Source organism: Actinoplanes sp. NPDC051346 (assembly GCF_040682215.1).
Classification (GTDB): Bacteria; Actinomycetota; Actinomycetes; order Mycobacteriales; family Micromonosporaceae; genus Actinoplanes.
The window spans coordinates 270,001-383,390 of the sequence record NZ_JBFBAJ010000005.1 but is presented as its reverse complement, the minus strand read 5'-3'; the positions used below and the strand labels follow the sequence as shown (position 1 = coordinate 383,390).

Below are 113,390 nucleotides of genomic sequence, written 5' to 3'. Positions count from 1 at the left end.
GTGATCTGCGGGCCTTCGTGAGCGCGGACCTCGAGGACGACGCGGTCGCCGTCTGCCTCGACTGGACCGGTCCTCGACACTGAGCCGCCCCGCCCCCCTTGAGGGACGGAGCGGCTTCTCGATCGGATCAGCGTGCGCCGGAGCGCGAGGAGATCGCCTCGAGGAAGATGTCCGAGATCTTCGCCGGGTCCGGGGCGATGAAGACGCCGCCGGCGCTCGTCGCGGCGGTGATCGCCTCGAGCTCGCCGGCGTCGACGCCGGTGCCGATACCGACGATCACCATGCGCACCGGCTTCGTGGGGTCGTTGAGCTTCTTGAGCTCGGAGATCAGAGTCGCCCGCGAGATGCCGTCCGCGTTCTCGTTCTTGCCGTCGGTGAAGAGCAGCACCGTGTTGACCCGGCCGGGCACCCAGCCCTGCTGCACCGACTTGTACGCGGCCAGCGCCGTGTCGTACAGACCGGTGTTGCCGCCGTCCTTGGGAGTGATCGACGAGACCGAGGCCTGCAGCTTCGCCCGCCCCGAGGTCAGCGGCGTGATCGGCACGATCTCCTTGTACGGCTTGTCGCCGTCCATGTTGGTGGAGAACACCCAGGTGCCGACTTCCCACTTGTCGTCGAAGAGGGTGAGACCCTGCAGGGCGGCGGCCCGGGTCACCGCGGCGCGGTCGATGTTGCCGGCCGTGGGCACCTTTGTCTTCATCGAGCCCGACACGTCGAAGACGGCGAGCACCCGGCCCGGCAGCGTGATGGCCGCCCAGCTGCCCAGCGCCCGGTTGATCGAGCCGGCGTCGAGGCCGGCGGCGCCGGCGCCCTGGGTGCCGGTCGTCGGGGCCGTGGCCCCCGGGGTTGCCTCCGGCGCGCCGGTGGGAGCGGCGAAGCCGGCGCCCCAGGTGCCGTCCGGTGCGCGGAGTCCGACCTTCGCGAGCTCGTTCTTGAAGCTCGTCTGCTGCAGCGCCTCGCGCAGGCCCGTGGCGGCCGCCGACTTGGTCAGGTCGGCCTCGGGCATGACCAGGTAGGGGTAGTCCAGCGACGGTGGCTGCGGGTCCAGGTAGAGCGCCGCGAGCGGCACCGTCGGATTGTCCGCGTTGTACGCCACGACGTCCTCCTCGGACAGCGGCGCCGCGCCGATGCTGCCGGCCAGGTCGGCCGGGTCGTCCGAGCGGGGGAACTTCTGAAGCAGGTCCTCGCGCAGCGATGAGCTGCCGGCCGCGAGGGCCCGCAACGCGCCGACCTGCCGGGCCTTGCCCTCCAGACCGCCGCCGGCGGCGCTGCCCAGGGCGAGCAGGCCGGCCAGGCCCGCGGCGTCCCGGGTCGGCTCGACGATGCCGGTCCGCAGCGAGTTTCCGGTGGTCATCTTCTTGAGCAGGTCGTTCCAGCCGAGCTTGCGGGTGGGCCAGCCGATGCCCTCCGCGATCTTCTTCGGCATGGCGACGACCACCGGGCTGGTGGCGACGGACTTGCCGTCGGTCGGCGAGAAGCCGGAGGCCTCCGAGCGCAGGCGCATGAGCCAGGTGTTGGAGTCGGCGATCCAGACGTCCGGCAGGGCGGTCTTGCTGGCGGCGCCGAGGCCGGTGAGCGTGACGCCGTGCTTGGACGCGATCGCCGAGGCCATGGTGCCCGAGGCGACGCCGGTGACCGTGACAGCGACACAGGTGCCGTTGACCTGCGCGCCCCCGGTGGTCCACTGCTGGGCGGCGCGTTCGACGGCGGGCGCGATCTCGGTCGCCGCGGCGACACTGAGCTTGATCTGTCCCGAGCAGCTGTTGTCGGCGAGCTTTTGGTAGCCCAGCCAGGTTCCGGCGAGGACTACGACTATCGCCATCGCAGACGCGACGACGCCGGCTCCTCGGAGCGTGAAGTTTCTGCGATGACGGCCTGACACGCGCTCCATACTGCGCATCCGTCGAGCCGAATGCCATATACGTTCGGACGAAACTTACTCGGATTGGAAATTCCGCTTACTCAATTAACTCAGCGTGATGTTTCCCTCTCGGTGCGTGGCGGCACCCCCGCCTGCCTTGCCGTTTATCCCCCGAAGATCACGACACTCCGACGGTGTCCGGCTCCTTCCTCGGGATCCTTTACCGGGCAACGACCGGAGTCCACCGCAGGAGACAGGTCGGACTTCCCGTGGAAACCGGCTCGCCGTGCGCCCGCGGAATGCCGGAGTCGGCGTCCACCCGAAAACTTGTTACGGAATGTGAACGTTCATTTGCTACGTACAGGTGATCGGCCACCAGCGCGACGTGCCGCGGGCCCTCGCCGCCGGTCGCCACCTCGGCCACGAGCGTGCCGCCCTGGGGCTCCCACGCGAAGACCGCGACGGTGTCGGGGCCCCGGTTGGCCACGTACACGAAGCGGCCGTCGCGCCCCGCGACGAGCTCCGAGGGCTGGTTCTGCCGGGCAGCGTCGGTTTCGTCCGCCGCGCTCGTCGGGTGGCCGCCGGAACGCTCCAGGGCGCCGCTGTCGCCGGGGTGGAACCAGCTCAGGTCCCCGGCCAGCTCGCCGACCACGAGCAGCGCGTCCCTGGTCCGCAACAGATGCCGGGGACCAGTGCCGGGCTCCGCGACGACCGCCGGCCCCACCAGCGTGAGCCGACCGGAGACCGGATCGAGCCGGGTGCGCCACACCCGGTCCGAGCCGAGATCGCAGACGAGGACCTCCGGACCGTTCGGGTCGGGCGCGACCATGTGCGCGTGCGGACCCTCCTGTCGGTCGGCCACCGGACCCTTGCCGTCGAAGTTCAGCAGGTCGGAGCGCTCGCCCGGCACGCCGTCGGCGTCCAGCGGGTGCACGGCCACGTCCCCGCTGGCGTAGTTGGCGACCAGCAGATGGCGGCCGTCCGCCGACACCGCGAGGTGACAGGGCGCCGAGCCACCCGTCGACTGCACGGCCAACGGGGAGAGGGAGGCGTCCCCGGCGACCGCGAAGGCGCTGACCGTGCCGGAATCCAGCTCGTTGACCGCGTACAGCACGGGCAGCGTGGGGTGTTGTGCCAGAAAGGACGGCGACGGGGTGCGGGCGGCGACGCCCAGCCGGGTCAGCGACCCGGTCGCCCCGTCCCGCCGCAGCAGGACGATGCCCTCGCCCTGGCCTGAAGTCTCACCCGTGTAACAACCGAGGAACACGAATTCGTCGTTGGCACCCATACCCCGATCCCACCACACAAATGCGGCGGGCGCGCGGACCCCCGTTGACCCACGCGACCGCCGCCCGGCGGTGTCTCGGTGCGACCTTTAGGAATTGACCATCTCGTATGCCTCCTCGGTCGCCGGCTGCTGCTTGTCGGCCGCGGGCTCGGACGGCGAGTCGGTGCTGCCGTACCCGTCGTAGGTGACCTCGTAGCGGCTGGCCTTGGCCTTGCCCGCCGCCGGAATCCGGACGATCATGCTGGTCAGCCGGCCCTGGCCATCGACGGTCGCCTCGAACGGCACCGCCTCGGCCCGGTCGCCGAGCGCGGCGAGGGTGGCCTCGTCGACGATCTCGGCCTCGCCCTGCCGGCTCAGGTCCGTGGTGCCGGCGTACTTACCGGTGCCGGTCTGCTTGACGTCGACGATCGCCCGCAGCACGGCACCCACCTCACCCGGGTCGGTCTCGCCGTCGTACGCCAGCGGCGCGGCGTCCTTGTCCTTGATCTTGTCAGGATCGAGGCTCATCCACTTCTTCGGCAAATCGGGCATTCCGGTGAGGCCCTCCGCGCCCTTGACGGCGACCTTGATCCAGGACCGCTCCTGCACCACGAGGAAGTTCATGGTGATGGTGAAGCCCAGCTCCGGGTCCTTGTGGGCGAGGTCGATCCGGAGCCTCTTGTTCGCGGCGTCCAGCACACCCCGCATCGGCTGCGTGCCGCCCTCGATCCGGAACGCGAAGGCGCCGGCGGTGGCGCCGGGCACGGCGTCGAGAAGCTGCTCCCTGGGCTCGGGCGGCGCGGACGAGGCCGGCGTCGCGGTCGGCGTCGTGACCGATTCCGCGATCCCGCAGCCGCCGGCAAGGGCACCGACGGCGAGCAGCGCTGCGGCCAGTCGCGTCTTACGAACGTTCATCTCGTCGTCCCTCATGTGGTGTGAAGAGCGTCCCGGCGGTCCGTCACCGGCGAACGACGAGCAGCCTGCAGCACCGTGCTGCGGTGCCGCTGTCGTTATGCTGCTGCCGGCCGCGGTTTCGCTGCCGTGTCGCTGCCGTGGAACATTTGCGCTGGTCAAGGGAGGGTTAGCGGGATGGAAACGCCGCCTGATCCCCCGCTGACCTTCACGATCCTGGGCGAGGTGAGCGCGGCACGCGGCGGCGAGGTGCTCGACCTGGGGCCGGCGAAACAGCGGGCGGTCCTCGCCGTCCTGCTGCTGGACGCGGGACAGCCGGTGCCGGTCGAGAAGATCGTCGACGCCGTGTGGGGCGACGAACCCCCGGAGAACGGGGCGAACGTCGTTCAGAAGTACGTCGCCGGGTTGCGCCGGGTGCTCGATCCCGGCCGCGCCCCGCGTACGCCGGGAGAACTGCTCGCCCTCAGCGGCGGCGGCTATGTCCTCCGGACCGCACCGGAGGCCCTGGACGCGCAGCGGTTCGAGGCCGCCCTGGCCGAGGCCGCGGACCAGCGCGGGTCCGGGCAGCTCGTGGAGGCGGCGGACACCCTGCGGCGGGCGCTCGACCTGTGGCGCGGGCCGGCGCTCGCCGGACTGACCGGCCCGGTCTTCGACGCGGCCCGTACCCGGCTCACCGAGGCCCGGGCCAGGGCCTGGGAGAAGTGGGCCGACGCCGAGCTGGCGCGCGGCAACCACACCGGCGTCATGCCCGATCTCGTCCGGCTGGTCGAGGAGTTCCCGCTGCGCGAGGGCCTGCGGGCGCAGCTGATGATCGCCCTGCACCAGGGCGGCCGCCAGGCCGAGGCGCTGGCCGCGTACCGCGATGCCCGGGAGTATTTCCTCGAGGAGTTCGGCGTCGAGCCCGGCGAGAAGATGCAGGAGACCCACCGGCGCATCCTGCGCGGCGAGGCCTTCTACTCGGAGCCGGTCGACCCGTGGTCCGACAGCGACGACATCCCGGTGCCGGCATCCGCCCACCTGGATCTCGGCCAGCGGTACGCGCCCACGGACCTGACCGTCTCGACCCCGCCCCCGGCCTGGAGCCCGACCCCGCTCGCGCCGCCCCCGCTGCCGTGGGCACCGGCGCAGAAGAGACGTTTCCCCATCTTCGAGGTGATCGTCGCCGCCCTGCTGCCGATCATCGTGTGCTCGTTCGGCAGCTGGATCTATTTCGTGTACGCCGGCCTCCGACGCCACGACCGGCGCCAGTTCGTCGTGGCCGGCGGATACGCGCTCCTGCTCGTGGCCGCCTTCGTGGTCCTGACGATCGACCCGTCACCGGTGGAGAGTGCCGAACTGAGCGACACCGAGGCGATCGGCTTCCTGATGCTCCTCGCGATCACCGCGGCGGCCGCGATCCACGGCGGCATCCTGGCGGGGCACCCGGGCGACACCCCCCGCGACCGTATGTTGCGCGAGCAGTCCCGCCAGTTCGCCGCCTTCGACCCGATCCGGGCGCGGCAGCTGGGGGTGGGACGCCCGGACCTGATCCGGCACTTCGACGACGGCGGCCTGGTCGACCTCAACCACGTGCCCGTGCACGAGCTGGCCCGCCTGCCCGGGCTAGGGCCCGCGGAGGCGCACCGCATCGTCATCGGGCGCTACGAGCGGCCGTACGCACATCCGGAGGAACTGGTCGTGCGGGGGCTGATCCCGGCGCGCATCCTGCGCCGGATCCGATCGCTGCTGATCTGCATCCCGCCGGCCCAGATGCCGGCCGGCGCGCCGTGGGACAGCCCCTACCACCCGCATTGACCCGCGCGACCAACCGGACGGGCGGTCAGCGGGAGCCGGCCGCGAGCAGCTGGCGGCGGGCCACGTACTCGACCAGCTCGATCAGGACATTGCGGGCGGCGAGCGGCTCGCGGGCGTCGAACTCGACCACCGGGACGTCCGGGTCGAGGTCGAGGGCCCGGCTCACCGCCTCCGTGCCGAAGCGGCGCTCGTCGAAGCAGTTCACCGCCACCACGAACGGAGTGCCGCGCTGCTCGAAGTAGTCGATCGAGGGGAAGCAGTCCGCGAGCCGGCGGGTGTCGGCCAGCACCACCGCACCCAGCGCGCCGGAGGACAGCTCGTCCCAGAGGAACCAGAAGCGGTCCTGGCCCGGCGTACCGAAGAGATAGAGCTGCAAGTCGTCGGTGATGGTGATGCGACCGAAGTCCATCGTCACCGTCGTGGTGCGCTTGGCCTCGACGCCGGAGGTGTCGTCGGAGCCCTCGGCACCGGTGAGCACCTCCTCGGTCTGCAGCGGCCGGATCTCGCTGACCGAGCCGACCATGGTGGTCTTGCCCGCACCGAAGCCGCCGGCGATGAGGATCTTGAGCGCGACCGGGATGTGCGAGCGCGCGCCGTCGCGGTCAGAGCGCACGGAGTCCATTGACAACCGCCTTGAGTACGTCGACGTCATGCGGCTGGGAGGCCGCGGGAGGCTCGTAGAGCGAAATGAGTCCGGCCGAGCGTAGATCACCCAGCAGAACCCGCAGGACCCCGATGGAGAGGTCCAGTTTGGAGGCTAGTTCGACGACGGACGTGGGCTCCCACGCCGCGCCGACGATTGCATGATGCTCCGGCGGCAGGCCCGGCGGTGGAGGCGCGCCGGGCACGGTCGCCACCACGAACGCGACGAGGTCGAATTCGTCACCGGCGGGTGCTACCCGGCCCTGCGTCATCGCGTACGGACGCACGACCGGCCCCGCGTCGTAGTCCAGCCAGTCGTGCGGCGCGCGCCTCGGGTCAGCGGGCATCGGACCCTGGGAACCGCTCTGGCGCGTCCATCGTCTGGCCGACCCGGATGACCAGCATCGCCATCTCGTACGCGATCAGCCCGAGATCGGCGTCGCTGCCCGCGACGACGGCGAGGCAGGCGCCCAGTCCGGCGGCCGTGACGAAGAGGAAGGCGTCCTCCATCTCCACCACGGTCTGGCGTACGGGGCCGGCACGGAAATGCCGGCTCGCACCCTTGGCGAGGCTCTGGAACCCGGCGGCCATCGCCGACAGGTGCTCGGCGTCCTCCCGGCCCATGCCGGCCGACGCACCCAGCATGAGCCCGTCGGCGGAGAGGACCACCGCCTGCCGCGCCGACGGCACCCGGTCGACGAGGTCGTCGAGAAGCCAGGTGAGGTTGGCACTCTGGTTCGTCTCTGCCACTTATGTGTCCTTATCCGGCCGATGGTTCTGGTGTTTCTCGTCGGGAGTGCCGTCCGCGGTGCCGTCGCTCCCGTCCACGTCACCCGGCACGGCCGGGAACGTGACGGTAGCCGCCTCGGACCACCGCGGCCGCCCTGCCGTCCGCTGTTTGTCAGTTCCGGCGAGGCTCTGGTCGCCCTCGTCGGCAGATCGCTCACTACCTGCTGCGATTGCCTCACTCACCGCCGCCTCCGGCGGTTCTCCCCCGGCTGAACCGGCGATGAGGGCGGCCGCCTCCCGGCGCCCTCGGGTGGTTCCCCGCTGGAGAGCACTCATCAGGCTGCGTACCTGCTCCGGCGAGCGGACCGTCGTGGACTCCGCACGCTCGGCGGCCGGCTCGCGCAGCTGCGGCGCCAGGCTGGCCTGCCGTACCCGTTGCGGCAGCCGCCGCTCCTGGTCAGTGGGTGCGGGCTCGGGCGAGACCGGCTCGGACGGACCGCGTTGCGCCGGAATGTGGGGCGTGCCGGGCAGTAGTGCCGGCCCTTCTCCGTGCCGCAGACCCGCCGGGTCCCCGCCGTGGCCGTTGCGCTGATCACCGCCGGAGGGCCAGTCCACGTCCAGGCCGTCGCCGGCCACCAGAGGCAGCTGCGCGGTGGCGTCGCTCGGCGCGGGCGGGCCCGTCAGCCCCGCCGGGGAGGTCAGGTTGGGCGGCAGGTGAGCGGCCGGGGCGGCCGGCTCGTCCGTATCGCGCCGGGGCACGGTGCGGCGACGGCGGACCAGGCCGTCGACGCTCAGCCCTTCGACGACGGCGCTGGGCGTCGGGCCGGTCATCGGGTGTGCCTCGGTCCGGGCCGCCGGCTGTGGCACCGGGCTGCCGTGCAGCGGCGCGGCGCCGTCCTCGTTCTCCTCCGGCCGTGGCCGGTCCCAGGCATTGGCGGCCGTGACCGGATCCGCGGGCGAGCCCTGCGGCAATGCCGCGGGCCCGGCGAGGGGACCGGGTAGGGCGATGGGGCCGGGCAGGGCGGCCGTGACCAGCTCGCCGGGAATGAGCACGATCGCGGTCACGCCGCCGTACGCGCTGGGCCGCAGCGAGACCCGCAACCCCTGCCGGGCCGCGAGCTGCGCCACCACGAAGTGGCCGAGCCGGGCGCTGTTCGACGGGTCGAAGTCCGGCGGCTCGAGGAGCTTGCGATTGACCTCGGCGATCGCGTCGGCGGACATACCCAGGCCGCGGTCCTCGATCTCCAGGGCGTACCCGTTGGGCAGGATCTGGCCGACCACCTCGACCCTGGTCTGCGGCGGCGAGAACGCGGTGGCGTTCTCCAGCAGCTCGGCGAGCAGGTGAATGACGTCGCCGACGGCGCGACCCAGCACGGCGGACGGTTCGATCGAGGCGATGTGCACCCGCTTGTAGTCCTCGACCTCGCTGATCGCGCCGCGGACCACGTCGATCATCGACACGGGGTTGCGCCAGCCGCGGCCGGGTGCGGCGCCGGCCAGGATGACCAGGTCCTCGGCGTGCCGCCGCATGCGGGTGGCCAGATGGTCGACGCGGTAGAGGTCCTCGAGCTCACTCGGCTCGGTCTCGCGGCGTTCCATCTTGTCGAGCAGGGCAAGCTGGCGGTGCAGCAGCGTCTGGCTGCGCCGGGCGATGTTCAGGAAGACCTCGTTGATGCCGCGGCGCACCGCGGCCTCCTCGACCGCCGACTGCACGGCCGTACGCCGCACCTCGTTGAAGGCGCGACCGAGCTGGCCGATCTCGTCCCGGCCGTACTCCAGGGACGGGGTTTCGGCGTCGACGTCGACGGCCTCGCCGCGCTGGAGGCGCCGGACCACCGCGGGCAGCCGCTCGCTCGCCATCTCGAGCGCCTCGCGACGCAGGCGGCCCAGCCGGCCCACGATCGAGCGGCCGACCCGCACCGAGACCACGATGGTCGCGATCAGGGCGGCGAGGCCGAGCAGCCCGGCGATACCGAGGCGGACCAGCACGTTCGCCGCGACCGGCCGCGCTTGTTCGGCCAGCGAGTCGGTAGCGTTGATCTCGAAGGCGCGCAGCTGTTGGGCGGTGGTGTCGTAGGCGGACTGCCACGCCGCGGCGCTGACCGGCGGCGGCGTGTCGGCCCGGGCCACCGCCACCAGCTGATTCTGGAATTCCTGCAGTCGGTTGAAGGCGGCGCCGCCGCTCAGCCGCTGAAATGCCACCCGGTCGCGCTCCGGCAGGTCCCCGACGCCCTGGGCGAAGAGAAAGCGGACGGTGCCGATCGCCTGCACCAACTCGGCGCGGCTCTGCTCGCTGAGTTTGCCGGCCGCGTGGGCGCCGGCGAGCAGGGAGTCGATCCGACTGAGGTACTCCTGGCCGCGGCCGACCGTGATCAGCGCGCGGATCTCCCGGTCGACGGTCTCGTCACCGAAGTTGGCGGTGGCGGCGAACATCTGAAAGCCGCTGTCCACGATGGCGTTGTAGAGGTTCTGCGCCCCGACCAGGTCCACTTCGCGCCGGTCGATGTAGTCCCGGGCGGCGGTCAGGGCCTCGAGGTCGGTGAACACCTGGCGGATGCGGGACTCGAGGGTCGCGCCGGCCGCCCGTCGCGCCTTGTCGCCGTCGGCCGTACGCCGGAACTCGGCGGCGGCGCGGTCGGTGGCGGCGCGCTGGGCGTCGAGCGCGGCCGGAGCCGCCCTGGGATCGGCGAGGAACTGGACGGAGACCCGCCGTTCCCGCTGGATCTCACCCATGAGGACCTCACCGGGGTTGCCCACCGTGTCGAGCAGCGTCTGCGCCGACAACAGATGCAGGGCAGGGCCGGCGGTGATCGTCGTGGCGAAGGCCCACAGCGCCAGCAACGCCGCGAGCGGCACCGCGACCAACGCGAGGATCTTCACGCGGATCGACCAATTGCGGCTTCTCATCAGACTCCGCCCCGGGGGTGGACAGGACAACGCGCGCCGCGTGGACAGTTGGTTGAGGCGTCAACGACCGTCGATGAGCTGCGCACCCCCGGCAGGATACGACACGGTCGGAGGGTTTTGACCTCGTGCCGTCGAATCGGATTGATGACCCTGGTTGGGTGGGAATACCAGCGGGTGAAGAAGGAGGAGGCCGATGTCCCCCACTCTCATGATCATTCTCATTGTCCTGGCGCTGCTGGTGGTCGCCGCCGTCGTGTACGGCGTCCGCGCCGGCCGCCGCAAGAAGCTGCAGAATACGTTCGGACCCGAGTACGACCGGGTCGTCGGCGACGCGGACAGCCGTGCCGCCGGCGAGCGGGAGCTGGAGGAGCGCCAGAAACGGCACGCCCAGCTCGAGCTCAAGCCGCTGTCGGCGGAGTCGAAGGCGAAGTACTCCGTCGCCTGGGAAGAGGTGCAGATCCAGTTCGTGGACGCGCCCGAGCACGCCGTCTCCACCGCCGACGAGCTGGTGACCCGGCTGATCGCCGAGCGGGGCTACCCCACCGGCGACCACGACGAGCAGCTCGCCACCCTGTCGGTCGACCACGCGCGGACGCTCGAGCACTACCGCGACGCCCACGCGATCAGCGAGCGGAGCAAGAAGGGCGAGGCCGAGACCGAGGACCTGCGCCAGGCCCTGGTGCACTACCGCGCGCTCTTCGCCGACCTGCTCGGCGAGAATCCGGTGCGGACCGAGGGCGCCGCCGCCCCGTCCTCCGAGCCGAAGGTGCCGTCCCAGAAGATCAATGACCACGACAGCGACGTCGCGGGCCACCGTCCCGACGCCACCAGCCGCTGAGGAGTGCGACGATGCGTTTCTTCTCCAACGACGCCCGCGAGTCCGCCGACGAGCAGGCGCACGACGACCGGCCCGAACGGGTCCAGTCGGAGCCGGTGGCGGTGCCCGGCCAGCGGCCACCATCCCCCTGGTCCGACTCCCCGGGCGAGGCGAACGACAGCGCGGCCGACGATGACGCCATCGTGGACCGGGAAAAGGGCACGGTGCGCGACTCCGACCGCACCGAGTTCGAGCCGAACCCGCAGCCGGCCGCCTTCGGCGCGTCGACTGTGGGCGGCGGGGTAGCCGCCAACCCGCTCAACGACCGCTGGAAGGTGACGGACGACGAGCACGGCGTCGCACCGGCTGACGACGCGGTGGAGTCGCCGAAGGAAACCAACACCACGACGTACACGAGCGCGGCCACCAAGGGCCGCGACGGCGAAAAAGAGGTGGTCGACGTGCCGCTCGACGATCGTGGCACCTTCGACGACCCGAGGGTGATCGACGAGGACGCGACGACGCCGGAGGCCTCCGAGTCGACCACAGCTCCCGAGGCGACCTCTGCCCCCGAGGCCGACTCGGCCCCGGTTTCCGAGGCAGCTTCCGCTCCCGAGGTGGTTGAGCCGGTCGTGGCGCCGGCGGCACCGGTCCGCGGAACCGACCAGCCGGAGAACTTCTTCGCCGCCGGGGACGCCCAAGCCTTCCAGGAACGGTGGCGTGAGGTGCAGCTCCGCTTCGTCGACAGCCCCAAGGAGGCGACCACCGAGGCCGCCGGCCTGGTCGACGAGGCCGTCGAGAAGCTGACCGCCAGCCTCAGGTCCCGCAAGGAGGATCTGGGCGGCGACAGCGACGACACCGAGGCGCTGCGGGTGCAGCTGCGCGGCTACCGCGACATCCTCAACCGGATCCTCGGGCTCTGAGCCCTCGTCGCACGCGGCAAAGGCTGGGTGGACGTGCTTGTCCGCCCAGCCTCAGGCCTCGGCGACCTTCTCGGTCTCCGCCGAGTTCTCCACCTCCGTCAAGGGCGGATCCGGCTCGTCCGGGTCCGCACCGGCGGGCGGGGTGCTCGAGGATCCCGTCGGCGGGGTGCTGGGCTCCTGCGAGTCGTCGGTCGGCGGCCGGGTGGACTCGGTGGGAGGCGTGCTCGTCGTCGAGGCGGACGGTGACGGCGTGGGCGAGGACGAGGTCGCCGCCGGCACGGGCTTCGGCCGGCCGCGCAGCGGGCCGTTGTGCACCTTCGGCTCACTGCGGACGACCTTCGGCCCGTCTTCCGGCGAGTCGCCGGCCCCGGCGCCCCCATCGGGCGCGGACACGTCGTTCTGCTGCACGATCACGGTGGGCGGCCGCTGCGGTGTCACTGTCGCGTCGCCGAACTGCGCGCCCAGCCACAGCGCCGGGCCGAGGCCCACCGCCACGATGGCTCCGAAGAGCGCCGTGGGTCCCCGCTCCATCAGCGCCCCCCTCCCTGTCGTGGCGATCATCGCCGATCCGTCTGACGCTGATCTACCCGATTTCGCGACCGGCAAGCGAATGACACCGTTCTTTTCAGTGTGACGCCGTGTGACGGCGTGACCACTTCTCCGTCGGACATGCGACCGTCCAGGGGAGAACACGGACGCCGGGCCCGCTCGGTTCACTCACGGGGATGACTATCTGGTGCGTGAGAGGAACGCCACGGCGTCGTCCCAGGCCGTCCACCCTCCCGGCAGCGCGTCGGAGTCCAGCCCCGTCCGCACGGTGAGCGTCGCCCCGTCGCGTAGTCGCAGGTCCCAGCTCCGCCGCTTGACCTGGGTGGCGCCGGCCACGTCCGCGAACGCGACGAAACGGCTCTCCGGCGCGATGGCGCCGCGCCGCGCAATGTCGGCGGCGGCGAACTCGGCCAGCCGCCGCTTCGCGGAGCCGTTCTGCGACCGCGGGAGTCCCGGCACGAGGAACAAGCCGGTGTCGACAACCAGCACGTCCGTCCGCGCACCGTCCACCACCAGATTGACGACGCCGCCGACCACCTCCGCCCGCGGATGGGCGGCGCCGGTGGCCGGCCCGGCGGAGACGTCGATTCCAAGATCGGCGAGCCGCTCACGCACGGCGGCGACGGTCGCCGGGTCGACGGCGAGCGCGGCCAGCTCGCCGAGGTTGAGGTGCGAGCCGTCGGGCGCGACGAGCTCGGCGGTGCCGGTCCAACTGTGCCGCCACCGGGCCGCGCCGCTGCGCAACGCCGCCAGGGCGAGCAGGAGCGTGACCAGGTCGCCGATCCGCGCCGCGGTCTCGTCCGGAGGAAGGTCGGGAAACACGGACTCCGCGAGTTCGCGCAGCCGTCCGTCGCCGGCGAGATCGAGCACGTCGGCGGCGGTGCCGATCGGGCTGTCGGCTACCCGGGACAGCACGGTGAGAGCGGCGTCGGCCTCCCGTTCCATCTCGACGACGCGCGCGGCACCGAAGAATTCGTCCCAGCCGACCGCCGTGCGTCCCTGCGGTGGGAAGGCCACGGTCTGCAGCGCCCGCCCGAGTCCGGGAAGGTCGGGAATGAGCTCCGGAGCGGCGGGCGACGCGTCGGTTTCCGGTTCAGCGACCCACGCGCCATCACCGCTGACGGTCTCTGCCTCGGCGGTGATGGACCCTACGGCGGTGCTCTCGCCCCCGGCCACCGATCCGGCCGGGGCGGCCGCATCGGCGGTCTCGGGGACGTCGGTCCGCGGAGGACCTGAGGGCTGCAACGGGATGACGGCCTGCGGGGCGGGATCCGCGGGAAGTGACGCGAGCGCGGCGAGCCGGTCAGCGCGCGGCGGATGGGTATCCCACCTGGAGGGCGGTGCCGGCTCGCGGGACCGTAGGACGGCCACCTCCTCCGCCCGGGCCGCCAGCACCCGCAGGAACCCTCCGAAGATGTCGTCCGGCACGTGACCCGCCTGCCAGCCCGGTCCCAGATATTCGGCGTGGAAGACCCGCAGCAGCCCGTCCAGCGCCGACAGGTCGCGCAGCACGGCGGCCGCGGCGGTCGCGCCCGCGTATTCGGCCGCGATCCGGTCGGCCTGGAGCTCCTGGGCCGCGCTGAACGGTGCGTCGATCCCACGGTAGAAGCGCGCGTACGCCCGCAGCAGCGGCCCCGCCGGGTTGCGTCGGGGAATGCGCGGCACCACCCGACCGACGGCGATCCGCCCGCGATAGGCGACCGGAGCGAGCCGGCCCAGGCGCGGCGAGAAGTGGCCGATCTCGTGGGCCACGGCGGCCTTCAGCCGGGCGGTGTCCCAGGCTTGCAGCAGCGGCAGCCCGAGGTAGAGGTCGCGGTGGCCGCCGGCGAGGCCGAGCAGGCGGGTGCGCTCGATGACCTTGACCGCGGCGTCGGCCACGATCAACAGCCGGTCGGGTGGGCGGGTGCCGGCCACGGCGGCGGCCCCGTCGAGCAGGGACCAGAGCGCGGGCGCGTCCGTACGGGTCACCGGAATGCCGACCGGCTCCGGGCGCCGCAGGTGCAGGGCGCGCCGGGTCGCGTACCCCATCACGCCGACCGTGGCGATGCACACCGGCAGGCCGATCCGCAGCGCCGCCGGGCCGGGCAGGATCTGAAGGACCAGCATGACCGGCACGACGACGAGCGCGAGCTGCACCGCCGCGATCGCCGGGAACCCGGCCAGAGCGACGACCGAGCCCCACACCCTCTTCCGCACGCGGCAAGCCTAGGCGGTGTTCGAGGGGGTCATGCCGGCCAGGGGACCTCGGGCGAACGGTGGAAGGCGACCCCCTGGAGCCGCCAGCGGTGGCCGCATGCCGCCAGGCGGTGGCGGAACGACTCCCAGTTCCGGCTCTCCCGCGGCGACCAGCCGATCTCGGCGATCGCGGGCAGCCGGGGAAACGCCATCGTCTGGACGTCGGCCAGGCTGCGCAGTGTTTCCGACCACAGGGGCGCCTCGACGCCGAGCAGGGCCTGTTCGCCGACGCCGGGGAGCCGCTCGGCCGGGTCCCACCCGTACGCCTTCTCGACGTCGAGAAGGCCGGCCCAGTCCAGTCCCAGCGGGCTCTCGGCCGTGTACTTCATGTCGAGGTACGTGCGGTCGGCCGGCGACATGAGCACCTTGCCTCCGCCGGCGGCGGCCCGGGCCGTGCCGTCGTCCATGGCCTCGATGCGCCAGAACTGGGTCACCGCCGAGGGCGGCAGGTCGACGGCGGCCATCTCGTGCCAGCCGACCGGGCTCTTGCCCAACCCGGTCACCACCGCGAGCGCCCGCTGGATGAAGGTCCGGTAGTCCTCGGCGGTGGTGGCCTGCGCCTCGTCGCCGCCGATGTGCAGGTAGGGGCCCGGGGTCAGCTCGGCGACCTCGCGCAGCACGTCCTCGACGAACGCGTAGGTCTCGGGCTTGCCCGCGACCAGCGAGCTGTAGCCGACCGCGGTGTCCGTCCGCTGCGGCGGTGCCACCCCGTCGGCGGTCAGTTCCGGGTACGCCACCTGGGCGGCGTTCACATGTCCCGGCATGTCGATCTCCGGGACGATGACGACATACCGGTTCGCCGCGTACGCGACGATCTCCGTGTAGTCGTCCCTGGTGTAGAAGCCGGGGCCGGCGCCGTCGACGCCCGTACCGTCGCCGCCGCTGATCGCGGTCAGCTTGGGCCAGCTCTCGATCTCGATCCGCCAGCCCTGGTCGTCGGTGAGGTGCAGGTGCAGGTGATTGATCTTGAACTGGGCCAGGGTGTCGAGGTAGGACTTGACCTCGTCGACGGTGAAGAAGTGGCGCGCCACGTCCAGCATCGCGCCGCGATAGGCGAAGCGCGGCCGGTCGACGATGGTCCCGCCGGGCAGCGTCCACCCGATCCCGTGCGGCGTGGTCGCGAAGATCTCGGCGGGGAGAAGCTGGCGCAGGGTCTGCACGGCGTAGAACAGCCCGGCGGACGCACCGCCGGTCAACGTGACGCCACCATCGGTGATCTCGAGCCGGTATTCCTCATCGGCCAGCGACCGGTCGAGCCGCAGCGCGACCGCGCCCGACCCCTCCGGGGTCTCGGCCGGGGTCACTGGCAGGTCGAATCCCGTCGCCGGTCGCAGGATGTCGGCCAGGTACGCCGCCACTTGCTCCGTTCCGGGGGTCGCGCCGATCGCCGTACCCGCGTCGAAGTGGAAACGAACGGCCGTGTCGGGCCGCACCTCGGCCGGGACGGGAATTACGTCGCCCAGTTCTCTGATCACCGCTTGCGCCCCTCTCGTCGCGGCCGCGCCCGCGCTCGACGGAAACTCTAAACCCTCTTTTCAGTTTCCGGGCTCCTGGCGGGGAGAACGGAACCAGGCGGCCTCCTCCGGGGCGGTCGCGCACTCGATGCGCAGCCGGGTCAGTTCGGCGATCGGCGGCAGGTCGGCCGGCGCGAACCAGCCGACCTCCAGCGACTCGTCGTCGTTGACCCGGGCCTCGCCGCCGACCGCTCGGCAGCGGAAGGCGATGTCGACGTACTCGGTCTCATCGCCGTTGGGGTAGGTGTTCGGCGGCTGGGTCAACACGCTGGTCACCCGCTCGGGCACGACGTGGACGGCCGTCTCCTCGAAGACCTCCCGAACGACGGTCTCGGCCGGCTGCTCGCCCGGGTCCATCACCCCCGCGATCAGCGCCCACTGGCCGTCGTCGGCGCGGCGGCCGAGCAGAACGCGGCCCTCGTCGTCGAAGACGACCGCGGTAACGCCCGGCAGGAACAGCAACCGCGGGCCGACGACCGCCCGCAAGTCTTTCAAGTACGGCGAGATGGGCATGCCGGACAAGATAGGCGCACCACCGGTCCGCGAAACGGGCTGCCAGTGCGCCGATCCCGCTGAACGGGCGAGCCCGTTCGGGTGACTGGCCCGTTGACCCTCGCGCATCGGGACCGAAGACTCGCCAGTACCCGGCGGCGGGAGGACCGTGTCATGCAGGAACAACCCCCGTACCTGTTCGATCCCGGCGACGAGCACATCAGCGTCATCGCGGATCCGGACGGTGCGGTCATCGACGTCGCCGTGCGCGGGGTCTGGGCGGCGTCGCTGAATCCCGTCGTCTCCCGAACGCTGCGCAAATGCCTCGCGGGAAACCCGGCGGGGATCGTGTTCGACCTCAGCGGGATCGAGGACCCCGAACCGGCGAGCGTGCCGACCTGGCTCGGCGCCGTGCGGGCCACCGCGGTCGCCGAACCGGCCGCCCGATTCGCGGTCTGCCTGCCCCCCGGGTCCCCTCGCCTCGGCCGCGAGGGCGGCGACGACCTGCCGATCCACACCACCCTCGCGGAGGCCCACGCCGCCCTGGCCCAGCAACAGTCACCGGGCGAGTTCGTCCGGCTGAGTCTGCCGCCCGCCGCGAGCTCCCCCGGTGTGGCCCGGGACCTCATCGGCGGGGCCTGCCAGGACTGGGACATGTCGACGCTGCTCCTTCCCGCGCGGGCCGTCATGTCGGAACTGGTCACGAACGCGGTCGAGCACGCCGGTACGCGGATCGACGTCGCGGTCTCGCGCCGGGGGACGACCCTGCACATCGCCGTACGGGACCGCGACCCGCGGCTGCCCCGGGTGCTCGACCTGGCGCCGGTGCGCGCCGGCCTCCCCCTCGACGAACGCGGCCGGGGGCTGCGCGTGGTGCACGCCGACTCCACCGCCTGGGGCGCCCTGCCCACCGCCGACGGCAAGCTGGTCTGGGCCACGGTCCGCGACCGCGCCGGCCAGCCCCGGCGCTGGTAACGGCACCGCCCGGCCCGCCGGCGTCCGGACTTCAGGCGAGCTGGTGCCGTGCCTGCATCAACGCGAACCCGAGCAGGTTGAGACCCTGCCACCGCAGCGGGTCGGCGACGCCGTCGTCGGTGGCCGCGAGGCCGATTCCCCACACGCGGTCCACCGGGCTCGCCTCGACCAGCACTCGCGGGTCCGTGCCGACGAGGAAGTCGCGCAGCTCGCGGCTTTGGGCGAACTTCGCGACGTTGCCGGCGACCACGATCTCGAAGCGCTCGGCGGCCCACTTGTCCTCGTCGAACCCGCGGACGCCGCCGCCCAGCGTCTTGGCCTGCCGGGGGTGGTCGGCAGCGAGAATGCGCTCGGCCGCCTCCAGATCGCCGAACAGCGTCGCCTTGCGCCACATCATGTAGTGCTCCGCCGACGCGAAGCGGACGCCGTCGACGGTGAAGGCGGACGGCCACCACTGGCTGAGGCATCCCGCGCCTATGCTGCCGTCGCGCTGCGGCCGGTGTCCCCAGAAAAACAGGTACTTGACCCGCTCGCCGGCACGCACGAGGGCGCGGACGTCGTCAGCGGTGCGTGGAATCTCGTTCATGACTGGAGTATGCCGTGGCTCACAAACGATTTCCCCTGCTCACAGCACCATTGTGGACTTAACTGCGGGAAAATGTCGGGGGGTCCCGCTAGGGTTTCCCCATGCGGATCGGCGCCACGGGGGCGCCGATCCGCGCCTGCACAACGCTGCCCGCATTCGCCGGTTTCAGCGATGCGCCGGCCCTCCGGGCGCCGGGGTGGAGGCGCCACGGAGCAGCGTCCCGGCGGCCTCGCGAAGGCGATCGTGGAGTTCCGGCGGCGACTCGATGGTGAAGGCCACACCGAGCACGCCCAGGATCATCACCGGCCAGCCCAGGTCATCGACGCTCATGCGCATCCGGCAGCTCTGCCCCGAGAGCGGCTCGACGGTGGCCCAATGACCCACCTGCCCGCTCACCACCTCGGCGTGCGTCTCGATCAGCACGGACACGTCATAGCGGGTGGGCGCACCGGCCAGGCGCGCGCGCATCCACGCGACCGGGTCACCGCCGGGGATGTCCCGGGGGCGGAAACGGGCCCCGGTCAGCGCGGGCTTCGTGAGGCGGTCGACGCGGAAGCTGCGCCAGTCGCCCCGATCCAGGTCCCAGGCGATCAGATACCAGCGACGGCCGAGCGACACGAGCCGTTGCGGTTCGACGTGTCGGTTGCCACCCTCGCCGTCGCGGGGACGGTAGTCGAAGCGCAGGCGCTCCTCGCCTCGGCACGCCATCGCGATCGTGGTCAGCGTGGTCGCGTCAAGAACCGGACCACCGCCGGGCACGGCCGGTGCGGTCGCCGCTTGCAGGGCGTCGATGCGGCGGCGCAGGCGCGGTGGCAGCAGCTGGATGACCTTCGCGAGGGCGCGTACCGAAGTCTCCTCGAAGCCGGCGACGGCGCCGGCGGCGGCCGTCCGCAGGCCGACGGCGATGGCGACCGCTTCCTCGTCGTCGAGCAGCAGCGGCGGCACCGCCGCTCCGGCCTTCAGCTGATATCCGCCGGCGACGCCGCGGGCGGCCTCCACCGGGTAGCCGAGGTCCCGGAGGCGGTCGACGTCGCGCCGCAGGGTGCGCGGGCTCACGTCGAGCCGGTCGGCCAGCTCGGCGCCCGCCCAGTACCGGTGGGTCTGCAGCAGGGACAGCAGCCGGAGCATCCGCGCGCTGGTGTTCGCCATGAGGCCAGACTCCCCCTCCTAACGGCCAAAAAATGACCTTAATACCGAGCGTCATGCCGGCCGTGCGGTGCGTTGCCGGCGGGCGTGTGCCGGATACGGTCGGTGCCGATGATCGTCGACGGCGGGAGGCGCTGCGAAATGTTCGGCTGGCGGCGGGAGCCGTACCTGATTCCGCGCACGCTCGGAAAGATCATCGAGGGTCTGAACCGTCCGCGGCCGGCCGTGCCGCGGCAGCGGCGCGCCAATCCCGACGCGGTCGTGGACTGCGCTGTCTATCAGGGTGGGCACCGCCGGCCCGGCGTGTCGCACTATGCCGAGGCCGCCCGGATCGCGCGCCGGCACCGCGGTGCGTTCGTGTGGCTGGGATTGCACGAGCCCGACGCGGCAACCATGGCCGCCATCGCCGAGGTGTTCGACCTGCACGAGCTGACCGCCGCCCAGGCCGCCGATCCCGGGCACCGGCCCGCCGCCGAGACGATCGGCGACGTGACCCGGCTGGTGCTGCGGACCGCGCGCTACGTGGAGCACGAGGAGCTGACCGACTCCTCCGAGGTGGTCGACACCGGGGACGTCACGGTGCTGCTCGGCCCGTACTTCGTAATCACGGTGCGGCACGGCGCGGCTGGCGCGCTCCAGACCGTACGCCAGGAGTTGCAGGCCCGGCCCACGCTGCTTGCCGCGGGCCCCTGGGCCGTCGCGCACGCGGTCTGCGATCGGATGGTCGAGGAGTATCTGGAGGTCGCCGGGCACGTCGAACATGATCTGGAGGCCCTGGAGGAGATCGCCTTCGCCAAGGACCGTACGCCCGAGATCGGCCACATCTACCAGTTGAAGCGCGAGATGGTGGAGTTCAAGCGGGCGGTGCTGCCCTTACAGGAACCGCTCCAACGGCTTCTGGACCGTGGGGTGGTGCCGGAGGCGGTCTATCCGTACCTTGTGGACGTACGGGGTCGCCTCGCGCGGGCCGTGGAGCGGGTCGCCGGCTTCGACGACCTCCTGAACTCGATCCTTCAGGCCCGGTTGGCGCAGGTCTCCGTGGACCAGAACAACGACATGCGCAAGATCGCGTCGTGGGCCGCCATCGCCGCCGTGCAGACGGCCATCGCCGGCGTCTACGGCATGAACTTCACGGTCATGCCGGGGCTGGACTGGGAGTACGGCTACTACGCCGCCGTCCTCGTCATGCTCGGCGCGTCGCTGGCGCTGTACCGCAGGTTCAAGAAGGTGGGCTGGTTGTGACGATCGCGGAGCCGGATCCGCGCTGGGCCGAACTGGGCGCTCAGGCGTGCGTGACGCTGGCTCCCCTCTTCACCGCGATCGAACACATCGGCGACACCGCGGTGCCGGGGCTGCCCGCCAAGCCGCTCATCGACCTGATGGCCGCCACCGACGACCTCGACGACGTGAACGACGACGCGCTGGAGACGCTCGGTTACCGGATCCAGCCCGCGGAGACGCCGGGTCAGCTCCTCTACCGGCGCGAGGACTACGACAGCACGGCATATCGCCTGCACGTAGTGACCACGGACACATGGAACACCCGCGGCGAGCGGCTCCTGCGTGACTATCTGCTGGCCCACCCGGAGGCCCGCGACCGGTACGCCACCGGCAAACGGGACCTGATGCGGCGATTCGGCCCGGGAGAGGCGTATACGCGCGGTAAGGCCGAGCTGCTCCGGGAACTGACCGATGCCGCCCGGGTCGCGGCGGGCCTGCCCCCACTTCCGGTACGGGACGAATAGTCCCAGGTCACACCCGTCACAAACCTCGCCCTTTCGGTCCCGGCCCCCTCCGCCGGACCGCACCTTCTCCACTCCGGACGGCATCCGGGATGTGCCCCGCTTTGCCATGGTCGATCAACACGCCCAGTAACTACCGTTGCGAGTCGATCACTGCAACTGGGGGCGGTAGTAGTGGAAAGAACCGTAACCGAGGCCGTACCGGAGAGCCTTGACGCTGGTCCTGAGGGGCCGGGCCGCAGCGGGCTCGTCGCCATGCTGCGTGGTCACCTCGACCTGTTCGTGAACGCCGGCTCGCTGATGGCGACCACCGCGCTCACCTCGCTGTTCGGCTTCGCCTACTGGTGGCTCGCCGCGCGGACCGCGCCGGCCGAGGCGGTCGGCCAGGCGTCCGCGGCAGTGTCCGCGATGACCCTGATCGGCACGATCGGGATGTTCGGCATGGGCACCATGTTGATCTCGGACCTGCCCGGCCTGAAGGGCCGCAAGTGGGAACTGATCTCCACGTGCCTCCTGGTCGCCGGCAGCGCCGCCACGCTGGGCGGGCTGCTCTACGTCGCCCTCGCCCACTTCGCCGCACCCGGCCTGCGGGACGCGCTCGGCGGCACGGCCGCCACCGTGCTGCTGGTCTTCGGCATCGCGCTCAACGCCATGACGCTGGTCCTGGACGAGGCCCTGGTCGGCCTGCTCCAGGGGCCCATGCAGCTCATGCGCAACGCCTGGTTCTCGCTGATCAAGCTCGCGCTGCTCGGCGCGGTCGCCCTGCTGCCGATCGCGCTGACGGGCGGCGAGTTGCTGCTGACCTGGGTGGCCGGGATGGTGCTCTCCGTCGCGATCCTGGGCCGGGCGCTGCGCCGCAAGGACATGATCGACTCGGTACGCCCGCGCGTCTCGCTGCTGCGCGGCCGGGGCCGGTCGACGTTCGATCACAACCTGCTGAACCTGGCGACGTACCTGCCGCGGGCGGCGCTGCCGCTGGTGGTCACCGCCGTGCTGTCGGCCGAGGCCAACGCGGCGTTCTACACCGCCTTCATGGTGCTGTCGTTCCTGGCCATGGTGCCCGGCAACGTGGCCCTGACGCTCTTCGCGGTGGCCAGCGGCGACAAGGCCGCCCTGCGTTCCAAGGTCCGCATGGGCCTGCTCATCTGCCTCGGCGGCGGCCTGCCCGTCTCCCTGGTGGTCATGATCGCCGCCAAGCCGATCATGTCGGTCTTCGGCGCGAGCTACGCGGAGTCGGCCGGCACCGCGCTGGCCATCCTGGCCCTGACCTACGTGCCGTTCGTCTTCCACCACTTCTTCCTGGCCATCTCGCGGGTGCAGGGCACCGTCCGCGGCGCCGGCGTCTTCGCGGTGTTCGCCGGGATCGCCGAGATCGCCGCCGCCTTCTACGGCGGCAGCCGGGGCAACCTCACCGAGCTGGTCACCTGGGTGGCGGTGGTGATGGCGGTGGAGACCGTACTGGTCGCCCCGACCGTGCTCCGCGTCGTCTTCGCCAAGGCAGTACCCGAAGGAGAGAACATCATGTCGAGCACCAGCCTGACCCTGCACGAGCGTGCCTGGCTGCCGCTGGAGTACATCCGTACCGTCGGGCCGCTGACCGGGGTGACCGCCCAGCGGCTGCGCGAGGCGCTGATCGGCCTGCACGCCGCCGACCCGACGCACCGCGCGGTGTCTCGCCTCGACCGCGCCGGCGCCCGCTGGCTGCACATGGACGCCGCCGCCTTCGCCGCGTACGTCAGTGAAGCGGTGACCGACCTCGGCGACGGACCGGCCGACTTCGACGCGATGACCCGGCAGTTGCAGGCCGAGCCGCGCGCCCACCACCCGGTGCGGATCCTGGCCGGCGGCGGCTACGTGGCGATGAAGGTGTCGCACGCCTACGGCGACGCGGGCCCGGTGAACACCCTGCTCCGGGAGCTGGTGCTGGCCGCCGGCGAGCAGCGGGCCGCGGCCATCGCGCCCTCCGTGCGGCACCGGTGGGCACTGCCGAAGGCCTGGTGGAAGCAGTTCGGCACCAAGCCGGGGCGCTGGAAGCAGGGCCTGAGCTTCGCGAAGCCGCCGCACGCGGAACAGACCCCGACGCGGCCGTGGACCGCGAACCTGACCGTCGAGACGGCCCGCTCCGCCGACGTGCTGGGCAAGATGCGGGTCTGGCGGGACGAGCACTCCCCCGGCGTCACCACCTCGGCGATCACCTTCGCGGCGTTCACCGCGGCGCTGCGGGAGCTGGGGCTGAACCCCGACACGGCGGGCGGCACGTTCCTGGCCGACGCGCGGCGCTACGTCGACAAGGGCGTCAGCATCGACAGCAACTTCTGCATGGGGCCGTACCTGGCACCGCCGAGCCTGACCGACCCGCAGGCGATTCACACGACGCTGAAGGCGGAGCTGGCCACCGGCCGGATTCTGACGATGATGCTGCTGCGCGAGGGCAAGATCCTCGTGACCGGGGCGCCCGGCATGCCGGACCCGTACCCGAGCGAGGCGCCGGCTGCGCCGCGTCCGCGGCTGACCTTCAGCAACCAGGGGCGCCACGACGTGCTCGCCGACCTGCCGTGGACGGTGGAAGCGGCCGGGCGGGTCAACCAGAGCGTCCCGACCCTCAACGGACCCGAGGGCATCACGCTGACCACCTCCGAGATGGGGGGCGTGCTGCACCTGGAGGCCACGTTCCACGCCTCGACGTACGACCCGGCCGTGGTGGCCCGGGCGCTGCAGCTGGTCTGCACCGACCCGGCCGCGCTGATCATGGCCTCGCGGTAGAGAACGTACGCGCGGCCGGCCGCCCCCGCCGGCCGCGCGTATCTCCCGTCACGCGTATTCCCCGTTACGAGAGGACGGGCAGGGTGAGCGGGAAGCTCTTGACCTTCACCTCGTCGCTCACGCAGTTGGTGTAGGTCATCGTCGCTTCGAGCGGCACGAAGGCGGACCTGCCGTAGTGGGCGGTCACGTTGACCGCGGTCCGGTCCAGCTCACCGGACCTCAGCGAGTCATCGCGCGAGAACGACGTGTACGCCCCGGTGTTGCTGGGGTAGCCGACGTCGACCTTCCTGCCCGCGACCTGCACCTGGGCGTCGCAGATCTTCCTGCCGGTCCGCCAGTAGATGTCCACCCAGGTGGGCTCGTGCGCCTCGACGGCCTGCACCCAGCTCATCAGCGGGTGCGGGCCACCCCCGGAGGCCGCGGCGGGCGTGCCCGTTGCCACCGGCGCCAGGCCCGCGGCCACCGTCGCCACGATCGTCGCTAGCCGCCGGGTCTTGCTCATGCCTCTCATAGGGCTGAGATTAAGGGACAAACCCGGACGTCATCCCAGTTTTTTGTACATCACGTGCAGGCCGACGAGGCCATGGGCCACCGAGTCGAACGCCTCCGGAATCGTCGTCATGATCTCGAACCCCAGGGCCCGCCACAGATGTACGGCGCCCCGGTTCGTCTCCACGACCGCGTTGAACTGAATGCCGCGATAGCCCTCGGCCCGCGCCCACTCGATGACGTACCGGCCCAGCGCCCGTCCGACGCCACGCCCCTGACCGGCCGGATCCACCATGAAGCTGCCGGTAGCGATGTGCGCGCCACGACCGGGCCGGTTCGGGCCCATCTTGGCCGAGCCGAGCACCTCGCCGCCGTCCACGGCGACCACGGTGCGACCGGGCGGCGACTCCATCCACAGTGCCCGCGCGTCGTCGCTGCCCAGGCCCAGCGGGTACGCGTAGGTCTCCCCCGCCTCCACAATCGCCGACCAGAACGGAAAAATCGCCGGCCAGTCCCGCTCCGTCGCCACTCTGATCTCCATGGAGTGACCCTATTTGGTCGTTCAAATCATTTCGGAGCCGTCGACGGGTGACCATGGGAACAGCAACGCCTGGAGGAAGGGGACGGCGATGTCGCTCAGTGCGGCGCATGCGGCGGCGTTCCGCCGGGAGGTGCCCCGCGAGGGGCGGGTCTGGTCGATCCGGGACTCCGAAGGCTTCCCCGCGCCCGCCGGCACGGACGGCGCTCGCGCTATGCCGTTCTGGTCCAAGCGGTCCCGCGCCGTGCGGGTCGTGGGCGCCGTGGCGGCGTACCGGGGCTTCGAGGTCGTCGAGATCTCCCTCACCGACTGGCTCGGGAACTGGCTGCCCGGACTGCGCGGCGACGAGCTGTTGGTCGGGGTGAACTGGGCCGGAGCCCGGGCGACCGGCCAGGACGTGGCACCGGAAACGGCCGGCGGATGGTTCGCCTGAGACACCCGCCGACCAGGTGACGAGTGCCGCGTATGAGACATGTCTCGCGGCGCGGCATTTCATACCTGGTGGAGGTGGTATTCGGGACCGGCCGCCCCTATGCTTGCCGAACTGCAAACTAGGGGGCAGAGTGCGAAGTCTCGAGATCCTCGTCGTCGACGACGACGACGCCGACGCCTTCATGATTTCGGAGGCGTTGGAGAGTTCTCAGACGCGGCCCACGGTCAACCGGGTCTCGGACGGCCGCGAGGCGCTCGACTACCTGCGGCGCGTCGATCCGTACACGGACGCCCACCGGCCCGACCTCATCCTGCTCGACCTCAACATGCCCCGCATGGACGGCCGGGAGACGCTGGCCGCGATCAAGACCGACGACCGGCTCAAGACGATCCCGGTGGTCATCCTGACGACCTCGGGCGCCGCCCCGGACATCGCCGCCAGCTACCAGCACCGGGCCAACGCCTACGTGACGAAGCCGTTCGACCTGGAGGACTTCGAGTCGACCGTACGCACGATCGACCGGTTCTACCGCGAGGTCGCCGTCCTGCCCCCGGCGGACTGAAAGCCGGTTACCGCGGCACGGGGCGGGGTACGTCCCCCTCCATGCCGGACACCGAATCCGCGCCCGAGGACCTCGGCGCACCACAGTCTTTCCTCGTCCTGTCCGACGGCACGCCGGTCTTCGACCGCGCGGGCGATCGGGTCGGCGCCGTCGAGCACGTGCTGTCCGACGACCGGGAAGACATCTTCCACGGCCTCGTCATCGAGACCGCCGACGGGCACCGCTATGCGGCGGCCGGCCAGGTCGACGGCATCTACGAGCACGGGGTGATCATCGCCGTCTCCGCTGACGGGCTCGCCGAGCCGAGCGAGGACGCGGCCGCGCGGACCGCGGGGGACGACTCCCTCGCCGACGGCCTGCGTCGCGCCTGGCACTGGCTCGTCCAGCCGAAATAGCCTCGCACTCCCCTGCGATGGGCTGCTTCCCCCGGTGGGCTACAAAGGACGGCATGGATGACGAACTCCGTGCCGCCGAGCGGCGGTTGCAGGCCGCCCAGGTCGCCTCCGACGTCGCGGCCCTCGACCGCCTGCTCGACGACCGCCTGATCTTCACCGGCCCGGACGGCAAGCTCTACCGCAAGGACGACGACCTGCGCGTGCATCGCACCGGAACGCAGATCATCGAGGAGCTGCACGAGGAAGAGCTCGACCTGGTGGTCGCCGGCGACACGGGCGTGACCTGGTTCCTCGGCAGTCTGCGCGGCAGCATCGACGGCGTCGGTTTCGCCGCGAGGATGCGCTACACCCGCACGTGGATCCGCGACGACGCACACGGCTGGCGGATCATCGCGGCGCACGCAAGCATGGTCTGACCTGCCCAGGATTTTCCGACGGGCAGATCCACGGCGCGGCAGCGCTTACGGTCAGAGATGTGTCGCGATCAGCCACCATCTGCGCTCTGCTGTTGCTGGCGAGCATCACCGGGTGCACGAAACCAGCAAGCGTCCCGGCCCCGGCGCCGGCCCCGGCAGCCGCACCGTCGGCGCCACCCAGCACCCCGCCCCACGCGGACGACCCGCCGGGCACCGTCGCGTGCGGGAAGATCAGCGCGGCGGTCCGGGAGGGCAGCCTCATGCAGCCGGGGGTGATCACCGGCGTCGCCGCGTCCACCGTCACCGCCGACGCCCCGGTCGCGGACGCCGCGACCCGCCTCCAGCAGGCCTACGAGCAGGCCGTGAAGGCCCAGGGCTCCGAGGAGGAGCCAGATCTGGTGGCCGGGGTCAGCGCCGCCGCGGCCGAGATGGTCTCGGTGTGCACCGACTCGGACCTCGCCAGCGTCGGCTGAGAACGGTCAGAGCGCGCTGCCCCGCTTGTACTCGTCCCAGCTCATGTTCCAGTCGGTCCAGCCGTTGCCGTTCTCGAGCTTGTCCTCGGTGCCCTTGACCGTGACCGGGTCGCCCATCAGCGTGCGTTCGAAGAGCCACTTGCCCATCGCCATCGAGACGTTGACGCAGCCGTGGGAGACATTGGTCTTGCCCTGCTGCCCATCCGACCACGGAGCCGCGTGGATGAACTGGCCGCTCCACGTGAGCCGCTGGGCGTAGTCGATGTTCACGCGGTATCCCTCGCCCTCGGGGAACTCGTCCAGCGTGTCGAAGACGGTCTTGCGCTTCTTCTCGATGACCACCATGGTGCCGCTGGCCGACGGGTATTTCTTCTGACCGAGGCTGACCGGGATGCTCTTGACGACCTCGCCGTCCTGCGTGACGGTCATGTGCTTGCTCTTGTTGTCCACCGTCATGACGAAGGAACGTCCGATCTTGACGTTCACGGTCAGGTCGGAGCGGCCGTACCAGCCGTCGTCCATGGGCACGCCGGCGAGCTGGACCCGGTAGGAGATCTTGGTCTGCGGCTGCCAGTAGGTCTGGGGGCGGTAGTGCACCTCGGTGGGGCTGGTCCAGTGCCAGATGCCCTCCTGCGCCGGCGTGGCGGTGACCTGCATCCGGCGCTCGACGTCCGCGCGGTACTTCTCCGGGACCGAGCGGCCGAACCTGATGATCAGCGGCATGCCGACGCCGACGGTCTGGTCGTCGCCCAGGAAGCTCATGACCCGGACCAGCGTCGACGGCTTCTTCATGACGGTGAAAGAGCTGGTCGCGGAGCCGCCCTTGTCACCCGACGGGGTGCCGGTGACCGTCACCGTGTATTTCTGGCCCCAGCCGAGCGCCTGCGCCGGCCGGAAGATCTTGGCGTCCTTGTCGAGGGTGCCCTTGACCTCGTTGCCCTCGCCGTCCTTGACCTCGACCGAGGTATTCGCGGGGTCCTCGGACTGGTACGCGATGTCGACGCTGGCCATGACGTCGGACGCGTCCGCCGCCGGCGAGGTGACCGAGACCGTGCTCAGCGTGGCCTGCGGCGCCGGGGAACCGGAGGCGCCCTGCCAGGAAGGGGACTCCGACTTGTCGTCACCGCTGCAACCGGCGCTGAGCAGCACACCCACGGCCGCCACCGAGGCCACCACCGCGCGCCACCGCCGCCCGGCCGGTCCAGTCACTCCGCGAAGTCTCATGATCCCTCTCAGGCGCTGCCGTCCCGGCGACCATCATCCGCCAAGGACGGGCGAGGCTCCAACCCCGCAATCATGCCGCGTCGAGGCGATCTCAGCCCGCCGCGGCCTGGAATCCGACTCGTCCAGCCCGCCCCCGCTCCATCAGGCCTGACCCTCCTGCGCGGCCAGGTCGGCCGGCACCGGCAGGGCACTGCCCTTCACGAACTCCGCCCAGCTCACGTCCCACGGGGTCCAGCCGTTGCCATACCCCAGCTTGTCCTCAGTACCCCGGATGGTGATCGGATCACCGATGAGCGTCCGATCGAACAGCCACTTCGCGTTGGCCGCGGACACGTTCACACACCCGTGCGACACGTTCCGCCGTCCCTGGTCGGGGCCGGACCACGGCGCCGAGTGGATGAACTGGCCGGACCAGGTGAGGCGCTGGGCGTACTCGATGTCCACGCGGTATCCCTCACCCGCCGGCATCTCGTTGCGCGTGTCGAAGACGGTCTCGCGCTTCTTCTCCATCACGACCATGGTGCCGCTGGCGGACGGGAACTTCTTGCGACCAAGGCTCACGGGCAGCGTCCGGACCGTCTTACCGCTCTCGACAACCGTCATGTGCTTCGACTTGTTGTCCACGCTCATGACGAAACTGCGCCCGATCTTGGCGGTAGCGGAGCGGTCCTGGTCGCCGTAGCGCCCCCCACCGGTCGGCAGCCCGCCGAGGGCGATACGCACGGTGAGCTTGGTGCCGGCCTGCCAGAACTTCGGCGCCCGATAGAAGGCCTGCGTGCCACTCGATGTCCACGACCACGTGCCGGGCTGTGCCGGCTCACTCTTGACGAACATCCGCTTCTGTACGGCGGCCCGGTCCTTCTTCTCGATGCCCGGGTTGAACTCGACCACCACGGGCATCGCGACGCCGTAGGTGTTGCCGTCGAAGAGGTAGAAGCCCGTCCCGGTCTGCCGCCCACCCGGGGCCATGGTGGTGAAGGACGTGGTCTCGGTGCGGGACTGCCCAGCGCCGTCGACGGCCGTGACCGTGGCCACGTACCCCCGGCTGTTCTTGAGGGGCTTGGCCGGCACCCAGGAGGAACCGTCCTCCCGCAGCGCGCCGGAGACGGCCTTGCCGTCCTCGTCCTTGAGGACGACGCTGGTGACCTTGCCGCCGGAAAGCCGGAACCCGATCTCGGCACTGACCGGCACGCCCTTCTTGCCGGTGACAGGCGTCACATGCAGCGACCCATCCCCCACAGGAGCCGCGGGCGCCGCCGACACCGCGCCAGACTCGGGCGAACCGGACGGAGCGGCCGACGGCGTCCCCGAAGCAACCCACGCGGCACTCGCGGGCTTCCCCGCGTCATCCCCGCACCCGGCCAGCGCCAAAGGTGCCGCGACCAGCAACGACACGACCGCCAGCAGCGAGCGCCGCATCCCGACCATCCTCAGCCCCGTTCTCACGTTCCGCGGGGCACATCCTGCCCTACAAAGACGGTCAGTGGCGCCCCCTGTGCGGTGGGTCGCTCCCGGTGATCATGCTGGAGGGGGCGATTTCAGGGCCGCCGGAAGCCGTGTTAATGTTTCTCCGTTGCCGACGAGCGCCGCTAGCTCAACTGGCAGAGCAGCGGACTCTTAATCCGCGGGTTGTAGGTTCAAGTCCTACGCGGCGCACACTGCTTCACCAGGCCGTATAGCTTTCGAGCTATACGGCCTTGATCTTTGTGGGACGTTGGTGGGACGTACGTGGGCGGCTCTGCCTTGACCCCTTGTCACGACAGCAATGCCTGGTCACGGGCCTCTTCACGGAGCCGATCTCGGCCGGCCCAGCGGATTTCGTCTTGCCGTGCCGGTGGCCGGGGTTGCGGGCCGCGGCAGCCAGGACAAGCTGGGCGGTGGCCTCGGCTGCGTAGGCGAGCAGGTCGGTCAGGACACTGGTGTAGGTATCGGCGGTCAGCACGACGCTGCTGTGCCCGAGCTGCGCCTGCACCGTCTTGAGGTCCACGCCCGCGCAGTGGGCGAGGCTGGCCGCGCCGTGCCGGAGGTCGTGCAGCCGGACCGGCGGAAGCCCCAACTCGAGAACCAGGTGCCGGAAGCGGCGGGTCAGGAAGTCCGGGTGCAGCGGCGCCCCGTCCTCGGCAACGAACACGTACCCGGAGTCCTGCCATACCTCGCCGGCCGCTCGATGCTCGGCCCGCTGCCACCGGCGGTGCTGGCGTAGTAGGCGGATCGTGTGCCGGTCCAGGGCGATTAACCGCCGGCTGGCCGCAGTCTTCGGCGGCCCGACGGTAACCAGGTGGCCGTTGGCGATGCGCTGCTGCTCGATCATTGCTACTCCAGCGTCCAGGTCCACGTCGGTCCACCGCAGACCAGCCGCCTCACCGCGGCGCAGACCACGCAATGCGATCAGCCACCACATCACCGCCAGCCGGTCCTTCGCGACATAGCCAAGGAACGTGGCGGTCTGCTCGGTGGTCCACACCGCAACCGCCGGCCGCTTCCCCGTCTTCTGCCACGCTTCGACCCGCTGCACGGTCCAGACCAGCGCATGCGGACGCCGCGGCGAAGGCACCTCGACGTAGCGAGCTGGGTTGTCGCGCAGCATGCCCTCGCGGATGGCGGCGTTGAGCGCCGAGCGCAGGATCGCGCGGATGCGGTGCAGGGTCGAGGGGGTCGGCGTGCGCCCGTACCGGTTGTTGGTCGCACCGATGGTGGTGATCATGTCGGTGATGTGCCGGCCGGTCAGCTCGCTGAGCCGCAGCCGGCCCAGGCGCGGGATCAGGTTGTTCTCGACATGAATCCGGTACGAGTGCAGCGTGGTCGGGCGGATTCGGGTGCGAGTGGTCAGCCAATGCCGCAGCCAGCGCTCCATGGTCCAGCCCTCGACTGTGGCCGTGATGCCGTCACCGAGCAGGGCGTCCCGGGCCGCGATCGCCTCGCGCCGGGTCGGGTAGCCGCCCCGCCGCAGCCGCTCGCGGCGCCCCGGCAGGACCGGCACAGCACAGTCGAAGTACCAGCTACCGTGGCCTCGCTCGGCCAATTGCGAACAGGCTGAGCTCAGCAAACGTCCGGTCTCCGACGATCGACATCCGCACCGCTTGAACACCCCACCGCTCATCGCCACGCCTCCCTCGATCGGATAGCTCCACGATGAGCCTGAGCGGCGCACGAAGAGCCACCAGGTCACTCCGACGTGGAACTCGACCGCGGCAGAACACAGCATCATTCATCGTGGTCTACAACACCGGTGGCCGCGCGCGCCCACAAGCCGGGCGCGGGACGGGTGCTGGTAGGTCTGGGTTGCATCCGTACCCGGAGGCAACCCAGACCTACGACTCGGTTGAGCACGAATGGAGCCTCGGTTGACTTGTCAACTGCGCCGTCGTGCGGCCTCTATCCAGAGATTGACTGTGGACGCGTCGCTGTCCATGATCCGGTAGAAATCGGTTGCGCCGCGCTCGACGTCGATGCGGATGGGATCGAGGGCCCACTCGCCGTCGTCGATTCGGTAGATCTCGCCGGATGTGGTGCCGTTGGCGTCCCATTCGCGCAGCACGCCGATCGCAGTGTTGGTCGGGTCGGCCGCCCACACGAAGATCGAGTAGCGGTAGGCGACCTTCTTCTCGCGCTGCTTCCGGATGCGGGCTGCGGCCTTCTCGGTGACGGGAACGAGACGGTACGGCACCTCGCCCGCCTCGATCCGCTCCACCAGCTTTGCCGGCACCCACGCCGCATGCTCGGAAAGCTCCTGGACGAGGCCGGACTCGCTCACCCGGACGAGGGTGAGCGGGTCCTTGGCGTCGTGCCCAGCGCCGACCACGGCGAAGTACTGCTTCATACCATCAGAATCCCAGCTCGAAGGTCAGGTCTCCAGCATCGACCGGCGGCGGGACGTTCGCGTCCGACCACATGTCCTTCGAGATCTGGCCCGCCAGCGCTGCGGGTATCTCCCCGGAGGCTTTGTCACCGAGACGGGTGATCTCGAAGAACGGGTGCTCGGCCTTGTTGACCCAGAAGCTCTCCGGGGTGTGGAACTGCAACTCGAACAGCGCGCCGGTCTGCGGGTCCCGCCAGGTCAGGTTGATGCCCTTGTACAGCCGCTTGGACTGCGGCGACCAGTCGTTCTTGGCCTCGACCAGCTCGAACCTCTTCTGTTTCAGCTCCCGGACCGCCGCCTGGACGCCGGCGACGTAATCCTTCGTCTCGAACACCGCGGTGTACCGGATGTTGTCGCGGGCCTTGGCGAGCAGTTCCGCCGCCCGGCTCTCATCGCCCTTCAGGTCGCCGTACAGCTTGCGTTTGAGCGAGTCCGCGTCCTTGAGCCGGTAGGACCAGCCCTCCCGGCTCGCACCGGGCCACGCCTCGATCATCGCCTTCATCCGCGGCGACAGCTTGTCCGCGGCGAACCACGCGTCCGCCACGGCCTGGTCCGCGAGCTGGTTGACCTGCTTGGAGAGCTTGAGGTCGACCTTGTTCTCCGTGTATTGCCAGCTGCCGTCGGGCTGCGTGCCGTTGCAGACGGCGGCGGCAGCCGCCCGGGCCGCCTTGAGCACCCGGCAGGCGGGCAGCGAGTCCGGTACGTCGACGTCGTGCCCCACCTTGAGCGTGAGGTCCCGGATCTTGACGACGCCGTTCTCGATGGTGACCACGCCACCGTCGAGGTGGACCACCGCGCCGTCGAAGGCGTCGATCGGCCCGTCCAGCCGGGCCGTGGTGCTCCCGACCTTGTAGAGCTTGCTGTCGATCAGGGCGAACGCGTCGTCGAACTTGGCGGCGCCGTTCTCCAGCTTGAGCCCGATGCCGGTGATCTGGGCGAACTTCCCGGCGTCCCCGGCGCCCTCGGCCAGCCGGACCGTGAACCGCTCGATCCGCCCGATGCCGCCGGACAGCTTGGTCACGCTGAACCGCAGCAGGTTGCTGATCTGGCCCAGCGTCTTGTTGAGCGCACCGCCAAGCTCGCCGATGCCGGGGATGGCGAACGATGCGACGTCGAACAGGGTCAGCCCGAACGCCTTGCCCGGGTTCTCCCGCCACTCGTTGATGTGGATCAGCTCGAGCGGGTGGTCGCGGAGCATCTCCGGCATCTTCCGGAAGCCCTCGACGGTCTTGCCGCAGTTGTTCCGGAAGTAGTCGCCGCTGGTGCCGACGACGATCCAGCTGCCGCAGTCGGCGAGCGCCTTCAGCCCGGTGATGAAGCCCTTGGCCCCCTCGAGCAGGCCGGCGCCGACCTGGACGAACCAGTCCTCCACCCGGTCGCCGTTGGCTTCCGCCTCGACGCAGGCGGGCCGGTCGCCGGTGTAACAGCGGCCCAGCAGCGCGAGGTGGTTCTTGCTCGCGTCCAGGGCCGTCTTGAGGCTCGGCTGCACCAGCGCCCACAGGTGCTTGCAGGCGTCGGTCATGCCACCGGTGCAGGCCAGATAGGAGAGGATGCCTTCTTCGACCTTGTCCTCGAACTCCTGCTGCTCGCGGGCGATCGCGTCCTGCCTGGCCTTCTCGTCCTGCAGGCCCTTGAGGGTGTCGGCGAGCTTCTTGGCCTGGGTGTGAATGCCGGCGGTGGCGTTCTTCGCCCACGCGTACGCCCGGTCGACGCTCGCCGACGCCCGTCCCGCGCTGGCCGCCGCGAGTCCCGCGGTCTGCGCCGCGTGGTCCGCGATGGCGGCGTCCTGCCACGCGGCCGACTCCCACCTGGTCGCCGCCCCGGCGGCGATGGTCGCGCTGTTGGCGTCGTTGGTGGCGGCCACCGCGGCGTCGTACGCCTTGCCGGCCGCACCGATCGCGGTGTTCGCCGAGCCGACCGCCCGAGCCGCCGCCTCGTACGCCGGTCTGATGTCGCCGACCGCATCCGTCGCCTGCTGGGTGGCGTGCCGGGCGGCCGCATCCGCTTCGGCCGCTCGCCGTGCGGCCGACTGGGCCGCCGCCTGGGAGACCAGGATCGCCTCGCTCGCGACGGTCAGCGCGTTGCGGGCGTCGCCGTTGACCGCGGCGAACCGGGACGCGATGTAGCTTGCGGTGCTCCCCCGATCGACGGTCAACGACGCCATCAACGCGGCGCTGCCGGCCGAGTCGCCGGCGATGTCGGCCTGGACGACGGCCTGCCCGGCCTCCCGGACGGCGGCCTCGGCCTCGGTGCGGGTCTTCTCCGCGCCGACCCGGGCCGACTCGGCCGCGCGGACCGCGTCCACCGCGGCCTGCCCGGCCCGGTCGGAGGCCTTCCGGGCGGTCAGCGCGTTCTGCTGCGCCGCCTTGGCCGCCGTACGTGCCCGATCGGCGGCGGCCGTGGCGCCCTCCGCCTCACCGCGTGCCCGGTCGGCTGCCGCCTGCGCCTGGTTCTTCCACGCCAGCGCGGACTGGTACGCGTCGCGCGCGCGGTCGGCCTGGATCTGCAGGTCCCGGGTCGCCGCGTCGGCGTCCTGCCCGGCCGCCTCGGCCTCGGCCCGCGCCTTGGCCAGCGCCGCGGTGATCGCGTTGTACTCCTCCTCGGCCGCGAAGCACCGGTTGGTCGAGGTCTTGAGCTGCTCGCCGGCCCGGTTCATCCGGTTGATCGCCGCGGTCTCCCGCTGGATGGCCTCGTTGGCCGCCAGCTGCGCCGACCCGGCCACCTGGGCCTGCGCGACCGCGTTGGCGGACGCCTGCTCGGCGTCGACGCGCAGCTTGCGCGCCTTGTCCGCGTGCTGGCGGGCGTCGGTGGCGGCCTTCTCGGCGATGCCGCGCTGGGTGTTGGCCCGCTTGGCCGCGGCCTCGGCGATCTTCTGCTGGGCCTTGGCCACGACCGCCTGGTCCGCGGCCACCTTCTCCTGGTGCTTCGTCTCGGCCAGCCAGCGCGCGGCGTTGTTCGCGTGCAGGGTGGCGTTCTGGTCGGCGTCCAGCGCGAGGCTGTCGGCGAGCGTCGCCGTGGCGGCGTCCTTGGCCGTCGCCGCGGCGTGCGCGGCGGCCTGCGAGGCGAGGCCGAGCGAGACGGTGACCTGCGCCCAGTCGTGCCCGTAGTCCTGGCCCGCGTCGGCCAGTTCCCGCGTGGCGATCTGCACCCGCGCGATGACCGCGTTCATCTGCAGCGCCGTCTGGGTGGCCCGGTCGGCCTGCGCGATGGCGTCGGCCTTGTGCGCCTCCAGCAGCGCGGTCCGGCCCGGCTGCCGGGGGCGGTTGACCCGGTCCTGTTCGAAGACCTGGTCGGCGGCGTTGGCCGCGGCCGCGGCCTGCCGCATGGCGAGCAACGAGCTTTCCAGGTAGGCCAGTCCCTGGATGTTGGCGGCCAGGATCTCGGCCCGCGCCCGGGCGCCGGTCTCGGCGGCGGAGGCGTTGGCGGTGAGCAGGTCGATGCTTTCGTTGCGCTGCTCGATGGCTACGCGTACGCGCTCCCGGTTGTCCCAGTCGGCCCGGTTGGCCGCGGCGTACCCGGTCGTGTAGAACGCGGCGATGACGGCCGGGTCGGCGGAGGCGAGGGCCGCACTGCCGTCCGCGACGACGGTCGGCCCGCCCATCGCGATCATCCGCTCGACGCGCTGATAGATCCGGTCCCGCTCGGGCTGGGTGTCGGCGACCGGGTCGTCGAGTCGATCGGCGAGCTCGTAGCCGTACGCGACGAACTCGCCGATCGTGTAGTCGCCGCCGGCCAGAGCTTGCTTGGCCAGCCGCTGGACGTTCGTTCCGCCGGTCCTGGACCACGTGGTGACCTGGGCCTTGTCCCGGCTCTTGCGCTGGGTGGCGGCGAGCCGGGCCTGCGCCCAGCCGGAGTCGACGAAATCGCCGATCGCCTGCGTGGTCCCGGCGGTCAGCGCCGCGGTGGCCGCGTCCCGGACCTCGGGCTCGGCCGCGTACATCGCGATGTCGACGACGCTGTCGCGGTACCACTGCGCCTCTTCGTCGGTCCAGTCGCTGCCACTCGCGGCGGCCGCCGATTTCGGGTCGGCGTACGCCGGCACGGCCACGCCGCCCCCGGCCAGGGAGAGGCCGAGCACGACGGCCATCACGAATCGCAACATCTTCATCGGTCGCCCGCCTCCTCGGCGAGTCGCGCCCACGCCGCCGCCTGCTGCTCGGCCCAGCGGACGGCGTCCTGCCAGGCGGCCGCGTCCGTCCGCGCCCGGTCGACGACGGCGGCCCAGTTCTGCTCGGTGGTTGCTCCTTCGGCGTACGCGGCCACTGCGGTCCACCTCGCGCTCTGTTCCGCGGCCCGGGCGGCCTCCGCCGTCCAGTCGACGCTGGCACCGGTGGCGGACACCTGCACCGCCCGCCACGCCGACGCGGTCTCGGCGCGGGCCTTCTCGAGGGCCTCGCCACTGAGCCCCTCCTCGGCCGCCTGCGCCCGCAGGGCGGCCTCGCGCAACTGGGTCATCTTGGCGTTGCCCTTGAGGTCGAGGTCACTGATGGCGAGCTTGTAGGCCTCGTCGTCGAGGCGCGCCCCGGCCGCCCAGTAGTACGAGAAGAAGTCGGCGATGTCCCGGTCCTCACCGGCCGTGATCGCCGCGAAGGCCGCCGCCCGGACCTGCGGGCCCGGGTCGGACTCGGCGATGGACGCCACGTAGTCGCGGTCGGCCTGCGCCTGCTTCGCGACCTCCTCCTGCTGCGGATCTTGCCGGTCGGCCTCGCGTGCGGCCTCCAGCCCGTACCGGGTGAAGTCGTCCTTGTCGTCGTGGGTCGCCCGCAGCGCGCGCTCACATCCGATGTGGACGAACGAGCCCGGTCGCGAGTTCCGCTTCTCGACCTCAAGAGTAGTGTTGTTGTTGCGCTCGAAGGTGGCGGCCCGGTTTATCGCGGCGGTGAGCCCGGTACGCAGGAACGTGGCCACCGGATCGGGGTCGCTCGGCGACGGGTTCTTGTTCAACGCGACGGCCGCCGCCTGCCGGACCTCCCATCGGCCGTCGGACAGGGCCCGCCACTGGACGCGTTCCCGGTCGGCCTGACTCGCCGCCGACGCCGGTGTGATCGCCACGGTCTGGGCGATTCCTACGGTGAGAACGGACGCCAGCACCACGGCCGCCAGCCGTCCCCGGCGATTGGTCTTAAGCATGCGGATGCCTCCCGAAGGCACGCTGGGACCGTCGGCCCGGCGCAGGGCCGGGACGACGAGACTTTTTCCGGACGAGGTGCCGCTACTGCCAGGTGACGGCGTTGAACTCCGCAGCGACCGTCTGCGTCGCGCTGGTGAACCGGACGGCCCGGTTCAGGGTTCCGGTGGCGGCCGTGTCCGGAACGGCGTACTTGCCGTTGGTCTTGGACTGCAGAACGCCCACGTTCGTGCCGTCGCTGTTCCTGGCGATGCGGTTGTGCAGGATGAAACGTCCGGCATCGGCCGCGCTGGCCTGATCGGCGGCCAGCCCCGCGCTCGGGTTGGTCACCTCGCGGACCCAGGCATTCGCCTGGATGCTCTTCATCGAGATTTCCAGCTTGGTGTTCGACAGAACCGCGTGAGCACAGAACTGCCATGACTGTTCGGTGGGGATGGGCGTGAAGTTGGCGACATCCGCTCGCACCAGGTTCTTGATCGAGTTCGCCGTGTGCGCCCGCATCCCCTTGGGGGCCGTCGTGGCGTGGTCGAAGGCGAAGAAGGACTTGGTCGACGAGCACTGCTGCACGAAGGTGACGGCGGTGCCGGCGAAACTCGCGTGCGGCTTGCCCGTCGAGGCCCAGATCGGCTGCGGCTGGGTCGCCCCCGCGGAGACCGGTTCCAGAATCCACCGCTGGTCATCGGTGACGGCGTAGTCCGCGCTGCTCAACATACTGCCGTTGGCGGTGCCGGCGTCGCGCACTCCCAGGTAACTCCCGCTGGCCAGAGACCTCAGGTATCCACCGGCGGAGGAGTTGAACATGACGGTCCAGGCGATGGAGGCGTAACTGCAGCCGCCCTGGGACACGGTGTATTCCTGCACGTACGGGGCGCCGTACCAGAGACACTGCTGGGAGGCACGGTTCTGCAGCTTGAAGCGGGTGCCGGACACCGCGGTCACGTCCCAGATCTGCTCGGTGCCGCTCCCGCAGTCCCGCAACTCCATGTTCGCGCCGGCCTTGAGCGCACCCTCGCCCGGCTTGTCCAGCGCACCAGCGGGCCGGAGACAGCGACCTGACCGGGAACCCTTGATCCGGAACGACCCGACCGGCGACGCGCTGGCGGCGGCCTGGTGCGACGGGTCGATCAGCCGCCACTGCTGGGAAGCCAGGTGACCGTTGGGGTTCTGCACCATCGTCAGCGCGCCGGCGACGGAGCCGGGCACCGCGGTGATCACCTTGTTGCTGGTGACGTTACGGATCTCCACGTTGCCCTGACCGCCGTCGAGCAGCTCCCAGATGAAGGCGCCCGTGGTCTGGCTGCAGCCGGACAGCACGATCGGCGCGCCGTCCTGCTGGATCTTGGCCCGCTCCGGGAGCAGGCACAGCGTTCGGGACTGCAACTTGTAGCGGCCCGCGGTGGTGTCCGGCACGAGCTCCCAGCGCTGCGTCTGGAGGTTGTCGTTGCACGGGTCGACCCGGGCCCGGTATTCGGTGGTGGACACCCGGAGCTTGTCGAGGTCGCCGGCGCAGCCGTTGAAGCCGGCCGCCTGGATCATGAGGATCTTGCCGGCCGACGGCCGGATGTAGTCGGCCTCGCGGGCGGTGTCGTGACCGCCGAGCAGGAATAGGCTGCGGTCGAGAGCAACACCCTCGAGCGCCTTCTTGGACGCCGCGACCACCGTGGGCTTGTACCCGTCGGCCTCGGCCGCGTACATGATGTCGCGCACCTTGACCTCGTTGGCCCGCGCCTCGGCCAGGTCACGCTCGTCCAGGTCGACCTTGTTGGCCAGGTGGACGCCGGTGAAGACGTAGGCGACCCAGACCTCCTCGGACGGATTCGCGTACGCGCTCGTCGCCTCGGCCTTGACCTTGCGCCCGGTGCTGTCGGTCGCGAACAGGTGGATCAGCTCGCGCATCTCGAGATCGTCCAGCTCGTACGGCGTAGCCGACCGCTTGAGCGCGGTGGCGATCGCCTTCTCCTTCGCCGAGCGCAGCGCCGCGGCCTGCCGGGCGGCCACCTCCTCGGCGTTGCCGTTGGCGATCTCGTTCTGCCGGTCGGTCTCGGCCTTGTCGAAGAGAGCGTGCTCCAGGAAGTCGAGGCGCTGCTCTTCGGTGGCGTCGGCCACGGTCAGGGGCTCGGCCGCCGCCTTGACCTCGGGCCAGGTCGCCGCCTTGCGCCAGAACGCCAACAGGTAGTTCTGTAGCGTCTGGTCCAGCATCGTGGACCGCTCGGTGTTGTTCGCCGGAACCCAGTTGATCTCCTGGGCCGCGCGCAGCCGGATCGTGTCGAGCTTGGCCTTGCGGGCCTTCAGCGCCACGTCCCGGTCGTTCGCCGCGAAGATGCCGGTCCGGATGAACTCCGCGGATGCGGCCTCGGCGTCGCTCCCATCGCTGAAGGCGGCCAGCGCGGCCGCCTTCACCTGGGAGTTGTGCCTCTCCGAGGCCTTCTCGCAGAGCACCGAGGCGAAGTCGCGGTCGGAGAGGCTGACTTCCTCGCGCGGCACCCAGCCGAGAACGGCGGCGGCGGCATATTTCTCATCGATCGTGGTCGGATCGGCGGCGGCTTGCGCGAACATCGGCGGTGCTGCGACCGCATCGGCTGGGATGGCGACACTGCCCGTGAAGGTCACCGCGATTAAGGCGGCGACCAGCATCCACAGACGCGGAAGTCTGTGCACACTTCTCGACATTTCGTTCCCCCGTAGTCGAAAAGATCATAGAAAAGATCAATCTGACGACGGACAGTATCAGCTGTCATCGATCCGGCGCAGCCCCGCTGCGAGGCAGAGCTCACCGGCGAGCACGGCCCGGCCGATGGGTTCCGGCCGAGCTTTCTCCGGCGTTCACCTGGTGGACTGGGCTCGGGGTCATGGGCGCCACCCTGGTATCCGAGGGTGGTTTGGGAGCTTTCCATAGTTTGTCACCGCTCGATGTCGTGACGTTCGAGCTGGCCGACGTCTGATCGGCGGGCATGCGGGTTGAGCAGGTCATGGGCGAGCGGAAGGCGCATCCCAGCGGCCTCACCGACCATCAGAGACCCGGCCGGGCAACGGGCAGCGATCAGCCGGTCCAACACAAAGATCAATGGCTGCTGTCCACCGCCCCGGCGCACCCGACCCTGGTCAGCGAAGCGGACTTTGTCGCCGTTCAGAAGATTTCCGTCGTCGCGGCGCCCAAGGCCGGGCCACCCCCGCGAGTACTTCTTGGCCGGTCTCGTCATCCGCGACAGTTGCGGGCGGCGCACCAGCAGTTACACCCAGGGCCTGTCTCCTAGAGACCGGCCCTGAACCCTTTTGTGACCCCAACCCAGCCAGTCTGCCGTCGATCGTTGCGACTGTGGTGACCTCGACGTAGATCCGCTCCGATGACCCGCCCGGAGCCGATCGACTTCACCCGGCCGACCACGAGCTAGATCGGGCCGTTGAGCTGACGGACCAGGGACCGAAGCCATGGTTGCGCCAGGGCCGGCTCGCCGTCGACAGCCCGCGCGAGGGCGCGGCGGCCGTCGCTGCCGCGCCCGTAGGGGCGACACGTTCGTAACGGCGCGGGCGGGAAGCCGACGGGTCCAGGAAGCGTGCTGTTGCCATCTCCACGTCGTGGGGCTGGTGGCGCGCCGCACCGTGACACCGACGAAGCGCAGCTTTTTCCTGATGACGTCCCATGGTTCACGGCTCTCGGCAATCCACTCATCCAGCAACGACGCTACCGGTTGGCTGTTGGTGCGACGCTCGCCGCTGATCCCCAGGCGCGGGCCGCTACCCGCCGGGTCGTAGCGTGGAGGTCGCAGTGATCATGACGGTGCGGGAAGAGTTGCGCATGAATGCCAAGGAAGAGTTCGCGGTTCCGGCGGTGGTGGACACTCCCGTCCATCGGGCGCCGGCGGGCGGGCGCCTGTCCCGCTGGCTACTGCGGCACCAGGTTCATCCCTCCGGCCCCGCCGCGGGTGAGAGCCACGCGCAGTCGCATGCCTGGTGGAAGGTGATGAGCCTGACCGGGGTGGACTACTTCTCCAGCCTGGCCTATGTGCCGGCGATCGCCGCGCTCGCCGCCGGCGCCGTGTCGCCCCTGGCTACTCTGCTCATCGTCGTGCTGACACTGCTCGGCATGCTGCCCATGTACCGGCGGGTGGCGCGGGAGAGTCCGCGCGGCGCCGGGTCGGTGGCGATGCTGGAGAGGCTTCTGCCGTTCTGGCGCGGCAAGCTGTTCGTGCTCGTTCTGCTCGGCTTCGTCGCCACGTCGTGGATCATCACGATCACCCTGTCGGCCGCGGACGCCTCGGTGCACATTGTCGAGAACCCTTTCTTTCCCAGCGTGCTGCACGGGCACGAGGTCGTCATCACGATCGTCCTGCTGCTGGCGCTGGGCACGGTGTTCCTGCTCGGCTTCAACGAGGCCGTCAGCGTCGCCATCCCGCTGGTCGCGGTCTTCCTCGCTCTGAACGCGGCCGTCATCGTCGCCGGGCTGATCGACGTTCTCACCACGGCCGGCGCGTTCTCCGCCTGGGTCGACGCGCTGACCGACGGCGGGGGTGGATTCACCGGCCTGGCCGGGCCGGCGGTGCTGGCCTTCCCGCTGCTGGTGCTGGGCCTGTCCGGATTCGAGACCGGGGTCAGCATGATGCCGCTGGTCGCCGCCGACGGCGCGGACGACGAGCAGCGTCTGCGGTCGCGCATCGCCAACACCCGCAAGCTGCTCACCACCGCCGCGCTGATCATGAGCGTCTACCTGCTGTCGGCCAGCTTCGTTACCACCGTCCTGATCCCCGCCGAGCAGTTCCAGCCCGGCGGCGCCGCCAACGGACGGGCCCTGGCCTGGCTGGCCCACGAGGAGCTGGGCGAGGCGTTCGGCACCGTCTACGACATCAGCACCATCCTGATCCTCTGGTTCGCCGGCGCGTCGGCCATGGCCGGGCTGGTCAACATCGTTCCCCGGTACCTGCCCGGATACGGCATGGCTCCCGAGTGGGGACGCGCGGTGCGCCCGGTCGTCCTCGTCTACACGGCCCTCTGCGTGGTTCTCACCATCGGCTTCGGCGCCGACGTCAACGCCCAGGCCGGTGCGTACGCCACCGGCATCCTGGCCATGATGGTCTCCGGCGCGTTCGCCGTCACCGTCTCGGCCGTACGCCGTCGCCAGCGCCCGGCGGCCGTCGGATTCGGCCTGCTGACCGCGGTGCTGACGTACGCCCTGGCCGAGAACGTGATCGAAAAGCCGGACGGCATCGCCATCTCCGCGCTGTTCATCCTCGGCATCATCGTCGTCTCGTTGATCTCCCGGGTGTCGCGCACCACCGAGCTACGGGCCGATCGCATCGAGTTCGACCCGGCCGCCCGACGCTTCATCACCGACTCCCTGAACCACGACGGCGCGCTGAACATCATCGCCAACCGCCGCCAGGCCGGCGACACCGAAGAGTACGCCGACAAGGAACGCGAACAGCGCGGCGACAACCCCGTACCCGGCACCGCCGACATCCTCTTCCTCGAGATCGACGTCGTCGACCCGTCCGAGTTCAGCGAGGTCCTCCACGTCCGCGGCGTCGAGGTCGGCAGGTACCGGATACTGCGCGCCAACGCGCCCGCCGGGCCGAACGCCATCGCCGCTGTCCTGCTAGCCCTGCGCCAGACGACCGGGGTACGGCCACACTGCTACTTCGCCTGGGCCGAAGGCAGTCCACTCGTGCACATGTTCCGCTACTTCCTGCTCGGCCGGGGCGACACCGCCCCCGTCGTACGGGAAATCATCCGCAAGCACGAACCCGACCCGGGCCTTCGTCCCGGCATCCACGTGGGCTGACCCGGCACGGTCCGATCCTCAACCGTCGGAGCGACGGCGCCTCAGCAGGATGGTGAGGACGGAGCGGGCGTCGCGGCGGGGTTGCGGGGTTTCGGGCCCTATCGCCCGCGTTCCACAGCTCCGCGCGTGCTTAGCGCGCCGAGCAGAAGGCGCGCAGGGCCGCCTCGTCCTCCGCGTCCATCCATTCGTACGTGCCGCGCAGTTGATCGGCCCGCTGGTCGACCGTCGTGACCGCAGCCGCCATGTCGCCCCAGGGCATGGTGATATGCAGCAGGGTTCGCACGATGCCGGGCGGTAGGTGGACGCTGTCGGCCGGCGCGGCGCGCAGCAGCAGGCCGCTGGTGGACACGTCCTCGACCTGGCCGGACACCGCCACCAGCCGGCGGCCCGGTTCGGAGTCGAGCTGGGCCGTACCCGTCGCGGCGTACGTGCCGGGGCGCCGCGCGGCACCGCGTCGCTGGACCACGTCGGTGGGTGGGTCGCCGGCGAGGGTGAGGGTGCCGTCGCGCAGTTCCGCCTCGACCCAGGTGACGCCGGCGCTGCTGACCAGCTCGAGGATGCCGAAGCGGCGGGTGCCCGGGCCGTCCGGACTGAGCACCGAGATCGGCGGCAGCTCGGCCAGAAACGCCGCGCTGACCTCGGCCAGCACGATCAGCGCGAGCGGCTGCTCACCCGGGCACCGCAGCCGGAGCGTGCTGCCCGCCGGGACCGTGACCATCGGATCTCCCCGCTCGTAAGGTCGGCTTTCCCCGAACGGTCTCACGGCCGGCTTCCGGCCGGTGGTCAACCGCTCCGAAGCGTCACGCTTCCGGTGTACGCGTCAGTGACCAGCCGGTCACGGCAAATCGCTCACGTTGCGCTCTGCCCGTCCGATCTGAGCGGAACACCCCGGTGGGTACCCCGACCGGGGGTCGCGTACGGGCTGACTGTGAAGGGCGGGACGGATGGGCTTGGTGGTGCACTGTCCGTGCGCTTCGAAGCGGTGCCCTCACCCGCGGGTGAGCGACGACGCCGGGTTCACCCTGCTGGAGCTGATGGTCGCGCTCGCGATCCTGTCCGTGGCGATGGCGATCTTCACGACCGGCACGCTTCAGCTCTTCCGAGGCACGTCGAAGATCGAGTCGGCCTCGATCGCGCAGTCGCAACTACAAGTCGCGTTCGAGCGCCTGGACCGCGAGATCCGCTACGCGTCGGCGCTCAGCATCCCAGCGGTGGTCAACGGCGACCCCTACGTCGAGTACCGCACGGAGAACAGCGGCACCGCTATGTGCACAGAGCTGCGGTTGCACGCGGCCGATCAGCAGTTGCAGCGCCGTACCTGGGTCGAAGGACCCGCGCCGATCACACCGACCCCGTGGATTCCGCTGGCGTCCGGCATCAGTGCCGCGGCGGCGGGCACGGACCCGTTCACTTTCGTTCCCACCGACGACACGTACGGCTGGCAGCGGTTGACGATCGATCTCAGTGCCGCCTCCGGCGGCGAAGGCAGCAGCGCCACCTCGAAGGCGTCAAAGGTCACCATCACCGCATTGAACACGTCGCCCAACACGTCAATCACCGACGTATGCACCGCAGGACGGACGGTTCCGTGATCTTCCGGTCGTTATTTCAGGGCAGGGACCGCGACGACTCCGGCACCCTCGCCATGGCCGTGCTGGCCACCGTGATCGGCATGATGCTCAGCGCTCTGCTGATGCCCATCATCCTCACCCAGGTGACCTCGGCCCGTCATGCGGTGCAGCGCGACCACGCCCTGCACGCGGCCCAGGCCGGCCTGGACGCGACGATCGGACGCATCCGGGGGGCGCGCGACAACAACACCGGCACCGGCGACCTGGGAAAACTGCCGTGCGATCCGGTGGAAGGCGACGTGGACGCGACCGGAACGGCTCAATACCACGTCACGATCATTTATCTGCCCGAAGATCCGCACGGCAAGCCCGAGAGCTGGATCAACCCAAACAAGCTTCTTTGCTTTGAGGGCTCCGGCCTGTCGTCGATTCCCAGCTTCGCCCTGCTGATCTCGAAGGGCACCGACCGGGGCAGCGGAAGCCGCACGCTGCAGGGCACGTACACGTTCAGTACCGCCGCCGGCCTCCAAGGCGGGGGCATCGAAGTTCCCTCCTCGAAGCCAGGTCTCCGGTTGTGCTTGGCAGCCGACTCGGGTTCCCCGGCGGCGGGCGACCCGGTCAAACTGGCGCGATGCGAGGCCGGCGCCCCGGAGCAGTCGTTCATCTACGAAAATCTCACCCTGGTTCTGGTGGCGTCGAGGACCGCAGCGATGCCGTTCGGCATGTGCCTGGACGCCTTGGACGGCAAAGCGGCGTCGGAGCGGTACAACGTGATTCGCTTCCAGCCGTGCATCTTCATCGACGACCCCATCCGGCCCGGGGTGACCAAACCGCCGCCGCACCAGGAGTGGCCCTTCTGGGAACCTTTCTACCGTGGCACCGATGACGGCCTGAAGCCGAACTCCTTCTGCTTCAAGGTGCAGATCCCCGACGTCGAGGGAAGCAACGTGATCCTGGATATCGGTTGCGGCTCACACACAAGCCCGCTACCCGCAGGCCCGCAGACGACGTTCTCCCGGCCGACCAACCTCACCGGACCGCTGAAGGACCTGAGCGAAAAGTAGACGAGTGGGTCTCACATGTCCTTCAGCTTTCGGATGAGCTGCCGATACACATCGAGCGAGCAGACGGGTCTCGCTCAGGACGGAGGGGTGATGTCGACGGGTTCTCGGCCCGGCGCGGCCGCGCAGCGGACGCCGCCCTCCGGTAATGACGCCGGATTCTCCCTGCTCGAGGTCATGGTCGCCATCAGCCTGATCCACGTGATGATGATCGCGCTGACCACGTTCTACGTGAACAGCGGCGCGGTCAATCATCACCAGGGTCTGCGACAGCAGGCGTCCCGCGTTACCGCCGACGCGATGGAGAAGGTGCGCGCGCTCGATGCCAGGACGCTGTTGAAGGATCGCGACAGGGCGAGCGTGCTCCAGCAGCTCCTGCACCCGGAGCCAGGCGTCGCTGACTACCTGAAGGACGCCGACCCGGCCTGGCACGAGCACGCCGCGGACGGTGCCGGCAAGGACGCCCCCGTGCCCACCAGCGCGAAGCCGGTGCCAGGGTCCAACTTCGAGCAGAACTGGTATGTCGTCAAATGTTGGCTGGTTGACTCGTCGACCGACTGCAAGGCCGCCAACAAGAACGAGCCCACCGCCATGCCGTTCTTGCGCGTCGTCGTGGCAGTGACGTGGCGGGACAAGGAGTGTGCCGGCGGGACCTGCGTCATCATTTCTTCGACCCTGCTCAGTACCGAGACCGACCCGAACTATAACTTCACCCCACCGCGGATGCTGATCAAGCCCGACATCTACTTCCTCGCAGACACCACCGGCAGCATGGGGAAGGCACTGAAGGACGTGGCCGACAAAGCCGGGAAGATCATCACCAGGGTCGATGAGTTTGCCACTCAGCAGCGCTATGGCGCCGGACAATACAAGGACTTCCCCGTGCAAGCGCCCCTGCAACCGTTCGCCTACCGCAACGACACCCCGATTCCCGCAACGGATGATAATGGCGCGGCTGCCAAGGCCGCGTTCCAGGAATGGAAGAATACCGGGGCGAAGGGCGGCGGAGACCTACCTGAGGCGAACCTGTTCGCGTTGCACAAGCTCGTATCGGCCGCGAAGTTCCGTGAGGGTTCCACCCGCATCGTGGTGTGGTTCGGCGACGCACCCGGGCACGACCCGGTGTGTCCGATGATCTCTGGCGAGGCGAACACAGTGACGGAGGCGTCGGTCACGGCCGAACTGGTCGCCGCGAACATTCAGGTGATCGCTATTTCCACCAATACCGGCCCCTCGGGCGGCCTCGACGGCAACCCGCGTGCGGACGTTGCAAACAATTATCCCCTCAGGTGCGGTGTGGGCGGCAAACCCGGCCAGGGAAGCCGCATCGCGGCGGCGACCGGCGGGCTGTTCTACAAGGACGTTGACCCGGACGACGTAGCCAACAAGATCATCGCTGGCGTCGTGAGCCTGCGGTGACGGTCAGTCCCACGACGCGTTCAGCAAGTTCTGGGGCGGGCTGTCCGTCAGCGTCGACGGCGTCAACATCGTCCGCGTCGAGAAACACCGACGGCCAACTCGTCGCCGAAGCCGTCGCCTGACCGCGGTTGCCCGCCACGAAGCCTGAAAATTTCGGTCCATTGTGGCTATGGTCGCGCGGAGCGCCATTACCGAACCTTATCCCGGCGTTATTCTGCGACGCCTATCTCCCCGCAGAGCTCGCACCTAGGTTCTACCCAGTCCGGGAAGGGCCCTGCTGGGCCGAGGCGTCGCCTCACCCAGCAGAGCGGGTGAGAGGGGAAACAGATGAGACAGCAACGACGCCGTCGCGGTACCAAATTTGCCCTGGCGGCCGGGGCAGCTGCCGTGAGCGTCGCGATCGCCGTGGTGATCCAGCCGGCGGCCGATGCACAGACCGGAAAGGCGCCCGCCGCCGCTTCTTCTTCCCCCACGCTGGTCGAGATCCCGGCGGTATTGGAAACGCAACCGGAGTTCGACGATGATGCCGGCGGCAACGCCGACGTCGACGATCCGGCTATCTGGGTCAACCCCGACGACCCGGCCAGGAGCCTCGTGATCGGCACCCTCAAGGACGCCGGACTGTCGGTGTTCGATCTCGACGGCAAGCAGATCCAGCGGATCGCGGCGCCGGCGGCACCCGGCCCGGATGACGCCGCGGGACGGTTCAACAACGTCGACGTGCTGACCGATTTCGAGCTTCGCGGAAAGGAGGTGGACATCGCCGTGGTCACCGACCGGGGCCGCGACCAGCTTCGGATCTTCACCATCGACGCGAGGAAGGCGGCCGCGGGCAAGGCACCGCTGACCGACGTCACCGATCCGGCTGTGCCGTTTCTCTTCAACGCCAGTCAGGAGGAGGTCAACGCGCAGGCCACCGCGTACGGGCTGTCCGTCTACCACGACGACGACCGGGCGCTGGCGCTGGTCAGCCAGGAGCTGAGGTCGACGCTCGGCAGCGTGGAGTTGAGGGCCAAGGGCAGAACGGTGACCTACAAGGTGCTGCGTAAGGCGAGCCTGCCGACCGAGTTCGACCTGCCGGACGGCACCACGTTCACCCCGTGTCAGGAGCCCGGCGAGCAGCCGTTCTCGGAGGGCATCTTCGTTGACGAGGAGGACGGTGTCGCGTACGTCGCCCAGGAGACCGTCGGGCTGTGGCGGATGGACGCTGATCTGAAGGACTTCGAGCCGGAGCTCTTCGACAAGGTCAAGGAGTTCGGCGTGCCGGCCGTCTTCGACGTGGAGGCCGACGAGTGCGTGGTCACGGGCGACGACCCGGGCTTCGGTGGCAAGAACTTGTCGACCGACATCGAGGGAACGACGGTATTCGACGCCGGTGACGGCGACGGCTACCTTCTCGTGTCCAGCCAGGGCAACAACACCATCGCGGCGTACGAGCGCGAAGGCCGGAACAGGTTCATCGGTTCGTTTCGAATCGTGAACGGGCAGGGCGAGGTCGACTCCGTCGAGGAGACCGACGGGATGACGGTGTCGAACTTCTCGCTCGGCCAGTTCCAGGACGGCCTGATGGTGCTGCAGGACGGCTCGAACACCCCCGACGTCGAAGGCGGCGAGGACGGGGAACCACGGGAGAACAGCAACTTCAAGTTCGTGTCGTGGGGCACGCTGGCGGCCGGCTTCGACCCGCCACTCGACGTCAACCCCGAGGACTGAGCACCTCTCCGGTAGCCGCCCGCGCGGCCATCACCGTCGAGGACGGCGATGGCGGCGCGGCGCGGCGTTGCGCGTCCGTGGCGGCCGCGGTGGCGCCAACATCATCAGCACCACCGCGCCGCCGTCCGCACCGTCGCGCAGTTCCAAACGCCCGCCGCCGGTCTCCGCGGCGCGGCGCGCGATATCGAGCCCGAGGCCCGTCGAACCCGCCTGGCTGACACCGCGACGCGCCAACCCGTCCGGCACGCCGGGGCCGGCGTCGGCCACCGCCAGCCCCACCAGCGGGCCTTCCGGCGCGAGCCGCACCGCGAACGAGGTGCCGTCCGGAGTGTGCGCGAAGACGTTGCCCAGCAGCGCGTCGAGGGCAGCCGCCAAATCGTCGGCGGGCACGGCGACCGGCAACGGACCAGGGGCCAGATCCACCTTCACGGTACGCCCGGTGTCGTCGGCCAACACCGACCAGAAGGCCACCCGTTCGGCGACGATCGCCGCCGCGTCGGAACCGGCATCCGCACCCGTCGCGGTGCGCCTTCGGGCCTGGCGGATCAGGCCGGTGACGGCCCGTTCGAGAGCATCCACCGCGTCGGTGACCTGGACGGCCTCTTGCGGATCGCGCAGCAACTCGGCCTCCAGCCGCAGCGCCGTCAACGGCGTGCGCAGCCGGTGTGACAGGTCGGCGACCCGCTCTCGTTCCTCGCGCAGCAACTCCTGGATTCGCTCGGCAAGGTCGTTGAGCGCGGCGGCGACGTCTCGGATCTCCGGTGGACCGACCGGCTCGGCGCGGGCGGTCAGCTCGGCGTTCGCGAGCCGGCGTGACACCGCGGACAGGTCGATGATCGGACGCACCAGGTTGCGGGCCAGTTGGTCGGCGACGAGCATCCCGAGCACCACGAGGACGAGTCCGAGGACGGCCAGCACCAACCAGGACCGAGCGACTCCCTCGGTGATCGCCGTGGCGGGGACGACGGTCCGGATGACCGCGGTGCCGTCGGCGCGACCCTGCACCGCGATGACGATCTCGCGGCCGCCGTCGAGGTCGGCGGTGAGGCTCTGCCCCCGCGCCGCCAGTTCCACCGCCGGGGTTCGCGCGGTCGGCGTGCCGACCACGGTGCCGTTGGGCAGGAACACCGACACCGGGCGGCCGGATTCCACGGCCAGGCGTTCGGCCGCCAGCTTGATCGAGTCGTCGGCCGCCGCCCCCACCACCGAGACGAGGCTCTGGGCGTCGGCGGCGCCGAGGTCGGTGGCCCGGTCCTCGGCGACAGCACGCACCAGCAGCGCCAACGGCACCAGGAAGGCGATCAGGATGACGGAGGTGGTCGCCGCGACCAACACGGCGAGGCGCCATCTCACCAGCTTCCGGCGGGCACACTGAGCCGTACCCCGACACCACGGACGGTGTGCAGGTAACGCGGCTCCATTGCGCTCTCGCCCAGTTTTCGGCGCAGCCAGGACAGGTGCACATCCACGGTTTTGTCCGAGCCGCCGTGCGGAATGCGCCACACCGCGGTAAGCAGCTCACGCTTGGTGACCACCTGACCCGCCCGGGTGGCGAGGTGGTGCAGCATGTCGAACTCGCGGGGAGCGAGCTCGACCAGGGTGTCGTTGAGTCGCACCTCGCGCGTGCCGGGGTCGATGCGCAGCTGCCCCACGACGATCGTCTGGTCCACCGCGGCCAGGGTGCCGCGGCGCAGGACCGCTCGGACCCGCGCGTCCAACTGACCCGCTGAGTACGGTTTCACGAGATAGTCGTCCGCCCCCGCGTCGAGCACCCCGACGATCTCGGTCTCGTCATCCACCGCGGTCGCCACGATCACCGCGACCGCCGACACCGCCCGCAACATCCGCAGCACCTCGCGGCCGTCGAGGTCCGGCAGGCCGAGGTCGAGAACAACAAGATCGGGGCGGTCGTTCAGGGCAATCTGGACACCCTCCATCGCGGTGGACGACGAGGCCACCGCATGACCCCGCTCGCGAAGCGCACGGATCAGCGGCGTACGAATCGCCACGTCATCCTCGATCAGCAACAGGCGGGCCATCGCCGCAGGCTAGCCGGTCAGAGCGTCCGGCTGGCGATCCTTAACGGTTCCTTAGCCTGCGCTTGGGGAACCGCTGAGGTTTGCTCGGGCACAGTTGGGTGATGCGCCGCCGCACCTTACTCGTCCTCGCCGCCTGGCTGTCCGCCATCCTGGCGGCGATCATCGTCGGCGTCGTGGCAGTCGAACTGGTCGGCGCCAGGATCGTCAGCACACCGGGCGACGTGCGTAGCCAGGCCGAGCTCAAACGGGCGCTCGCCGCCTCGCGGTCGAAAGAATCCCGCGCGCCGTCTTCGCCTGCGACCAACCCCGAGAGCCGGCCGGCACGGACCACCGCGCCAGCCACCCCCAACCCAACGGTACGGCGGGAGTTCACCATCACCGGCGGCGTCGCAGAGGTCGAATGCCTCGGCGGCCTGGCCCGGCTGGTGTCCTGGTCACCATCGCGGGGATACCGCGTCGATGAGGTGGACCGGGGTCCCGACGACGAGGTGAGCGTCAAGTTCGACGGCCCGGACGACGACGATTCCGACCTCGAGGTCGCCTGCTTCGACGGCCTCCCGGTGGTCGCAGACGAGGACGACTGACAGGACTGTGTGGGCCCGGGATCAGTCGACCCAATACCAGCCGTCACCCAGCGACATCCAGTTTGTGCACACATCGTAATGATGGACCCTAGCGGGCAGGCTCACTTCGAGGTTCACATAGCCAACGGCACAGCCGCGAACGTCGCCAGCGCCGTTTCGGTGAGCATCACCCCTGGCCGCCGACCACGGGAGAAAAAGCACTGTCTCTTCTGGCAGGTCCACCGAACCCACCAGCTCATTGCCAGACAGATGCGCCAGTTCATCGGAGAGCTGTGAGCCACCATTCGAATCGCCGTTGTAGAGGCCTCGACGTGCTTCAAAGACCAGCGTCGCGAAATCCTGCCGGTGCTCGCGATAGAAGTCACGCGCGTACAACCAGCTCCAGTCGACCACGCCGATCACTCCCGCGCTCAGCAGGCCCAGCGTGGCGGCCGCCGCCGCCAAGGACCGCCTGGATCGACGCCAGGAGATCACCACGCAGCACACCGTGACGACGGTCGCCGTCACCCAGCCCACCCCGTGCAGCACCAGCACCGCAGTGCCGAACCCCGCAACCCGGTAGCCGAACCACCGCTCGGCGGCGAAGATCACCCATACCAGAACAACGACGACGATCCACCAGACAGCGGACCGCCGATACCCGCCTGGCGACGAGCCGCCGACCGCACCGATCATCACCTCACCGTACGCGGGTGGCGAGAGAGCTCAGGGTCAGTTCTTCCGCTCGCCCGCTTTCGTGCTCGCCGATGTCAGAGCCGCCTCGATCAGCGCGATGTCCTCGGCGTCCTTCGGTCGTCGCGGCAAGCCCGGCACCCATACCGGCATCATCTTCTTGATCTCGATCTGGGCGTACGGACTGATGATGGGGCACCGCAGATCACCGAGTCCACCGGTGGGCCAGTCGAGCATGCCGTCGGGCCACGGCTCACCGGCCCAGGGCCCGCTCGGCACGACGACGCGTCCTGACCCGTCCCTGGCGATCAGCGCGAAGCTCAGGTCGAGCTCACCCCGTACGAAATCGAGTTGCTGGTCGTGGGGAGGCTGAGGAAGGAGGTCGTAGCCGCGCTCTGTCAGCACCTGGACCAGCCTGTCTGCGTCCGACGCCCAGGCGAACCAGTCCACGTCCCGATGCGGCCGTGTCACCCGGCCCAGGAAGAAATCCATGGCCCACCCGCCGCGGAGCCACACTTCGACGCCCGACCCGGCCACCTCGGCGATGGCACTGAGCTGATCAGCGGCGTTCACGAATCACCAACCGTTGTGCCGGGGCCAGACCGCCTCGATCGCGGGGGCGTCCGGCGTCGGTTTGCCGTCGATGACGTGGTACTCGCGGTGCTGGGCCGCGGTGGCGCAGGCGTGGTTGGGCAGGATCCGGACGCGGCTGCCGATGGGCAGGTCGGGAAGGACCTGACGGCTCCCGGGGCGGATAGCCAGGGTGCCGTGCTCCTGACTGGCGCCGGTCATGACGAGGTCGGCGTAGACACGACCGTGGAGATCGGTGACTACTCCGTACCCCTGATCGATCTTCTGTACGGCGGTGCCGCGGTCCCTCGAGGTGGCCATCCAGCCGCCGTCGGTGAGGATCCATCCCTTGTCCGTACGGTGGCCGATGACGGTGACCACCACAGAGAGGGCCAGGTCGTCGACGGTGCAGACGCCGATGCCCGCCATGACGAGGTCGAAGAACACGTAGTTGCCGGCGCGCACCTCGGTGACGCCGGTGAGGTCTGCCGCGGCGTGTGCGGTCGGGGTGGCTCCGACGCTGACCACGGGCGCGGGCAAGCCCGCCTGGCGGAGGCGTTCCGCGGCGCGCACGACGACGTCACGTTCGTGCTGTGCCGCCTTCCGCTGGGTTTCGGGGGTGTCGGCGTAGTACGACTCACCGGCGTGGTCGAGCACTCCGCGCAGCTCGGCGCCGCCGTCGTGCAGCAAGCGTCCAATGTCGAGCAGGGCCGCGTCGTCGGGCTGGATACCGCCGCGGTGACCGTCGCAGTCGATCTCGATGAGCGCCGGGATGGCGTCGCCGGCGGCGGCGGAGGCCTTCGCGACCGCCTCGGCCTGGGCGGCGCTGTCGAGCAGGACGGCCAGGTCCACCCCGCGGCGGCGCAGGTCGAGAACGCGCGGCAGCTTTCGCGGCTCGATACCGACCGCGTACAGGATGTCTGTGTAGCCGCCGTCGGCGAAGTACTCGGCTTCGGCGAGCGTCGACACCGTGACGGGTCCGGGTCCGGCCCGGTGCACGGCGGCGGCCACGTCGAGGGACTTCGACGTCTTGACGTGCAATCGCAGCGGAACGCCGGCGGCGTCGAGGCGCGCGCGGAGGCGGTCGATGTTGCGGTCCATCCGCGTACGGTCGAGCACGGCGAACGGGGTGTCGGGGTCGTCGAGGGTCGTCATCGAGGCTCTCCTGCCGGATCGTTGTCGTCGCGGTCGAGCAGGGCGGTCGCGAGCGCGAGATCCTGCAGGGCGAAACCGGAGCTGTCGAACACCGTGATCTGCTCGCCCGAGCCGCGACCGGGCGCACTCGCGCGCAGCACGTCACCGAGAGTCGTGATCGTCGCCGTCGCCGGGGCGTGCTGGAATTCGCCGATCACCCTCGCCTGCTCGACCAGGTCACAGAACAGGTCGGCACGGTCGTACAGTGCGGGCGGCAGTTCCTGTTTGCCGGCCCCGTCGGCGCCCATCGCCGAGATGTGGGTGCCGGGCCGGATCCAGTCGGCGTCGAACAACGGAGTCTTCGCGGTCGTGGCGGTGGTGATGACGTCGGCGGCCCGGCACGCGGCCTCGACCGACTCCGCCCGCGCGTCCAACCCCGTCCGCGCGCGGATCGTCGCGGCGAGCGCGGCCGCGGCCTCGGGACGGCGGCCCACCACGAGTACGGTGTCGACGGGCCGGACCTTCGCGACGGCCCGTACGTCGTGCAGGGCCTGATGGCCGGTGCCGATCACGGTCAGCACCCGGCTGTCCGGCCGCGCGAGGGTCTGGACGGCCAAGGCGTCCGCCGCCGCGGTGCGGTAGGCGTTCGCGAGAGAGGCCTCCACCACCGCGGCGACCCGGCCGGTGCGCTGGTCCAGCAGGATCACGGTCGAGTTGTGCCGCGGGATGCCGTGCGCGTCGTTGCCCGGCCAATAGCTGCCGATCTTGACGCCCGCGGCGGTCGCGGCGGCGCCCGACTTCAGGGTGAACCGGTTGACCCGGTCACTGCCGTGACCGATGACGACGGGGAACACCGCTCCCCGCCCGGTGGCGAGAAAGGCTTCGCGTGCCGCGGCGAGAGCGAGCTCGTCGTCGATGAGGTGGGCGGTGCGGGCCTCGTCGAGTACGCGCATGTCAGGCGGTCTCCTTGATCTGGGCAAGGTCGTTGTAGAGCGCGGCACGGGAAATGCCGAGCCGGGCCGCGACCCGGGCCGGCGCACCCCGCAGCGAGAAGACGCCGGCGTCGTGCAGGGCACGCACGACCTCGAGCCTGCCGGGCTTGCCCATCGCGCCCACGGACATCCCCCGCGCCCGCTCGGCGTCCTCGACGAGCGAGGCGACGACCTGATCCAGGTCCCCGGAAAAGTTCGTCGTCGTCGCCGGCGTGAACGCCGCACCCGCCAGGTCGGCCAGCACCGCACTCGCATGGCGCAGCGCGGTGACATCGATGTTGATACACAGGGCGCCGATGAGCGTCCCGTCCTCGTCGCGCAGCGGCAGCGTCGAGCATTTGAGGGTGCGCCCGTCCGCCGTACGGGTGAGGTAATTGATCTCGTTGGCGGCCGCATCGCCGGCGGCAAGCATTCGGAGCCCGATCTGACTCATGGCGTCGCCGGTGCTGCGACCAGTGACCTGCCCGCCGACCGCGACGACCGAATGCTCCTCGTCGCGGTAGTCGTGCAGCACCACCTCGCACGAACGACCGAAGGTCTGCGCAAGACCCTCCACGACCGGCCGCAACGCGGCAAAGATCGCATCCGCCGAATCAGTCACCCCAGGCCCACCCACCGCCGTCTAGACGATCAGTCTAACGAATAGACAGACCGTCTTGCGACGCTACTCCTGACCTCGTCACACTGACGCGGGAGGCCGGGTAAGCACGGCTCCTTCCTGGAGGGCGTCGGCCAATTCAGCATCGACGGCAATGGTGGTCCGGCCTGGCGGACCGTGCAGTTCGATGGACCGCACTACGGCAGCAGCCACGTCGAGGTCATGGCACACCACCGTCATCTCGTCGCCGATATGCAGGGCCTCCCCCTCCAGCCGTCCGGTAACGAAAATCCAGGGGCGACTGGGGATCCGATGCACTGCCTCGACGACGAGCCGGGTCATCCGCGATTTCTCCTCCACGTGTCGACGAAACCTTCCTCCGCCGCGTACGCCTCATCCTCCAACGGTCCTGTGACGCTGACAACGCGGCCATCCTGATACTGGCGGACGTGCACGCTTTCGTGTCCCAGCGTCCGAATCAGGGTCTCTTCGTCCTGGAAGGCGGCTGGGCCCAGCTGGACACCGAACGAGTCCGTTCTCGCGACAGCTCCTTGGTAGTCAAGGTATGAGATGTCATCCGCGCTCTCCACGATCTCCACGGGAGCACCGCGGAAGTCCACCTCGGCCAAGTCGGCGTAGTGCTGGACGGTCTCCTCCGTTCGCGGCAGACCGACATCTTGATCGAGAACCTCGCGGTTGGAAAGCGCACCCGAGCGCGAATGCAGCACGGTGTTCGGGTTGACGGGTACGCCCGGCGTGGTTGTCGTCGGGTCTGAGCGGCTGAGCCGGCGCAGCGCCTCCTTCAAGGCCTCCATCACGCCGGTCAGTTCGTCGAGCTTGCCGTTCAGGCGGCGGAGGCTGTTGAGAAGCGCTCGGATGAAGTGCTGGATTTTGTTGACCCACTTCGCGACCAGGGCAGCGACCTGTCCGATCACCACCGGGGTGGCGATGCCGAGGGTCAGGCCCGCTTCGGCCAGCCATTGCGGCAGACGCGCGGCGAGTGTGGCGACGAACTGTGCGATGAGGTCGCGGACGATGCCGCGTACCAGGCCGACCAGCAGGCCGGCGCCTTCCACGGCGTACGAGATCGCTTCCGACGCCGTGGCGATGCCCCCGATGGCGTCGAGTTGCCGGGCCGCGTGGCTGCGATAGGCGTCTCCCGACGCACCGGACCAGCCGGCGGTCTGCGCTCGGACGGCATCCGCGTATTGCTGGTGGCTGCCGGACACCGAGGCGGAGACGTTGCGCCACGTGGCGGCGTGGGCGGCGATCTCGTCGGGGTTGCCGGCGAGCCAGTCCAGTGCCTCCTTCAGCGGCTTGACGTGTTCCATCAGCCAGCCGACGCCCCAGGCGACCAGTGAACCGAGCGGGTCGATCGCCAGGCCGAGAACATCGAGGCTGGCGCCGACTCCACCGAGCGTGCCGTCCACCCAGCTGTTGTCGTGGATGCCGCTGCTGATCTGCGCGGCGTCCTCGACCAGACCGAGCCCGGTGTACCAGGTGGTCGAGCTGTGCGCCTGCGCGACCAGCGGATTGTCAGTCACAGCGGCAGGTCGAGGCCGAGGCCGGCGGCGTCCTCACCGATCTTCGTCCTCGCTCGGCGCCGGGAATCTGGAGTCGAAGGAGTGAATCACCGCCCGGCCCGTCTCGCTGTCTTCGCCGACCGTCGCCCGCACCTCGTCGGCCACCCGACTCGAGAGCTCCGCCTGAGCGCGCCGCATCGCCGACATGATCTCCTGGGCGAGTCTCGGACCGGTCAACTCGTGCACGCGGTCGTCGAGGTCGAGCCGTTCGAGTTGGCCGGACGAGCCGACCGTCACGCGAATCGCACCGTCGTGGCCCTCCGCCGAGCCGGTCAGCGCCGCTACCCGCCGGGACAGCTCCACACTGCGCTCCGCCCGCGAGTTCACCTCCGAGACCCAGGAGTCCAGCCATTCCTCGGCGGCATCGATGTCGTTCACGGGGCCCCGCTTTCGTCGACGACTGCCCGCAGAATATCGACTGTCAGCCGGAATGGCCGACAGGGGAGGATTTTGGGGCCGCTTCGCCACCTGTCCCGCGGATCGGCGCTCTGGTGTGGTGGTCGGAGTCCTCTCCACACAGAACGGATGTCTCCACGATGCGAAAGACCTTCCGCACCCGGGCCGCCGCCATGCTCGGCGCCGTCGCTCTGGTCAGCAGCGGCCTCGTCGGGCTCTCGGGCGCTCCGGCCCAGGCCATTCCCCGCACCAACGAGTGCGGCAGCGCGTACGCGTTCCTGAAGTCCTGGACCATCGAATGGCGCGGCCGGGCCGGTGGCTACATCGACGTCTACTACAACCGGACCAACGGCTACAACTGCGTCATGTCGCGGGTGAACGACAGCGTGATCACCAGTTGGTCCAACGACATCGCCGTCGGTGCCCGCAAGAGCGGCGGCACCTGGCAGAGCGACGGCCAGAAGCCGGGCCAGCATTTCACCAAGTACGCCGGACCGCTGTACGTCTACGCGCCGAACGCCTGCATCGACATCTGGGGCAGCTTCGACGCGTCCGGCGGCGGTGGCTACAGCGGCTACGACCGCGTCCACTGCAGCTGAGGGGCTTCGAAGCATGAATGAGTACGCACCCGGCACCGGCCGCTCGAGGCGGTGGCTGCTGTCGCGCGGCGCCGCCGTCGGCATCGCGGCGACGGTGGCCAGCGTGGTGGTGGCGGACGAGGCCTCGGCACTTCCGGCGGTCGACATGGAGCTGGTCCTCCTCGCGGCTCAGGTCGATCCGCCCAAGGACGGGACCGGCACCACCGATGGCGCGGCAGCCCACGTCCGAGAGGTGGAGCGGGCCCTGAACGCCAAGGGACTGCTCGCGGCGAGTGCGGTCGACGGGCACTACGGAACGTCCACCGTCTCCGCGTACGCCGCTTGGCAGCGTTCGCTGGGCTATTCGGGCATCGACGCGAACGGTCTCCCGGGCGCCACCTCCCTGGCCAAGCTCGGAGACGGCCGGTTCACGGTCACCCGGGCCGTCTCCGCCGGCGCTTCCACCACGTACGGTGGCAAGAAGGTCAATGCCCGTACCCGGGACATGCTGGCCGCGGCCGACTCCCGGCTGGCGTGGAACCTGGTGTTGGACCAGGGTTCCTACAGCACGTCGGACCCGACCTCCGCCGGCACCCACGACGGCGGCGGCGCGGTCGACATCGCGCTGACGAACCTGACGACGACCCAGCGCTGGGAGACGGTACGGGCGCTCCGCACGGTCGGCTTCGCCGCGTGGTGGCGCACCCCGTCCCAGGGGTCCTGGCCCCATCACATCCACGCCGTCGCCGTCTGCGACCCCGACCTGTCGAAGCCCGCCGCGAGCCAGATCCACGACTACTACGTCGGTCGGAACGGTCTGGCGAACCATGGGGCGGACGACACGCCGTCGGCGTACCGTGCGGCGTTCACGTGGTGGGAAAAGTACCGTCGAGCCTGAGCGCTGAGTCGGACGCGACACAACCCGGGACCGGCGGCGGCGGAAGGTAGAGGCCCAGGTCGGCCGCGCGCATGACGGCGGCCGCGGAACTCCGGGCGCCGAGTTTCGTACGGGCCTGCTCCAGCGCCGCGTTGACCGCCGACTGAGGAATGCGCAGAGCTGCCGCGATCTGTTCCACCGTGCCGCCGGTGATGAGGCGGCCGAGGATGGTCATCTCCCGGTGGGACAGGTGCCGCAGGTCGCCGGGCGAGTGCAGCACGATGATCGCGGTGAGGTGGTGCGGGAGCTGTTCGCCGCAGGTGAGCATGGTCACTTTGAGGTAGCCGGGCGGGTCGGGCGGCCGGGTCGGGGTGAGAAACCCGGCGCGGCTGTCGCCGTCCCGGTAGCAGGAGATGGCCTCCGCCAGGACGGGTGATCCGGGTGCGAGCAGCCGGTGCCCGGGCAGGCCCGGCAGGGCCTCGATGTTGCCGCCGCGGGTCAGAACCACGCCCGCCACGGCATCGGTGACGAGGCCGGCCATGGCGGCGATGGTCCGCATCGGATCGACGGCGTGAGCGATCACGGTGCTGGTGCGGGCGAGGAACCCGCACGTCGTGTCACAGATCGGGGTCGCCGATTCGGTGCAGGCCGAGAACACTCCGAAGTAGCGGCCGTCGGTGGTGCGCAGGGGCACGGCGATCCCCTCCCGGAAACCGGCCGGGTGCAGATGTTCGGCCCACAGTGGCAGTTCGGCGGGCCGGATGGGCAAGGAGCTGATCCGCACGGGCGTCGCACGCCGGTGCAGACCGAGGAGCTCGACGTTGTGAACCAGCTCCGGCCCGTCGAAATACTCCAGGAGCCGCTGGTCGTAGCCGCAGCTCGCCAGGGTGGGCTGCAGCCGGCGTTCCGGATCGTGCAGGCTGATGCGACCCGCGTCGAATCGCAGGCGTCGCCGCAGCGTCGTGAGGACGGCCTCCGCACGCACGGCCAGTGGCTCCGGCGCGGCGACGATCCCGGTGATCTCGGAGATGATCGCGCGCGCGGACACGCGCCCACCTCCGGAGTGGGAAGCCCGCACCGGCCGAGGACGACCGTGCGCGCTTACCACGACGGCTCCGATGTGCTCCCCAACCGATCGGGAATGTGCAGAACACGACCCATGAGCCTTCCTCAGCTGGCCTGCCCCCGCTCACCGCCTACTTCACTATAGATACATTTCGGTCAAGCACGGCAGGGGTCATCCACGTACGGCAATGCGCCGCCGACCGATCGGCCGTCAACAGCCCACCGGCGAGCGGCCGGAACACGCACGCCAGCCCGGCGGCGGGTCCTCGCCGACGAGGCCGTCCACCGCCTCACGAAGCAGATCGGCCTGGCCCGTGTGACGGCCGTACTCCTCGATCAGGTCGCAGATCAGCCGACGCAGACTGGCACGGTGCTCGCCGGCCCCGACGTGCACCAGCCGGTCCAGCCCACCGTCGGCGAGCGCAGCACCCAACCTTGCCCGCGATCGCTCGACGGCACCATCCCAGAATCCATAAAGGTCCTCGGCGGTGTCACCGGCGGCCGACGTGAATTCCCAGTCCTCGTCGTCGTCCCAGTCCTCCCGCCGCCACGGCGCGCCGGGAGCCTCGCCGCTCAGCTTGGCGGTGAAGGTGTAGTCCTCAACGAACGCAAGATGCTTGAGCAGACCACCGAGGGTCAGCGACGAGGCGCCCACCCGGGTACGCAGCCCGGCGGCGTCAAGACCGTCGGCCTTCCACCGGAACGTCGTCCGCAGCCGCTCCAGGGCTCCGACGAGATGCTCGGCTTCGGTGCCAGCGAGCGGTGGTTCCCACGGAAAGTCACTGCTGTCCATGGCATCACCGTAGGCCGGACGGTGACCGCCGGTCCCCCACGATGGGCAGAGGCGCTCGACGCTGGCGGGACGACCACCAATCCCTGCACAATCGGCCAGCCGTCGCCAGATCTCGATGCCCGTTGGGGCAAGGTCGACCGCCGATATGGACGATTGACACAACATCGATTAGGGTTGGTCTCACGCCGTTGCGAGTTCTTCCCCCGTGGAATTCGCAACGGCGTTCTTCTTGCCCACTCCGAGCGCCCTGGAGGCCCTCGCCGACGCCGGAACGCGGCGGCTACCCACGGCCGCTGATCAGGGCGTCGTCGACGCGGTCGGGTTCGGCGGGGCGTCGGGGACGGTGGCGGAGACGTTGATGGTCCGGGAACGCTGCTGCCCGCCGCCGACGGTGTACAGGGTGTAGACGTGGGTTTCGGTGCTTCCCGGCCCGCCACCGCAGGAGAAGTTGAGCGTCTCGGTGCCGGTGGTGCCGGTGTAGCTGCGGTAGCTGCCGACCAGGCCGGGATTGTCCACTGAGAGCGCGGCACCGGTCGCGCCGCTGAGCTTCCATTGCACGGTGGCGGGCGTGTGGTTGCCGGCGGCGTCGCACCTCGGCTGCTGCTGGACGCGGAAGTAGACGATCTGCGGGCCGGCCGGCTTCGAGGCGTGCTGGCCGCCGCCGCCGGCTGTCCCGGTCGCGGCCGGTGCCTGGTGGTCGCCGGTCGGGGGTTGGCTCACGGCCGGTGTCGACGAACTGTCGCCCAGGTCGGCTCGCGCGCCGGTGCCGGCCCGGTCGCGGGTGGCTTGCCGCTGTCGACCGTCCGGCCCGTCCAGCACCACGATGGCGACGGCGGCGATGGCGCTGATCAGGGCCAGCACGCCGAGGAAGACGAGCACGAGGGTGACGCGGCGGTCGGTGGTGCGGGTCGGCTGGTGGGGTTCCATGATGATCTCCTCGGGGAGCGGCAACCATTCGTGAGACTAGGCGCCGGCCGCCTTCCGCACCTCGCCGATTCGTGCCATTGCCACGAGGTCGGCGCCCCGCTGACAAGCGCTCGAACACCGACGACTCGCGCCTCGCGTCGTGGCTGCCCGTCCTGCCCGGTCTGACCCCGCACGGCCAGCGACACCGCTATCAGATCTGAATGGACGAGGACGGCTCCCCAATCCGCTCCCAAAATCGGACACCTAGACGGCAAAGCGCCTGACCGCTTTCGCAGTCAGGCGCTTTGACCTGGACTTTCCTTGGGGTGACCGACGGGACTTGAACCCGCGACCCCCGGGACCACAACCCGGTGCTCTACCAGCTGAGCTACGACCACCATGCCACCATCTGAGGAGGATGACCTCCGCAGCGGGTGCCGGACAAGCATAGCCGGACTCCCCACCCCGCCGTCGACCGGGTTACCGTCCGGCGCGGCGAACGGGCTCCGCACCCGGCCGGCGAGCGCGGACTAAAGCTCCGCGGCGATCGTCCGGGCCTGGTCGACGTCCGGACCGGGCAACGGCACGAAGATCGTGCGGCGGTAGTACTCCAGCTCGCGGATGCTCTCCCGGATGTCGGCGAGCGCGCGGTGCGCCAGTCCCTTCTGGGGCTGCCCGAAATACACCCGCGGGTACCAGCGGCGGGACAGCTCCTTGAGCGACGAGACGTCGATCATGCGGTAGTGCAGGAAGCTGTCCAGCGCCGGCATGTCGCGGGCCAGGAAACCCCGGTCGGTCGCGATCGAGTTTCCGCAGAGCGGGGCGGTGCGCGGGTTGGGCACGAACTGCCTCACGTACGACAGGACGACCTCCTCGGCCTCCGCCATCGTGACCGTGGACCGCCGCACCTCCTCGGTGAGGCCGGACTTGGCATGCATCTCCCGCACGACCTCGGGCATCGCGTCCAGCGCGGCGTCGTCGGCGTGGATGACAAGGTCGACGCCCTCGCCCAGGACGTTGAGATCCGGATCGGTGACGAGCGCGGCCACCTCGATCAGGGCATCCTTGCCCAGGTCGAGCCCCGTCATCTCACAGTCGATCCATACCAGAAGATCCGCCACAGGGTCAGCGTACGCGCACGAAGTGGGGACGTGCGGCGATGGTGGGTCGTACCCACCTGTTCGAGAGACAACACGCCCAGGCGCCCAGGTTCACCCTAGATTGCCCGTATTGGCACCAGGACTACCAGTTCGACCGAGGAGGGGCTAAACTGGGCTTAACGGACGAAGCCCCCCTTCGGTTACTCCGTTCCCCCGGTAAAGGGCCCTCCGCGTCGGCAGCGCGGAGGGCCCTTTCGGTGGGGGCCGGGATCGGGCCGCACCGTCGTCGAGCCGGCTTCGTGTTTTCGAGCGGCTTGGCGTTCCGAACGGCTTCACGTCCAGAGCGGCGGCACACGAAAGCCCCGGGCATCAAGCCCGGGGCTTCGCACCGATCAGTCTGTGGCCTGACCGCGGCCGCGACGAGGAGGTCGCGTCACCTTGATGGGAGGTTCCTGGCTGTCCGGATCCGGAGCCGGCAACCCGGAACCGGTGACATTGCGTCGGCGCCGGGCCTTCGCACCACCCAGCAGCTCGGCAACCTCGTCCTTGTAGCTGCCCAGCAGGCCCCTCTTGGCGGGCTGCCGCACGCTCGCCGCTTCGGTGGCTTTCTTCCCGGCGAGTGGCCGCTGCTCCGGCGGCACGTCCGTGGCAGCCTGTTCCTCCGCCTTCACGTCCACGGTGGCCCGCTGCTCCGGCTTCACGTCTACAGCGGTCCGCTGTTCTGACTTCACGTCCACGGCAGTCTGCTGCTCCGGCTTCACGTCCACGGCAGTCTGCTGCTCCGGCTTCACGTCCACGGCCGTCCGCTGCTCCGGCTTCACGTCCACGGCAGTCCGCTGCTCCGGCTTCACGTCCGCGGTCTTGGCCTGCTCGGTGCGCTGGCCGGCGATCCGCGCCTGGGCCTTCGGCGCTGGATCCGTGCCCGCCGCGGGGGTCGCGTCGGCACGGGCCGAGCCGAGCGCCGGTTCGCGCGGACCGTCCGAGCGGGACGGGGCTGCCGGCCATGCCGAAGGCCGCTGTGCGGCGGTCATCGGCGCGGCACCGGACGTGTCGGACTTCCCCGACGGTACGGGCTCGCGCGCAGGCTCGGCGGGCCGCGATGGGCCGGGAACCGAAGGCCGCGCGGGGGCAGGCACGGGACCCGCCGGCACGGGCGCGGCAGGCTTCGTCGGCGAAACCGGCCCAGGAGACACCGACCGGGCCGGAACGGGCGCGGTATCCGCCTTGACCTGCGCGGATGCCTTGACCGGCGCAGGCACGGTCTCTGCCTTGACCGGCACGGATACGAGATCCGCCTTGACCGGCACAGGAGCGCTGTCCGCCTTGGCCAGCGCGGGAGCGCTGTCCGCCTTGGCCGGTGCGGGAGCGCTGTCCGCCTTGGCCGGTGCGGGAGCGCTGTCCGCCTTGGCCGGGGCCGCTCGGGCGGGTGCCTTCGCCGGGGCCGGTTCGGTCTGCGCCTTGCCAGGCCGGCTTTCGGATTCGGCTTTCGCCGGCGTCAGCTTGTCGCCGGCCGGGCCCCCGGAAGCAGGACTCTTCGATGGCGCGGCCATCCCGCCGCTCGGGACCGACCCCTTCGACGGGGTGGTCGCACCGACCCGGCCCGAGTCGGCCCTGGTGAGGCCGGTGGCCGCCCAGGCGTTCGCCGGCGGGCCCCCGAACAAGGCGTTCCGCGGCGGAGTCTTGGCCGGCTGCGCGGGCTTCGGCGCGGCGCCGACGGTGCCGGCCGTCGATGCCTTCGCGTCCGAGGGCTCGGCCTGCTCGGAGTCCTTCGGCTGACGGACATCCGTGGCCTCGGCACGCACCGGCTCGTCCATCCCAGCCGACTCAGAAGCAGGCGCCTCGTCCATCCCGGCCGACACGGAGGCGGACGCCTTGTCCAACCCGGCCGACACGGAGGCGGGCGCCCTTTCAGCCCCGATGGGCTCGGAGGCGGACGCGGCCCCCATCGGCTTATCCGTCTCGCCGGGCACGCCAAGACCGACGACGATGACGTCGTAGCCACTCACCGGCTCAGAGCCAGCCTGGCCAGAGGCACCCGGGCCAGAAGCGAGCGGGCCAGAAGCGAGCGGGCCAGAAGCGGCGGGGGCCGGAGCCGCCGGCCCAACAGGAACCGCCGGGTCAACCGGCGCGACCGGGTCAACCACTGCCGGATCAGCGGCAGCGACCAACGTGGAGTCGGCGATCTCCCCGCCCGGCTGCTGCTTCGCCACGGTCACCGCGGCCGCCTTGCGGGAGGCGTTCAAAGCCGCCACCGCGCGGGCCTCTGTCTCACGAGCACGGGCCGCCGCCGTTTCGGCCACCCAGGCTCCGACCGCCGATGCCTCGAAGATGGGCAGGTCCGTGGGCTGGGGCGCGGTCCGCCGCCGGCTGGCGCGATCCTGCGCCCGCCCGATGAGCGGGTCCGGCGAGGCCGCCGGCGCGGGAGTGGCCCGGGGCGTGATCAGACTGAGCGGCTCCCCCGGCGCCGGCGAAGATCCCGAGGCCGACGACGAGCCCGGGGAGACCGACGCGGGAGCCGGAGAGACCGGAGCAGCCGGCACGGACGCCGGAGAGATCGGAGCGGCCGGCGCGGGAACCGGAGAGACCGGAGCAGCCGGCACGGACGCCGGAGAGACCGGCGAAGATGCCGAAGTCGCCGGAGATGGAACGGTCGGGGCCGCCGACGGAGAAGCGGAGCCGGAAGCCGAGCCCGCGGTCACAGAAACCGGCACGGCCGTGGATGCCGGTGCGGAAGGCACAACGGCCGGTTCCGGCGTTGCCGGCATCGGGATCGCCGGGCCTCGTGCGGACGGCTCGTTTTTCCTCGTGGAGGACGGCGGCCAGGTCAGCGCCGGTGGGCGGCTGCGGGGCTGGCAGTCGGCGAGCGTGCGGGGGCGGTGGGTCGCCGAGTGGCGGCCTCCGCCGACGCGGCTCAGCGGGAGCGGGGCGCCGATGGCCTGCATCAGGTCGGGGACCTGGCTGGGTTCGACGATGTAGACGACCTCGCGGCGGCGCGACGGCCAGCCGAGGATGATCATGCCGATCATGACCAGGATGCTGCCGGCGGTGAGCAGGGTCCAGGTGGCCTGGTTGAGCCAGCCGGGTTGGATGCCGGCGGTGGATTCGAGGCGGACGCCGGGCTGTGCCGCCGGGTTCATGATGACCAGGCTGTAGGCGGTGTCTCGCAGGGCGGTCGGGTTCCAGTCGACGGCGCCGGTGCCCGCGGCGAGCCAGATGCGTTCGCGGCCGGGGAGTTCTTCCGGGGCGCGGGTGCCGGGGACCAGTTTGCCGATCACCGGGAGGGCTCCCGTGCCGAGGTCGATCTCGGACACGGAGATGCGGGGGATGTCGGCCAGGTAGGCGTCGACCCGGGCGCGCGGCGCGATGCCGACGAAGGCCGGGGCGCCGGAGGATTCCGCCGTGATGCGCAGCCGGGTGTCACCGACGCGGGCGAACGGGGCGTCCCTGCGGAGCAGGGCGTCGACGTCGTTGACCACGATGGCGTACCCGGATGTCGCTACCCGCTGCATTGTCGCGCTGAAGGCGCCCCCGGCGTCCCGGTGTTGCATGGCGGCCCAGAAGGCGCCGCCTACCAGTAGTGCCGGTATGCCGACGGTCAGCAACAGCATGCCGAGGATCGTGCGGAACACCCGCATCTCGATCTCCCCCTTCTCGGTGGTACTGCGGCAGACCATACAGACCGAAATAACACCAAAATGGATAAACGGTTACTTAGGCCCCTACCGGTGGAGGGAGGCCGCCGAAAGAACCCGGGGAAGAGCAAAGACAGCGAGGGCCGGCCCTGACGGACCGACCCTCGCGACGACGCGTACGGCTAAGAGACCTTGGTTTTCACGGTCAGCGTGGACTGGTCGATGTCGGTCGTGCGTACGGTGAACTTGAACGTCCACTCCCCCGCCATGGGCAGGGCGATGTCCCCGATCGCGTGGAAGTCGGTGATCCGCAGGAGCGGCACCTCGATCGGCTCGATGTTCTTGGACGGCAGGGCCGCGGTGGCGGTCCACTCCACGACCGTCAGCGGCTTGTTGTCCAGCGTGTACGCGTACAGGTGCAGCGAGTTGTTGCCGACCGTGGCCGGAAAGACGTCGACCTGTAGGGACATCTTGCCGTCCGCCACCGTCTGCGTGACCGTCGTCGACGCGGCGCCGGTCTCGGCCGCCTCCGCCGTGCGCGGCGGCGGGATCTGCACGAGTGCCGCCGTCACGCCGAGCACGACGGCGGTGACGGCCAGTTCGGCCATCACCACGCGGCGCAGGGTGCCCGGGCCGGTCTCGGCGCTCCGGCTGCGCACCAGCTTGCGGGAGACCGCCGCCATCGCGATCACCACGGCGGCCAGACCCACCTTCGCCAGGATCAGCTGCCCGTACGCGGTGTCGACCAGCGCCTCGAAGGAGGCGACCTCGATGAGTGCCTGCACGACGCCGGCCGTGATCAGCGCGGCGACGGCGGTGGCCGCCCAGCGGGACCAGATCGGCAGGATCGCGCCGAGCTCACCCTCGTTGGCGTGGCGCAGCAGGAAGCCGATCAGCATCACCAGCCCGCCGAGCCAGACCGACATCGCGGCCAGGTGGATCGCGTCGACGACGACGGAGACGCCGGCCACCGGCGAGGCGGTCGGGTGCCCGGTCAGCGGCCAGGTCGCCAGCGCCGCGACGCCGAGGACGCCGAGCAGGGCCAGGTCGGCCTTGCTCTCGCCGCCGTCGCCGCGCAGCAGCGGGCGCAGCAGGAAGGCCGCCGCGGTGATGACGCCGAGCCGGACCAGCATCACCGCACCGAACGTGCTGCCCAGCACGGCCCGCAGGTCGCCGCCGGAGACGCCGAACAGCCCGCTTCCGGTCGTGTACGGCGCCTGGAGCCACAGCCCCAGCACCGTGCCGGCGAGCACCAGCCCCACGCCGGTCCAGACCAGCCGCGCCGGGCCGGTCCGGGAGAGCCGGTGTGGCCACAGCAGCGCGAGCACGAGCACCGGGCCCACGAGCAGCACGAGGCCGGCGTACCCGAGGTATTTGCCGACCGGGATGAGGGCGCGCACGACCGGGTCGACCGCCTGCGCGGCGTCCGCTTCGCTGGGCGGGGTGGATGTCGCGCCCACCGAATAGGTCAAGGTGCCCGCGACCGGGTGGCTGTCGGCGGAGACGACGCGGTAGCTCACCAGGTAGGTGCCGCGGCCGCCGCCGGAGCGCAGCGGGATGGTCACCGAGCTGCCGGCCGCCTGCGGTTCGCCCTGGTCGGCACGGCTGCCGTCCGGGGCGAGCACCTGAATCTTGCCCGCGATGAGCTGCACCGACTCGCTGAAGGTCAGCGTGATCCGGTTGGGCGCGTCCGGGACGATCGTGTTGGCGCCGGGGTCGCTGGCGACCAGCGCGGCGTGGGCGCTGGCCGGGCTGGCCGGGCCCAGGAACAGGCCGAGGAGCCCGAGCAGCAGCCCGGCGAGGGCCGCCGAAGCCCGGCGTCGATCAACGGTCATGCCAGCAATGCTCCCCGATGACTCGTGGGGCACGACAACGTGGTCGCGCGGGACGCGGACGGACGATGAACAGTCGGCCGCCCGGGGGCGGAAGTTCCCGGACAGTACGACAATTCTCCACCGCGTACGATGTGCCGTTGTGACAGCGACCGATTCTCTGACCGTGCTCGCCCTCAGGGCGCGGTCCGGCGATGCCGGCGCGCAGTCCGCTCTGGTGCGGGCCACGCAGGCCGAGGTGTGGCGTTTCACGGCCGCCCTGGTCGATCCTGGTTCCGCCGACGACCTGACGCAGGAGACCTTCCTGCGGGCGTTCAAGGCGCTGCCCGGGTTCGAGGGGCGGGCGCACGTGCGCACCTGGCTGCTCGGCATCGCCCGGCGCACCTGCGCCGACCACCTCCGCGGCGTGGTGCGGCGGCGCCGGCTGGACGCCCGGCTCGCCGCCGAGGCCTTCGCGGGCCACCACCAGCATCCGGACCCGGCGCACCGACTGGGCAGCGCCGACCTGCTGCGGCGGCTCGGCGAGGAGCGGCGGACCGCTTTCGTGCTCACCCAGCTGATCGGCCTGTCCTACGCGGAGGCCGCCGAGGTCGAGGGCGTGCCGGTCGGCACGATCCGCTCCCGGGTCGCCCGAGCCCGCGACGAGCTGATGACCGCGGTCGCCGAGGCCCGCGCAAGCTGATGACCGCGGTCGCCGAGGCCCGCGCACGCTGATGGCTGGCGTCGCCGAAGCGCGCGCAAGCTGATCAAGAGTCTTTCGGCCCGTCACACAGCAAACCCCCAGGCGGTACAACGGAACCTGGCGGCGTCCCGCGCCGACTAAGGGGGGTGAGCATGCGGATCCCAACGCCATGGATATCGACGGTGGCCCGGCTCGGCCTCGCCGCGGTGTGGCTGGTCGCCGGTGGCCTGAAGGTGGGTGACCTGGCCGCCTCCGGGCGGGCGGTCAACGCCTACCAGCTGTTCGACTACGAGACGGCGAAGGTCGTCGGCGCGGTCCAGCCGTTCCTGGAGATCGCCCTCGGGCTGCTTCTGCTGGCCGGACTCGCTGTACGCCTCTGTGCCGGCATCTCCGCCGCCCTGTTGCTGATCTTCATCGCCGGGATCGTCTCGGCGTGGGCCCGGGGGCTGCGGATCGACTGCGGCTGTTTCAGCACGGGCGGCGAGCTGGGCGTCGGGGTCGACCCGGCGTACGGGTGGGACATCGCCCGTGACGCCGGTTTCCTGCTGCTCGCCGGGGTCCTGCTGTGGCGGCCGCGGACCCGCTTCTCGATCGACGGCATACTCCTGGAGGACGAGCGATGAGCAAGGGCGTCAAGGAACGGACCAAGGCCAAGCAGGTGGTACGGGAACAGCTCGCCCGGGAGCGCCGCCGCACGGTCACCCTCTGGACCACCGTCGGGGTGATCGCCGTGCTGGTCATCGCGGGGCTGGTCGGCTGGGGCGTCGCCGCCGGCCAGGCGAAGGACACCGCGGGCAAGCTGACGGTTCCGCCCAGCGCGGTGGACGACGGCACGGCCTTTGCCCGTGGCTCGGGTCCGGTGACGGTGGACATCTACGAGGACTTCATCTGCCCTGGCTGCCGGCAGGTCGAGACGACGACCGGGCCGACGATCACCGGGCTGGTCCAGGCCGGCAAGGTGACGGTGCGCTATCACCCGATCGCCATCCTCGACCGCTACTCCACCACGCAGTATTCGACGCGGGCCGCGAGCGCGTCGGCGGCCGCGGCCGACGGTGGCAAGTTCCTCGAATTTCACGACGCGCTCTTCGCCCAGCAGCCCCCGGAGGGCGGCGCCGGGCTCGACGACGCGAAGCTCATCGAGATCGGCAGGTCGGTGGGCCTGACCGACGAGGCGTTCGCCGACGCGGTGAACGGCAAGAAGTACAAGGCCTGGGCCACGAAGGTCACCGACACCGCGTCGGCGCGCGGCGTGGTGAGCACACCTACGGTGTTCGTCGCGGGCAAGCCGCTGGAGAGGCCGACGCCGGACGCGCTGACCGCGGCGGTGGAGGCAGCGGGAGCGTGAGACGCGGCGCCCTGTTCCTGGCCGTGCTGGCCGGCCTGTTGGTCGTGCCGGCCGGCCCGGCGTCCGCGCACGGCGGTGACGCGCCCGACGCCACCGCCTACCGCACGGAGGTGACGGGGTTCAGCACCCCGGTGCCCGGCCTGACCGTGCGGGCGGTCGAGGCGGGCGCCCGGCTCGAACTCGTCAACGACACCGGGCGGACGGTCGAGGTGCTCGGCTATGCCGGTGAGCCGTACCTGGAGGTGCGGCCGGACGGCACGTACCAGAACGTGAACTCGCCGGCCACGTACACGAACGAGACGCTCGACGGTGATTCGCCCGTACCGTCGAATGCCTCTCCGGCCGCTGCCCCGCAGTGGCAGCGGATCTCCGGGGCACGGACCGTGCGGTGGCACGACCAGCGCACCCACTGGCTGAGCCCGGGCCTGCCGCCGCAGGCGCGGGCCGATCCGTCCCGGTCGCACCGGCTCCGGGACTGGGTGGTGCCGCTGCGTCAGGACGTGAGCCCGTTCGAGGTGCGCGGAACGCTGACGTGGGAGCCGCCGCCCACGACCTGGGCCTGGTGGCTGGGCGCGGCCGGGCTCGCCGCCGCCGTGGTCGCGCTGAGTCTGCGCCGCTTCCGCTGGGTGGGTGCGCTCACGCTGGTCGCGGGCACGATCACTTTCGGGTACGCGGTGACGCGCGCGTCCCTGGGCGTTTCCGGGCAGGCCCCGGCCATCGGGGCGGCCGTGCTCGCGGCGTCCGCCGGAGCCGCCACCCTGCTGGGGCGTACCCCGTTCCTGGCCTTTCTGGGTGGCACCGCGCTGGCGATCTTCGGCGGCCTGGGGGACGCGGGGGTCCTCACCCAGGCCGTGGTGAACTTCCCGGGACCGGGGTGGGTCTCCCGAGCGGCGGTGATCATCGCGGTCGGTGTCGGCGCCGGAACAGCGATGGCCGCTCTGCGGCGCCTACGGTCTCCCGCGCCGGCCCGGATATCTTCGGAGCATGACTGAACGCCTCTCGCCGGGGGACCCGGCCCCCGACTTCACCCTCGCCACCGACAGCGGCGACACGCTGACGCTGACGGAGCTCCGCGGTCGCAAGGTCGTGCTGTACGCGTACCCGGCCGCGATGACGCCCGGCTGCACCACGCAGGCGTGTGACTTCCGCGACTCGCTGGCCTCGCTCAAGGCCGCGGGCTACGAGGTCATCGGCATCTCGCCCGACACCCCGGCCGCGCTGGCGAAGTTCCGTGAGCGGGACGCGATCACGTTCCCGCTGGTCAGTGACCCCGACAAGAGCGTGCTGACGGCGTACGGTGCCTTCGGCGAGAAGAAGCTCTACGGCAAGACGGTGACCGGGGTCATCCGCTCGACGTTCGTGATCGACGAGAAGGGTGCCATCGAGCGGGCGCTCTACAACGTCAAGGCGACCGGGCACGTCGCGAAGCTCCGGCGCGATCTCGGCCTCGACTGACCCCCGGCGAATCCCGCGGATCCGGGGACCGGTTGCCGATAGGTCAGGCGATGTTCCGCTGTTGAGCCCGGCCCCGCGGACCCCGACCCACGGCGGCCGTCACGCGGCCTGGATCCGCGAGGCGGCCGCCGTGCTGTGCGCCGGGGTGCGCCCGGGCGATGGCTGGCCAGGCCGGCGTCTAGAATGCTGAGATCGATGCCCCATCGGGCGCGTCGGGCGGAAGTGGCGGAATAGGCAGACGCGCGGGCCTTAGGAGCCCGTATCCGTGAGGGTGTGCGGGTTCAAGTCCCGCCTTCCGCACCCAGGTCAGTTCGTGCGCGGCTGGTTGAAGCGGATCATGTTCCCGGCCGGGTCGCGGAACGCGCAGTCGCGCACGCCGTACGCCTGGTCGACCGGCTCCTGCAACACCTCGGCGCCGGCGTCCCGGATGTGCGCGAAGGTCGCGTCGACATCGTCGGTGACGAAGATGAGCCCGCGCAGCATGCCCTTGGCGAGCAGCTCCGACTGCTTGCGCTTGTCCTCGGCGGAGGAGCTGGGGTTGGAGTCGGGCGTCTCGATGGTGATCTCCAGCTCGGGCTGGCTGGGCGGCGACACGGTCACCCACCGCATCCCCTCGAACTTGACGTCGTTGCGGACTTCCAGACCGAGCACGTCGCGATAGAAGCCGAGCGCCTTCTCGTGGTCGTCGACCGTGATGAAGCAGTGCGAAACCTTGATGTCCATGCAGCTCACGATACGTTCGGCGACGCCGGGCGGGCTTCTCCGTTCCTGACCGGTCTGGTCAGGATCTTGGCGAAGCACGCCGGGATGGCGGCGCCCGTCTTGTGGGTCCGCGCCCGGTATGCGCTCGGCGTCTCGCCGACCAGCTCGGTGAAGCGCGAGCTGAACGAGCCGAGCGAGGTGCAGCCGACGGCGAAGCAGACCTCGGTGACGGACAGATCACCCCGGCGCAGCAGCGCCTTGGCCCGCTCGATCCGCCTGGTCATGAGGTGGCTGTAGGGGGTCTCGCCGAACGCGGCCCGGAAACTGCGCGAGAAGTGGCCCGGCGACATGAGCGCGTCCCGGGCGAGCGCGGGCACGTCCAGCGGCTGCGCGAAGTCGCGGTCCATGCGGTCGCGGGCCCGGCGCAGCCGGACGAGGTCGTCCCGGTTCACCGACCCAGCATTCCACGAACCGCCCGTGCGGTTAACAGTGCGGCTTCGGCGCTCCGGCCGCCAGGGCGAGGTCCGGGCCGGAGTCGGGCTCGGTGGTCGGCGTCGGCTTGATGCTGGGCGACGGAGACGATTTGACCGACTTCTTCTCCAGCTTTTTCTTCTCGACCGTCGCCCGCGTCGTCTTCTTCGACGCCGGGGTCTGGACGGCGACGGAACCTCCGGCGAAGCGTACGGAAGTCGCCTGCTTCTTCTCGGGGGTGAGCTTGACGTTCTTCGCCGTGACGGTGTTGCCGTAGAGGTCGGTCAGCTGGATCTGGAACGGGCCGGTGCCGGTGCGCCGGTCGATGATCCAGAAGTTGTAGTCGCTGCGCGTGGCGGTCATCCAGCTGCCGCCGGGGCCCTTGGCCCGCACCGACGTGATCGGGTTCGCGTGGTTGTCGATCAGCACCGCCCACCAGTACTGCGACGAGCCCTTGGCGAAGGTGATGCTGAGCGGGCCGGGCGTCGGCGCGTTCGGGACGGCCTTGTAGGTGATCGGCACGATGCCCTGCGACGGGTTCGCGATCTTCGCGAACGCGGTGCGGCTCAGGTCCAGCCAGCCGGGCGTGCATTCGGGGCAGGAGTCGAAGACCTTGACCCGGACCTTGCCCTTGGGGCCGGTCACGTCGAGGTAGCTGCCGCAGGACAGGGCCTCGGAGTACTCGGCGCGGCCCAGGGCCACGTACAGGTCGTCGGCGGGTGGTGCGAAGTTGCAGTTGCCCACCGTGCCCGCGAGGTCGTAGAAGGTGGCCTTGCCCTGGTGCTTGGCGCTGGTGGGTGGTGCCGCGCACGCGCCACCGCCCTGCTGCAGCAGGATCGCCACGCCGAGGACGCCGGCGAGGAGCACGGCGCCGCCGGTGGCGAGCCAGCGGGGACGCAGGAGACGGTGAGCTGTCACGCTGAGGCATACTCCGGGGCCGCCGCGGCCGTGGGCAACTTTCCTAAGACACGCTTAAGACAGGCTCCCCCGCCCGGATGACAGATCGCTCACCTGAGTGGAGATCGGGGATCAGGTTGACGCCGAAGTGCAGTCCACCGTCCCGACGGCGGAACTGCCCGAGGGTCCGCAGCGGCTCGCGGCCGCGCTCGGCGGTCTCCTGATCGATGGTGATGACCAGGCAGCGGCTGCACGGCTCGGCCACGCGGTAGGTCGTCTCCCCGATGCGCAGGCGCCCGCCCACCCACTTGTCCTCGGCCCAGGCGTCGGCACCGGCGAGGACGAGGTTGGGCCGGAAGCGGGTCATCGGCACGGGCTCGTCGAGCCAGCCGTTGAGCGCGTCCAGGGACGCCTCGCTGGTCAGCAGGATGGGAAAACCGTCGGCGAGACTGACCCGGTCGTCCTCGTCGGCGTTGCGCTGGATCGGCCGCCCGGTGGGGTCGGCGAGCCACGCCAGCCGCACGTCGCGCTCGAGGTGGTCCGACAGGAAACCGGCGGCGGCCGGGGCGAGCCGGGCGGCCACCGGGGGCTTCGAGCTGAACACCCGCACCATCGCCGCGGGCCCGTCCACCGGCTCGTCCACCGCGAAGCCGTTGACCTCGAGCCCGCCGGGGCGGGGCACCGCGCGCAGCAGCGCGAGGGCGGGAGCCTCACGCTGGGTGATACCCACGCCGTCCGCGTCGACCGCCATCCAGCGGCGGTCGCCGGCCAGGCCCCAGGGCTCGATCACCGCGACGTCGTGGTCCAGGCGGCGACAACCCTTCAGGGGGTACGTGTGCAGCGACGTGATCCGCATCCGGTCAGCCTCGCACAGGTACGCACGGGCAAATCCGGCCCCGGTACTAGGCAGTGAAAGTTTTTATGCATAGTCTGCTTATGTGAATGACGCGGTGGTCGGGAACGGCGGGCGAGTGCTCGACCTGTTCCAGGGCGCCCGGCTCACGCCCACCCAGCGGCGCATCGCGCACAGCCTCGTGCAGCACGGGCCGTCGGCCGCGTACCTGTCGGCCGCCGAGGTCGCGGAGCTCGCCGGGGTGAGCCAGCCGTCCGTGACCCGGTTCGCGATGGCGCTGGGCTATGCCGGCTATCCCGCCCTGCGGCGCGAGCTGCGGGCGCTCGTCGGGGTGCCGGCCAGAGCGCCGGAGACCGACGAGAACCCGATCCAGGACGCCCTGCGCGCCGAGACCCGGCGGCTCGAAAGGTTGACCGACGACCTCGGCGACCTGACCGCGATCGAGCGGGCCGCGCGGATGCTCGTCGGCAGCCACCCGCTGCCCGTGCTCGGCCTGCGCGCCGCGGCGCCGCTGGCCGGATACTTCGGCTACTTCGCCGCCAAGGTGCACCCGGATGTCCGGGTGCTCGACGGTGGCGGCACGATCCTGCTCGACCGCCTCGACCAGGCCCGGGCCGCCGGGGCGAGCGCGGTGCTCGCCATCGTTCTGCCGCGCTATCCGCGGGAGACGCTCGACGCGATCCGCGAGGCCAAGGAACTGGGTCTCGCCGTGGTCGCGCTCACCGACTCGGCGGTCAGTCCGGTCGCCGAGGCCGCCGACGTGGTGCTGCCCGCGCCGGTCGGCACCCAGCTCGTATTCGACCTGCACACCGGGCCGATGGCGATGGCCATGGTCCTGTTGCAGGCGATGTGCGACGCCGCGCCGGAATTGGCGCAACGTCGTCTGGAGGAGTTCGAGGCGACGGCCAACCGCCGCCACATTTTCGAAGCATGAAGGAGAGTCCCGGCATGCCTGAGGTACGCGCGCAGCGCGGCACGTCGTACACCGCTCAGGGTTGGCCCCAGGAGGCCGCCAAGCGGATGCTGATGAACAACCTCGACCCGGACGTGGCCGAACGCCCCGACGACCTCGTCGTCTACGGCGGCACCGGCAAGGCCGCCCGGGACTGGCCGTCGTTCCACGCGATCGTCCGCGAGCTGGACGAGCTCAAGGGCGACGAGACGCTGCTGGTGCAGTCCGGCCGCCCGGTCGGGGTGTTCCGCACCCACGAGTGGGCGCCGCGGGTGCTGATCGCCAACTCCAACCTGGTCGGCGACTGGGCGACCTGGCCGGAGTTCCGCCGCCTCGAGCAGCAGGGCCTGACCATGTACGGCCAGATGACCGCGGGCTCGTGGATCTACATCGGCACCCAGGGCATCCTGCAGGGCACGTACGAGACGTTCGCCGCGGTGGCCGCCAAGCGCTTCGGCGGCGACCTGGCCGGCACGCTGACGCTGACCGGCGGCTGCGGCGGCATGGGCGGCGCCCAGCCGCTCGCGGTGACCATGAACGGCGGCGCCTGCCTGATCGTGGACGTCGACGAGTCGCGCCTGCGCCGCCGGGTGAAGGACCGCTACCTGGACACGGTGGCGGAGAACCTGGACGACGCCGTCGCGAAGGCGCTCGCCGCCAAGGACGAGCGGCGCGCCGAGTCGATCGGCGTGGTCGGCAACGCGGCCGAGATCTTCCCCGAGCTGCTGCGCCGCGGCGTGGCCATCGACATCGTCACCGACCAGACCAGCGCCCACGACCCGCTCAGCTACATCCCGATCGGGGTGGAGCTCGCCGACGCCGCCGAACTCGCGCGCACCAAGCCCGAGGAGTTCACCGACCGGGCCCGGGTCAGCATGGCCAAGCACGTCGAGGCCATGGTCGGCTTCCTCGACGCCGGCGCCGAGGTGTTCGACTACGGCAACTCGATCCGCGGCGAGGCGCAGCTCGGCGGCTACGACCGCGCGTTCGCCTTCCCCGGCTTCGTGCCGGCGTACATCCGGCCGCTGTTCGCCGAGGGCAAGGGCCCGTTCCGCTGGGCGGCGCTCTCCGGCGACCCGAAGGACATCGCGGCCACCGACAAGGCCGTGCTGGACCTGTTCCCGGAGAACGAGCCGCTGGCCCGGTGGATCAAGATGGCCGGCGAGCGGGTCGCGTTCCAGGGCCTGCCCGCGCGGATCTGCTGGCTCGGCTACGGCGAGCGCGACAAGGCGGGCGTGCGCTTCAACGACATGGTCAAGCGCGGCGAGCTGTCCGCGCCGCTGGTGATCGGCCGCGACCACCTCGACGCCGGGTCGGTCGCCTCGCCGTACCGGGAGACCGAGGCGATGCTCGACGGCTCGGACGCGATCGCCGACTGGCCGCTGCTCAACGCGCTGGTCAACACGGCCAGCGGGGCGAGCTGGGTCTCCATCCACCACGGTGGCGGTGTCGGCATCGGCCGCTCGATCCACGCCGGGCAGGTCTGCGTCGCCGACGGCACCGAGCTGGCCGGGCAGAAGATCGAGCGGGTGCTCACCAACGACCCCGGCATGGGCGTCATCCGGCACGTCGACGCCGGCTACGAGTCGGCGGCCGCCGCCGGCGTGCACATCCCGATGAAGCGATGAGCGTCGAGCGGTTCGTCGCCCTCTGGTCGCAGATCGCGCCGATCGGCCGGGCCGAGAGCGGCGGCTACCTCCGGTACGCCCTCACCGAGCCGGAACTGGCCCTGCGGGACTGGTTCCGGGCCCAGGCGGCCGAGCGCGACCTGGAAGTCACCGAGGACGGCAACGGCAACCTGTTCGCCTGGTGGGGCGAGCCGTGGGGCTCCGGCGCCGTGCTGACCGGGTCGCACTTCGACTCGGTGCCGCACGGTGGCGGCTACGACGGACCGCTCGGCATCGTCAGCGCGTTCCTCGCCGTCGACAAACTCCGCGCCGACGGCTACGTCCCGGACCGGCCGCTGGGCATCGCCGCGTTCGTCGAGGAGGAGGGCGGCCGGTTCGGGCTGCCCTGCCTCGGCTCCCGGCTGCTGACCGGCGCGGTCGACCCGGCCAAGGCGGCCGCGCTGACCGACCGCGACGGGATCAGCTTCGGCGAGGCGTTGGGCGCGGCTCCCGCCGGCGCCCGCCCGGAGCTCGTGGGCCGGGTGTCGGCGCTGGTGGAGCTGCACATCGAACAGGGCCGCGCGATGGACGTGCCGGTCGGGGTGGCGAGCGCCATCTGGCCGCACGGCCGCTGGCGGTTCGACTTCATCGGCCGCGGCGACCACGCCGGCACGACGCTGATGAGCGACCGGCACGACCCGATGCTGACGTTCGCCTACACGGTGCTGGCCGCCAACAAGGAGGCGCGGCTGTCCGGTGCGCACGCCACCATCGGCCGGGTGCAGGTCGAGCCCAACGCCACCAACGCCATCCCGTCACTGGTACGCGGCTGGCTGGACGCGCGGGCCGCCGAGGAGTCCACGCTGGACGGTGTGGTCGACGCGATCGTCAAGCGCGCCCACGACCGGGCGGGTCGCGACGGCACCGAGGTCGACGTGACCGCCGAATCGGTGACCGCGCAGGTCGCGTTCGACACGGCGCTGGCCGAGCGGATCGCCGGCCTGCTCGGCGGTGCGCCGATCCTGCCGACCGGGGCCGGGCACGACGCGGGCGTCTTCTCGGCGCACGTACCGACCGCGATGCTGTTCGTGCGCAACCCGACCGGGGTCTCCCACTCCCCCGCCGAGCACGCGCCGGACGAGGACTGCGCGGCCGGCGTCGCCGCCCTCGCCACTGTTCTCGAGGCCCTCACATGAGGTACTTCGCGGAGCTGGCCTGGATCGACGGGCGGGTCGAGCACGACGTCGCCGTCGAGGTGACCGACGGCCGGTTCACCGCCGTCACGCCCGGCGCCGCCCCGGGCGGCACGCGCCTGCCGGGTCTCGTCCTGCCCGGTCTCGCGAACGCACACTCCCACGCGTTCCATCGGGCACTTCGCGGGCGTACCCATGGCGACCGGGGCAGTTTCTGGACCTGGCGCGAGCTGATGTACGAGGTGGCCGGGCGCCTGGACCCGGACAGCTACTACACGCTCGCGCGGGCGGTCTACGGCGAGATGGCGCTGGCCGGCATCACGTCCGTGGGCGAGTTCCACTACCTGCACCACGCCCCGGACGGCAAGCCCTACGCCGATCCCAACGCGATGGGGCACGCCGTGACGCGGGCGGCGCGGGACGCGGGCATCCGGATCACCCTCCTCGACACGCTCTACCTCACGTCCACGGTGGACGGAAAGGCGCTCGAGGGCGTACAGCGACGCTTCGGCGACGGCGACCTCGACGGCTGGCTCACCCGGACCGCCGCGCTGCGTGACAGCGACGGGGTGCGGATCGGTGCGGCACTGCATTCCGTACGGGCCGTGCCGGCGCGCTTCCTCGACGGCCTCGCCGGCCGGGCACCGCTGCACGTCCACCTCTCCGAGCAGCGGGCCGAGAACGAGCAGTGCCGCGCGGTCCACGGCTGCAGCCCCACCGAGCTCCTGCACCAGCACGGCATCCTCGGTCCCGGCACCACCGCCGTGCACGCGACCCACCTCAGCGACGGCGACATCAAGCTGCTCGGCGGCAGCGGCACCGGCGTGTGCCTCTGCCCCACCACCGAGCGGGACCTCGCGGACGGCATCGGGCCGGGCCGCGCCCTCGCCGACGCGGGATCGCCGCTGAGCCTCGGCAGCGACAGCCACGCCGTCATCGACGTGTTCGAGGAGGCCCGCGGCGTGGAGCTCGACGAGCGCCTGGCGACCGAACGTCGGGGCCACTTCGCCGCCGGCGAGCTGGTCGCCGCCGCCACCGCCCATACCGCGCTCGGCTGGGACGACGCCGGGGAGATCGCGGTGGGCAAGCGGGCCGATCTGGTCGCGGTCACCCTCGATTCCGTACGTACGGCGGGCGTGGACCCCTCCGGAGTGGTCTTCGCCGCCACCAACGCGGATGTCACCCACGTCGTCGCGGACGGGCGGATGATCGTGGACGGGGGACGGCACACCGGCTTCGACGTGCCGGCGGCCCTGCGGGAGGCACTCTCATGAGTCTCGTGGTCACCAACATCGGTGAGCTGACGACCTGCGACGACGAGCTGGGCACGCTGCGCGACGCGGCCCTCGTCGCGGACGGCGGCCGGATCGCGTGGATCGGACCGGCCGGGCGGGCCCCGGCCGCCGACGAGCGACTCGACGCGGGCGGCCGGGCGGTACTGCCCGGCTTCGTCGACAGCCACGCGCACCTGGTCTTCGCGGGTGACCGCGCGGCCGAGTTCGCCGCCCGGATGAACGGCGAGCCGTACACCGGCGGCGGCATCCGCACGACGGTCGCCGCGACCCGGGCGGCCTCCGACGACGAGCTGCGCACCGCGGCGGGACGGCTGGTCGCCGAGATGCGCCGGCAGGGCACGACCACCGTCGAGATCAAGGGCGGCTACGGCCTCAGCGTCTCCGAGGAGGCCCGCGGCCTGCGCATCGCCCGGGAGCTGACCGCCGAGACCACCTTCCTCGGCGCGCACGTGGTGCCGGCCGAATACGCCGATCGGCCCGACGACTACGTCGACCTGGTCGCGGGTCCCATGCTGGACGCCGTCGCGGCACACGCCCGGTGGGTGGACGTGTTCTGCGAGCGCGGCGCCTTCGACGCCGACCAGGCCCGGCAGATCCTCACCGCCGGGCTGAAGGCCGGGCTGGGCGCGCGGATCCACGCCAACCAGCTCACCGCCGGGGCTGGTGTGCGACTCGCGGTGGAACTGGGCGCCGCCAGCGCCGACCACTGCACGCATCTGAGCGACGCGGACGTCGACGCCCTCGCCGGATCCGACACCGTGGCGACGCTGCTGCCGGGTGCCGAGTTCTCGACGCGCTCGCCGTACCCGGACGCGCGGAGGTTGCTCGACGCGGGCGCGACGGTCGCGCTGGCGACCGACTGCAACCCCGGTTCGTCGTACACCTCGTCCATGCCGTTCTGCATCGCCCTCGCCGTGCGCGAGATGCGCATGACGCCGGCGGAGGCCGTCTGGGCCGCGACCGCGGGCGGTGCCCGGGCGCTGCGCCGCGACGACATCGGTGTCCTGCGCCCCGGCGCCCGCGCCGACGCGGTCGTCCTGGACGCACCCAGTTACCTGCACCTGGCCTACCGGCCCGGAGTTCCTTTGATCAACACAGTTCTGCACGACGGAGTGCCCCTATGAGTGTCATCGTCCAGCCCACCGGCATCACCCCCGCCGACGTCCTCGCCGTCGCCCGGCGCGACGCGAAGGTCGAGCTCTCCGAGGCCGCGGTCGCGGCCATGGAACGCAGCCGCGCCATCGTCGACGGCATCGAGGCCTCCGGCCGCCCCGTGTACGGGGTGAGCACCGGCTTCGGCGCCCTGGCGAACACGTCCATCGAGCCGGAACGCCGGGCCGAGCTCCAGCACGCGCTGATCCGCTCGCACGCGGCCGGCGTCGGAGCTCCGATGCCGCGCGAGGTGGTCCGCGCGATGATGCTGCTGCGGGTGCGCTCGCTCGCGCTGGGCCTGTCCGGCGTCCGTCCCAAGCTCGCCCAGGGCCTCGTCGACCTGCTCAACAACGACATCACGCCGTGGGTGCCGGAGCACGGCTCGCTGGGCGCCTCCGGCGACCTGGCCCCGCTCGCCCACTGCGCCCTCGTGCTGCTCGGCGAGGGCTGGGTCCTGGGCAAGGACGGCGCCCGCGTCGACGCCGCCCAGGCCCTGCACGCGGCCCACCTGGAGCCGCTCGACCTGGCCTCCAAGGAGGGCCTGGCGCTGATCAACGGCACCGACGGCATGCTCGGCATGCTGCTGCTGGCGATCGACGACGCTGAGCACCTGTTCGCGATGGCCGATGTGACGGCCGCGCTGGCGATCGAGGCCATGCTCGGCTCGGAGCGCCCGTTCCTGCCGGAACTGCACTCGATCCGCCCGCATCCGGGCCAGGCCGCGTCGGCCGCGAACATCCACCGGCTGCTCCAGCAGTCGGCGATCATGGACTCGCACCGCGACGACCTCGCCCACGCGGTGCAGGACGCGTACTCGATGCGCTGCGCGCCGCAGGTGGCCGGCGCCGCCCGGGACACGCTGGAATTCGTCCGGACGACCGCCGAGCGGGAGTTGCGCTCGGTGGTGGACAACCCGGTCGTGCTCACCGACGGCCGGGTGGAGTCGACGGGCAACTTCCACGGCGCGCCGCTGGGCTTCGCCGCGGACTTCCTCGCCATCGCCGCCGCCGAGGTGGGCGCGATCGCGGAACGCCGCGTGGACCGGCTGCTCGACGTGGCCCGCTCCCGGAACCTGCCGCCGTTCCTCTCCCCCGACGCCGGCGTCAACTCGGGCCTGATGATCGCGCAGTACACGGCGGCCGGGATCGTCGCGGAGAACCGCCGGCTGGCGAGCCCCGCGTCGGTGGACTCGCTGCCCACCAGCGGCATGCAGGAGGACCACGTCTCGATGGGCTGGGCGGCGACGAAGAAGCTGCGCACGGTCCTCGACAACCTCGCCAGCGTGCTGGCCGTCGAGCTGATCTCGGGCGTACGCGGAATTCAGCTCCGCGCGCCGCTGACCCCGTCGCCGGCGGGCCGGGCCGCGGTATCGGCGGTATCGGCCTTCGCGGGCGAGCCGGGTCCCGACATCTACCTCGCCCCGGTGATGGAACAGGCACGCGCCGTCATCGCGGATCGGGCGCTGCGAACGGAAATCGAGACCGAAATCGGCACTCTCCACTGAGGACGTCACATATTTCTTCACAGTGATCGATCGAGGACATAGCGGGTTCCGCGGCCCCATCGACTGATATCAATCAGTACGGAGGATGGCCGCGGACCCACCGCCGCCGCCTCCGCGATGGGAGGTAGCAGACCATGAGAATGCTCACCCGTGCCACGGTCGCCCTGACGCTCGCGGCGTTGACCGCCGTAGGAGTCGGCGGCACATCCGCCGCCGCCGCTCCCGCACCGCAACCCGCCCCGGTCGCCTCGACGGCCACGCTCATCCCCTACGGCGAAGGCTCGACCGCGGTGGAGCAACAGCGCTCGGCCATCGCCAGCCAACACAACCTGTCCGCCCAGGCCATCCTCTGCTGGCACAACGTGTCCATCTACGCGAACGCCAACGGCCGCTGGGTCTCCATGGAGAAGGGCTACGCCGCCGGCGACAACGGCATGCTCCGCGCCCGCGCCACGGTCATCGGGCCCTGGGAGCGCTACGTGGTCTGCCGCGACAACGTCACCGGCTACACGTACTGGGCCTCCCAGGACACCGGCCTGGTGGTGTCGACGGAACTCGGCTACAGCGCCGGCGACTACGGCATGCTCCGCGCCCGGGCCACGATCGTCGGACCGTGGGAGCAGTACTACACCACCTACGGACCGGGAAACTGGTTCTCGATGTATGCGTACGGCAACGGCCGCTGGGTCTCCACGGAGATCGGCTACGGCGGCGGCGACAACGGCATGCTGCGCGCCCGCGCCACGGTGATCGGGCCGTGGGAGCAGTACTACTGGTGACCCGCTGACCGCGACCGCGACGGCACCGTCGCGGTCGCGGTCGCGGTCGCGGTGAGGCGCGTCCCACGACACGGCGTTTAGATGCGTCGACTCGGTACGATCCCGCTCGGCGTCGATCAATGCGATGCCGAGCGAAGCGTGCGGAGCAGGGGCGATGGGGCATCAGGTTCTCGACGGCGACCGGCGGCGGGACACCCTCCCGCTGGTCGGCCGGGTGGTGGAGTTGGCCGCCCTGCGCGCCGTCCTCTACGGGCACGGCGACGGTCCGGCCGTACTGGTCGTCGCCGGCGACCCGGGCATCGGCAAGACCCGACTGCTCGCCGAACTGCTCGCCGAGGCGCGTCGTGAGGGACGCCTGGTGCTGTCCGGTGGGGCCACCGAGTTCGAACGGGAAGTGCCCTTCGGCGTACTCCGCAATGCTCTGGAGGACCACCTCCGCGGGTGGCATCCGGCCACTTTGGAAGCCGCAGACCTGCACCTGTTGCCCAACGCCTTCCGCGCGCTCGCCGCGGACGGCTCGGGTGACCCGTCCGAACTGCTGGCCGGTGAGCGCTACCGGCTGCACCGGGCCGTCCGGGCCGTGCTGGAGACCATCGCCGGGCCGGCCGGGCTGGTGCTCGTCCTCGACGACCTGCACTGGGCCGACGACGGCTCCCTGGAGCTCCTCGACCACCTGATGCGGCATCCGCCTCGCGCCCCGGTCCTGCTGGCCGTGGGATATCGGCCGCGACAGGCATCGACCCGGCTGCTCCAGACGCTCGCCGGGGCGAGCCAGCGGGGCCTGGCGACGACGATCGAGGTGGGGCCGCTCAGCGCCGCCGAGGCCGCCGACCTGCTCCCGGCCGACCTGAACCCGATGCGGCGCGAGCGGCTGTATCGCGCCACCGGCGGCAACCCGTTCTACCTCCAGGTGCTGGCCCGCATCGCGACGGCGGACCCGCAACCGGTGGACCTGCACGCCACCGGGCCGGTGGACACCGCGCTGGCCGGAGAGTTCGCCACGCTGGCGCCGCCGCATCGACAGGTGCTGCACGCCGCGGCGGTCTCCGGAGACGAGTTCGACCCGGGCCTGGTGGGAGCCGTCGCCGCCCTGGCGGAGCCCGACGTGCTGGTCGCGCTGGACGAGTTGGAGCAACGCGACCTCATCCGGCCGGGGAGCGCCCCGGGTCGGTTCCGGTTCCGTCATCCGTTGCTGCGCAGTGCCGCGTACCACCACGCCCGAGCGGCTTGGCGGCTCGGCGCGCACGCGCGCGCGGCGGCGGAGCTGAGCGAGCGGCGGGCGCCGGTGGACGTACGCGCCCCGCACATCGTCGCCTCCGCCGCGGTCGGCGATCTGGCCGCGGTGGACCTGCTCCGCACCGCCGCCGTGGAGGCGATGCACGCCACCCCGGCGGCCGCGGCGCACTGGCTCGGCGCGGCACTGAGGTTGCTGCCCCGGGAACCGGCGACGACGGTGCTGCGGCTGGGGCTGCTGAACCTGCGAGGCCGGGCGCTGGGAGTCACCGGCCGGCTCGGCGAGAGCCGGGAAATCCTCGGCGAGATCCTCCGACTCCTGCCCGTCGGCGACCCCCAGCGGGTGACAGCGGTCAGCTTCCTCGCCATCTTGCAGAACCTGATCGGCGACCACACCGAGGCCCGCGCCCTGCTGACCAAGGAACTGGCGGCGCTGCCGGAGCAGGACGGGCTCTCCGCCGGCGTGCTGCGCGTCGGACTCATCCTGACCAGCGTGATGTGCGGCCCGTCCGACACCGCTGACGTCGGCGAGGCGATCCGAGTAGCGCGCGGTACGGGCAACCGCCCGCTCCTCGCCTTCGCCCTGAGCGTCGGCGCCGTGGCCAGCCACTCCTTCGACGTCACCGACCCGCACACCCCCGCCTGGCTCGACGAGGCCGGCCGGCTCGTGGACGCCATGCCCGACAGCGAACTCGCCGAACGGCTCGACACGGTCACGTTCGTCAGCTGGGGCGAGTTGTACCGGGAGCGGTTCGACGCCGCCCGCCGGCACCTGGAACGGGCCCTGCGGGTCGCCCGGGGCAGCGGCCAGAGCCATGTCATCGGTGCCCTGCGCACCCTGCTGGGGGTTCTCTCCAGCATGACCGGGCAGCTCACGCGAGCACTCGTGCACCTGGAAGACGCGCGGGAGTCCGCCGTCCTCACCGGCTCGCCCCAGACCCACGCCCGGGTCCTCAGCTACCGCTCCTGGGTCAGCGTCTGGCGCGGCGAACTGGACGAGGCGGTCGCCCTCGGCGAGCAGGCTGTGGCGCTGGCGGCCACGGGCGGAGACAGCACGGACTGGCAGGGTGGATCGACGGAAATCTACCTCGGCTTCGCCCGGTACGCCGCCGGCGACCCGGCGGCGGGCCTGGAGTTGCTGGTACGCGGCGGACACACCGCGGGCCGAATATCGGTACGGCCCGTGTGGCGGGCACGCTGGTACCAGTGGCTCGCCGCGGCGGCCGCCGACGCCGGCGACGACCGCGAAGCCGCCAGCTGGGCGGCGCGAGCCGACGACCTGCCCGCGGTCGACGACCTGCCCCGGCGCGCCGGCTTCATCCACCTGGCGCACGTCCACGCGACACGACGCGGCGATCCCACGGCCGCCGCCGCTCACGCCGTGCGGGCGGCGGCCGCGTTCGAGCGGGCCGGAGACCGGATCGGCGCCGCCCAGGCACACCTGTACGCCGGGGCCGCGTACCGCGATCTCGGCTCCACGGCAGCGGCGGGAAGGGAAATCGCCGCGGCTCGCCTGGGTTTCGCCGCCTGCGGCGCCGCTCCCCACTGGCTGGAGACGCTGACCAGCGTCTCGTTGCTTTCCTCCAATGAACCTGTTGTGTCACCGGAGGCGGCTCTGCGGCTCACCCCCCGGGAACTCAGCATCCTGCGCCTGCTCGCCGAGTCGCTGACCGCCGCCGCGATCGCCCGGCGGCTGGGGATCAGTCCCGGCACCGTCCACAAGCATCTCGGCCGGCTGTACCGCAAACTCGGCACGACCGACCGGTTGGCTACAGTGCTGCGCGCCCGAGAGGCCGGCCTGCTGCCGCGATAGCCGCCCGCACAGTCGATCCCGCACTTGTCAAGATCCCAATCTTGCCATCTGTATCGATGCCGGCCGCACCTCTACGGTCACAGCGACAGCACCTTGGCGAGAAACATACGGGGGACTTTCATGAGGAAAAACATGTCGGCGAAGTCGATGGGGATATTCACCACCGGCGTCACGCTGGCCGGCCTGGTGGCGTTCGCGGCGCCCGCCGCGGCAGAGACGCCGACGCCGACCTTCGTACGCTCGAGTGTGAAGACCGGCGGTGGACAGGTTACCCAGAAAGACCTGAACTTCGAGGAAGTGTCGTTGAGCAACGACGCACGCTTCACCCTCTTCACCTCCAATGCGACCGACCTGGTGCCGGGCGACACCAACGGGGCGTGGGACGTCTTCCTCCGCGACAGCCTGGAGAACGTGACGACGAGAGTCAGCGTCTCGAGCTCCGGGGAACAGGGCGAAGGCGAGATGTCGTCGGCGAGTAGCGACCCGTCGATGAGCGCCGACGGCCGCTACGTCGTCTTCGAGTCCCACGCTGAGAACCTCGTAGCCGGCGACACGAACCGGCGCAAGGATGTCTTTCTCCGGGACACTGTCACCAGCGTGACCACCCGGCTGAGCCTCACCGAGGACGGTGGGCAGGCCGCGTCGGAGAGCGGAGACGCGGCGATCAGCCCCGACGGTCACTTCGTCGCCTTCGAGTCGTACGCACCCCTGGTGGCGAGCGACACCGACAGCGAGGCGGACGTATACCTGCGTGAGCTGGCGACCGGACGCACCGTGCGGGTCAGTGAGTCCTCCGACGGCCTGCCGCTGCGCGATCCCCGGTACGGATTCGGCAGCCTGGCGGTCACGGCCGGCGGACGTCATGTCCTGTTCGAATCGGCCGCCGAGAACCTGGTCCCCGGCGACACCAACGGTAGGTACGACGTGTTCGTCCGCGACATGGCGGCCGGCACCACCGTCCGCGCCTCGGTGTCCGGAACCGGCGCACAGGCCGACGGCTCCAGCAGCGGCGCGACGATGAGCGCGAACGGCCGCTACGTGGCGTTCACCTCGTCGGCGAAGAACCTGCGGCCCGACACCGGCGGACATCCGATGCAGGCGTACGTGCGCGACCTCGTCGAGAACACGACGACGCTGGCCAGCCTGCGCGACGGCGACTCACCCCAGGGCGAGGAATTCACGGAGACCGCCCGTATCAGCCCGGACGGCCGCCACCTCGCGTTCCAGATCGCGTTCGTACCGGGAACGAAGGCCGGCATCTACGTTCGCGACCTGAATGCCCGCACCAGCCGCCTGGTCACCGTGTCGCCCACGGGTGGACCGCTCGATGGGGACAGTTGGGGTGCCCATTTCAGTGCGGACGGCCACCACCTGGCTTTCGAGTCGAACGCCTCGAACCTGGTCGACGACGACACGAACAAGGCCCAGGACGTCTTCGTTCGCCTGAACGTTCTCTAGGTCCTTTGCCAGGCAGGCGATTTCGCCGGGATGTCCTTTAGCGAGCGCCGATCGCGTCGGCCACCGTGGCGGTGGTCGACGCGGTCCGCTTCGCGGCGAACGTCGTCGGGTCGGTCGCTACCTACCAGGACAGCGACCGGTCTAAACGGGGGCCGCCCCGCCCCCAGCGACCAGACGGCCAGGCGAGCACGCGGCCGGGCGAGCACGCGGCCGGGCGAGCACGCGGCCGGGCGAGCACGCCGCCAGACGGCTACGCGGCCAAGCGCCAAGCGGCCACGCGACCGCCCCGAGTGGGCCTGGATCCGGCAAAGGAGGCAGCACTCCTGCGCTGACCGCCACGCGACCAGAGGGTCAAGCGGTCAAGCGGCCACGCGACCAGAGGGTCAAACGGCCAAGCGGTCAGAGGGTCAGGCGGTCAGGCGGTCAGGCGGTCAGGCGGTCAGAGGGGCAAGCGGTCAGAGGGCAGTGGCAGCTAGCGGGGCAACTCCTTGGCGATCACCTTGGACAGCTCGCGGAAGGCCTTGCCCCGGTGGCTGATGGCGTCCTTCTCCGCCGGGGACAGCTCGGCGTTGGTGCGCTCCTGACCGTCGCCGAGGAAGATCGGGTCGTAGCCGAAGCCGCCGGTGCCGCGTCGGGAGCGCAGGATGTGGCCGCGCTGGCGGCCTTCGACGAGGTGTTCGCGGCCGTTGGGCAGGACCAGGGCGGCCGCGCAGACGAAGGCGCCGCCGCGGTGCTCGTCGGGGACGTCGCTGATCTGGGCCAGGACGAGGTCGAGGTTCCCCTGGTCGTCGCCGTGGCCGCCGGCCCAGCGGGCGCTGAACACGCCAGGCATGCCGTTGAGGGCGTCGACGGCCAGGCCGGAGTCGTCGGCGACCGTGGGCAGGCCGGTGCGGGAAGTGCCCTCGCGGGCCTTGATCAGGGCGTTCTCGCCGAAGGTCAGGCCCGTCTCCGGGACCTCCGGGTAGTCGGGGAAGTCACCGAGGCCGACCAACTCGATGCCGCCCGTGCCCAGCGCGAGGTCGAGAATGCGTTGCAGCTCGACGAGCTTCTTCTTGTTGGCCGTGGCGAGCAGCAGGCGGGCGGTCACGACGCGAGAGCCTTCTGCTGGGCGGCGGCGAGCTCCGCGCAACCGAGGACACCCAGGTCGAGCAGGGCATCGAGCTGGTCGCGGCGGAACACATTGGCCTCGCCGGTGCCCTGGACCTCGACGAAGTCGCCATCGCCGGTGCAGACGACGTTCATGTCGACGTCGGCGGCGACGTCCTCGGTGTACATCAGGTCGAGGCGGGGTTCGCCGGCGATGATGCCGACGCTGACCGCCTGGATCGAGCGGTGCACGACCGCGGCCGGCTTGCCGGCCAGTGACTTGCGGTCGGCGAGCCAGGTGACGGCGTCGTGGAGGGCCACATAGGCCCCGGTGATGGCCGCCGTGCGGGTGCCGCCGTCCGCCTGCAGCACGTCGCAGTCGAGGACGATGGAATTCTCCCCGAGCGCCTTGAGGTCGATGCAGGCCCGCAGGCTGCGCCCGATCAGCCGGGAGATCTCCTGGGTGCGGCCGCCCACTTTGCCCTTGACGCTCTCGCGATCGCCGCGGGTGTTGGTGGCGCGCGGCAGCATCGCGTATTCCGCGGTGACCCAGCCGAGCCCGGAACCCTTGCGCCAGCGCGGGACCCCCTCGGTCACGCTGGCAGTGCAGAGCACCCGGGTGTCGCCGAACTCGACGAGCACCGATCCCTCCGGATGGATGCTCCACCGGCGGGTGAGGGTCACGGGACGGAGTTGATCCGGCGCTCGGCCGTCGGGGCGTGCCATGGCCAAGAGCCTAGGCGGACGGCGACCCCTCCGCGCCGCCGGGTGCCGCGCCTGTGGACAACTCACCCACTCCGCGCGGCCGAATGCCGGGCCTGTGGACAACTCACCCACTCCGCGCGGCCGAATGCCGAGCCTGTGGACAACTCACCCACTCCGCGCGGCCGAATGCCGGGCCTGTGGACAACCCCGGCCACTCCGCCCGCCGTATGCCAGGCTTCAGGCCAGAGCCCGGGGAGCAGGACCGACGAGATCCGTGCTGGGTCAGATGCCGTCGCCCACGGGGGCGGATCGCATGCTCGAGGCCGCACCGACCGGAACCGCGGGCCGCAGCATCCGCGGGTTCTGCCGGGCGACCACCGTCGATGGCCGCAGCGCGGCTCGGGCACCGTGCGCCCGCAGGAAACCGTCCACCGCCTGCGGCCAGCCGAAGAGCTCGGCCCGGGACCGTGCGGCGGCGCGGCGCTCCCGTTCGGGACGCTCCATCAGATTGCGTACGCCCTCAGCGAAGTCCTCGGGCGTGCCCGGCACGGCCATCCCCGCCTCGCCGACGACCTCGGGCAGCGCGCTGGCGTTGTTGACCACCACCGGCGTGCCGCAGGCCAGTGCCTCCAGGGCGGCGAGTCCGAATGTTTCCACCGGTCCGGGTGCGACGGCGATGTCCGCGCTAGCGAGGAGAGCGGCGACGTCGTCACGGTCTGTAATGTGTCCCGCGAAGCGCACCGGCAGCCGTGCCGCGCGGTAGGCCAGGGCGGCGCGGCGGGATCCGTCGCCGGCCATCACCAGGACGGCGGGTGCTTTGGCGGCGCGCAGGGCGGCGATGGTGTCGACGGCGAGTTCGGGGCGCTTGTCGGCGGAGAGCCGGCTGCAGCAGACCACGAGCAGTTCGTCGGGCCGGGCGTACTGGTCGCGGAGGGCTGAGTCGCGGCGGCTCGGGTGGAATTGGCGCAGGTTGACCCCGAGCGGGATCTCCACCAGGTTGGGCACGCCGAGGCGGCGGAACTCGGCGGCGGCGAAGGCGGTGGTGCAGACGATCTGGTCGAACGATTCGGCCGTGCGCCGGTTGAGCCGGTTCGCGAGCGAGTCGCGGTAGGGCATGCCCCAGACGCCGAGCAGGCCCGCCAGGCTCTCGTGGGAGACCATCATCGATCCGACGCCGCGTTCGCGTGCCCATTGGCCGGTCCAGCGCAGGGTGGAGCGGTCGGAGACCTCGAGGCGGTCGGGGGCCAACTCGTCGAGCAGGCGGGCGAGTCGGCGACGTCCGGTCAGGACGCGGTGGCCGCCTGTTCTGGGCAGGTGGTGGCCGGGCAGCGTGATGACCCGGCCCTGGTCGGTCATCTCGTCGGAGTGTCCGCGACCCGGCACGATCAGAATCGGCTCGTGCCCCGCCTGCCGGTAGCCCTCGCCGAGGTGGCGCAGGGCCGTCCGCAAGCCGCCGGAGCGAGGTGAGACAAAGTTCGCCAGTCGGACGATGCGCAGCCCACGCCCGCCTCCTGATCCACCGGTCATGCAGGGCACTCCCAAGGTCACGATCTCATCGATGGTGCGCTGGTGCCGTCCCCTCGGCAGCTCACAGATCGTAGCGGGCTCCGGGTCGGACTACCTCCACCGGACCCGCGTACGCGGCACACGCGGCCTCCACAGTAGAGGCCTCGGAGGCCCAGGCGGGCACCAGGTGGGTCAGCAGGAGACGCGCCACGTCGGCTTTGGTGGCCGCCTCGCCGGCTTCGCCGCCGGTCAGGTGCAAGTCGGGCGGGTTGGCCACGCCGTCGAGGTAACTTGCCTCACACAGGAACAGGTCGGCGCCCTGGGCCAGGCGCAACAGCGGCTCGCAGGGGGCGGTGTCTGATGAGTAGGCGAGGACGCGTCCGTTGTGCTCCACCCGTACCCCATAGGTTTCGATGGGGTGGTTGACCCGGTCGGCCGTGACGGTAAACGGACCGATGGGGAATGTTCCGGGCTGCAGGGCATAGAAGGTGTAGACGTCGTCCACGGCCTCGTTCTCGGAGCTGTAGGCCGCGGAGATGCGCTCGGCCGCACCCATCGGCGCGTAGACCGGGAGCGGGGGAAGCGGCCCGCCGGGCGCGTAGCGACGGACCACCACATAGGTGCAGGCGTCGAGCATGTGATCGCAGTGCAGGTGAGTCAGCAGGATCGCATCGACGGCATCGATGCCCGCATAACGCTGCAAAGCAGACAGGGAACCGGAGCCGAAGTCGATCAGCAGCCGGAAGCCGTCGGCCTCCACGAGGTAGGCGGAACAGGCCGACTCGGGGCCGGGGAAACTGCCGGCACAGCCGAGAACGGTCAGTCGCATGCGGGTCCCTCTGGTTCACGCTCGGTCGTCCACGTCTTTGCCGACTGACCACCGGCAAAGATTGCAGACCAGTCAATCACGCTGCGCAGCCTACGCCGGGACCAGCGCGTCACGTAAACGTCTGATCGATTTGTCGCTAAATCGACAACGTATGTCACACCGGTCGTGAGCTGGGTCATTTTCGGTCGCGTTACGCCATGTGAGTTCCGTCCGTTGCACACCGTGAAGGGGACAGACAGGACAAATACTAAGGGGCGAAAAGTGACGACGACGGACGTGGACCAGAGCACCGCGACACCCGAGGTGGCGGCTCTGGAAGTCGTGCCCTTCGGCTGGGAACCGGTCCGCCCGGCGGCCCCGTCCGCCACCGGCGACGACGAGGTCCTGTTCCGCTTTCCGGCCGCCGACGATCCCGCTCCGGGCACTCGCCGCCTGCTCGGCATGTCGATCTACGCGGCGCTGCTGGGCCTGGCCGGCGTGGGCGTCGGGGTGCGCGGGCTGCTCTCGCAGATCGGCGGCGGGGTCCCCGGGTGGTACACGTGGGTCCTGGCCTTTTTCGGCATGGTGAGCGTGGCGCTGTCGGTGGGCGCGTTCCTGTCGATCCACCGGCCGTTGTTGCCGTGGCTGCTGCTGATCGCGGCCGCCGTGCCACTGATCGCGGACGTCATGCTCGCGGTGGCCTACTAAGCGGTGGCCCTCTAAGCGGTGGCCCTCTAAGCGGTGGCCCGGCGAGGATCTCCCGAGCGAGGACCTACCGCTGACCAAGCAGCCCAGGCGCCATCGGCCTGGGCTGCTGCTGGACCGCCAAGACCGGCGGGACAGACCCTAAGCCCAGAGCTGCCCCTCGAGCGCGTCCTCGGCGTCGGAGAGCGTGCCGCCATAAGCGCCGGTCGAGAGGTATTTCCAGCCGCCGTCGCACACCACGAAGGCCACGTCCGCCTGCCGCCCCTCCTTGACCGCCTCGTGGGCGACCGCGAGCGCCGCGTGCAGGATGGCTCCGCTGGAGAAGCCGGCGAAGATGCCCTCGACCTCGACGAGTTGGCGGGTGCGCAGGACCGCGTCCCGGGTGCCGACCGAGAAGCGCCGGGTCAGGACCGTGGCGTCGTACAACTCGGGCACGTAGCCCTCGTCGATGTTGCGCAGGCCGTACACCAGCTCGCCGTAGCGGGGTTCCGCCGCGATGATCTGGATGCCGTCGACCTTTTCCCGCAGGTAGCGGCCCGTGCCCATGAGCGTGCCCGTGGTGCCCAGGCCGGCGACGAAGTGGGTGATCGTCGGCAGGTCGTGCAGCAGCTCCGGGCCGGTCGTCTCGTAGTGGGCGCGGGCGTTCGCGGTGTTGCCGTACTGGAAGAGCATCACCCAGTCCGGGTGCTCCGACGCGATCTGCTTGGCGACGGCGACCGCCTGGTTGGAGCCGCCCGCGGCGGGCGAGAAGATGATCTCCGCGCCGTACATGCGGAGGATCTGGGTGCGCTCGGCGGACACGTTCTCGGGCATCACGCAGACCAGGCGGTAGCCGCGCATCTTGGCGACCATGGCGAGGGAGATGCCGGTGTTGCCGCTGGTGGGCTCGAGGATCGTGTCGCCGGGGCGGAGGCGGCCGGATTCCTCCGCCTCGCGCACCATGAACAGCGCCGCCCGGTCCTTGATGCTGCCGGTCGGGTTGCGGTCCTCGAGCTTCGCCCAGAGCCGCACCGGCGGTGCCCCCTCGGGCACCGTCGGCGACAGCCGGGGCAGGCCGACGAGCGGCGTGCCCCCGCAGGCGTCCAGAAGGCTCTCGTAGCGAGCCATGGCGATTACTCGCCTTCGGCCGAGGGCCGTCCGAGCAGGGCGGCGGCCGCCGCGAAGCCGAGCGCGCCGCCGGCCACCGCCGGCAGGATGGTGATGGAGTCACCGTCGCTGACCTGCGCGTCGAGTGCGCCGAGGAAGCGGACGTCCTCGTCGTTGACGTAGATGTTGACGAAGCGGTGCAGGCCACCGTCGGGGGTGATGAGCCGGCCCTTGATGCCGTTGTGCTTGGCGTCCAGGTCGTCGATCAGGCGGGACAGGGTGTCGCCGGAGCCCTCGACGACCTTCGAGCCGCCGGTGTAGCTGCGCAGAATGGTTGGAACGCGAACTTCGATAGCCATGGCAGTAATGCTCCTTGCAGAAGAGGGTGTCGAAAGACGTTCAGGGCAGGTCGGGAGTTGTCGCTCAGCGACACTCGTAATAGACCGACGCGGGGCTCTGCCCAAACATGTACGACTGGACGGCGAACCCGTCCGCACTCTTCCTCACGCGTCCACCGTCGCATCCACGATGTTGACCTTTTCCTCGGTCACCACACCGTCCACGATACGGAACGAGCGGATCTCCTCGGAATTCGGTTCACGGGTCGAGACGAGCAGGTAATGGGCACCCGGCTCACCGGCGAACGAGATATCCGTCCGGGACGGATAGGCCTCGGTCGCGGTGTGCGAGTGGTAGATGACGACCGGCTCCTCGTCGTTGTCGTCCATCTCGCGCCACACCCGCAACTGCTCCATCGAGTCGAACTCGTAGAACGTCATCGAGCGTGCCGCGTTGTCCATGGCGATGAGCCGGGTGGGCAGGTCGCTGCCGGCAGGACCGGCGACCACGCCGCAGGCCTCGTCGGGATGATCCCGGCGAGCGTGGGCGACGATCGCTTCGATGATCGCGCTGTCGATGGTCAGCACGTCGTTCACATTACCGTGACGCCGCCGCGGTGCGGGGGTGGCAGTGGTCACGCACCGGGGCCGAGCGGGACGCTCCCTAGGCCTGCTCGATGTCCGGAAGCGCGTTGAGCAGGGATTCCTGGAGGTATCCCAGGTACGCGTACACGGAAAGCTGGAATACCCGACTGGATCCCGGATCGTGGATCACGGCCTCGTCGAGCTCGTCGCCGAGGTCGGTGTCGGACTGGATGTCGAGGCGGGTGGCCATGGCCAGCCGGGCGTCGTTGATGGCGCGCAGCCAGGCCTCGGCCTCCTCGCCGTCCAGGCGCACCTCCCCCGGGCCGTCGTCGGGCAGCGCCGCGAGGATCGCCCCGGCCTGGTCGATCTTGCCCGTCTTGAGGTCGCCCTCGGTGTAGAGGCGGAACTCGGCGGAGTCGTCGGGACGGTCGGGGTAGATGTCGGGGAAGAGCCGCGAGACGACGGGATCGGTGTGGTCGAAGCCGTCCATCAGCAGGCCGACAACCTCGCCGGCCACCTTGCGCAGCACCCGCACCTCGTCGACGGCGAAGGTGGCCACACACTGGCTGCCGTTGCGCCGGAACATCAGCCGATCACCCGCCTAGCATCGATCCACAGCCGAAAAGTCACGCGCGGTCCACCGTCGCCCACAGACCGTATCCGTGAAGCTGGGAGGCGTCCATCTCCATGCGCTCACGCGCGCCGGTCGACACGACCGCCTTGCCCTTGTTGTGGACGTCCATCATGAGCTTCTCCGCCTTCTCGCGGCTGAAGCCGAACAGTTTCTGGAACACCCAGGTCACGTACGACATCAGATTGACCGGATCGTCCCAGACAATGGTTACCCACGGTCGGTCATCAGCCGGTACCTCCTCGATCTGCGGCGTCTTGACGGGAGCGACCTGAGGCAACGCCATGTCCCCATCGTGCCACGCCGCCCGGGGCGCGGGTCCAGCCGCCGAGGGATGGCGCGGCCGGAGATTCTGTGGTCGCCGGAGGAAAACGGCAGGTCCGGGGCCCAACGAGCACCTAAGCCGGCCCCCGACAGGCGCCCAGCGGGGTGCGGCAGCGCCCGGCGGGGGCGCCAGGGAGGGCGGTCGGCAGGCGCCGGGGAGGGCGGTCGGCAGGCGCCGGGGAGGGCGGTCGGCAGGCGCCCGGGCCTGCCCCGCCAGGCATGGCCCGGGCACGTCGCGCCGGCACCGCCGAACCGTAAACGGCATACGGGGCCCGGGACAGATGTCGGATTACTCACCGTTTTACCCGCACATACTCATTCCGAGACGTGACCCCGGGGGCACCGCGAAGATGATAGATCTCGATATGCTGAGCCCGTGGAGCACTGGGAATTCGTCGGTCGCGCCGACGAGTTGTCCCGCCTCCGCACCGTCGCGACCAACGAGTCCGAGCGTGGGTTGATCCTCAGTGGCGTCGCCGGCATCGGAAAGAGCCGGTTGCTGCGCGAGGCGGTCACCGGCCTGGCGCAGGACAAATGGGCGGTCTGTTCCGCCTCGGCCACCATCGCGAGTTCCGGGCTGCCGTTCGGTGGTCTCGCCCAGATCCTGCCGCCTGACCCGCCCGCCGGCCTCTCGGCCGCGGGGCTGCTGCGCTGGGCCGCCGACGCCCTGCACGTGCTCGCCGGCGACCGGCCCATCGTGCTCGCCGTCGACGACGCCCACCTGCTCGATCCACCCTCCGCGGCGCTGGTGCACCTGCTCGTCCGGGAAAACGCGACGCTGCTCGCCACACTGCGGACCTCCGAGCCGGTGCCGCCGCCGATCTCCGCACTGTGGACCGAGGGCCTCGTCGGCCACGCCGAGCTGGCGCCGCTGCGGGCCGACGACTCCCAGGCACTGCTCACCGCCATGACGGGCGGCCCGGTCGAGGCCGGGTCCGCGCAACGGCTCGGCCGGCTGGGCGGCGGAAACCCGCTGCTGCTGCGCGAGCTGGTCATGGCCGCGGTCCGCGGCGGCGAGCTGGTGCGGGCGTACGGCTTCTGGCGCTGGACCGGCCGCCTCACCCTCGCGCCGAGCCTGGCGGAGCTGGTCGACGCCCGGGTCGGAAGCCTGACGGCCGGTGTCCGCGACGTCCTGGAGCTCACCTCGTTCGGCGAGCCGATCGGCCTGTCGCTGCTGCTGCGCGCCGCCGACCCGGCCGACGTCGAGGCCGCCGAGGAGCGCGGACTGATCCGGGTCGCCCGCGACGAGCGCCGACGCGACGTGAGCCTGGCACACCCGCTCTACGGCGAGGTCGTGCGCCGCCGCTGCCCGGTCACCCGGACCCGCAGGCTGCTGGCCACCCTCGCCGACCTGGTCGAAGACGTCGGCGCGCGCCGCCGCGACGATCTCCTGCGGGTCGCGGTCTGGCGGCTCGACTCCGGCACGGCCCAGGACGGAGCGCTGCTGCTCGACGCGGCGTCACAGGCGTTCGCGCGCTTTGACGTCGGGCTCGCCCGCCGCCTGGCCGCCGCGGCCCAGGACGCCAGCCACGGTGTCGGTGAGGCCCGCCATGATCCCGGCCCGCACGGCTCCTACCCGGCCGCCGAGCTGCTCGCGACGGCGCTGCTCTTCGCCGACGAGCCGGAGGAGGCCCTGGCGGTGCTGGACGCGTCGCCGGAGGACAGCGCCCGCCACACCACCGCCCGCGCGACCGTGGAGTTCTTCGGCCTGGGCCGGCCCGAGACCGCCGACACGCTCGCCGACACCCGACACGCCGATCCGGCCGACGCCGCGCGCGTCAGGGCCGTCGAGTCCTTCATCCGCCTGCAATGTGACCAGGCGGTCCGGGCACGGGAGCTCGCGGTCGGCGTGCTCGGCAACCCGGCGGCGAGCGTCCCGGCCCGCGGGCTGGCGAGGTGCGTGCTCGCCTTCCTGGCGGCGCTCGCCGGCGACCCCGACGGCGCCCGTGAGCTGCTCACGGCGGCCGGCGCCGACACCGCGGCCTGGCGGCGTGACATCCCGGCCCTGCAGTACGCGCTCCAGATGTGCGAGGGCACGCTGGTGAGCGTCTCGATGGACCTGCCGGCGATCGACCGGATCGTCACCGCGGAGTTCGCCGCCCTCGCACAGACCGGCGGTTTCGGCTTCGGCTCAGGCTGGGTGTCGCTGCTGGAGTCCCGGGCCGCGTGGCTGTCCGGCCGCACCGACGAGGCGCTGCGAGTGGTGGAGCAGGCCTGTGCCGCGCTTGCCATGACCAGGGTCTACGACGGTTGCGCCCACTTTGCCCGCGCGACCATCGCGGCACAGCGCGGCGATCACGCCCTGGCCCGCTCGTCGCTGGAGGTCGCGGACGCTTCCGCCAGCACCGCCACCGGCCTCTACTACGCCTGGCGGCAGCAGGCCCGGGCCTGGACCAGTGCCTGCGCGGGGGACATCGCCACCGCCGTACGGATGCTGCTCGATGTCGCGGCCCGGTTGCGGGCCGCCGGCTTCCACGCGGTGGAGCTGCTCGTGCTCTACGACCTCGTGCGGCTCGGCAGCCCCGAGCCGGCCTCCGCCCGGATGGCCCAGCTCGCCACGACCGTGGGCGGACGGGCGACCCCGCTGCTGGTGCGCCACGCCTGCGCCGGAGCGGACGGCGAGGCACACCTCGCGGTGGCCCGGGAGTTCTCCGTGCTCGGCTACCAGGTGTTCGCGGCGGAGGCGGCCGCCGGCGCGGTCCAGATCTTCCGTGCCGGCCGGGACCCGCGGGCGCTGGGCGCCAGCACGCTGCTCGCCGATCTGCTGGCGCGCTGCGAGACCCTGCGGACGCCCGCCCTGCTCGCGGTCCAGCCGACGTTGACCGTCCGGGAGCGGCAGGTGGCCGAGCTGGCGGCGGGCGGCGTCCGCAGCCGCGAGATCGCCGACCGGCTCTTCCTGTCGCCACGCACCGTGGAGAACCACCTACAGCGCGTCTATACAAAGCTGGGCGTGAGCGGGCGCAACGAGCTCGCTCCCGCACTGCGATTGCTTCCGCAATAAGGTAGGGGCGTGACTGACTGCACCGAGCTACGCCTACCTCTCCGCGGCGACGGCCGTGACAGCGAGGGCCAGGAAGGCACGCCGAGGAGGAACGGGTGACTGCCGCATTCTCTCCCGCGCTGCTGACCGATCAGTACGAGCTGACCATGGTGAGCGCGGCCCTCAAGGACGGGACGGCTCACCGCCGCAGCGTTTTCGAGGTGTTCGCCCGACGGCTGCCCGGCGGGCGACGCTACGGCGTGGCCGCCGGCCAGGGACGGCTGATGGAGCTGATCCGCGGCTTCCGCTTCACCGACGAGGACGTGGCCTTCCTGCGGAAGGCGGGCATCGTCGACGAGACCACGGCGTCGTGGCTCGCGGACTACCGGTTCACGGGCGACATCGACGGGTACGCCGAGGGCGAGCTCTTCTTCCCCGGCTCCCCGATCCTCACCGTGTCCGGCGGGTTCGCGGAGTGCGTGGTGCTGGAGACGCTGATCCTCTCGGTGCTCAACCACGACTGCGCCATCGCCTCGGCGGCCGCCCGGATGGTCACCGCGGCCCGGGGCCGGCCGATCATCGAGATGGGCTCCCGGCGTACGCACGAGGAGGCCGCCGTGGCCGCGGCCCGCGCGGCCTACCTCGCGGGTTTCGCCTCCACGTCAAACCTCGCGGCGGGCGGTCGCTACGGCATTCCGACCACGGGTACGTCCGCGCACGCCTTCACCCTGCTCCACGACGACGAGCCGGCGGCGTTCGCGTCGCAGGTGGCGGCGCTGGGCAAGAACACGACGCTGCTCGTGGACACCTACGACATCGCGCAGGGCATCCGCAACGCCATCGCGGTGGCGGGCCCGGACCTGCGGGCGGTCCGCATCGACTCGGGCGACCTGTCGGTGCTGGCCCAGCACTCCCGCGAGCTCCTCGACTCCCTCGGCGCGACCGAAACCAAGATCGTCGTCTCCGGCGACATGGACGAGTACGCGATCGCCGCCCTGGCCGCCGAACCGGTCGACATGTACGGCGCGGGCACGGCCGTCGTCACCGGCTCCGGGGCCCCCACGGCCGGCCTGGTCTACAAGCTGGTCGAGGTGGAGGGCCGACCGGTGGTGAAGCGCTCGGAGAACAAGGCGACGGTGGGCGGCCGCAAGACGGCGATCCGCCGCCACAAGCCCACGGGCACGGCCACCGAGGAGATCGTCGTCTCCCAGGGCGTGCCCGACCACCAGCCGAACGACCGGCTGCTGCAGCGCTCCTTCGTGGTGGCGGGTGAGGTGGCCGAGGCGCCGACGCTGACGGATTCGCGCGAGCATCTGCGGCAGTGTCTGATCTCGATCCCGTGGGAGGGGCTCAAGCTCTCGGCCGGAGACCCCGCCGTTCCCGTCACGATCGTCCCCACCGTCTGACCGGCCGTAGCATCCCGACGGAGGAACCATGGCCCGCGCTTTGATCATTGTCGACGTCCAGAACGACTTCTGCGAGGGCGGCTCCCTGGCCGTCCAGGGCGGAGCGGGCGTGGCGTCCGCCATCTCCTCGGCGCTCGCCGACCCTCAGGGCCGCTGGGACCACGTGGTGGCGACGAAGGACTATCACGTCGACCCCGGGGCGCACTTCAGCGTGCACCCCGACTTCGTGGACTCGTGGCCGGCGCACTGCGTGGTGGGCACGCCGGGTTCGGACTTCCACCCGGCCCTGACCACCGACCGGGTGGAGGCGGTCTTCCACAAGGGCGCACACGCGGCGGCGTACTCGGGCTTCGAGGGTCACACCGACACGGGTGAGGTCCTGACGGACTGGCTGCGCGCCCGCGGTGTGACCGAGGTCGACGTGGTGGGCATCGCCACCGACCACTGCGTGCGGGCGACGGCGCTGGACGCCAAGTCGGCGGGTTTCGGCACCACGGTGCTGCTCGACCTGACGGCGGGCGTCGCGGCGGCGACGACGGCGGCGGCCCTGACCCAGTTCGAGGAGGCCGCGGTGACGACGACGGGCGAACCGGTCGTCATCGCCGCGACCTGAGCCCGGCCCGCGTGAGCGGCTAGCGGACCGCGGCCGGAGTGTCGTCTACGGCAGGTCCGGCCGCGCCGTGCGCCCGGACACCCTCCCCGTCGTGCGCCCGGGCACCGTCCCCGGTGCGTCCCTCTCCGGCGCGGGACAGGACGCTGTCACCGGCTTCTGCGGGCACCGGCGTCCGTGCGGCAGCGGGCGACTCAGCGGCCCTGCGGTCGGGACCGGCGGGCGTGCTCTTGCCGGAGCGGCGGCGGAGCTCGGTCGGGAGCACCACCAGCGCCACCGCGAGTCCCACGCCGCCGACCGCCGCGAAGCCCCAGGCCGGCGACGACGCGTCCATCACCGCGCCGGCGATCGGCGCGCCCAGTGCGACGCCCACCGTCAGGGACGAGTTGTGCCAGCCCATCGCCTCGCCGCGGGCGGCGGCGGGGGCGAGGCGGCTCACCGCGTCCGCAGTGGCGGTGATCGTCGGGGCGCACAGGGCGCCGGCGGGCAGCAGGAGCAGGCCGAGCAGCCACCAGTGGCCGCCGCCCAGGCCCACGGGGATCGTGAGCAGGGCCATCGGGACCATCAACGTCAACGGCGACAGACCCCGCTTGACCGTTCCGTACGCGAGGCCGCCCAGCAACGAGTAGCCGGCCCACATGGCGAGCACCGCCCCGGTCCACTCGATCTCGCCGGCCTGCTGAAGCACGGCCACCACCGCGATGTCCGTGCCGCTGAGCACGAGGGCGGCGGCGGCGCTGACGGCGAGGACCGCGATCAGGCGCGGGCGTAGCCAGGAGCTGCGGGGCACCCGCTCGCCGGCGGAGATCGGCGCCTCGTCGGCGCCTCGGACCGGCGGGTTGAGCAGGAAGAGGCCGATGCCGGAGAGCAGGATGCCGGCGCCGACGGCGAACATCGCGGCGCGGGCTCCCACGACCGTGGAGATCAGGACGGCCAGGGCCGGGCCGGCCATGAACGACAGCTCGGTGGCGATCGAGTCGAGCGCGAAGGCGGGCAGCCGATGCGACTCGGGGGCCAGCGCCGCGATCGACTGCCGGGCGATCGAGAACGCGGGCAACGTCAGGAAGCCGCCGATCAGGGCGGCGACGAGCAGCGCCCAGTAGGGCATGGCCTGCGAGGCGGTCCAGAACGTCACCTCGGCGGCGGTGGTGAGCAGCAGGACGGGCCGCAACCCCTTGCGGTCGGTGATTCGCCCCATGACGGGAGCGCCGAGCGAGGTGCCGATGGTGAACGCGGCGCCGACCAGCCCCGCCAAGGCGTACTGGAGGCGGAGATCCTGGGTGACGTGCAGCGTGAGCGTGACCGTCCCGGCGGTGATGGGAATCCGGGCGAGGGTCGCCACGATGAGTAGCGACGGGATTCCGCGCAGTGCAAGCGTCTCCCGGTAAGGCGTAAATGTCATGTGCGGTCCTAACCTCCGCCCGACAGTGTCCGGCAGGGGTACGACATTCCCAACGAATTTGACGCAGGTCACGGCGAGCGGGCACGGAAAAGCCCGCCCCGGTCGGGTGCCGGGGCGGGCTTCGCGTCAGTGCGGTGAGCGGACCGGTGTTACTTCTTGTGGTCGCTCAGGTCTTCCCGGTAGGTCGCGCCGCCGTCCGACTCGCCGGTCAGCGGGCGGGCGCCGCCCTCCGGCGGGCCGGCGAGGGACTCGCCCGCGGCGAGCTCGGGGTACTTGGCGTCGAACGCCGGACGCTCCGAGCGGATCCGCGGCATGCGGTCGAAGTTGCGCAGCGGGGGCGGGCAGGACGTCGCCCACTCCAGGGAGTTGCCCGCGCCCCACGGGTCGTCCACCGTGACGAGCTGGCCGACCTTGTACGACTTCCAGACGTTGTAGATGAACGGCAGCGTCGAGGCGCCGAGCACGAACGCGCCGACCGTGGAGATCATGTTGAGCGTGGTGAAGCCGTCGTTCTGCTGGTAGTCCGCGTACCGGCGGGGGAAGCCCTCGGCGCCGAGCCAGTGCTGCACCAGGAACGTGGCGTGGAAGCCGAGGAACGTCAGCCAGAAGTGGACCTTGCCGAGGCGGTCGTCGAGCATCCGGCCGAACATCTTCGGGAACCAGAAGTAGATGCCGGAGAACACCGCGAACACGATCGTGCCGAAGAGCACGTAGTGGAAGTGCGCGATCACGAAGTACGAGTCGGACACGTGGAAGTCGATGGGCGGAGCGGCCAGCAGCACGCCGGACAGACCACCGAAGAGGAACGTGACCAGGAAGCCGATCGCGAACAGCATCGGCGTCTCGAAACTGATCTGCCCGCGCCACATGGTGCCGATCCACACGAAGAACTTCATGCCGGTCGGGACCGCGATCAGGAAGCTCAGGAAGCTGAAGAACGGCAGCAGCACCTGGCCGGTGACGAACATGTGGTGCGCCCACACGCTCATCGAGAGGGCGGCGATCAGCAGCGTGGCGCCGACCAGGCCCTTGTAGCCGAACACCGGCTTGCGGCTGAAGACCGGGATGACCTCGGTGATGATGCCGAAGAACGGCAGCGCGATGATGTAGACCTCGGGGTGGCCGAAGAACCAGAAGAGGTGCTGCCACAGCATCGGACCGCCGGTGTCGACGTCGAAGACGTGGGCGCCCAGCACGCGGTCGGCGGCGAGCGCGAAGAGCGCGGCGGCAAGGAACGGGAAGACCATGATCACCAGGAGGCTGGTGACCAGGATGTTCCACGTCATGATCGGCATCCGGAACATCGTCATGCCCGGCGCGCGCAGCGTGATGATCGTCGTGATGATGTTGACGCCACCGAGGATGGTGCCCAGGCCGGACAGTGCCAGGCCGACGACCCACATGTTGCCGCCGACACCCGGCGAGTGCAGGGAGTTGCTCAGCGGCGTGTACGCGAACCAGCCGAAGTCGGCGGCACCGCCGGGGGTGAGGAACCCGCCGATGGTGATCGTGCCGCCGAACAGGTACAGCCAGTAGGCGAAGGCGTTGAGCCGCGGGAACGACACGTCGGGCGCGCCGATCTGGATCGGCACCACGAAGTTCGCGAACGCGAACACGATCGGGGTCGCGAAGAACAGCAGCATGATCGTGCCGTGCATCGTGAACATCTGGTTGTACTGCTCGGGCGACAGCAGCTGCATGCCCGGGCGGGCCAGCTCGGTGCGCATGAGCAGGGCCATGAAGCCGCCCAGGATGTAGAACACGAAGGCGGTGATCATGTACATGATCCCGATCTGCTTCGCGTCCGTCGTCCGCAGGATCCGCGCGAGGGCCGAGCCCTTGACCTGCTGCCTGACCGGCCACGGCCGGGTCACGATCGGCTTAGGCGCAACGGTCGTCACGGATGTCCTCCGGTGTCTCGTTTCGTCCCACTGCGTACGCCAGAGATCAAAGGCGTACTCCGCAGGCAGAATAGTCCCCCGCCGACCTTCGGCGGGCGCGGGGTGACCAAAGACCACCCAGGCCTCAGAACGGCTCCACGAGCGCCCGGTAGTGATCCGTGAAGATCTGCTGGCCCCGCCTGCGCAGCATAGGGTCGCGCTCGGCCGGGGCGACGTCCCGGGTCCGGTCTCGCTCGTGGGTCTGCTCGCGGACCAGGTCACAACGTTCCCGCCGGCGCCGCTCATATGCGCGCAGGGCTGCGGAAACGTCGCCGCCGGCGGCTCTGAGCACCTCGCCCAGCACCACGGCGTCCTCCAGGGCCATCGCCGCGCCCTGAGCGAGGCTCGGCGCGGTGGCGTGAGCGGCGTCACCGACCAGCAGGACCGGCCCGGCGGTCCAGGCGTCGATCGCCACCTCGTCGGTGCGGGCCACCTGCACCTTTTCCACCGCGTCGAGGATCGCCGGCACGCACCCGCCGAAGTCGCCGAACAGCTCGCGCAGCCGTACCCGGGAATCCGCGGGGTTGGCGGTATCGGCCTCGACCGTCTCGTCGGCGTGGCAATACAGCCGCCGGCCGCCCATCGGCATGGCCACGAACTGGCAGCGGTCGCCGAGCAGCGCCGTCCAGTCGCTGAGCGCCGGCCCGCCGCTGACCACGCTGCGATAGATGATCTGACCTGTCGGCGCCGCCGCGTCGCCGAGCCCGGCCTTCTCCCGGATCGTGGAGCGCCGCCCGTCGGCGCCGACCACCAGGTCGTACTCCGCGACGCTGCCGTCGCCGAACTCGACCTTGGCGGCGCCGTCGATGGTGGTCAGGTCTCGCACCGCGGTGTCGTAGCGCACCTCCCCGCCGACGCCGGTGAGCAGCACCTGCTGGAGATCGGCGCGGGACACCGCGCGGGACTCGCCCACCCCGGCCCAGAGCGCGGCGACGTCCAGCTCGAAGAGCTCGCTTCCGGCGCTGTCGAGAAACACCTGGCGGAAGATCAAGTCACCGAGGGGCCGCAGCGGCGCGTCGAGCCCGAGCTGACGCATGGCGCGCGAGGCGTTGCCGGGCAGGAAGATGCCGGCGCCGGGGCTCATCGTCGCGGGAAGCTCCTCGACCACGTCCGGACGGAAGCCGGCGATCCGCAGCCCCCTGGCGGCGGCGAGACCACTGATACCAGCGCCCACAACCAGGATGCGCAAGGTCATCGCAGCAACGCCTCCGAGGGGTGGTCGATACGCGTCGGAGCCAAGACACTACCCGGCGCCACCGAGGCTTGAAACCCGCGATCATCGCCGCGTCCGATTTGTTCAAGACGAACGCTCCAGAGTGCTCGTAGCGTGTGGCTCATGGCACCTACCTTCGCTGCGATCGGCCTCGCCGTGGCCGACATGGGAAAGTCACTGGCGTTCTACCGGCGGCTCGGCCTCGACATTCCGGCCGGAGCCGAGGACGCACCGCACGTGGAAGCCACCCTGCCCGGTGGCGTCAAGCTGATGTGGGACACCTACGAGACGATCCGCTCGTTCTATCCGGACTTCTCCGTCACGGGCGGCGACGGGCGGATCAGCCTCGCCTTCGCCTGCGCCGGTCCGGCCGACGTGGACCGCACGCACGCCGCCCTGGTGAAGGCGGGCCACGAATCCCATCTGGAGCCGTGGGACGCGCCCTGGGGTCAGCGATACGCCGTCGTGCTCGACCCCGACGGCAACGGGGTCGATCTCTTCGCGCCGCTCACCTGATCAGCTCGCCCAACCGGACACCGGCCAGCGCCTTCACGTCACGCGCGAGATGGGCCTGGTCGGCGTAGCCCGCCGCGACCGACACCTCGGCGAACGGGCGGCCGCCCCGGGCCAGCCCCACGGCCGTCTGCAACCGCAGGATCCGGGCGAGCGTCTTGGGGCCGTACCCGAACTGGGCCCGGCAGCGTCGTTGCAGGTGGCGCGGGCTGAGGCCGCAGGAATCGGCGATCGCGCCGACCGGAACACCCGCGCGCGCTCCCGCCGCGACCGCGACCATCGTCGGGTCCGGGGTTCGCCACCGGCGCCGGGCGAAATCCTCCAGGGCCGCGAGCGGATCGTCGGCCTCGGCCAGCGGACGCACCCGAGCCGGGGTGAGCAGGTCCGCCAGGGGCACCCGGCGGTCGGTGAGCTCGTCGGCCGGCACCCCGAGCACGGAGGCGCCCACGCCGTCGGCGAAGCGCAGCGCGACCAGCCTGCTGCCGGGCGGTGCCGCCGCGACCTGGGCGGTCGTGTCCGGGCCAGCCACGAAGACGTCGCCGTCCTGCCAGATCACGTCGAGGCAGCCGTCGGGCAGGATCCGCTTGGTCGTGCTGCCCGGCGGCGCGACGCTGCGCCAGGCGACGACGTGCGGCAGCCTCGATGCCCATTCGGCGTACATGAACCGACCCTGGCACGGGGGTACGACAGTTCCCACCCGCCGCCGGAATGACAACCGTGTAGTCCCGGCGGACAATCGGCACATGGCCGACCGTCTGGACGACTACCGGCGCAAGCGGGACGCGCGCCGCACGCCGGAGCCCGTGCCCCGGTCGCGGCCCCGCCCCACCGGCCGGAACAGGTTCGTCATCCAGCAGCACCACGCCCGCAGCCTGCACTGGGACGTCCGCCTGGAACGCGACGGCGTGCTGGTGTCGTTCGCCGTCCCGCGTGGGCTTCCCCGCGACCGCGCCCGCAACCACCTGGCCAAACACACCGAGGACCACCCGCTGGAGTACCTCGACTTTCACGGCGAGATCCCGGCCGGCGAGTACGGCGGCGGCCAGATGACCATCCACGACCACGGCACCTACGAAACGGACAAGTGGCGCGACGACGAGATAGGCGTCACTTTCCACGGCAACCGCACGTCCGGCCGGTATGTGTTCTTCCAGACCGGCGGCCGGGACTGGATGGTCCGACGGATGGACCCGCCGGAACCCGGCTGGGAGACCATGCCCGAGACCGTCGCGCCCATGCTCGCGACCGGGTCCGCCGGCCTGCCGCCGGACGACCACGACTGGGGGTACGAGCTGAGCTGGTCCGGCCGCCGCACCATCGCGTACGTCTCCGGCGGGCGGGTCCGGCTCTCCGACGACCAGGGCGCGGACGTGACCTCCTGGTATCCGGAGCTCCGGCCGCTCGGCGAGGCACTCGCGCCGCTCGAGGCCGTACTCGACGGGGAGATCGTGGCCTTCGACGGACCGGCGGTCTCACCCCCGCGGCTGGAGCGGCGCAAGGCGCCGCGCGACTCCGGAGCCGCCCGCCGGGCCGCCGAGCGCACTCCGGTGCAGTTCCTGGTGTACGACCTTTTGTGGCTGGAAGGGCACTCCACGGTGGAGCTCGTCCGCTACGGCGAGCGCCGGGAGCTTCTGGAGGGGCTCGCGCTGGCCGGCGACCACTGGCAGACCCCGCCCTACTTCAGCGGTGGCGGCGAGTTCGCCCTGGAGGCGGCCCGGGCCCAGGGCCTGGACGGCGTCGTCGCGAAACGCCTCGACTCGCCCTATCTGCCGGGGCGCCGCAGCCGGATGTGGCTCAGGATCGACAACCGATGACGTGATTCTTCTTCAGTGAGGCCCGCGTCACCCGATCAAAGGGGCTTGCGGTTCCTCGGCGGAAGGGTCCCAGCCTCCATGCACCACTCGCTACCCGGCCCGGCCGTCCCCCAGGACATGTCCGCTGACCTGTGGAACTCCGCCGTCTGCGCCCTCGGTGGGCACAAGGCGCGGGGAAGCTGGGACGTCGCGGTCACCGCCATCGGGCTCGCGTACGTGAGCCCCACGCGGGCGTGGAGTGACCTACGCCACCTGTTCGAGGCGCAGCGCCCCGACGGCCAGATCGCGCCCGACGGGTTCGTGGAGCCGCCGCTGCACGCGGTCGCCGCCTGGGAGGTCTACCGGCGTGCCGCCGCTCACGGAACGGTGTGCGCGCACGAGGCCGGCACCGAGCTTTCCTGGCTCTATCCACGGCTGGTGGCGCAGCAGGACTATCTGATCCGGGGACGCGACGCCGGCGGCGCCGGCCTGGCGAGCGTCGTGCGCGGCGCCGACGCCGTGGCCGAGTGCCCCTCCTTCAACGCGATTCTGGCCGCCGCCGAGCTGGCCCTCGTGCACCTCGCCGCGGTCGTGGGCGCGGACCCGACCGAGCACCGCCGACGGGCCCGGCAGCTCACCGAGACCATCGCCACCCGGCTGTACGACGAGCAGACCCGCACCTACCGCTCCCGGAACGTGCGGACCGGCGCCCTGAGCCCCGTGCGGAACGCCGACGGCCTGATGCCGCTGCTGCTGCCGGACCTGCCGCGGGAGCACGTCGAGGCGCTCGTCGCGGAGGTCACCTCGCCGCGCTTCGGGCTTCCGGCGACGACCGGCCTGCCGGCGCCGAGCTTCGACCGCGCCGCGCCCGCCGATTCGCCGGAGCACGGGCGCTCTATCCGGATCGACGTCAACTGGCTGCTGCGACGGGGCATGCTGGTGCACGGCTATCGCGACGAGGCCGAAGACCTGCGCACGGCGATGATCCGATTGGCACATCGCGCCGGGCTCTACGAGGGCTTCCACCCGGACACCGGCGCGGGCGTCGGCGCCCCGGCGTTCGGCCCGACCGCCGCGCTCTCCCTCGACCTGCTCGCCGACCGTTCCGTTCCCGCGTACGCGCGGGCGACCTAGAATTTCTCAGCCTCGATCGTGGTGTCGCTGCCATGGCCAGTGTGGACGACGGTCTGGAGCGGCAGGGTCAGCAGGCGGCTCCGGATCGACTGCTCGATCGTGGGCCGGTCGCTGTAGGAGCGCCCGGTCGCTCCCGGGCCGCCCTGGAACAGGGTGTCGCCGGTGAAGACGCAGCCCAGCTCTGGTGCGTACAGGCAGACGGCGCCGGGGCTGTGGCCCGGTGTGTGCAGCACCCGCAGGGTCGTGCCGGCCACCTCGAGCTCCTGGCCGTCGCTCAACGGCGCCGGCATCGGCAGGCCCGGATGCGTCAGCTTCCACAGCACTTCCTCCGCCGGATGCAGCAGCAGCGGCGCACCCGTCGCGGCGGCCAGCTCCGGGGCGACCCGGACGTGGTCGTCATGCGCGTGGGTGAGGACGATGGCGACGACCTTGCGGTCATCGACCAGCCCGAGAATCGCCTGCGCGCAGTGGGGAGCGTCGACGACCACGCATTCCGCGTCGTCACCCACGACCCACACGTTGTTGTCCACATCGAACGTCTCGCCGTCGAGGGAGAACGTGCCGCTGGTCACCGTGTGATCGACGCGTACGGCCATCAGAAGATCACCACCGAGCGCAGCACCCCGCCGGCGTGCATCTTGGCGAACGCGTCCTCGACCTGGTCGAGCCGGATCTCCTCGGTCACGAACGCGTCGAGGTCGAGCCGGCCCTGCCGGTAGAGCTCGGTCAGCATGGGGAAGTCGCGGGTGGGCAGGCAGTCGCCGTACCAGCTGCTCTTGAGCGCCCCGCCGCGGCCGAAGACGTCGAGCAGCGGCAGCTCGATCGTCATCTCGGGGGTCGGCACCCCGACCAGGACCACCGTGCCGGCCAGGTCCCGCGCGTAGAACGCCTGCCGGTACGTCTCCGGGCGGCCCACCGCCTCGACGACGACGTCCGCGCCGTAGCCGGCGGTGAGCTCACGGACGGCGTCGACCACGTCCGCCTCGCGCGCGTTGATCGTGTGGGTCGCGCCGAACCCCCGGGCCCACTCGAGCTTCTGGTCGTCGGTGTCGACCGCGATGATCGTGGTGGCCCCGGCCAGCGCCGCGCCGACGACCGCGCCGTCGCCGACTCCGCCGCAGCCGATGACCGCCACGGAGTCGCCGCGGGTGACGCCTCCGGTGTTGATCGCGGCGCCGATGCCCGCCATGACCCCGCAGCCGAGCAGGCCGACGGCCGCGGGCCGGGCGGCCGGATCGACCTTGGTGCACTGACCAGCATGGACCAATGTCTTCTCCACGAACGCGCCGATGCCCAGCGCGGGCGACAGCTCGGTGCCGTCCTCCAGCGTCATCCTCTGCGCGGCGTTGTGCGTCGCGAAGCAATACCAGGGCTTGCCCCTGCGGCAGGCCCGACAGTCGCCGCAGACCGCCCGCCAGTTCAAGACGACAAAGTCGCCCGGCGCGACGTCGGTGACCCCGGCCCCGACCGACTCCACCGTGCCCGCGGCCTCATGGCCGAGCAGGAAGGGAAAGTCGTCGTTGATGCCGCCCTCGCGGTAGTGCAGATCGGTGTGACACACGCCGCACGCCTGGACTTTGACGACCGCCTCGCCGGGGCCGGGATCCGGCACGACGATCGTGGTGACCTCGACGGGTGCACCCTTGGCCCGGGCGATGACTCCGCTGACTCGCTGGCTCATGCCGAACACCTTGCCACCGCGCGGCCTCCGGTGCGCGGCACACGGTGCCGGTTCAGGGCGCGGGGTCCTCCAGCAGGGAGCCGCAGAGCTTGGCGAGCTGACGGACCTGGGCGTCGGTCAGCCGGTCGAAGACGAGTTGCTGGACCGCTTCCACGTGCCCCGGCGCCGACTCTTCGACCTTGTGGAAGCCCTCGTCGGTCAGTACGGCGATCTGGACGCGGCCGTCCTCGGGATCGCGTTCGCGGTAGACCCAGCCCCGCGCCTCGAGCCGCGCCACCACGTGGGAGAGGCGGGACAGGGACGCGCTTGCCTGCTTGGCCAGACGGCTCATCGGCAGGCGGCGGTCCGCTCGCTCTGACAACGTTGCCAGCACCAGGTAGCCCATGTGGGTCAGGCCCGCGTCCCGTTGGAGCTGGCCCTCGAGCGCCGCCGGGACCTTGACGAGCACCTCGACGAACGCGCGCCAGGCCTGCTGTTGTTCATCCGTCAACCACCGCGGCTCGTCCATGGCTGCAGGTTAATGACCTGCCCACACCTGCCCGCCGACCGGGTATCCCGACCGGCCGGGCCGGTGGATCGACGGCCTTGATCGACCGGGGTATCGTCGCGGCGCGGCGCCGGGATCGGGCTGGCTGGGGGGCCTCACCCGGTTCCGGCGCCGTATCCTGCCGGGCACGTCAGGACTGCGGGGGCTCGTCCTTGCCGGCTTCTTCCATCGCGTCCGCTTTGGCCTTGGTCTGGTGCACCGCCCCGTCGGCGTGCTCCGGCGGTCCATAGATCGTGTAGAGCACCATCGGGTTCGGGCCCTCGTTGACGAAGTTGTGCGTGTGACCGGCCGGCACCACCACCAGGTCGCCCTGGTTGACCTTGCGGGTCTGGCCGCTCACCCTGGCCTCTCCCGTGCCGCTCACGAACGTCAGAATCTGGTCCACCTCGTGGACCTCCTCGCCGATCTCGCCGCCCGGCGGGATCGTCATGATGACGAGCTGCGTGTGCTTGCCCGTCCAGAGCACGCGGCGGAAATCCGGGCTCTTCTCGGCAACGGTGGCGATCGTGTAGTGCTCCATGTCAGGCTCGATACCCGCAACCGGGCGTCCGCAATCGTCAGGAGCGGCGCAGGCGCGGCGCGGGCCCGAGCGTCGACAGGGGCTCCGGCCGCCCGATCAGATAGCCCTGCACGAAATCGACCCCGAACTCGCGCAACATCCGCATTGTCGCCTCGTCCTGGACGAACTCCGCCACGGTGTGGATTCCGTACGCCTGGCAGACCTGCACGAGCGCGCGCACCAGTACCTGGTCCTGCGGGTTGTGCACCAGGTTCCGCACGTACTCGCCGTCGATCTTCACCAGGTCGATCGGGAAGAGCCGCAGGTAGCGAAACGACGCGTATCCCGAGCCGAAGTCGTCCAGCGCGAGCTGGCAGCCCAGGTCGCGGATGCGGTCGGCGAAGTTGCGCGCCTCGCTCAGGTTGCCGATGAGCGCCGTCTCGGTGATCTCGAAGGTCAACTGCTCGGGGTTCACCGCGTACCGCTCGATCAGCGACTCGACCTCGGCGGTCAGGCGCGGGTCTCCGACCGTACGCCCGGAGAGGTTGATCTGGAAGGAGTGTGCGGGCAGCGACGCCGCGACCTCCATCGCGCGCTCGACCACCCACAGGTCGATGTCGTAGACGGCGTCGAGGCGTTCGGCGGTGTCGAGCACGTGGATCGGCGACTGGGGGTCGCCGTGCTCGTCCAGCACCCGCAGCAGCAGCTCGTGCCGCAGCACCAGGTTGGTCTGCAATTCGAGGATCGGCTGGGCGAAGAGGGTGAACCGGTCGGTGCCCAGGGCGGCGGCCACCCGGCTGCGGTAGGAGCCCTGGCGGTCCTTGACCGGCACCGGGTCGGCGACCAGCGTCAGCGGGCGGTCTGTCTCGCGCGCCTGCCGCCAGGCGTGCTCGGCGTCGATCAACAGGTCGTGGCTGCCCGCGTCGCCGCCGGGCCGGAATCGGACGAGACCGGCCCAGGCCCGGGCGTGCACCCAGTTGTCGGGCAGGACGAACGGCTGCGTCCGCAGCGCCTCGACGAAGAGGTCGGCCTGCCGCCGGGCCATGACCCACGACGCTCCCGGCAGGAGGACACCGATCTCGTTCGGTCCGACGCGGCCCAGCAGGTCGTCCGGCCGGACCAGTCCTTCCAGGACGCGCGCGGCCCGGTGCAGCAGGTCGGCGTTGAGGTCGAACCGGACGCCGTCCGCGCGGTCCGGCTCGACGCGGACGATGAGCAGCGCTCCCCCGCCGCTGCGCTGCGCGCGGTCGATCTCGTCGGCGAAGCGCGCCCGGGTGAGCAGCCCGGTCGCGGGATCGGGGTCGACGATGGACGCCTGGACGGTCTCACCTCGGCGCGACAGGCGGGCCACCTCGCGGCGGGCCCGTTCCCGGGCCGAGACGTCACGCAACGCGCCTCTGATGCCGTTGACCGTGCCGTCGGGGTCGGCGACGGGTTCCAGGCGGCAGTCGACGTCGAACCAGCCGCCGTCGGCACGCATCAGGCGCAGGGTGATGCGCACCGGCTCGCGCGCCGCCCAGGCCTGGGTGATGGCGCCGAGTGCCTTGGCTTGGTCGTCGCGGTGCACGTGCCGGGCGAGGAGCTGACGGCTGACCTCGTTCTCCCTCGGCGGGCGGCCGAGCAACGTCGCGAGGCCCTCCGACCACACGATGCGGTCGCCGTCCGCCTGATAGGTGAAGGAGGCCTCGTCGTCCGCCGGGCTGCGCGACTCCGGCAGGTGCGGCGGCCGGGGGGCGGCGTTGGGGGTGAGCCGGGGACGGCGGGAGAGCCGGTCGCGCAGTGCGCGCGGACGCGGAAAACGTTCGTCGGGTGCCGTCATGCGCCGCCGCCACCTCCCCTCGCCCGTGAACTGATGCCCCTGACCTATTACGACCCGTCACCGCTTGATGTAACAGGGGACGACCGCGTCAATGTTTTCGCAGGTCGGCCATCAAGGCGATGAACAGGCAGTTCTCGCCCGATCAGACGGCGAATTTGGCCGATCGGCTGACGTGGATGACGCGTTCCGCGACGGCCGGAGGACCGCGAAATCCATGACGGACAGTTACTACGAGTGCTGACTGTGGAACCATGTGCGACCCCTACCCGTAGACGACGATCAACATGCACGCACAGCGTCCACGGCGGTGCTCCCCGTAATGAGATCGCGAGCCGGTGGATATGGTGGCCCTTCGGACACGTGAGCGAGGACGATCACGCATGGGCATCATTCGGGACATGCAGCGGCAGCACGCGATGCAGG

104 protein-coding genes, 3 tRNA genes and 1 pseudogene (2 of these 108 only partly in view) are annotated in these 113,390 nt (G+C 70.8%); 45 read left to right on the top strand and 63 right to left on the bottom strand.

Translation table 11 applies throughout. The features are described 5' to 3' along the window. On the top strand, positions 1–83 hold the final stretch of the coding sequence (locus AB0M36_RS15820; RefSeq protein ID WP_364157469.1) for a PP2C family protein-serine/threonine phosphatase. It extends 1,048 nt beyond the left edge of the window; only the last 83 of its 1,131 coding nucleotides appear in the window; its start codon lies off the left edge, out of view; it ends in the stop codon at positions 81–83. A gap of 44 nt (positions 84–127) precedes the next feature. Here the strand turns inward: AB0M36_RS15820 and AB0M36_RS15815 are convergent, their stop codons facing one another. The 3 genes from AB0M36_RS15815 to AB0M36_RS15805 form a co-directional block, all read right to left on the bottom strand. Then, a complete protein-coding gene (locus tag AB0M36_RS15815) occupies positions 128–1,822 on the bottom strand; it encodes a VWA domain-containing protein (protein WP_364157467.1) in 1,695 nt (564 codons plus the stop codon). 259 nt (positions 1,823–2,081) lie between these two features. After that, positions 2,082–3,149, bottom strand: a complete 1,068-nt coding sequence (locus AB0M36_RS15810) for a lactonase family protein (protein WP_364157465.1) — start codon at positions 3,147–3,149, stop codon at positions 2,082–2,084. A gap of 87 nt (positions 3,150–3,236) precedes the next feature. Beyond that, positions 3,237–4,043: a hypothetical protein gene (locus AB0M36_RS15805; RefSeq protein WP_364157462.1), complete on the bottom strand. Its 807-nt coding sequence runs from the start codon at positions 4,041–4,043 to the stop codon at positions 3,237–3,239. Between the two features lie 174 nt (positions 4,044–4,217). Between AB0M36_RS15805 and AB0M36_RS15800 the strand changes: the two genes are divergently transcribed. Beyond that, positions 4,218–5,834 carry a BTAD domain-containing putative transcriptional regulator gene (locus tag AB0M36_RS15800; protein WP_364157459.1) on the top strand — a complete coding sequence of 539 codons (1,617 nt, stop codon included), beginning with the start codon at positions 4,218–4,220 and terminating at the stop codon, positions 5,832–5,834. Positions 5,835–5,859: 25 nt separating this feature from the next. Here AB0M36_RS15800 and AB0M36_RS15795 read toward each other — a convergent pair whose 3' ends face one another. Genes AB0M36_RS15795 through AB0M36_RS15780 form a run of 4 tightly spaced genes read right to left on the bottom strand, consistent with a single transcriptional unit; the run spans position 5,860 to position 10,112 of the window. Beyond that, the gene (locus AB0M36_RS15795; protein ID WP_364157457.1) at positions 5,860–6,456 is read right to left on the bottom strand and encodes an ATP/GTP-binding protein; all 597 of its coding nucleotides are present in this window, start codon (positions 6,454–6,456) and stop codon (positions 5,860–5,862) included. Then, complete coding sequence (locus AB0M36_RS15790) at positions 6,437–6,823, bottom strand: DUF742 domain-containing protein (protein WP_364157455.1); 387 nt, start codon at positions 6,821–6,823, stop codon at positions 6,437–6,439. The genes AB0M36_RS15795 and AB0M36_RS15790 overlap by 20 nt, the downstream gene beginning before the upstream one ends. Next, positions 6,813–7,226 (bottom strand): roadblock/LC7 domain-containing protein, encoded by a 414-nt coding sequence (locus tag AB0M36_RS15785; protein WP_364157453.1) that lies wholly within the window; start codon positions 7,224–7,226, stop codon positions 6,813–6,815. Before AB0M36_RS15785 ends, AB0M36_RS15790 begins: the two co-directional genes overlap by 11 nt. Beyond that, positions 7,227–10,112, bottom strand: a complete 2,886-nt coding sequence (locus AB0M36_RS15780; protein ID WP_364157450.1) for a nitrate- and nitrite sensing domain-containing protein — start codon at positions 10,110–10,112, stop codon at positions 7,227–7,229. 193 nt (positions 10,113–10,305) lie between these two features. On the opposite strand from AB0M36_RS15780, the gene AB0M36_RS15775 reads away from it, so the two are divergent. Both AB0M36_RS15775 and AB0M36_RS15770 read left to right on the top strand, forming a co-directional pair. After that, entirely contained in the window at positions 10,306–10,950 is a 645-nt protein-coding gene (locus AB0M36_RS15775) for a hypothetical protein (RefSeq protein WP_364157448.1), read from the top strand. A gap of 11 nt (positions 10,951–10,961) precedes the next feature. Next, positions 10,962–11,852, top strand: coding sequence for a hypothetical protein (locus AB0M36_RS15770; protein WP_364157446.1), 891 nt, complete (start codon positions 10,962–10,964; stop codon positions 11,850–11,852). A gap of 51 nt (positions 11,853–11,903) precedes the next feature. Here AB0M36_RS15770 and AB0M36_RS15765 read toward each other — a convergent pair whose 3' ends face one another. The 4 genes from AB0M36_RS15765 to AB0M36_RS15750 all read right to left on the bottom strand — a co-directional run bounded on the left by AB0M36_RS15765 (position 11,904) and on the right by AB0M36_RS15750 (position 16,663). Then, positions 11,904–12,383, bottom strand: coding sequence for a hypothetical protein (locus AB0M36_RS15765; RefSeq protein ID WP_364157444.1), 480 nt, complete (start codon positions 12,381–12,383; stop codon positions 11,904–11,906). 198 nt (positions 12,384–12,581) lie between these two features. Further along, positions 12,582–14,597, bottom strand: coding sequence for a M48 family metalloprotease (locus AB0M36_RS15760; RefSeq protein WP_364157442.1), 2,016 nt, complete (start codon positions 14,595–14,597; stop codon positions 12,582–12,584). Between the two features lie 29 nt (positions 14,598–14,626). Continuing rightward, positions 14,627–16,111, bottom strand: a complete 1,485-nt coding sequence (locus tag AB0M36_RS15755; RefSeq protein WP_364157440.1) for a beta-N-acetylhexosaminidase — start codon at positions 16,109–16,111, stop codon at positions 14,627–14,629. A 60-nt stretch (positions 16,112–16,171) separates the two neighbouring features. Then, positions 16,172–16,663 carry an NUDIX domain-containing protein gene (locus AB0M36_RS15750; protein WP_364157437.1) on the bottom strand — a complete coding sequence of 164 codons (492 nt, stop codon included), beginning with the start codon at positions 16,661–16,663 and terminating at the stop codon, positions 16,172–16,174. 153 nt (positions 16,664–16,816) lie between these two features. On the opposite strand from AB0M36_RS15750, the gene AB0M36_RS15745 reads away from it, so the two are divergent. Further along, the gene (locus AB0M36_RS15745; protein WP_364157434.1) at positions 16,817–17,617 is read left to right on the top strand and encodes an ATP-binding protein; all 801 of its coding nucleotides are present in this window, start codon (positions 16,817–16,819) and stop codon (positions 17,615–17,617) included. 31 nt (positions 17,618–17,648) lie between these two features. Here AB0M36_RS15745 and AB0M36_RS15740 read toward each other — a convergent pair whose 3' ends face one another. Further along, on the bottom strand, positions 17,649–18,203 hold the full coding sequence (locus AB0M36_RS15740; protein ID WP_364157432.1) for an NADAR family protein: 555 nt from the start codon (positions 18,201–18,203) through the stop codon (positions 17,649–17,651). A 165-nt stretch (positions 18,204–18,368) separates the two neighbouring features. Continuing rightward, positions 18,369–19,352 (bottom strand): YafY family protein, encoded by a 984-nt coding sequence (locus AB0M36_RS15735; RefSeq protein WP_364157430.1) that lies wholly within the window; start codon positions 19,350–19,352, stop codon positions 18,369–18,371. 108 nt (positions 19,353–19,460) lie between these two features. Between AB0M36_RS15735 and AB0M36_RS15730 the strand changes: the two genes are divergently transcribed. The 3 genes from AB0M36_RS15730 (at position 19,461) to AB0M36_RS15720 (ending at position 23,854) form a co-directional block, all read left to right on the top strand. Continuing rightward, entirely contained in the window at positions 19,461–20,591 is a 1,131-nt protein-coding gene (locus AB0M36_RS15730) for a magnesium and cobalt transport protein CorA (protein WP_364157428.1), read from the top strand. After that, the gene (locus AB0M36_RS15725) at positions 20,588–21,094 is read left to right on the top strand and encodes a GrpB family protein (protein ID WP_364157426.1); all 507 of its coding nucleotides are present in this window, start codon (positions 20,588–20,590) and stop codon (positions 21,092–21,094) included. The genes AB0M36_RS15730 and AB0M36_RS15725 overlap by 4 nt, the downstream gene beginning before the upstream one ends. A 171-nt stretch (positions 21,095–21,265) precedes the next feature. Next, positions 21,266–23,854 carry a lipopolysaccharide biosynthesis protein gene (locus tag AB0M36_RS15720; protein WP_364157424.1) on the top strand — a complete coding sequence of 863 codons (2,589 nt, stop codon included), beginning with the start codon at positions 21,266–21,268 and terminating at the stop codon, positions 23,852–23,854. A 64-nt stretch (positions 23,855–23,918) separates the two neighbouring features. Here the strand turns inward: AB0M36_RS15720 and AB0M36_RS15715 are convergent, their stop codons facing one another. After that, complete coding sequence (locus AB0M36_RS15715; protein ID WP_364157421.1) at positions 23,919–24,356, bottom strand: hypothetical protein; 438 nt, start codon at positions 24,354–24,356, stop codon at positions 23,919–23,921. A 39-nt stretch (positions 24,357–24,395) separates the two neighbouring features. Further along, positions 24,396–24,884, bottom strand: a complete 489-nt coding sequence (locus tag AB0M36_RS15710; RefSeq protein ID WP_364157418.1) for a GNAT family N-acetyltransferase — start codon at positions 24,882–24,884, stop codon at positions 24,396–24,398. 88 nt (positions 24,885–24,972) lie between these two features. Between AB0M36_RS15710 and AB0M36_RS15705 the strand changes: the two genes are divergently transcribed. The 5 genes from AB0M36_RS15705 (at position 24,973) to AB0M36_RS15685 (ending at position 27,160) form a co-directional block, all read left to right on the top strand. Next, positions 24,973–25,314 carry a DUF2750 domain-containing protein gene (locus AB0M36_RS15705; RefSeq protein WP_364157415.1) on the top strand — a complete coding sequence of 114 codons (342 nt, stop codon included), beginning with the start codon at positions 24,973–24,975 and terminating at the stop codon, positions 25,312–25,314. A gap of 130 nt (positions 25,315–25,444) precedes the next feature. Next, a complete protein-coding gene (locus tag AB0M36_RS15700) occupies positions 25,445–25,876 on the top strand; it encodes a response regulator (RefSeq protein WP_364157413.1) in 432 nt (143 codons plus the stop codon). A gap of 41 nt (positions 25,877–25,917) precedes the next feature. Then, a complete protein-coding gene (locus AB0M36_RS15695) occupies positions 25,918–26,271 on the top strand; it encodes a hypothetical protein (RefSeq protein WP_364157411.1) in 354 nt (117 codons plus the stop codon). A 53-nt stretch (positions 26,272–26,324) separates the two neighbouring features. After that, positions 26,325–26,687, top strand: a complete 363-nt coding sequence (locus tag AB0M36_RS15690; RefSeq protein ID WP_364157409.1) for a nuclear transport factor 2 family protein — start codon at positions 26,325–26,327, stop codon at positions 26,685–26,687. Between the two features lie 59 nt (positions 26,688–26,746). Further along, positions 26,747–27,160, top strand: a complete 414-nt coding sequence (locus AB0M36_RS15685) for a hypothetical protein (protein WP_364157406.1) — start codon at positions 26,747–26,749, stop codon at positions 27,158–27,160. Between the two features lie 6 nt (positions 27,161–27,166). On the opposite strand, the gene AB0M36_RS15680 is transcribed toward AB0M36_RS15685, so the two are convergent. Continuing rightward, on the bottom strand, positions 27,167–28,384 hold the full coding sequence (locus tag AB0M36_RS15680; RefSeq protein ID WP_364157403.1) for an Ig-like domain-containing protein: 1,218 nt from the start codon (positions 28,382–28,384) through the stop codon (positions 27,167–27,169). A 141-nt stretch (positions 28,385–28,525) separates the two neighbouring features. Then, the gene (locus AB0M36_RS15675; protein WP_364157400.1) at positions 28,526–29,812 is read right to left on the bottom strand and encodes an Ig-like domain-containing protein; all 1,287 of its coding nucleotides are present in this window, start codon (positions 29,810–29,812) and stop codon (positions 28,526–28,528) included. Positions 29,813–29,967: 155 nt separating this feature from the next. On the opposite strand from AB0M36_RS15675, the gene AB0M36_RS15670 reads away from it, so the two are divergent. Further along, positions 29,968–30,040 (top strand) — tRNA-Lys (locus AB0M36_RS15670). Between the two features lie 31 nt (positions 30,041–30,071). Here the strand turns inward: AB0M36_RS15670 and AB0M36_RS15665 are convergent. The 6 genes from AB0M36_RS15665 to AB0M36_RS15640 all read right to left on the bottom strand — a co-directional run bounded on the left by AB0M36_RS15665 (position 30,072) and on the right by AB0M36_RS15640 (position 40,571). Next, positions 30,072–31,406, bottom strand: coding sequence for a site-specific integrase (locus tag AB0M36_RS15665; protein ID WP_364157398.1), 1,335 nt, complete (start codon positions 31,404–31,406; stop codon positions 30,072–30,074). Positions 31,407–31,736: 330 nt separating this feature from the next. Next, complete coding sequence (locus AB0M36_RS15660) at positions 31,737–32,204, bottom strand: hypothetical protein (protein WP_364157396.1); 468 nt, start codon at positions 32,202–32,204, stop codon at positions 31,737–31,739. A gap of 4 nt (positions 32,205–32,208) precedes the next feature. Next, positions 32,209–36,351 (bottom strand): hypothetical protein, encoded by a 4,143-nt coding sequence (locus tag AB0M36_RS15655; RefSeq protein WP_364157393.1) that lies wholly within the window; start codon positions 36,349–36,351, stop codon positions 32,209–32,211. Then, positions 36,348–37,373 carry a hypothetical protein gene (locus tag AB0M36_RS15650; RefSeq protein ID WP_364157390.1) on the bottom strand — a complete coding sequence of 342 codons (1,026 nt, stop codon included), beginning with the start codon at positions 37,371–37,373 and terminating at the stop codon, positions 36,348–36,350. The genes AB0M36_RS15655 and AB0M36_RS15650 overlap by 4 nt, the downstream gene beginning before the upstream one ends. Before the next feature lie 82 nt (positions 37,374–37,455). After that, entirely contained in the window at positions 37,456–39,927 is a 2,472-nt protein-coding gene (locus tag AB0M36_RS15645) for an RICIN domain-containing protein (RefSeq protein WP_364157388.1), read from the bottom strand. Between the two features lie 344 nt (positions 39,928–40,271). After that, positions 40,272–40,571, bottom strand: a complete 300-nt coding sequence (locus AB0M36_RS15640; protein ID WP_364157386.1) for a hypothetical protein — start codon at positions 40,569–40,571, stop codon at positions 40,272–40,274. 596 nt (positions 40,572–41,167) lie between these two features. On the opposite strand from AB0M36_RS15640, the gene AB0M36_RS15635 reads away from it, so the two are divergent. Beyond that, positions 41,168–43,147: an amino acid transporter gene (locus AB0M36_RS15635; protein ID WP_364157775.1), complete on the top strand. Its 1,980-nt coding sequence runs from the start codon at positions 41,168–41,170 to the stop codon at positions 43,145–43,147. Between the two features lie 130 nt (positions 43,148–43,277). Here the strand turns inward: AB0M36_RS15635 and AB0M36_RS15630 are convergent, their stop codons facing one another. Beyond that, positions 43,278–43,865 (bottom strand): hypothetical protein, encoded by a 588-nt coding sequence (locus tag AB0M36_RS15630; RefSeq protein ID WP_364157383.1) that lies wholly within the window; start codon positions 43,863–43,865, stop codon positions 43,278–43,280. Between the two features lie 280 nt (positions 43,866–44,145). Here AB0M36_RS15630 and AB0M36_RS15625 point away from each other — a divergent pair, with 280 nt between their 5' ends. From AB0M36_RS15625 to AB0M36_RS15610, 4 genes are all read left to right on the top strand, one after another. After that, complete coding sequence (locus AB0M36_RS15625; RefSeq protein ID WP_364157380.1) at positions 44,146–44,739, top strand: prepilin-type N-terminal cleavage/methylation domain-containing protein; 594 nt, start codon at positions 44,146–44,148, stop codon at positions 44,737–44,739. Next, positions 44,736–45,782, top strand: coding sequence for a hypothetical protein (locus AB0M36_RS15620; RefSeq protein WP_364157378.1), 1,047 nt, complete (start codon positions 44,736–44,738; stop codon positions 45,780–45,782). The genes AB0M36_RS15625 and AB0M36_RS15620 overlap by 4 nt, the downstream gene beginning before the upstream one ends. Before the next feature lie 90 nt (positions 45,783–45,872). Next, the gene (locus AB0M36_RS15615; RefSeq protein ID WP_364157375.1) at positions 45,873–47,198 is read left to right on the top strand and encodes a prepilin-type N-terminal cleavage/methylation domain-containing protein; all 1,326 of its coding nucleotides are present in this window, start codon (positions 45,873–45,875) and stop codon (positions 47,196–47,198) included. A 387-nt stretch (positions 47,199–47,585) separates the two neighbouring features. Continuing rightward, positions 47,586–48,911 carry a phytase gene (locus AB0M36_RS15610; protein WP_364157373.1) on the top strand — a complete coding sequence of 442 codons (1,326 nt, stop codon included), beginning with the start codon at positions 47,586–47,588 and terminating at the stop codon, positions 48,909–48,911. Between the two features lie 30 nt (positions 48,912–48,941). Here the strand turns inward: AB0M36_RS15610 and AB0M36_RS15605 are convergent, their stop codons facing one another. Both AB0M36_RS15605 and AB0M36_RS15600 read right to left on the bottom strand, forming a co-directional pair. Beyond that, positions 48,942–50,264 (bottom strand): HAMP domain-containing sensor histidine kinase, encoded by a 1,323-nt coding sequence (locus AB0M36_RS15605; protein WP_364157371.1) that lies wholly within the window; start codon positions 50,262–50,264, stop codon positions 48,942–48,944. After that, positions 50,261–50,950 (bottom strand): response regulator transcription factor, encoded by a 690-nt coding sequence (locus tag AB0M36_RS15600; RefSeq protein WP_364157368.1) that lies wholly within the window; start codon positions 50,948–50,950, stop codon positions 50,261–50,263. Before AB0M36_RS15600 ends, AB0M36_RS15605 begins: the two co-directional genes overlap by 4 nt. A gap of 101 nt (positions 50,951–51,051) precedes the next feature. Here AB0M36_RS15600 and AB0M36_RS15595 point away from each other — a divergent pair, with 101 nt between their 5' ends. Next, positions 51,052–51,534, top strand: a complete 483-nt coding sequence (locus tag AB0M36_RS15595; protein WP_364157366.1) for a septum formation initiator — start codon at positions 51,052–51,054, stop codon at positions 51,532–51,534. Between the two features lie 21 nt (positions 51,535–51,555). Here AB0M36_RS15595 and AB0M36_RS15590 read toward each other — a convergent pair whose 3' ends face one another. From AB0M36_RS15590 to AB0M36_RS15555, 8 genes are all read right to left on the bottom strand, one after another. Beyond that, positions 51,556–52,209: a hypothetical protein gene (locus AB0M36_RS15590; RefSeq protein ID WP_364157364.1), complete on the bottom strand. Its 654-nt coding sequence runs from the start codon at positions 52,207–52,209 to the stop codon at positions 51,556–51,558. Between the two features lie 36 nt (positions 52,210–52,245). After that, the gene (locus AB0M36_RS15585; RefSeq protein WP_364157361.1) at positions 52,246–52,779 is read right to left on the bottom strand and encodes an aminoglycoside adenylyltransferase; all 534 of its coding nucleotides are present in this window, start codon (positions 52,777–52,779) and stop codon (positions 52,246–52,248) included. 3 nt (positions 52,780–52,782) lie between these two features. Further along, positions 52,783–53,931, bottom strand: a complete 1,149-nt coding sequence (locus AB0M36_RS15580; RefSeq protein WP_364157358.1) for a DSD1 family PLP-dependent enzyme — start codon at positions 53,929–53,931, stop codon at positions 52,783–52,785. Further along, positions 53,928–54,863 (bottom strand): ornithine cyclodeaminase family protein, encoded by a 936-nt coding sequence (locus AB0M36_RS15575; protein WP_364157355.1) that lies wholly within the window; start codon positions 54,861–54,863, stop codon positions 53,928–53,930. Before AB0M36_RS15575 ends, AB0M36_RS15580 begins: the two co-directional genes overlap by 4 nt. A 1-nt stretch (position 54,864) precedes the next feature. Further along, entirely contained in the window at positions 54,865–55,503 is a 639-nt protein-coding gene (locus tag AB0M36_RS15570) for a PAS domain-containing protein (RefSeq protein WP_364157352.1), read from the bottom strand. Between the two features lie 78 nt (positions 55,504–55,581). Next, positions 55,582–55,842, bottom strand: a complete 261-nt coding sequence (locus AB0M36_RS15565; protein WP_364157350.1) for a hypothetical protein — start codon at positions 55,840–55,842, stop codon at positions 55,582–55,584. After that, the gene (locus AB0M36_RS15560; RefSeq protein WP_364157347.1) at positions 55,839–57,044 is read right to left on the bottom strand and encodes a WXG100 family type VII secretion target; all 1,206 of its coding nucleotides are present in this window, start codon (positions 57,042–57,044) and stop codon (positions 55,839–55,841) included. Before AB0M36_RS15560 ends, AB0M36_RS15565 begins: the two co-directional genes overlap by 4 nt. Before the next feature lie 33 nt (positions 57,045–57,077). After that, positions 57,078–57,461, bottom strand: coding sequence for a YbaB/EbfC family nucleoid-associated protein (locus AB0M36_RS15555; protein WP_364157344.1), 384 nt, complete (start codon positions 57,459–57,461; stop codon positions 57,078–57,080). Between the two features lie 158 nt (positions 57,462–57,619). On the opposite strand from AB0M36_RS15555, the gene AB0M36_RS15550 reads away from it, so the two are divergent. Together AB0M36_RS15550 and AB0M36_RS15545 are read left to right on the top strand one after the other, a co-directional pair. After that, positions 57,620–58,078: a hypothetical protein gene (locus tag AB0M36_RS15550; RefSeq protein WP_364157341.1), complete on the top strand. Its 459-nt coding sequence runs from the start codon at positions 57,620–57,622 to the stop codon at positions 58,076–58,078. Between the two features lie 13 nt (positions 58,079–58,091). Continuing rightward, positions 58,092–58,955, top strand: a complete 864-nt coding sequence (locus tag AB0M36_RS15545) for a peptidoglycan-binding protein (RefSeq protein WP_364157339.1) — start codon at positions 58,092–58,094, stop codon at positions 58,953–58,955. Here the strand turns inward: AB0M36_RS15545 and AB0M36_RS15540 are convergent. From AB0M36_RS15540 to AB0M36_RS15510, 7 genes are all read right to left on the bottom strand, one after another. Next, positions 58,924–59,982: a helix-turn-helix transcriptional regulator gene (locus tag AB0M36_RS15540; RefSeq protein WP_364157336.1), complete on the bottom strand. Its 1,059-nt coding sequence runs from the start codon at positions 59,980–59,982 to the stop codon at positions 58,924–58,926. The two genes, AB0M36_RS15545 and AB0M36_RS15540, sit on opposite strands and share 32 nt — an antisense overlap. A 228-nt stretch (positions 59,983–60,210) precedes the next feature. Continuing rightward, the gene (locus AB0M36_RS15535) at positions 60,211–60,792 is read right to left on the bottom strand and encodes a DUF664 domain-containing protein (protein WP_364157333.1); all 582 of its coding nucleotides are present in this window, start codon (positions 60,790–60,792) and stop codon (positions 60,211–60,213) included. A 297-nt stretch (positions 60,793–61,089) separates the two neighbouring features. Beyond that, positions 61,090–61,719: a hypothetical protein gene (locus AB0M36_RS15530; protein ID WP_364157331.1), complete on the bottom strand. Its 630-nt coding sequence runs from the start codon at positions 61,717–61,719 to the stop codon at positions 61,090–61,092. A 301-nt stretch (positions 61,720–62,020) separates the two neighbouring features. After that, a tRNA-His gene (locus AB0M36_RS15525) sits at positions 62,021–62,096 on the bottom strand. A gap of 132 nt (positions 62,097–62,228) precedes the next feature. Then, the gene (gene orn, locus AB0M36_RS15520) at positions 62,229–62,819 is read right to left on the bottom strand and encodes an oligoribonuclease (protein WP_364157329.1); all 591 of its coding nucleotides are present in this window, start codon (positions 62,817–62,819) and stop codon (positions 62,229–62,231) included. A gap of 371 nt (positions 62,820–63,190) precedes the next feature. Continuing rightward, a complete protein-coding gene (locus AB0M36_RS15515; protein WP_364157326.1) occupies positions 63,191–66,472 on the bottom strand; it encodes a hypothetical protein in 3,282 nt (1,093 codons plus the stop codon). A gap of 140 nt (positions 66,473–66,612) precedes the next feature. Further along, positions 66,613–68,274: a copper resistance protein CopC gene (locus AB0M36_RS15510; RefSeq protein ID WP_364157773.1), complete on the bottom strand. Its 1,662-nt coding sequence runs from the start codon at positions 68,272–68,274 to the stop codon at positions 66,613–66,615. Positions 68,275–68,404: 130 nt separating this feature from the next. On the opposite strand from AB0M36_RS15510, the gene AB0M36_RS15505 reads away from it, so the two are divergent. From AB0M36_RS15505 to AB0M36_RS15480, 6 genes are all read left to right on the top strand, one after another. Beyond that, positions 68,405–68,944: a sigma-70 family RNA polymerase sigma factor gene (locus tag AB0M36_RS15505; protein WP_364157323.1), complete on the top strand. Its 540-nt coding sequence runs from the start codon at positions 68,405–68,407 to the stop codon at positions 68,942–68,944. A gap of 152 nt (positions 68,945–69,096) precedes the next feature. Then, positions 69,097–69,567 (top strand): MauE/DoxX family redox-associated membrane protein, encoded by a 471-nt coding sequence (locus tag AB0M36_RS15500; protein ID WP_364157320.1) that lies wholly within the window; start codon positions 69,097–69,099, stop codon positions 69,565–69,567. Continuing rightward, entirely contained in the window at positions 69,564–70,292 is a 729-nt protein-coding gene (locus AB0M36_RS15495; protein WP_364157318.1) for a thioredoxin domain-containing protein, read from the top strand. Before AB0M36_RS15500 ends, AB0M36_RS15495 begins: the two co-directional genes overlap by 4 nt. Then, positions 70,289–71,284: a hypothetical protein gene (locus tag AB0M36_RS15490; RefSeq protein ID WP_364157315.1), complete on the top strand. Its 996-nt coding sequence runs from the start codon at positions 70,289–70,291 to the stop codon at positions 71,282–71,284. Before AB0M36_RS15495 ends, AB0M36_RS15490 begins: the two co-directional genes overlap by 4 nt. Further along, a complete protein-coding gene (gene bcp, locus AB0M36_RS15485) occupies positions 71,277–71,747 on the top strand; it encodes a thioredoxin-dependent thiol peroxidase (protein ID WP_364157313.1) in 471 nt (156 codons plus the stop codon). The genes AB0M36_RS15490 and bcp overlap by 8 nt, the downstream gene beginning before the upstream one ends. 216 nt (positions 71,748–71,963) lie before the next feature. After that, a tRNA-Leu gene (locus tag AB0M36_RS15480) sits at positions 71,964–72,047 on the top strand. A gap of 6 nt (positions 72,048–72,053) precedes the next feature. Here AB0M36_RS15480 and AB0M36_RS15475 read toward each other — a convergent pair. The 4 genes from AB0M36_RS15475 to AB0M36_RS15460 all read right to left on the bottom strand — a co-directional run bounded on the left by AB0M36_RS15475 (position 72,054) and on the right by AB0M36_RS15460 (position 74,673). Beyond that, positions 72,054–72,470, bottom strand: coding sequence for a VOC family protein (locus AB0M36_RS15475; protein WP_364157311.1), 417 nt, complete (start codon positions 72,468–72,470; stop codon positions 72,054–72,056). 5 nt (positions 72,471–72,475) lie between these two features. Next, positions 72,476–72,856 (bottom strand): helix-turn-helix transcriptional regulator, encoded by a 381-nt coding sequence (locus AB0M36_RS15470; RefSeq protein WP_364157770.1) that lies wholly within the window; start codon positions 72,854–72,856, stop codon positions 72,476–72,478. Between the two features lie 76 nt (positions 72,857–72,932). Continuing rightward, on the bottom strand, positions 72,933–73,838 hold the full coding sequence (locus AB0M36_RS15465; RefSeq protein ID WP_364157308.1) for an expansin EXLX1 family cellulose-binding protein: 906 nt from the start codon (positions 73,836–73,838) through the stop codon (positions 72,933–72,935). Positions 73,839–73,881: 43 nt separating this feature from the next. Continuing rightward, positions 73,882–74,673 carry an MOSC domain-containing protein gene (locus tag AB0M36_RS15460; protein ID WP_364157306.1) on the bottom strand — a complete coding sequence of 264 codons (792 nt, stop codon included), beginning with the start codon at positions 74,671–74,673 and terminating at the stop codon, positions 73,882–73,884. An 82-nt stretch (positions 74,674–74,755) separates the two neighbouring features. Here AB0M36_RS15460 and AB0M36_RS15455 point away from each other — a divergent pair, with 82 nt between their 5' ends. From AB0M36_RS15455 to AB0M36_RS15415, 9 genes are all read left to right on the top strand, one after another. Next, a complete protein-coding gene (locus AB0M36_RS15455) occupies positions 74,756–75,604 on the top strand; it encodes a MurR/RpiR family transcriptional regulator (RefSeq protein WP_364157304.1) in 849 nt (282 codons plus the stop codon). Positions 75,605–75,618: 14 nt separating this feature from the next. Next, positions 75,619–77,250: a urocanate hydratase gene (gene hutU, locus AB0M36_RS15450; RefSeq protein ID WP_364157302.1), complete on the top strand. Its 1,632-nt coding sequence runs from the start codon at positions 75,619–75,621 to the stop codon at positions 77,248–77,250. Next, positions 77,247–78,425, top strand: a complete 1,179-nt coding sequence (locus AB0M36_RS15445) for an allantoate amidohydrolase (RefSeq protein WP_364157300.1) — start codon at positions 77,247–77,249, stop codon at positions 78,423–78,425. The genes hutU and AB0M36_RS15445 overlap by 4 nt, the downstream gene beginning before the upstream one ends. Continuing rightward, a complete protein-coding gene (locus AB0M36_RS15440; RefSeq protein WP_364157298.1) occupies positions 78,422–79,696 on the top strand; it encodes a formimidoylglutamate deiminase in 1,275 nt (424 codons plus the stop codon). The genes AB0M36_RS15445 and AB0M36_RS15440 overlap by 4 nt, the downstream gene beginning before the upstream one ends. Continuing rightward, complete coding sequence (gene hutI, locus AB0M36_RS15435) at positions 79,693–80,841, top strand: imidazolonepropionase (protein WP_364157296.1); 1,149 nt, start codon at positions 79,693–79,695, stop codon at positions 80,839–80,841. Before AB0M36_RS15440 ends, hutI begins: the two co-directional genes overlap by 4 nt. Beyond that, the gene (gene hutH / locus AB0M36_RS15430) at positions 80,838–82,373 is read left to right on the top strand and encodes a histidine ammonia-lyase (RefSeq protein WP_364157294.1); all 1,536 of its coding nucleotides are present in this window, start codon (positions 80,838–80,840) and stop codon (positions 82,371–82,373) included. Before hutI ends, hutH begins: the two co-directional genes overlap by 4 nt. Before the next feature lie 134 nt (positions 82,374–82,507). Next, on the top strand, positions 82,508–83,152 hold the full coding sequence (locus AB0M36_RS15425; protein WP_364157292.1) for a hypothetical protein: 645 nt from the start codon (positions 82,508–82,510) through the stop codon (positions 83,150–83,152). A 154-nt stretch (positions 83,153–83,306) separates the two neighbouring features. Then, positions 83,307–86,198, top strand: coding sequence for an AAA family ATPase (locus AB0M36_RS15420; protein WP_364157289.1), 2,892 nt, complete (start codon positions 83,307–83,309; stop codon positions 86,196–86,198). Positions 86,199–86,318: 120 nt separating this feature from the next. After that, complete coding sequence (locus AB0M36_RS15415; RefSeq protein ID WP_364157286.1) at positions 86,319–87,656, top strand: hypothetical protein; 1,338 nt, start codon at positions 86,319–86,321, stop codon at positions 87,654–87,656. A 472-nt stretch (positions 87,657–88,128) separates the two neighbouring features. Here the strand turns inward: AB0M36_RS15415 and rdgB are convergent, their stop codons facing one another. The 4 genes from rdgB to AB0M36_RS15395 all read right to left on the bottom strand — a co-directional run bounded on the left by rdgB (position 88,129) and on the right by AB0M36_RS15395 (position 91,782). Further along, the gene (gene rdgB / locus AB0M36_RS15410; RefSeq protein WP_364157284.1) at positions 88,129–88,743 is read right to left on the bottom strand and encodes an RdgB/HAM1 family non-canonical purine NTP pyrophosphatase; all 615 of its coding nucleotides are present in this window, start codon (positions 88,741–88,743) and stop codon (positions 88,129–88,131) included. Continuing rightward, complete coding sequence (rph, locus tag AB0M36_RS15405; protein ID WP_364157281.1) at positions 88,740–89,468, bottom strand: ribonuclease PH; 729 nt, start codon at positions 89,466–89,468, stop codon at positions 88,740–88,742. The genes rdgB and rph overlap by 4 nt, the downstream gene beginning before the upstream one ends. 261 nt (positions 89,469–89,729) lie before the next feature. After that, positions 89,730–90,974 (bottom strand): glycosyltransferase, encoded by a 1,245-nt coding sequence (locus AB0M36_RS15400; protein WP_364157278.1) that lies wholly within the window; start codon positions 90,972–90,974, stop codon positions 89,730–89,732. Between the two features lie 61 nt (positions 90,975–91,035). Beyond that, a complete protein-coding gene (locus tag AB0M36_RS15395) occupies positions 91,036–91,782 on the bottom strand; it encodes an MBL fold metallo-hydrolase (RefSeq protein ID WP_364157276.1) in 747 nt (248 codons plus the stop codon). A gap of 261 nt (positions 91,783–92,043) precedes the next feature. Between AB0M36_RS15395 and AB0M36_RS15390 the strand changes: the two genes are divergently transcribed. Further along, positions 92,044–92,469 (top strand): hypothetical protein, encoded by a 426-nt coding sequence (locus AB0M36_RS15390; protein ID WP_364157273.1) that lies wholly within the window; start codon positions 92,044–92,046, stop codon positions 92,467–92,469. Positions 92,470–92,607: 138 nt separating this feature from the next. On the opposite strand, the gene AB0M36_RS15385 is transcribed toward AB0M36_RS15390, so the two are convergent. The 5 genes and pseudogenes from AB0M36_RS15385 to clpS form a co-directional block, all read right to left on the bottom strand. Continuing rightward, the gene (locus AB0M36_RS15385; RefSeq protein ID WP_364157270.1) at positions 92,608–93,573 is read right to left on the bottom strand and encodes a cysteine synthase; all 966 of its coding nucleotides are present in this window, start codon (positions 93,571–93,573) and stop codon (positions 92,608–92,610) included. Between the two features lie 5 nt (positions 93,574–93,578). Further along, positions 93,579–93,911 carry a MoaD/ThiS family protein gene (locus AB0M36_RS15380; RefSeq protein WP_364157267.1) on the bottom strand — a complete coding sequence of 111 codons (333 nt, stop codon included), beginning with the start codon at positions 93,909–93,911 and terminating at the stop codon, positions 93,579–93,581. A gap of 64 nt (positions 93,912–93,975) precedes the next feature. Further along, positions 93,976–94,478: pseudogene (locus AB0M36_RS15375) on the bottom strand (M67 family metallopeptidase). Positions 94,479–94,554: 76 nt separating this feature from the next. Further along, on the bottom strand, positions 94,555–95,061 hold the full coding sequence (locus tag AB0M36_RS15370) for a DUF2017 domain-containing protein (protein WP_364157265.1): 507 nt from the start codon (positions 95,059–95,061) through the stop codon (positions 94,555–94,557). 40 nt (positions 95,062–95,101) lie between these two features. Next, the gene (clpS, locus tag AB0M36_RS15365) at positions 95,102–95,392 is read right to left on the bottom strand and encodes an ATP-dependent Clp protease adapter ClpS (RefSeq protein ID WP_364157263.1); all 291 of its coding nucleotides are present in this window, start codon (positions 95,390–95,392) and stop codon (positions 95,102–95,104) included. A gap of 414 nt (positions 95,393–95,806) precedes the next feature. Between clpS and AB0M36_RS15360 the strand changes: the two genes are divergently transcribed. The 3 genes from AB0M36_RS15360 (at position 95,807) to AB0M36_RS15350 (ending at position 100,429) form a co-directional block, all read left to right on the top strand. Next, on the top strand, positions 95,807–98,431 hold the full coding sequence (locus AB0M36_RS15360) for a LuxR C-terminal-related transcriptional regulator (RefSeq protein ID WP_364157261.1): 2,625 nt from the start codon (positions 95,807–95,809) through the stop codon (positions 98,429–98,431). Between the two features lie 95 nt (positions 98,432–98,526). Next, a complete protein-coding gene (locus AB0M36_RS15355; protein WP_364157259.1) occupies positions 98,527–99,816 on the top strand; it encodes a nicotinate phosphoribosyltransferase in 1,290 nt (429 codons plus the stop codon). Positions 99,817–99,844: 28 nt separating this feature from the next. Continuing rightward, entirely contained in the window at positions 99,845–100,429 is a 585-nt protein-coding gene (locus tag AB0M36_RS15350) for an isochorismatase family protein (protein WP_364157257.1), read from the top strand. Positions 100,430–100,448: 19 nt separating this feature from the next. Here AB0M36_RS15350 and AB0M36_RS15345 read toward each other — a convergent pair whose 3' ends face one another. The 3 genes from AB0M36_RS15345 to AB0M36_RS15335 form a co-directional block, all read right to left on the bottom strand. Beyond that, positions 100,449–101,828 (bottom strand): MFS transporter, encoded by a 1,380-nt coding sequence (locus AB0M36_RS15345; protein ID WP_364157254.1) that lies wholly within the window; start codon positions 101,826–101,828, stop codon positions 100,449–100,451. Positions 101,829–101,977: 149 nt separating this feature from the next. Continuing rightward, positions 101,978–103,729: a cytochrome c oxidase subunit I gene (gene ctaD / locus AB0M36_RS15340; protein WP_364157251.1), complete on the bottom strand. Its 1,752-nt coding sequence runs from the start codon at positions 103,727–103,729 to the stop codon at positions 101,978–101,980. 124 nt (positions 103,730–103,853) lie between these two features. Then, positions 103,854–104,963, bottom strand: coding sequence for an FAD-dependent monooxygenase (locus tag AB0M36_RS15335; protein WP_364157248.1), 1,110 nt, complete (start codon positions 104,961–104,963; stop codon positions 103,854–103,856). Positions 104,964–105,104: 141 nt separating this feature from the next. Here AB0M36_RS15335 and AB0M36_RS15330 point away from each other — a divergent pair, with 141 nt between their 5' ends. Next, positions 105,105–105,497, top strand: a complete 393-nt coding sequence (locus tag AB0M36_RS15330) for a VOC family protein (protein WP_364157245.1) — start codon at positions 105,105–105,107, stop codon at positions 105,495–105,497. Here AB0M36_RS15330 and AB0M36_RS15325 read toward each other — a convergent pair. Continuing rightward, entirely contained in the window at positions 105,490–106,155 is a 666-nt protein-coding gene (locus tag AB0M36_RS15325; protein ID WP_364157242.1) for a helix-turn-helix transcriptional regulator, read from the bottom strand. The two genes, AB0M36_RS15330 and AB0M36_RS15325, sit on opposite strands and share 8 nt — an antisense overlap. Before the next feature lie 82 nt (positions 106,156–106,237). Between AB0M36_RS15325 and AB0M36_RS15320 the strand changes: the two genes are divergently transcribed. Then, the gene (locus tag AB0M36_RS15320) at positions 106,238–107,308 is read left to right on the top strand and encodes a DNA polymerase ligase N-terminal domain-containing protein (protein ID WP_364157239.1); all 1,071 of its coding nucleotides are present in this window, start codon (positions 106,238–106,240) and stop codon (positions 107,306–107,308) included. 78 nt (positions 107,309–107,386) lie between these two features. After that, the gene (locus AB0M36_RS15315; RefSeq protein ID WP_364157237.1) at positions 107,387–108,421 is read left to right on the top strand and encodes a hypothetical protein; all 1,035 of its coding nucleotides are present in this window, start codon (positions 107,387–107,389) and stop codon (positions 108,419–108,421) included. Here the strand turns inward: AB0M36_RS15315 and AB0M36_RS15310 are convergent. The 5 genes from AB0M36_RS15310 to AB0M36_RS15290 form a co-directional block, all read right to left on the bottom strand. Then, complete coding sequence (locus AB0M36_RS15310; protein ID WP_364157234.1) at positions 108,418–109,017, bottom strand: MBL fold metallo-hydrolase; 600 nt, start codon at positions 109,015–109,017, stop codon at positions 108,418–108,420. The genes AB0M36_RS15315 and AB0M36_RS15310 overlap by 4 nt on opposite strands. Then, entirely contained in the window at positions 109,017–110,102 is a 1,086-nt protein-coding gene (locus AB0M36_RS15305; RefSeq protein ID WP_364157231.1) for an S-(hydroxymethyl)mycothiol dehydrogenase, read from the bottom strand. The genes AB0M36_RS15310 and AB0M36_RS15305 overlap by 1 nt, the downstream gene beginning before the upstream one ends. A 52-nt stretch (positions 110,103–110,154) precedes the next feature. Next, positions 110,155–110,610 carry a MarR family transcriptional regulator gene (locus AB0M36_RS15300; RefSeq protein WP_364157229.1) on the bottom strand — a complete coding sequence of 152 codons (456 nt, stop codon included), beginning with the start codon at positions 110,608–110,610 and terminating at the stop codon, positions 110,155–110,157. Positions 110,611–110,779: 169 nt separating this feature from the next. Continuing rightward, entirely contained in the window at positions 110,780–111,169 is a 390-nt protein-coding gene (locus AB0M36_RS15295) for a cupin domain-containing protein (RefSeq protein WP_364157227.1), read from the bottom strand. 37 nt (positions 111,170–111,206) lie between these two features. Further along, complete coding sequence (locus AB0M36_RS15290) at positions 111,207–112,967, bottom strand: EAL domain-containing protein (RefSeq protein ID WP_364157224.1); 1,761 nt, start codon at positions 112,965–112,967, stop codon at positions 111,207–111,209. 380 nt (positions 112,968–113,347) lie between these two features. Here AB0M36_RS15290 and AB0M36_RS15285 point away from each other — a divergent pair, with 380 nt between their 5' ends. Beyond that, positions 113,348–113,390 carry the start of a restriction endonuclease gene (locus AB0M36_RS15285; RefSeq protein WP_364157221.1) on the top strand. 1,544 nt of this gene lie beyond the right edge of the window, so only the first 43 of its 1,587 coding nucleotides appear in the window; its start codon is at positions 113,348–113,350; its stop codon lies off the right edge, out of view.

Excerpts from the sequence above, each read along its gene's own strand:
- AB0M36_RS15535 (WP_364157333.1), bottom strand. The coding sequence starts at position 60,792 with ATGGACAGCAGTGACTTTCCGTGGGAACCACCGCTCGCTGGCACCGAA.
- AB0M36_RS15295 (WP_364157227.1), bottom strand. The coding sequence starts at position 111,169 with ATGGAGCACTACACGATCGCCACCGTTGCCGAGAAGAGCCCGGATTTC.
- AB0M36_RS15500 (WP_364157320.1), top strand. The coding sequence starts at position 69,097 with ATGCGGATCCCAACGCCATGGATATCGACGGTGGCCCGGCTCGGCCTC.
- AB0M36_RS15330 (WP_364157245.1), top strand. The coding sequence starts at position 105,105 with ATGGCACCTACCTTCGCTGCGATCGGCCTCGCCGTGGCCGACATGGGA.
- AB0M36_RS15395 (WP_364157276.1), bottom strand. The coding sequence starts at position 91,782 with ATGCGACTGACCGTTCTCGGCTGTGCCGGCAGTTTCCCCGGCCCCGAG.
- AB0M36_RS15530 (WP_364157331.1), bottom strand. The coding sequence starts at position 61,719 with ATGGAACCCCACCAGCCGACCCGCACCACCGACCGCCGCGTCACCCTC.
- AB0M36_RS15810 (WP_364157465.1), bottom strand. The coding sequence starts at position 3,149 with ATGGGTGCCAACGACGAATTCGTGTTCCTCGGTTGTTACACGGGTGAG.
- AB0M36_RS15565 (WP_364157350.1), bottom strand. The coding sequence starts at position 55,842 with ATGACCCGGCTCGTCGTCGAGGCAGTGCATCGGATCCCCAGTCGCCCC.
- AB0M36_RS15695 (WP_364157411.1), top strand. The coding sequence starts at position 25,918 with ATGCCGGACACCGAATCCGCGCCCGAGGACCTCGGCGCACCACAGTCT.
- AB0M36_RS15550 (WP_364157341.1), top strand. The coding sequence starts at position 57,620 with ATGCGAAAGACCTTCCGCACCCGGGCCGCCGCCATGCTCGGCGCCGTC.
- AB0M36_RS15765 (WP_364157444.1), bottom strand. The coding sequence starts at position 12,383 with ATGGAGCGGGGACCCACGGCGCTCTTCGGAGCCATCGTGGCGGTGGGC.
- AB0M36_RS15595 (WP_364157366.1), top strand. The coding sequence starts at position 51,052 with ATGCGCCGCCGCACCTTACTCGTCCTCGCCGCCTGGCTGTCCGCCATC.
- AB0M36_RS15320 (WP_364157239.1), top strand. The coding sequence starts at position 106,238 with ATGGCCGACCGTCTGGACGACTACCGGCGCAAGCGGGACGCGCGCCGC.
- AB0M36_RS15615 (WP_364157375.1), top strand. The coding sequence starts at position 45,873 with ATGTCGACGGGTTCTCGGCCCGGCGCGGCCGCGCAGCGGACGCCGCCC.
- AB0M36_RS15635 (WP_364157775.1), top strand. The coding sequence starts at position 41,168 with ATGAATGCCAAGGAAGAGTTCGCGGTTCCGGCGGTGGTGGACACTCCC.
- AB0M36_RS15350 (WP_364157257.1), top strand. The coding sequence starts at position 99,845 with ATGGCCCGCGCTTTGATCATTGTCGACGTCCAGAACGACTTCTGCGAG.
- AB0M36_RS15400 (WP_364157278.1), bottom strand. The coding sequence starts at position 90,974 with ATGACCGGTGGATCAGGAGGCGGGCGTGGGCTGCGCATCGTCCGACTG.
- AB0M36_RS15675 (WP_364157400.1), bottom strand. The coding sequence starts at position 29,812 with ATGGTCGGGATGCGGCGCTCGCTGCTGGCGGTCGTGTCGTTGCTGGTC.
- AB0M36_RS15325 (WP_364157242.1), bottom strand. The coding sequence starts at position 106,155 with ATGTACGCCGAATGGGCATCGAGGCTGCCGCACGTCGTCGCCTGGCGC.
- AB0M36_RS15380 (WP_364157267.1), bottom strand. The coding sequence starts at position 93,911 with ATGGCTATCGAAGTTCGCGTTCCAACCATTCTGCGCAGCTACACCGGC.
- AB0M36_RS15775 (WP_364157448.1), top strand. The coding sequence starts at position 10,306 with ATGTCCCCCACTCTCATGATCATTCTCATTGTCCTGGCGCTGCTGGTG.
- AB0M36_RS15475 (WP_364157311.1), bottom strand. The coding sequence starts at position 72,470 with ATGGACATCAAGGTTTCGCACTGCTTCATCACGGTCGACGACCACGAG.
- AB0M36_RS15690 (WP_364157409.1), top strand. The coding sequence starts at position 26,325 with ATGGATGACGAACTCCGTGCCGCCGAGCGGCGGTTGCAGGCCGCCCAG.
- AB0M36_RS15290 (WP_364157224.1), bottom strand. The coding sequence starts at position 112,967 with ATGACGGCACCCGACGAACGTTTTCCGCGTCCGCGCGCACTGCGCGAC.
- AB0M36_RS15745 (WP_364157434.1), top strand. The coding sequence starts at position 16,817 with ATGCAGGAACAACCCCCGTACCTGTTCGATCCCGGCGACGAGCACATC.
- hutH (WP_364157294.1), top strand. The coding sequence starts at position 80,838 with ATGAGTGTCATCGTCCAGCCCACCGGCATCACCCCCGCCGACGTCCTC.
- AB0M36_RS15370 (WP_364157265.1), bottom strand. The coding sequence starts at position 95,061 with ATGTTCCGGCGCAACGGCAGCCAGTGTGTGGCCACCTTCGCCGTCGAC.
- AB0M36_RS15420 (WP_364157289.1), top strand. The coding sequence starts at position 83,307 with ATGGGGCATCAGGTTCTCGACGGCGACCGGCGGCGGGACACCCTCCCG.
- AB0M36_RS15640 (WP_364157386.1), bottom strand. The coding sequence starts at position 40,571 with ATGACGAGACCGGCCAAGAAGTACTCGCGGGGGTGGCCCGGCCTTGGG.
- AB0M36_RS15780 (WP_364157450.1), bottom strand. The coding sequence starts at position 10,112 with ATGAGAAGCCGCAATTGGTCGATCCGCGTGAAGATCCTCGCGTTGGTC.
- AB0M36_RS15805 (WP_364157462.1), bottom strand. The coding sequence starts at position 4,043 with ATGAACGTTCGTAAGACGCGACTGGCCGCAGCGCTGCTCGCCGTCGGT.
- AB0M36_RS15315 (WP_364157237.1), top strand. The coding sequence starts at position 107,387 with ATGCACCACTCGCTACCCGGCCCGGCCGTCCCCCAGGACATGTCCGCT.
- AB0M36_RS15600 (WP_364157368.1), bottom strand. The coding sequence starts at position 50,950 with ATGGCCCGCCTGTTGCTGATCGAGGATGACGTGGCGATTCGTACGCCG.
- AB0M36_RS15630 (WP_364157383.1), bottom strand. The coding sequence starts at position 43,865 with ATGGTCACGGTCCCGGCGGGCAGCACGCTCCGGCTGCGGTGCCCGGGT.
- AB0M36_RS15730 (WP_364157428.1), top strand. The coding sequence starts at position 19,461 with ATGATCGTCGACGGCGGGAGGCGCTGCGAAATGTTCGGCTGGCGGCGG.
- AB0M36_RS15460 (WP_364157306.1), bottom strand. The coding sequence starts at position 74,673 with ATGCGGATCACGTCGCTGCACACGTACCCCCTGAAGGGTTGTCGCCGC.
- AB0M36_RS15310 (WP_364157234.1), bottom strand. The coding sequence starts at position 109,017 with ATGGCCGTACGCGTCGATCACACGGTGACCAGCGGCACGTTCTCCCTC.
- AB0M36_RS15385 (WP_364157270.1), bottom strand. The coding sequence starts at position 93,573 with ATGGCTCGCTACGAGAGCCTTCTGGACGCCTGCGGGGGCACGCCGCTC.
- AB0M36_RS15300 (WP_364157229.1), bottom strand. The coding sequence starts at position 110,610 with ATGGACGAGCCGCGGTGGTTGACGGATGAACAACAGCAGGCCTGGCGC.
- hutU (WP_364157302.1), top strand. The coding sequence starts at position 75,619 with ATGCCTGAGGTACGCGCGCAGCGCGGCACGTCGTACACCGCTCAGGGT.
- AB0M36_RS15715 (WP_364157421.1), bottom strand. The coding sequence starts at position 24,356 with ATGAGCAAGACCCGGCGGCTAGCGACGATCGTGGCGACGGTGGCCGCG.
- AB0M36_RS15305 (WP_364157231.1), bottom strand. The coding sequence starts at position 110,102 with ATGAGCCAGCGAGTCAGCGGAGTCATCGCCCGGGCCAAGGGTGCACCC.
- AB0M36_RS15750 (WP_364157437.1), bottom strand. The coding sequence starts at position 16,663 with ATGCCCATCTCGCCGTACTTGAAAGACTTGCGGGCGGTCGTCGGCCCG.
- AB0M36_RS15345 (WP_364157254.1), bottom strand. The coding sequence starts at position 101,828 with ATGACATTTACGCCTTACCGGGAGACGCTTGCACTGCGCGGAATCCCG.
- AB0M36_RS15815 (WP_364157467.1), bottom strand. The coding sequence starts at position 1,822 with ATGGCGATAGTCGTAGTCCTCGCCGGAACCTGGCTGGGCTACCAAAAG.
- hutI (WP_364157296.1), top strand. The coding sequence starts at position 79,693 with ATGAGTCTCGTGGTCACCAACATCGGTGAGCTGACGACCTGCGACGAC.
- AB0M36_RS15580 (WP_364157358.1), bottom strand. The coding sequence starts at position 53,931 with ATGACGACCCTCGACGACCCCGACACCCCGTTCGCCGTGCTCGACCGT.
- AB0M36_RS15575 (WP_364157355.1), bottom strand. The coding sequence starts at position 54,863 with ATGCGCGTACTCGACGAGGCCCGCACCGCCCACCTCATCGACGACGAG.
- AB0M36_RS15800 (WP_364157459.1), top strand. The coding sequence starts at position 4,218 with ATGGAAACGCCGCCTGATCCCCCGCTGACCTTCACGATCCTGGGCGAG.
- AB0M36_RS15740 (WP_364157432.1), bottom strand. The coding sequence starts at position 18,203 with ATGAACGAGATTCCACGCACCGCTGACGACGTCCGCGCCCTCGTGCGT.
- bcp (WP_364157313.1), top strand. The coding sequence starts at position 71,277 with ATGACTGAACGCCTCTCGCCGGGGGACCCGGCCCCCGACTTCACCCTC.
- AB0M36_RS15705 (WP_364157415.1), top strand. The coding sequence starts at position 24,973 with ATGTCGCTCAGTGCGGCGCATGCGGCGGCGTTCCGCCGGGAGGTGCCC.
- AB0M36_RS15445 (WP_364157300.1), top strand. The coding sequence starts at position 77,247 with ATGAGCGTCGAGCGGTTCGTCGCCCTCTGGTCGCAGATCGCGCCGATC.
- AB0M36_RS15735 (WP_364157430.1), bottom strand. The coding sequence starts at position 19,352 with ATGGCGAACACCAGCGCGCGGATGCTCCGGCTGCTGTCCCTGCTGCAG.
- AB0M36_RS15680 (WP_364157403.1), bottom strand. The coding sequence starts at position 28,384 with ATGAGACTTCGCGGAGTGACTGGACCGGCCGGGCGGCGGTGGCGCGCG.
- AB0M36_RS15590 (WP_364157364.1), bottom strand. The coding sequence starts at position 52,209 with ATGATCGGTGCGGTCGGCGGCTCGTCGCCAGGCGGGTATCGGCGGTCC.
- clpS (WP_364157263.1), bottom strand. The coding sequence starts at position 95,392 with ATGGCGTTGCCTCAGGTCGCTCCCGTCAAGACGCCGCAGATCGAGGAG.
- AB0M36_RS15470 (WP_364157770.1), bottom strand. The coding sequence starts at position 72,856 with ATGGACCGCGACTTCGCGCAGCCGCTGGACGTGCCCGCGCTCGCCCGG.
- AB0M36_RS15655 (WP_364157393.1), bottom strand. The coding sequence starts at position 36,351 with ATGAAGATGTTGCGATTCGTGATGGCCGTCGTGCTCGGCCTCTCCCTG.
- rph (WP_364157281.1), bottom strand. The coding sequence starts at position 89,468 with ATGGCACGCCCCGACGGCCGAGCGCCGGATCAACTCCGTCCCGTGACC.
- AB0M36_RS15770 (WP_364157446.1), top strand. The coding sequence starts at position 10,962 with ATGCGTTTCTTCTCCAACGACGCCCGCGAGTCCGCCGACGAGCAGGCG.
- AB0M36_RS15650 (WP_364157390.1), bottom strand. The coding sequence starts at position 37,373 with ATGCTTAAGACCAATCGCCGGGGACGGCTGGCGGCCGTGGTGCTGGCG.
- AB0M36_RS15335 (WP_364157248.1), bottom strand. The coding sequence starts at position 104,963 with ATGACCTTGCGCATCCTGGTTGTGGGCGCTGGTATCAGTGGTCTCGCC.
- AB0M36_RS15660 (WP_364157396.1), bottom strand. The coding sequence starts at position 32,204 with ATGAAGCAGTACTTCGCCGTGGTCGGCGCTGGGCACGACGCCAAGGAC.
- AB0M36_RS15515 (WP_364157326.1), bottom strand. The coding sequence starts at position 66,472 with ATGGTCTGCCGCAGTACCACCGAGAAGGGGGAGATCGAGATGCGGGTG.
- AB0M36_RS15495 (WP_364157318.1), top strand. The coding sequence starts at position 69,564 with ATGAGCAAGGGCGTCAAGGAACGGACCAAGGCCAAGCAGGTGGTACGG.
- AB0M36_RS15790 (WP_364157455.1), bottom strand. The coding sequence starts at position 6,823 with ATGCCCGCTGACCCGAGGCGCGCGCCGCACGACTGGCTGGACTACGAC.
- AB0M36_RS15440 (WP_364157298.1), top strand. The coding sequence starts at position 78,422 with ATGAGGTACTTCGCGGAGCTGGCCTGGATCGACGGGCGGGTCGAGCAC.
- AB0M36_RS15645 (WP_364157388.1), bottom strand. The coding sequence starts at position 39,927 with ATGTTCGCGCAAGCCGCCGCCGATCCGACCACGATCGATGAGAAATAT.
- AB0M36_RS15795 (WP_364157457.1), bottom strand. The coding sequence starts at position 6,456 with ATGGACTCCGTGCGCTCTGACCGCGACGGCGCGCGCTCGCACATCCCG.
- AB0M36_RS15710 (WP_364157418.1), bottom strand. The coding sequence starts at position 24,884 with ATGGAGATCAGAGTGGCGACGGAGCGGGACTGGCCGGCGATTTTTCCG.
- AB0M36_RS15415 (WP_364157286.1), top strand. The coding sequence starts at position 86,319 with ATGAGGAAAAACATGTCGGCGAAGTCGATGGGGATATTCACCACCGGC.
- AB0M36_RS15425 (WP_364157292.1), top strand. The coding sequence starts at position 82,508 with ATGAGAATGCTCACCCGTGCCACGGTCGCCCTGACGCTCGCGGCGTTG.
- AB0M36_RS15545 (WP_364157339.1), top strand. The coding sequence starts at position 58,092 with ATGAATGAGTACGCACCCGGCACCGGCCGCTCGAGGCGGTGGCTGCTG.